Annotated in this window: 104 protein-coding genes and 2 tRNA genes (2 of these 106 cut by a window edge); 63 read left to right on the forward strand and 43 right to left on the reverse strand. The window is 67.7% G+C overall.

The window, feature by feature from the left end; translation table 11 throughout:
- On the forward strand, positions 1-752 hold the 3' portion of the coding sequence (locus tag ACLJPD_RS23550; protein ID WP_410874943.1) for an AraC family transcriptional regulator. Its footprint begins 196 nt before the window's first position; the window shows 752 of its 948 coding nt (coding positions 197-948); its start codon lies beyond the left edge, outside the window; its stop codon occupies positions 750-752.
- 47 nt (positions 753-799) lie between these two features.
- On the opposite strand, the gene ACLJPD_RS23555 is transcribed toward ACLJPD_RS23550, so the two are convergent.
- The 5 genes from ACLJPD_RS23555 to ACLJPD_RS23575 all read right to left on the reverse strand — a co-directional run bounded on the left by ACLJPD_RS23555 (position 800) and on the right by ACLJPD_RS23575 (position 4,704).
- Positions 800-1,231, reverse strand: a complete 432-nt coding sequence (locus ACLJPD_RS23555) for a nitroreductase/quinone reductase family protein (RefSeq protein ID WP_410874945.1) — start codon at positions 1,229-1,231, stop codon at positions 800-802.
- Positions 1,232-1,251: 20 nt separating this feature from the next.
- The gene (locus ACLJPD_RS23560) at positions 1,252-1,725 is read right to left on the reverse strand and encodes an NUDIX domain-containing protein (RefSeq protein WP_410874947.1); all 474 of its coding nucleotides are present in this window, start codon (positions 1,723-1,725) and stop codon (positions 1,252-1,254) included.
- A 51-nt stretch (positions 1,726-1,776) separates the two neighbouring features.
- Positions 1,777-2,994 carry an RNA polymerase sigma factor gene (locus tag ACLJPD_RS23565; protein ID WP_410874949.1) on the reverse strand — a complete coding sequence of 406 codons (1,218 nt, stop codon included), beginning with the start codon at positions 2,992-2,994 and terminating at the stop codon, positions 1,777-1,779.
- A complete protein-coding gene (locus ACLJPD_RS23570) occupies positions 2,991-3,389 on the reverse strand; it encodes a YciI family protein (protein WP_410874950.1) in 399 nt (132 codons plus the stop codon). Before ACLJPD_RS23570 ends, ACLJPD_RS23565 begins: the two co-directional genes overlap by 4 nt.
- 94 nt (positions 3,390-3,483) lie before the next feature.
- Positions 3,484-4,704 carry an NAD(P)/FAD-dependent oxidoreductase gene (locus ACLJPD_RS23575; protein WP_410874951.1) on the reverse strand — a complete coding sequence of 407 codons (1,221 nt, stop codon included), beginning with the start codon at positions 4,702-4,704 and terminating at the stop codon, positions 3,484-3,486.
- A 153-nt stretch (positions 4,705-4,857) separates the two neighbouring features.
- Between ACLJPD_RS23575 and ACLJPD_RS23580 the strand changes: the two genes are divergently transcribed.
- Entirely contained in the window at positions 4,858-5,502 is a 645-nt protein-coding gene (locus ACLJPD_RS23580; protein WP_410874952.1) for a DsbA family protein, read from the forward strand.
- Positions 5,503-5,508: 6 nt separating this feature from the next.
- Here the strand turns inward: ACLJPD_RS23580 and ACLJPD_RS23585 are convergent, their stop codons facing one another.
- Entirely contained in the window at positions 5,509-6,711 is a 1,203-nt protein-coding gene (locus tag ACLJPD_RS23585; protein ID WP_410874953.1) for a M48 family metalloprotease, read from the reverse strand.
- 36 nt (positions 6,712-6,747) lie between these two features.
- Between ACLJPD_RS23585 and ACLJPD_RS23590 the strand changes: the two genes are divergently transcribed.
- Together ACLJPD_RS23590 and ACLJPD_RS23595 are read left to right on the forward strand one after the other, a co-directional pair.
- On the forward strand, positions 6,748-7,221 hold the full coding sequence (locus tag ACLJPD_RS23590; RefSeq protein ID WP_410874955.1) for a ribose-5-phosphate isomerase: 474 nt from the start codon (positions 6,748-6,750) through the stop codon (positions 7,219-7,221).
- A 3-nt stretch (positions 7,222-7,224) separates the two neighbouring features.
- Positions 7,225-8,028 carry an Fpg/Nei family DNA glycosylase gene (locus ACLJPD_RS23595; protein WP_410874956.1) on the forward strand — a complete coding sequence of 268 codons (804 nt, stop codon included), beginning with the start codon at positions 7,225-7,227 and terminating at the stop codon, positions 8,026-8,028.
- A 45-nt stretch (positions 8,029-8,073) separates the two neighbouring features.
- On the opposite strand, the gene ACLJPD_RS23600 is transcribed toward ACLJPD_RS23595, so the two are convergent.
- Positions 8,074-9,027 carry a GGDEF domain-containing protein gene (locus ACLJPD_RS23600; protein ID WP_056821857.1) on the reverse strand — a complete coding sequence of 318 codons (954 nt, stop codon included), beginning with the start codon at positions 9,025-9,027 and terminating at the stop codon, positions 8,074-8,076.
- A 682-nt stretch (positions 9,028-9,709) separates the two neighbouring features.
- Here ACLJPD_RS23600 and ACLJPD_RS23605 point away from each other — a divergent pair.
- The 3 genes from ACLJPD_RS23605 (at position 9,710) to fabG (ending at position 10,722) form a co-directional block, all read left to right on the forward strand.
- A tRNA-Gly gene (locus ACLJPD_RS23605) sits at positions 9,710-9,780 on the forward strand.
- Positions 9,781-9,822: 42 nt separating this feature from the next.
- A tRNA-Pro gene (locus tag ACLJPD_RS23610) sits at positions 9,823-9,899 on the forward strand.
- 64 nt (positions 9,900-9,963) lie between these two features.
- The gene (gene fabG, locus ACLJPD_RS23615) at positions 9,964-10,722 is read left to right on the forward strand and encodes a 3-oxoacyl-ACP reductase FabG (protein ID WP_410874957.1); all 759 of its coding nucleotides are present in this window, start codon (positions 9,964-9,966) and stop codon (positions 10,720-10,722) included.
- Here the strand turns inward: fabG and ACLJPD_RS23620 are convergent.
- The 3 genes from ACLJPD_RS23620 to ACLJPD_RS23630 all read right to left on the reverse strand — a co-directional run bounded on the left by ACLJPD_RS23620 (position 10,719) and on the right by ACLJPD_RS23630 (position 14,520).
- Positions 10,719-11,078: a hypothetical protein gene (locus ACLJPD_RS23620; protein ID WP_410874958.1), complete on the reverse strand. Its 360-nt coding sequence runs from the start codon at positions 11,076-11,078 to the stop codon at positions 10,719-10,721. The genes fabG and ACLJPD_RS23620 overlap by 4 nt on opposite strands.
- 128 nt (positions 11,079-11,206) lie before the next feature.
- On the reverse strand, positions 11,207-12,007 hold the full coding sequence (locus tag ACLJPD_RS23625) for a metallophosphoesterase (protein WP_410874960.1): 801 nt from the start codon (positions 12,005-12,007) through the stop codon (positions 11,207-11,209).
- Between the two features lie 44 nt (positions 12,008-12,051).
- Positions 12,052-14,520, reverse strand: a complete 2,469-nt coding sequence (locus ACLJPD_RS23630; RefSeq protein ID WP_410874962.1) for a phosphoketolase — start codon at positions 14,518-14,520, stop codon at positions 12,052-12,054.
- A 163-nt stretch (positions 14,521-14,683) separates the two neighbouring features.
- On the opposite strand from ACLJPD_RS23630, the gene ACLJPD_RS23635 reads away from it, so the two are divergent.
- The 5 genes from ACLJPD_RS23635 to clpX all read left to right on the forward strand — a co-directional run bounded on the left by ACLJPD_RS23635 (position 14,684) and on the right by clpX (position 19,729).
- A complete protein-coding gene (locus ACLJPD_RS23635; RefSeq protein WP_410874963.1) occupies positions 14,684-15,229 on the forward strand; it encodes an FKBP-type peptidyl-prolyl cis-trans isomerase in 546 nt (181 codons plus the stop codon).
- Between the two features lie 161 nt (positions 15,230-15,390).
- Positions 15,391-16,755 (forward strand): trigger factor, encoded by a 1,365-nt coding sequence (gene tig / locus ACLJPD_RS23640; protein WP_410874964.1) that lies wholly within the window; start codon positions 15,391-15,393, stop codon positions 16,753-16,755.
- Positions 16,756-16,922: 167 nt separating this feature from the next.
- Positions 16,923-17,498, forward strand: a complete 576-nt coding sequence (locus ACLJPD_RS23645) for an ATP-dependent Clp protease proteolytic subunit (protein WP_410874966.1) — start codon at positions 16,923-16,925, stop codon at positions 17,496-17,498.
- Between the two features lie 43 nt (positions 17,499-17,541).
- A complete protein-coding gene (locus tag ACLJPD_RS23650) occupies positions 17,542-18,207 on the forward strand; it encodes an ATP-dependent Clp protease proteolytic subunit (RefSeq protein ID WP_410874968.1) in 666 nt (221 codons plus the stop codon).
- A 241-nt stretch (positions 18,208-18,448) separates the two neighbouring features.
- A complete protein-coding gene (gene clpX, locus ACLJPD_RS23655) occupies positions 18,449-19,729 on the forward strand; it encodes an ATP-dependent Clp protease ATP-binding subunit ClpX (RefSeq protein WP_410874969.1) in 1,281 nt (426 codons plus the stop codon).
- 67 nt (positions 19,730-19,796) lie between these two features.
- Here clpX and ACLJPD_RS23660 read toward each other — a convergent pair whose 3' ends face one another.
- Positions 19,797-20,612 (reverse strand): hypothetical protein, encoded by an 816-nt coding sequence (locus ACLJPD_RS23660; protein ID WP_410874971.1) that lies wholly within the window; start codon positions 20,610-20,612, stop codon positions 19,797-19,799.
- A 476-nt stretch (positions 20,613-21,088) separates the two neighbouring features.
- On the opposite strand from ACLJPD_RS23660, the gene mihF reads away from it, so the two are divergent.
- A complete protein-coding gene (gene mihF, locus ACLJPD_RS23665) occupies positions 21,089-21,403 on the forward strand; it encodes an integration host factor, actinobacterial type (RefSeq protein ID WP_019045768.1) in 315 nt (104 codons plus the stop codon).
- Between the two features lie 78 nt (positions 21,404-21,481).
- On the opposite strand, the gene ACLJPD_RS23670 is transcribed toward mihF, so the two are convergent.
- On the reverse strand, positions 21,482-22,687 hold the full coding sequence (locus ACLJPD_RS23670) for an FHA domain-containing protein (RefSeq protein WP_410874973.1): 1,206 nt from the start codon (positions 22,685-22,687) through the stop codon (positions 21,482-21,484).
- A gap of 180 nt (positions 22,688-22,867) precedes the next feature.
- On the opposite strand from ACLJPD_RS23670, the gene ACLJPD_RS23675 reads away from it, so the two are divergent.
- Positions 22,868-23,941 (forward strand): GNAT family N-acetyltransferase, encoded by a 1,074-nt coding sequence (locus ACLJPD_RS23675; protein WP_410874975.1) that lies wholly within the window; start codon positions 22,868-22,870, stop codon positions 23,939-23,941.
- Between the two features lie 20 nt (positions 23,942-23,961).
- Here the strand turns inward: ACLJPD_RS23675 and ACLJPD_RS23680 are convergent, their stop codons facing one another.
- Positions 23,962-25,515 carry a glycerol-3-phosphate dehydrogenase/oxidase gene (locus tag ACLJPD_RS23680; protein WP_410874977.1) on the reverse strand — a complete coding sequence of 518 codons (1,554 nt, stop codon included), beginning with the start codon at positions 25,513-25,515 and terminating at the stop codon, positions 23,962-23,964.
- Complete coding sequence (locus tag ACLJPD_RS23685; RefSeq protein ID WP_410874978.1) at positions 25,505-26,122, reverse strand: TetR/AcrR family transcriptional regulator; 618 nt, start codon at positions 26,120-26,122, stop codon at positions 25,505-25,507. Before ACLJPD_RS23685 ends, ACLJPD_RS23680 begins: the two co-directional genes overlap by 11 nt.
- Before the next feature lie 195 nt (positions 26,123-26,317).
- Between ACLJPD_RS23685 and ACLJPD_RS23690 the strand changes: the two genes are divergently transcribed.
- Entirely contained in the window at positions 26,318-27,946 is a 1,629-nt protein-coding gene (locus tag ACLJPD_RS23690) for an FAD-binding oxidoreductase (RefSeq protein ID WP_410874979.1), read from the forward strand.
- A complete protein-coding gene (locus ACLJPD_RS23695; RefSeq protein ID WP_410874980.1) occupies positions 27,943-28,890 on the forward strand; it encodes a diacylglycerol kinase family protein in 948 nt (315 codons plus the stop codon). The genes ACLJPD_RS23690 and ACLJPD_RS23695 overlap by 4 nt, the downstream gene beginning before the upstream one ends.
- Here ACLJPD_RS23695 and ACLJPD_RS23700 read toward each other — a convergent pair whose 3' ends face one another.
- Positions 28,891-29,583 (reverse strand): AAA family ATPase, encoded by a 693-nt coding sequence (locus ACLJPD_RS23700; RefSeq protein WP_410874981.1) that lies wholly within the window; start codon positions 29,581-29,583, stop codon positions 28,891-28,893.
- A 298-nt stretch (positions 29,584-29,881) separates the two neighbouring features.
- Between ACLJPD_RS23700 and ACLJPD_RS23705 the strand changes: the two genes are divergently transcribed.
- The 9 genes from ACLJPD_RS23705 (at position 29,882) to proB (ending at position 42,427) form a co-directional block, all read left to right on the forward strand.
- Positions 29,882-32,560 carry a valine--tRNA ligase gene (locus ACLJPD_RS23705; RefSeq protein ID WP_410874982.1) on the forward strand — a complete coding sequence of 893 codons (2,679 nt, stop codon included), beginning with the start codon at positions 29,882-29,884 and terminating at the stop codon, positions 32,558-32,560.
- A gap of 131 nt (positions 32,561-32,691) precedes the next feature.
- Positions 32,692-34,062, forward strand: a complete 1,371-nt coding sequence (folC, locus tag ACLJPD_RS23710; protein WP_410875420.1) for a bifunctional tetrahydrofolate synthase/dihydrofolate synthase — start codon at positions 32,692-32,694, stop codon at positions 34,060-34,062.
- A 53-nt stretch (positions 34,063-34,115) separates the two neighbouring features.
- Positions 34,116-34,457: a DUF4233 domain-containing protein gene (locus ACLJPD_RS23715; RefSeq protein WP_410875422.1), complete on the forward strand. Its 342-nt coding sequence runs from the start codon at positions 34,116-34,118 to the stop codon at positions 34,455-34,457.
- A gap of 107 nt (positions 34,458-34,564) precedes the next feature.
- Positions 34,565-34,981, forward strand: a complete 417-nt coding sequence (gene ndk, locus ACLJPD_RS23720; protein WP_410874983.1) for a nucleoside-diphosphate kinase — start codon at positions 34,565-34,567, stop codon at positions 34,979-34,981.
- Between the two features lie 527 nt (positions 34,982-35,508).
- Positions 35,509-38,691, forward strand: a complete 3,183-nt coding sequence (locus ACLJPD_RS23725; protein WP_410874984.1) for a translation initiation factor IF-2 N-terminal domain-containing protein — start codon at positions 35,509-35,511, stop codon at positions 38,689-38,691.
- Between the two features lie 261 nt (positions 38,692-38,952).
- The gene (rplU, locus tag ACLJPD_RS23730) at positions 38,953-39,264 is read left to right on the forward strand and encodes a 50S ribosomal protein L21 (protein ID WP_194828727.1); all 312 of its coding nucleotides are present in this window, start codon (positions 38,953-38,955) and stop codon (positions 39,262-39,264) included.
- A 24-nt stretch (positions 39,265-39,288) separates the two neighbouring features.
- Positions 39,289-39,555, forward strand: a complete 267-nt coding sequence (gene rpmA, locus ACLJPD_RS23735) for a 50S ribosomal protein L27 (RefSeq protein ID WP_056821498.1) — start codon at positions 39,289-39,291, stop codon at positions 39,553-39,555.
- 119 nt (positions 39,556-39,674) lie between these two features.
- Positions 39,675-41,138, forward strand: a complete 1,464-nt coding sequence (obgE, locus tag ACLJPD_RS23740; protein ID WP_410874985.1) for a GTPase ObgE — start codon at positions 39,675-39,677, stop codon at positions 41,136-41,138.
- Between the two features lie 158 nt (positions 41,139-41,296).
- Positions 41,297-42,427, forward strand: a complete 1,131-nt coding sequence (gene proB, locus ACLJPD_RS23745; protein WP_410874986.1) for a glutamate 5-kinase — start codon at positions 41,297-41,299, stop codon at positions 42,425-42,427.
- Between the two features lie 288 nt (positions 42,428-42,715).
- Here the strand turns inward: proB and ACLJPD_RS23750 are convergent, their stop codons facing one another.
- The 3 genes from ACLJPD_RS23750 to ACLJPD_RS23760 are packed head-to-tail and all read right to left on the reverse strand — an operon-like array spanning position 42,716 to position 45,342.
- Positions 42,716-44,203, reverse strand: coding sequence for a hypothetical protein (locus ACLJPD_RS23750; protein WP_410874987.1), 1,488 nt, complete (start codon positions 44,201-44,203; stop codon positions 42,716-42,718).
- Entirely contained in the window at positions 44,200-44,574 is a 375-nt protein-coding gene (locus tag ACLJPD_RS23755; RefSeq protein WP_410874988.1) for a hypothetical protein, read from the reverse strand. The genes ACLJPD_RS23750 and ACLJPD_RS23755 overlap by 4 nt, the downstream gene beginning before the upstream one ends.
- A gap of 36 nt (positions 44,575-44,610) precedes the next feature.
- Positions 44,611-45,342, reverse strand: coding sequence for an ESX secretion-associated protein EspG (locus tag ACLJPD_RS23760; RefSeq protein ID WP_410874989.1), 732 nt, complete (start codon positions 45,340-45,342; stop codon positions 44,611-44,613).
- Positions 45,343-45,536: 194 nt separating this feature from the next.
- On the opposite strand from ACLJPD_RS23760, the gene ACLJPD_RS23765 reads away from it, so the two are divergent.
- Positions 45,537-45,893 carry a DUF5602 domain-containing protein gene (locus tag ACLJPD_RS23765; RefSeq protein WP_410874990.1) on the forward strand — a complete coding sequence of 119 codons (357 nt, stop codon included), beginning with the start codon at positions 45,537-45,539 and terminating at the stop codon, positions 45,891-45,893.
- Entirely contained in the window at positions 45,877-46,317 is a 441-nt protein-coding gene (locus ACLJPD_RS23770) for a response regulator transcription factor (RefSeq protein ID WP_410874991.1), read from the forward strand. The genes ACLJPD_RS23765 and ACLJPD_RS23770 overlap by 17 nt, the downstream gene beginning before the upstream one ends.
- Here ACLJPD_RS23770 and ACLJPD_RS23775 read toward each other — a convergent pair.
- The 6 genes from ACLJPD_RS23775 to ACLJPD_RS23800 all read right to left on the reverse strand — a co-directional run bounded on the left by ACLJPD_RS23775 (position 46,311) and on the right by ACLJPD_RS23800 (position 54,552).
- Positions 46,311-47,261: a D-isomer specific 2-hydroxyacid dehydrogenase family protein gene (locus ACLJPD_RS23775; RefSeq protein ID WP_410874992.1), complete on the reverse strand. Its 951-nt coding sequence runs from the start codon at positions 47,259-47,261 to the stop codon at positions 46,311-46,313. The genes ACLJPD_RS23770 and ACLJPD_RS23775 overlap by 7 nt on opposite strands.
- Before the next feature lie 253 nt (positions 47,262-47,514).
- Complete coding sequence (ligD, locus tag ACLJPD_RS23780) at positions 47,515-48,483, reverse strand: non-homologous end-joining DNA ligase (RefSeq protein WP_410874993.1); 969 nt, start codon at positions 48,481-48,483, stop codon at positions 47,515-47,517.
- A gap of 55 nt (positions 48,484-48,538) precedes the next feature.
- Entirely contained in the window at positions 48,539-50,713 is a 2,175-nt protein-coding gene (locus ACLJPD_RS23785) for an MMPL family transporter (RefSeq protein ID WP_410874994.1), read from the reverse strand.
- Positions 50,714-50,980: 267 nt separating this feature from the next.
- Entirely contained in the window at positions 50,981-51,370 is a 390-nt protein-coding gene (locus ACLJPD_RS23790) for a hypothetical protein (RefSeq protein WP_410874995.1), read from the reverse strand.
- A 103-nt stretch (positions 51,371-51,473) separates the two neighbouring features.
- Entirely contained in the window at positions 51,474-53,597 is a 2,124-nt protein-coding gene (locus ACLJPD_RS23795; protein WP_410874996.1) for a RecQ family ATP-dependent DNA helicase, read from the reverse strand.
- A 79-nt stretch (positions 53,598-53,676) separates the two neighbouring features.
- Positions 53,677-54,552, reverse strand: a complete 876-nt coding sequence (locus ACLJPD_RS23800) for a ribokinase (RefSeq protein WP_410874997.1) — start codon at positions 54,550-54,552, stop codon at positions 53,677-53,679.
- 227 nt (positions 54,553-54,779) lie between these two features.
- On the opposite strand from ACLJPD_RS23800, the gene ACLJPD_RS23805 reads away from it, so the two are divergent.
- The 12 genes from ACLJPD_RS23805 (at position 54,780) to lexA (ending at position 64,817) form a co-directional block, all read left to right on the forward strand.
- Positions 54,780-56,045 carry a glutamate-5-semialdehyde dehydrogenase gene (locus ACLJPD_RS23805; protein WP_410874998.1) on the forward strand — a complete coding sequence of 422 codons (1,266 nt, stop codon included), beginning with the start codon at positions 54,780-54,782 and terminating at the stop codon, positions 56,043-56,045.
- Between the two features lie 2 nt (positions 56,046-56,047).
- The gene (locus ACLJPD_RS23810; RefSeq protein WP_410874999.1) at positions 56,048-56,920 is read left to right on the forward strand and encodes an AAA family ATPase; all 873 of its coding nucleotides are present in this window, start codon (positions 56,048-56,050) and stop codon (positions 56,918-56,920) included.
- A 2-nt stretch (positions 56,921-56,922) separates the two neighbouring features.
- Positions 56,923-58,314, forward strand: coding sequence for a vWA domain-containing protein (locus ACLJPD_RS23815; RefSeq protein ID WP_410875000.1), 1,392 nt, complete (start codon positions 56,923-56,925; stop codon positions 58,312-58,314).
- Between the two features lie 13 nt (positions 58,315-58,327).
- Entirely contained in the window at positions 58,328-58,669 is a 342-nt protein-coding gene (locus tag ACLJPD_RS23820; RefSeq protein ID WP_410875001.1) for an MmcQ/YjbR family DNA-binding protein, read from the forward strand.
- A gap of 161 nt (positions 58,670-58,830) precedes the next feature.
- Complete coding sequence (locus ACLJPD_RS23825; protein ID WP_410875002.1) at positions 58,831-59,817, forward strand: hypothetical protein; 987 nt, start codon at positions 58,831-58,833, stop codon at positions 59,815-59,817.
- An 11-nt stretch (positions 59,818-59,828) separates the two neighbouring features.
- Positions 59,829-60,470: a nicotinate-nucleotide adenylyltransferase gene (gene nadD, locus ACLJPD_RS23830; RefSeq protein ID WP_101463962.1), complete on the forward strand. Its 642-nt coding sequence runs from the start codon at positions 59,829-59,831 to the stop codon at positions 60,468-60,470.
- Between the two features lie 39 nt (positions 60,471-60,509).
- Positions 60,510-60,926 carry a ribosome silencing factor gene (gene rsfS, locus ACLJPD_RS23835; protein ID WP_410875003.1) on the forward strand — a complete coding sequence of 139 codons (417 nt, stop codon included), beginning with the start codon at positions 60,510-60,512 and terminating at the stop codon, positions 60,924-60,926.
- Positions 60,923-61,582, forward strand: a complete 660-nt coding sequence (locus ACLJPD_RS23840) for a histidine phosphatase family protein (protein WP_358071894.1) — start codon at positions 60,923-60,925, stop codon at positions 61,580-61,582. Before rsfS ends, ACLJPD_RS23840 begins: the two co-directional genes overlap by 4 nt.
- The gene (octT, locus tag ACLJPD_RS23845) at positions 61,572-63,107 is read left to right on the forward strand and encodes a diglucosylglycerate octanoyltransferase (RefSeq protein WP_410875004.1); all 1,536 of its coding nucleotides are present in this window, start codon (positions 61,572-61,574) and stop codon (positions 63,105-63,107) included. Before ACLJPD_RS23840 ends, octT begins: the two co-directional genes overlap by 11 nt.
- Before the next feature lie 3 nt (positions 63,108-63,110).
- Positions 63,111-63,953: a DegV family protein gene (locus ACLJPD_RS23850; RefSeq protein ID WP_410875005.1), complete on the forward strand. Its 843-nt coding sequence runs from the start codon at positions 63,111-63,113 to the stop codon at positions 63,951-63,953.
- Positions 63,954-63,980: 27 nt separating this feature from the next.
- Positions 63,981-64,133, forward strand: coding sequence for a hypothetical protein (locus tag ACLJPD_RS23855; protein ID WP_410875006.1), 153 nt, complete (start codon positions 63,981-63,983; stop codon positions 64,131-64,133).
- Between the two features lie 33 nt (positions 64,134-64,166).
- Positions 64,167-64,817, forward strand: a complete 651-nt coding sequence (lexA, locus tag ACLJPD_RS23860) for a transcriptional repressor LexA (RefSeq protein WP_410875007.1) — start codon at positions 64,167-64,169, stop codon at positions 64,815-64,817.
- A gap of 95 nt (positions 64,818-64,912) precedes the next feature.
- Here the strand turns inward: lexA and ACLJPD_RS23865 are convergent, their stop codons facing one another.
- Positions 64,913-65,200: a DUF2332 family protein gene (locus ACLJPD_RS23865; protein ID WP_410875008.1), complete on the reverse strand. Its 288-nt coding sequence runs from the start codon at positions 65,198-65,200 to the stop codon at positions 64,913-64,915.
- Positions 65,201-65,379: 179 nt separating this feature from the next.
- Between ACLJPD_RS23865 and ACLJPD_RS23870 the strand changes: the two genes are divergently transcribed.
- The 4 genes from ACLJPD_RS23870 to ACLJPD_RS23885 all read left to right on the forward strand — a co-directional run bounded on the left by ACLJPD_RS23870 (position 65,380) and on the right by ACLJPD_RS23885 (position 72,106).
- The gene (locus ACLJPD_RS23870; protein WP_410875009.1) at positions 65,380-66,390 is read left to right on the forward strand and encodes a helix-hairpin-helix domain-containing protein; all 1,011 of its coding nucleotides are present in this window, start codon (positions 65,380-65,382) and stop codon (positions 66,388-66,390) included.
- Positions 66,391-66,747: 357 nt separating this feature from the next.
- Positions 66,748-69,696, forward strand: coding sequence for a ComEC/Rec2 family competence protein (locus ACLJPD_RS23875; protein ID WP_410875010.1), 2,949 nt, complete (start codon positions 66,748-66,750; stop codon positions 69,694-69,696).
- Positions 69,697-69,733: 37 nt separating this feature from the next.
- Positions 69,734-70,705, forward strand: a complete 972-nt coding sequence (gene holA, locus ACLJPD_RS23880; protein WP_410875011.1) for a DNA polymerase III subunit delta — start codon at positions 69,734-69,736, stop codon at positions 70,703-70,705.
- Positions 70,706-70,816: 111 nt separating this feature from the next.
- The gene (locus ACLJPD_RS23885) at positions 70,817-72,106 is read left to right on the forward strand and encodes an LCP family protein (protein ID WP_410875012.1); all 1,290 of its coding nucleotides are present in this window, start codon (positions 70,817-70,819) and stop codon (positions 72,104-72,106) included.
- Here ACLJPD_RS23885 and ACLJPD_RS23890 read toward each other — a convergent pair whose 3' ends face one another.
- Entirely contained in the window at positions 72,107-72,364 is a 258-nt protein-coding gene (locus ACLJPD_RS23890; RefSeq protein ID WP_410875013.1) for a hypothetical protein, read from the reverse strand.
- Between the two features lie 111 nt (positions 72,365-72,475).
- The gene (gene rpsT, locus ACLJPD_RS23895) at positions 72,476-72,736 is read right to left on the reverse strand and encodes a 30S ribosomal protein S20 (RefSeq protein ID WP_410875014.1); all 261 of its coding nucleotides are present in this window, start codon (positions 72,734-72,736) and stop codon (positions 72,476-72,478) included.
- Between the two features lie 309 nt (positions 72,737-73,045).
- Here rpsT and ACLJPD_RS23900 point away from each other — a divergent pair, with 309 nt between their 5' ends.
- The 4 genes from ACLJPD_RS23900 to ACLJPD_RS23915 all read left to right on the forward strand — a co-directional run bounded on the left by ACLJPD_RS23900 (position 73,046) and on the right by ACLJPD_RS23915 (position 77,337).
- Positions 73,046-74,671, forward strand: coding sequence for a circularly permuted type 2 ATP-grasp protein (locus ACLJPD_RS23900; RefSeq protein ID WP_410875015.1), 1,626 nt, complete (start codon positions 73,046-73,048; stop codon positions 74,669-74,671).
- A 5-nt stretch (positions 74,672-74,676) separates the two neighbouring features.
- Positions 74,677-75,654, forward strand: coding sequence for an alpha-E domain-containing protein (locus ACLJPD_RS23905; RefSeq protein ID WP_410875016.1), 978 nt, complete (start codon positions 74,677-74,679; stop codon positions 75,652-75,654).
- The gene (locus ACLJPD_RS23910; RefSeq protein ID WP_410875017.1) at positions 75,651-76,493 is read left to right on the forward strand and encodes a transglutaminase family protein; all 843 of its coding nucleotides are present in this window, start codon (positions 75,651-75,653) and stop codon (positions 76,491-76,493) included. The genes ACLJPD_RS23905 and ACLJPD_RS23910 overlap by 4 nt, the downstream gene beginning before the upstream one ends.
- 67 nt (positions 76,494-76,560) lie before the next feature.
- Complete coding sequence (locus ACLJPD_RS23915; protein ID WP_410875018.1) at positions 76,561-77,337, forward strand: aquaporin; 777 nt, start codon at positions 76,561-76,563, stop codon at positions 77,335-77,337.
- 55 nt (positions 77,338-77,392) lie between these two features.
- Here the strand turns inward: ACLJPD_RS23915 and ACLJPD_RS23920 are convergent, their stop codons facing one another.
- The gene (locus ACLJPD_RS23920) at positions 77,393-77,944 is read right to left on the reverse strand and encodes a type II toxin-antitoxin system PemK/MazF family toxin (protein WP_410875019.1); all 552 of its coding nucleotides are present in this window, start codon (positions 77,942-77,944) and stop codon (positions 77,393-77,395) included.
- 125 nt (positions 77,945-78,069) lie between these two features.
- Between ACLJPD_RS23920 and lepA the strand changes: the two genes are divergently transcribed.
- The gene (gene lepA, locus ACLJPD_RS23925) at positions 78,070-79,944 is read left to right on the forward strand and encodes a translation elongation factor 4 (protein ID WP_410875020.1); all 1,875 of its coding nucleotides are present in this window, start codon (positions 78,070-78,072) and stop codon (positions 79,942-79,944) included.
- Between the two features lie 14 nt (positions 79,945-79,958).
- On the opposite strand, the gene ACLJPD_RS23930 is transcribed toward lepA, so the two are convergent.
- The 3 genes from ACLJPD_RS23930 to ACLJPD_RS23940 are packed head-to-tail and all read right to left on the reverse strand — an operon-like array spanning position 79,959 to position 82,371.
- Positions 79,959-81,227 carry an ATP-binding protein gene (locus ACLJPD_RS23930; RefSeq protein WP_410875021.1) on the reverse strand — a complete coding sequence of 423 codons (1,269 nt, stop codon included), beginning with the start codon at positions 81,225-81,227 and terminating at the stop codon, positions 79,959-79,961.
- Entirely contained in the window at positions 81,224-81,916 is a 693-nt protein-coding gene (locus tag ACLJPD_RS23935; protein WP_410875022.1) for a response regulator transcription factor, read from the reverse strand. Before ACLJPD_RS23935 ends, ACLJPD_RS23930 begins: the two co-directional genes overlap by 4 nt.
- A 35-nt stretch (positions 81,917-81,951) precedes the next feature.
- Positions 81,952-82,371, reverse strand: coding sequence for a hypothetical protein (locus ACLJPD_RS23940; protein WP_410875023.1), 420 nt, complete (start codon positions 82,369-82,371; stop codon positions 81,952-81,954).
- A 282-nt stretch (positions 82,372-82,653) separates the two neighbouring features.
- Between ACLJPD_RS23940 and ACLJPD_RS23945 the strand changes: the two genes are divergently transcribed.
- Together ACLJPD_RS23945 and ACLJPD_RS23950 are read left to right on the forward strand one after the other, a co-directional pair.
- Positions 82,654-84,657 (forward strand): hypothetical protein, encoded by a 2,004-nt coding sequence (locus ACLJPD_RS23945; protein ID WP_410875024.1) that lies wholly within the window; start codon positions 82,654-82,656, stop codon positions 84,655-84,657.
- A 45-nt stretch (positions 84,658-84,702) separates the two neighbouring features.
- On the forward strand, positions 84,703-86,505 hold the full coding sequence (locus tag ACLJPD_RS23950; protein WP_410875025.1) for a hypothetical protein: 1,803 nt from the start codon (positions 84,703-84,705) through the stop codon (positions 86,503-86,505).
- A 25-nt stretch (positions 86,506-86,530) separates the two neighbouring features.
- On the opposite strand, the gene ACLJPD_RS23955 is transcribed toward ACLJPD_RS23950, so the two are convergent.
- Positions 86,531-88,498, reverse strand: a complete 1,968-nt coding sequence (locus tag ACLJPD_RS23955) for a glycoside hydrolase family 15 protein (RefSeq protein ID WP_410875026.1) — start codon at positions 88,496-88,498, stop codon at positions 86,531-86,533.
- Between the two features lie 141 nt (positions 88,499-88,639).
- Between ACLJPD_RS23955 and ACLJPD_RS23960 the strand changes: the two genes are divergently transcribed.
- Complete coding sequence (locus ACLJPD_RS23960; protein ID WP_410875027.1) at positions 88,640-88,873, forward strand: hypothetical protein; 234 nt, start codon at positions 88,640-88,642, stop codon at positions 88,871-88,873.
- A gap of 111 nt (positions 88,874-88,984) precedes the next feature.
- Here the strand turns inward: ACLJPD_RS23960 and ACLJPD_RS23965 are convergent, their stop codons facing one another.
- The gene (locus ACLJPD_RS23965) at positions 88,985-90,034 is read right to left on the reverse strand and encodes a M48 family metallopeptidase (RefSeq protein ID WP_410875028.1); all 1,050 of its coding nucleotides are present in this window, start codon (positions 90,032-90,034) and stop codon (positions 88,985-88,987) included.
- A gap of 74 nt (positions 90,035-90,108) precedes the next feature.
- Between ACLJPD_RS23965 and ACLJPD_RS23970 the strand changes: the two genes are divergently transcribed.
- The 7 genes from ACLJPD_RS23970 (at position 90,109) to ACLJPD_RS24000 (ending at position 97,160) form a co-directional block, all read left to right on the forward strand.
- The gene (locus ACLJPD_RS23970) at positions 90,109-90,198 is read left to right on the forward strand and encodes an Ms4533A family Cys-rich leader peptide (RefSeq protein ID WP_019045829.1); all 90 of its coding nucleotides are present in this window, start codon (positions 90,109-90,111) and stop codon (positions 90,196-90,198) included.
- A gap of 209 nt (positions 90,199-90,407) precedes the next feature.
- Positions 90,408-91,460 (forward strand): sulfate ABC transporter substrate-binding protein, encoded by a 1,053-nt coding sequence (locus tag ACLJPD_RS23975; RefSeq protein ID WP_410875029.1) that lies wholly within the window; start codon positions 90,408-90,410, stop codon positions 91,458-91,460.
- 92 nt (positions 91,461-91,552) lie between these two features.
- Complete coding sequence (gene cysT / locus ACLJPD_RS23980; RefSeq protein WP_410875424.1) at positions 91,553-92,404, forward strand: sulfate ABC transporter permease subunit CysT; 852 nt, start codon at positions 91,553-91,555, stop codon at positions 92,402-92,404.
- Positions 92,401-93,207 carry a sulfate ABC transporter permease subunit CysW gene (gene cysW, locus ACLJPD_RS23985; protein WP_410875030.1) on the forward strand — a complete coding sequence of 269 codons (807 nt, stop codon included), beginning with the start codon at positions 92,401-92,403 and terminating at the stop codon, positions 93,205-93,207. Before cysT ends, cysW begins: the two co-directional genes overlap by 4 nt.
- Positions 93,204-94,199 (forward strand): sulfate/molybdate ABC transporter ATP-binding protein, encoded by a 996-nt coding sequence (locus ACLJPD_RS23990; protein ID WP_410875031.1) that lies wholly within the window; start codon positions 93,204-93,206, stop codon positions 94,197-94,199. The genes cysW and ACLJPD_RS23990 overlap by 4 nt, the downstream gene beginning before the upstream one ends.
- A gap of 357 nt (positions 94,200-94,556) precedes the next feature.
- On the forward strand, positions 94,557-95,561 hold the full coding sequence (locus ACLJPD_RS23995; protein WP_410875426.1) for an AurF N-oxygenase family protein: 1,005 nt from the start codon (positions 94,557-94,559) through the stop codon (positions 95,559-95,561).
- A gap of 12 nt (positions 95,562-95,573) precedes the next feature.
- Positions 95,574-97,160: an FAD-dependent oxidoreductase gene (locus tag ACLJPD_RS24000; RefSeq protein WP_410875032.1), complete on the forward strand. Its 1,587-nt coding sequence runs from the start codon at positions 95,574-95,576 to the stop codon at positions 97,158-97,160.
- Between the two features lie 106 nt (positions 97,161-97,266).
- Here the strand turns inward: ACLJPD_RS24000 and ACLJPD_RS24005 are convergent, their stop codons facing one another.
- Positions 97,267-98,028: a glucose 1-dehydrogenase gene (locus tag ACLJPD_RS24005; protein ID WP_410875033.1), complete on the reverse strand. Its 762-nt coding sequence runs from the start codon at positions 98,026-98,028 to the stop codon at positions 97,267-97,269.
- Positions 98,029-98,553: 525 nt separating this feature from the next.
- Here ACLJPD_RS24005 and ACLJPD_RS24010 point away from each other — a divergent pair.
- Positions 98,554-100,785 carry an Hsp70 family protein gene (locus ACLJPD_RS24010; RefSeq protein WP_410875034.1) on the forward strand — a complete coding sequence of 744 codons (2,232 nt, stop codon included), beginning with the start codon at positions 98,554-98,556 and terminating at the stop codon, positions 100,783-100,785.
- 303 nt (positions 100,786-101,088) lie between these two features.
- Positions 101,089-101,886, forward strand: a complete 798-nt coding sequence (locus tag ACLJPD_RS24015) for an HAD family hydrolase (RefSeq protein WP_410875035.1) — start codon at positions 101,089-101,091, stop codon at positions 101,884-101,886.
- Positions 101,887-102,082: 196 nt separating this feature from the next.
- Here ACLJPD_RS24015 and ACLJPD_RS24020 read toward each other — a convergent pair whose 3' ends face one another.
- Entirely contained in the window at positions 102,083-102,487 is a 405-nt protein-coding gene (locus ACLJPD_RS24020) for a VOC family protein (RefSeq protein ID WP_410875036.1), read from the reverse strand.
- 96 nt (positions 102,488-102,583) lie between these two features.
- Between ACLJPD_RS24020 and ACLJPD_RS24025 the strand changes: the two genes are divergently transcribed.
- Positions 102,584-103,522: a helix-turn-helix transcriptional regulator gene (locus ACLJPD_RS24025; RefSeq protein WP_410875037.1), complete on the forward strand. Its 939-nt coding sequence runs from the start codon at positions 102,584-102,586 to the stop codon at positions 103,520-103,522.
- 43 nt (positions 103,523-103,565) lie between these two features.
- Here the strand turns inward: ACLJPD_RS24025 and ACLJPD_RS24030 are convergent, their stop codons facing one another.
- Positions 103,566-104,261: an SGNH/GDSL hydrolase family protein gene (locus ACLJPD_RS24030; protein WP_410875038.1), complete on the reverse strand. Its 696-nt coding sequence runs from the start codon at positions 104,259-104,261 to the stop codon at positions 103,566-103,568.
- Positions 104,262-104,275: 14 nt separating this feature from the next.
- Positions 104,276-105,688, reverse strand: coding sequence for an MFS transporter (locus tag ACLJPD_RS24035; protein ID WP_410875039.1), 1,413 nt, complete (start codon positions 105,686-105,688; stop codon positions 104,276-104,278).
- Positions 105,689-105,791: 103 nt separating this feature from the next.
- On the opposite strand from ACLJPD_RS24035, the gene ACLJPD_RS24040 reads away from it, so the two are divergent.
- On the forward strand, positions 105,792-106,415 hold the full coding sequence (locus ACLJPD_RS24040; RefSeq protein ID WP_410875040.1) for a TetR/AcrR family transcriptional regulator: 624 nt from the start codon (positions 105,792-105,794) through the stop codon (positions 106,413-106,415).
- Here the strand turns inward: ACLJPD_RS24040 and ACLJPD_RS24045 are convergent.
- The 6 genes from ACLJPD_RS24045 to ACLJPD_RS24070 form a co-directional block, all read right to left on the reverse strand.
- The gene (locus tag ACLJPD_RS24045; protein WP_410875041.1) at positions 106,412-107,317 is read right to left on the reverse strand and encodes a hypothetical protein; all 906 of its coding nucleotides are present in this window, start codon (positions 107,315-107,317) and stop codon (positions 106,412-106,414) included. The genes ACLJPD_RS24040 and ACLJPD_RS24045 overlap by 4 nt on opposite strands.
- Before the next feature lie 198 nt (positions 107,318-107,515).
- Positions 107,516-108,451: a sirohydrochlorin chelatase gene (locus tag ACLJPD_RS24050; RefSeq protein ID WP_410875042.1), complete on the reverse strand. Its 936-nt coding sequence runs from the start codon at positions 108,449-108,451 to the stop codon at positions 107,516-107,518.
- Positions 108,451-109,746, reverse strand: coding sequence for a sulfate adenylyltransferase subunit 1 (locus ACLJPD_RS24055; protein ID WP_410875043.1), 1,296 nt, complete (start codon positions 109,744-109,746; stop codon positions 108,451-108,453). Before ACLJPD_RS24055 ends, ACLJPD_RS24050 begins: the two co-directional genes overlap by 1 nt.
- Positions 109,746-110,723, reverse strand: a complete 978-nt coding sequence (gene cysD / locus ACLJPD_RS24060; protein ID WP_410875044.1) for a sulfate adenylyltransferase subunit CysD — start codon at positions 110,721-110,723, stop codon at positions 109,746-109,748. Before cysD ends, ACLJPD_RS24055 begins: the two co-directional genes overlap by 1 nt.
- On the reverse strand, positions 110,702-111,421 hold the full coding sequence (locus ACLJPD_RS24065) for a phosphoadenylyl-sulfate reductase (RefSeq protein WP_410875045.1): 720 nt from the start codon (positions 111,419-111,421) through the stop codon (positions 110,702-110,704). Before ACLJPD_RS24065 ends, cysD begins: the two co-directional genes overlap by 22 nt.
- Before the next feature lie 20 nt (positions 111,422-111,441).
- Positions 111,442-113,214: a nitrite/sulfite reductase gene (locus ACLJPD_RS24070; protein WP_410875046.1), complete on the reverse strand. Its 1,773-nt coding sequence runs from the start codon at positions 113,212-113,214 to the stop codon at positions 111,442-111,444.
- A 435-nt stretch (positions 113,215-113,649) separates the two neighbouring features.
- Between ACLJPD_RS24070 and ACLJPD_RS24075 the strand changes: the two genes are divergently transcribed.
- Positions 113,650-113,839 carry the beginning of an SgcJ/EcaC family oxidoreductase gene (locus ACLJPD_RS24075; RefSeq protein ID WP_410875047.1) on the forward strand. Its footprint extends 239 nt past the window's final position, so the window shows 190 of its 429 coding nt (coding positions 1-190); it begins with the start codon at positions 113,650-113,652; its stop codon lies beyond the right edge, outside the window.

The following is a 113,839-nucleotide window of genomic DNA, read 5'->3' on the forward strand; positions in this document are numbered from 1 at the left end:
TCGTACAGGCCGGCGAACCGTTCCACCTGGTCGATACCCCCGCCGCGCTCGACCACCCGCACTCGCGCTACGAGCTGTCCTGTTTCGTACCGGAGGGCTTCGGTCCCGCCGACTTCGACTGTGCGGCACCGGAACTGATCGATGCCCCGGCGAAAGAGGGTTCACCGGAAGAGACTTCGCTGCTGGTAGGTGCCTATCGAGCCGCGGGCCGACGACACGAGCGGCTCTTACGGGCCCTGCCGCAGGTGATGGTGGTCCACGAAGACCCTGAAATGTGCTTGTGGCTGGAACAATCCGCCGCCGACGCGGTCCGGTTCAGCGCGGGCTCCCAGGCGCTGATGGACCGTCTGCTGGACTGGGCGCTGGTCTGCACGCTGCGCTCCTGGCTCGCCGAACAGCAGCACTGCGCGCCCGCCTGGTACCGGGGGATGGCCGACCCGATCGTTGGCCCCGCGCTCACCGCCATCCACGACCGGCCGTTCCACCGCTGGACCGTGGCGAGCCTGGCCACCGAGGCGGCGGTCTCGCGCGCCCTGTTCGCCCGGCGCTTCAGTGAGGTGATGGGCGAACCGCCACTGGCCTACCTCACCGAATGGCGAATGGCCGAAGCCGAAGAACTGCTCGCCGACCCCGCCCGCAGCGTCGCCCAGGTGGCGACCACCGTCGGCTACTCCGATGCCTTCGGCTTCAGCGCGGCCTTCAAGCGACTCCGCGGAACGAGTCCCACCGAGTTCCGGGCAGCGCTGGTGTAGAGAGCGCGCTTGTCCGGCGCTCGCCGCATGCCCCTCGGGGGCGTGGGTCAGCTCCTGGGGGTGAGCAGGACCAAGGGGATCTCGCGGGTGGTCTTCGTCTGGTAGCCCGCATAACCCTTGTAGGCCGTGGTGACCCGGGGCCACAGGCTCGCGCGTTCGTCGGGGGTGGCGACGCGGGCCGTCATCGGGCGCTCGGGACCGTTGCGCAACGACACCTCGACGTTCGGGTTCTCGCGCAGGTTCAGGAACCAGGCGGGGTGGGTGGGGTCGCCGGCACGGGAGGCGACGATCACGATCGTGTCGCCCTCGATGATGGGCGCGGTCAGCATGACCTTGCGGGGCTCCCCGGATTTACGGCCGATGGTGGTGAGTTGCAGGGACGGCATCCCGAAGATCGAGTTGCCGATGCGCCCGCCCGTCAGTGTGAGCAGCGTGCGGTGGACTGTGTTCGTGATCTTCAGCTGCAAGTCGCTGGGCATAGGGGAAACCTACCCCGATTTCACCGCAGCTGATCGGTAAGACGGGGGAGGAAGGGGCGCTGGCCTTTGCCGAGCTTTTCCGCCGCGGTAGTGGGGTCGAACCAGCCGACCCGGTCGATCTCGGGAAACTCCGTGCGCCGTCCCGACCGCGGCGGCCACTCCATCTCGAAGGTGCCCGGCACGATTTCGGCCGGGTCGAGATCGCCCTCGACCGCCCACACGGTGAGGAACTTGCGTTTGCTCCCGCTGCGATAACTCACCTGCCCGAGGTCGATCCAGGCACCATCGGGTACCGGCAATCCGATTTCCTCGGTGAACTCTCGCCGGGCGGCATCGCGCGCCGTCTCCTCGGGCTCGTACTCGCCCTTGGGAATCGACCAGGCCGAGGCATCTTTGTTCGCCCACAGCGGCCCACCCATATGCCCCAGCAGCACCTCGACCCCGGCGTCGGCCCGGCGGTAGACCAGTACGCCCGCACTGAATACGTCCGTCATCGCACTGAGTCTGCCAGGCGTGATCGCGCACCGACGATCGGTCGCACCGCGTCAGAGCGCGTCACCCGCACGCAGCCCGGCGGCGCGCAGCAGGAGGTAGTCGCGCTCCGGCACGCTCGCGGTCTGCCGCGCGGCGCGCTGGTATTCGCGCACTGCGTCAGCCTGTTCGCCCGCCATCTCGTGGAGGTGCCCGCGGACCGCCGCGAGCCGGTGCGAACGGGAGAGGGGTTCGGCGACGCTGTCGGCAACCGCCAGCCCGGCGGCCGGTCCGTGCACCATCGCGGTGGCCACCGCACGGTTGAGGGTGATCATCGGGTTGGGGGTCAGGCGTTCGAGCATGGTGTAGAGCACCAGGATTCGCTGCCAGTCGGTGTCCTCGGGGCGGCGGGCCTCGGCGTGCAGACCCGCGATGGCGGCTTGCAGCTGGTACTGCCCGGTCAATCCGGCCGACAGGGTCGCGGTGAGCAGGCGCAGGCCCTCGGTGATCTGCGGGCGGTCCCACCGCGAGCGATCCTGTTCGGTGAGGGGGACCAGTTCGCCGTGCGGTCCGGAGCGAGCGGCGCGGCGGGCGTCGGTGAGCAGCATCAGCGCGAGTAGGCCGGTGACCTCGGCGTTCTCCGGGAGTAATGCGCGCAGGGCGCGGGTGAGCCGGATCGCCTCGGCCGACAGATCCCCGCGCCGCAACCCTGCTCCCGCGGTGCTGGTGTGCCCCTCGGTGAAGATCACGTACAGCACCTGCAGCACCGCACTCACGCGCGTGCTGTCGTGCGCGCCGTCGGCGAACGGCCGATCCGATTCGGCCAGTCGCTTCTTCGCCCGTGAGATACGTTGCCCCATCGTCGATTCCGGGACAAGGAACGCCGCGGCGATCTCGGCGGTACTCAGGCCGCCGACCGCCCGCAGCGTCAGGGCGACGGCCCCGGCGGGCGGCAGGTCGGGATGGCAGCACAGGAAATACATGTCGAGGGTGTCGTCGCGCCCGACCGCCTCGACGGGCACATCCCGCACGAAAACCGTTGTCTCCCTGCGTCGTCGCGCCACCTCGGCGCGCACCGCGTCGGCCATCCGCCGCTGCGCTACCTGGATCAGCCAGCCGCGCGGATTGTCCGGCAGCCCTTCGTGATTCCACTGGGTCGAGGCCGCGAGCAAGGCGTCCTGCACCGCATCCTCGGCGAGGTCGAAATCGCCGAAGCGGCGGACCAATACGCCGAGGACCTGCGGTGCGAGTTCACGCAGCAGGTCCTCGACGTGCGGCAGAGTTTCGGTCACGCGACGTCGGGCGCGCTCATGATCTGGCGCACCTCGATGTATTCACCGATCGGTTTGCCTCCTGCTCCGGGTGCCGCCGAAGCCTGTGCGGCGATCTCTACCGCCCGCTCGACGGAATCGACATCGACCACCCAGAACCCGGCGAGGAACTCCTTGGTCTCGGGAAATGGGCCGTCCGTCACCACCGGCGCCGAGCGGCCGTCGGAGCACACGATCTTCGCCTGATCGGGTGCGGCCAGGCCCTGCGCTTCGACGAGTTCACCCGCTGCGGCGAGCTGTTCGCCCAGTGCCCGCTGGAAGTCGATGTGGGCGGCGATGTCCTCAGGTGCCCACTCCGGCAGCGGGATGTCGCAGTACGCGGCCTGGGCATAGGTCTTGACCAGCATGAATTTCATGGTTCAGCTCCTGCTCGCTGCGCCCCTGTGGCGCGTTCGACGGTTGGTCGGCGCCGACGTGCGGTCTTCGACACAAGCATCGCTGTGAACTGAATCACAGTGGGATGTTCATGTCCGTGAGCCGGTCGGGATCGACGGGCTCTTTCGAGCCGATCAGCTCCTTGATCCGGTCGGTCACATCCCACACGTTGACGTTCATCCCCGCGCGGACCTTGTTCTGCTCGTCGAGCCAGAACGCGACGAACTCGCGCTCGCCGAGGTCGCCACGCACCACCACCCGCACGTCGTCGCCGCGCCCGACGTAGCCGGAGTACTCCATCCCGATGTCGTACTGATCGCTGAAGAAGTACGGAAGCCGGTCGTAGACAGCGGCTTTGCCCAACATCGTCTTCGCGGCGACCGCGGGCTGATTCAGCGCGGTTGCCCAGTGCTCGACGCGGATCGGGCGGTGCAACAGCGGGTGTTGCTGCTCGGCGATATCGCCCACCGCGACCACATCGGGATCGCTGGTGCGCAACGCCGCGTCCACCAGCACGCCGCCGTCGACCGAGAGTCCGGCCGCGGCCGCTGCCTCGATATTGGGCTGCGCGCCCACCGCGACCAGCACCGCCTGCGCCGCGATCACCGTGCCGTCGCCGAGCCGTACGGCCGTCGCCTCGCCCTGCTCGGTGAGGATCGTGTCGACGGTGGTGTTCGTGCGCAGGTCGACGCCGTGCGCGCGATGCACGTCGGCGTAGAACCGGCCCATCTCCGGGCCGAGCACCCCGATCAGCGGCAGCTCGGCCGACTCGATCACCGTGACCTCGACGCCCTTGGCGCGGGCCTGCGCGGCGACCTCGAGACCGATCCACCCCGCCCCGATGATCACCAGGCGTCGATCCGCGCCCAGTACCTCGAGCAGCGCGTTCGAATCGCCGATGGTGCGCAGGGTGTAGACGTTCGGGGCGTCGGCGCCGGGAATGTCGAGCGTGCGGGCTCGCGAACCGGTGGCCAGAGCCAGCTTGTCGTAGTCCATGGTGGAGCCGTCGGGCAGCGTCACGGTCTTGGCGACCGGATCGAAGGCGGTGGCGGTGGTGCCCAACCGCAGGTCGACGTGGTGATCGCGGTACCAGGCGGCCGAGTCGACGGTGAAATCGGGCAGTTGCTGGGTGCCCGCCAGATGCTGTTTGGACAGTGGTGGGCGCTCGTAGGGCAGCTCTTCTTCGGCGGCCAACAGCGTGACCCGGCCGTCGAAGTCGTTGGCGCGCAGGGCCTCGGTGATCTTCGCCCCGCCCAGACCCCCACCGATGACGACGAAATGCTGATTCGAGCTCATGAACGGACTCCTTCTCGCGGACGACCCGGACTCCTCGCAACCCGAGCCTAGTGCGCGTTTTCGCCGACGGGAACGATTCCGGCGGTGCCGCGGTTGCACCAGTCGACGAGGCGGATCCAACCCCGCCGACAGCCGACCCGAGAGGAACCCATCGTGAGCGAGCAGGTCACCAAGGATGTCGCCGATTTCTGGTTCGACCCGCTGTGCCCGTGGTGCTGGATCACCTCGCGGTGGATCCTGGAAGTCGAGAAGGTGCGCGATATCGAGGCGCGCTTCCACGTGATGAGCCTGGCCGTGCTCAACGAGGGCAAAGACGACCTGCCGCAGGTCTATGCCGACATGATGGTCGACGCGTGGGGACCGGTCCGTGTCGTGATCGCCGCTGGTCAGAAGTACGGCGACGAGATCCTGCTCCCGCTGTACACCGCGATGGGTACCCGGATCCACGACCGCAAGGCCGAGTACGAGCGTGAGACGCTGCGGGAAACCTTCGACGCGGTGATCGCCGACTCGCTCGCCGAGCTGAACCTGTCCGCCGATCTCGCGCAGGCCGCCACCAGCACCGACTACGACGAGGCGCTGCGGGCCAGCCACCACGCGGGGATGGACAAGGTCGGCCCCGATGTCGGCACGCCGACGATCCACGTGAACGGTTCCGCGTTCTTCGGGCCGGTGCTCTCGCGCATTCCGCGCGGCGAGGACGCGGGCCGGGTGTGGGACGGAGTGGTCGCGCTGGCCTCGTACCCGCACTTCTTCGAGCTCAAGCGCACCCGCACCGAGGACCCGGCCTTCGACTGAGGACGATCAGACCGGCTTCGGTGGCAGCGCGGGCGGCGCCGAATTCAGCGGATAGCCACCCGGCGGCGGGATCATGCCGGGTGGCGGTGCGCTCGGACGCCAGAACATCGGGCCCGGCTTGCTGCGATCGCGCAGTGCCCACATCCGCCAGGTGAGCACCGGGTGACTGGCCATCGCGTTGACCAGCCAGACGAAACCGCCCTTCTCGGCGACGGCCCGATCGGCCATCTCGTCGACCCCGACATCGGTATTGAGGTACTTGCCCGCGGCCAGCGTCGCCATCGCGGTGGGCGCGCCCTGCGGGCGGAAGCAGAAGCCGTGGTTGTCGGCGGTGTACTCCTGCGCGCGGATCAGCGAGGACCCGAGCACCGGCAACCACGGCGCGACGAACATGCCCAACTGTCGCCAATATGACACGTGACCTGCGGCGATATGGCCGACTTCATGGCCGATGATGAACGCGAGTCCGTCGGGTTCGCGTGCGGCGCCGCCGATTTCGAACAGATCGCTGTAGACCACGACGAACCGTCGGAACCCGTGCCCAGCGGCGAACGCGTTGATCTGGCCGTTGCCGAGGATCACGTACGCGTCCGGCGCCTTGTGCATCCCGAATCGCGCCGCCGCCTCCTGCACCAACCGGTACCCGTCGGGGAACTGGGTGGGCGACATCTTCACGCCGTTCACGCGCTGGGTCGCGAGGTTCAGACCACGACCGGCCCACAGCAGCACCGGCGCGAACAACAGCAGCAGCACATACGGACTGGTGACGATCGAACTGGTCTGTTCCACGCCGTTCTCGTCGACGACCGGATCGGCGAACAACTCCACCGTCATGAGCACCAGCGCCAGCAGATACGCGACCGCGGTGATCATGATGACCACGATCAACAGCGGGATCTCCCACGGATGCCGGGCGGGGCGATCCCACGGCATCAAGCCGCGCGGGCGGTGCGACGGCGGTGCGGGCGGACCACCCGGCGGAAAGTGACCGGGGGCGTAATGGCCCGGCGCGACAGGCGGATACGGGCCCGTCGGGCCGGGGAACGGGGCCCGCGGTGCACTGTCGGGTGCGGGGAAACCACCGGTCCGCGGATCGGACTGGGCCCACGGTGACGGCGGCGCGGTGTCTTTGTGCAGCGACGGCGGGGAGTCGGTGTGCTCCGGCGGGGAACCTGCCGAATGCGGGAAATGCGGTTCGTGCGGGTGCATGAAACGACTCTAAGCGGGCCTGCGACAATCGCAGCCATGCGCGTTTACCTGGGTGCCGACCATGCCGGTTTCGAACTGAAGAATCACGTCAAGGCTCATCTGCAGGAGGCCGGACACGAGGTCGTCGATTGCGGCGCCCTCGAATACGACGCTCTCGACGACTACCCCGCCTTCTGCATCGAGGCGGCACGTCGCACCGTCGCCGACCCGGGCTCGCTCGGCCTGGTCTTCGGTGGCAGCGGCAACGGCGAGCAGATCGCCGCCAACAAGGTTCCCGGCGCCCGCTGCGCGCTGGCCTGGAGCGTCGAAACCGCCAAGCTGGCCCGCGAACACAACAACGCCCAGCTGATCGGCATCGGCGGCCGCATGCACTCCACCGAGGAAGCGCTGGCCATCGTCGACGCGTTCCTCGCGCAGGCCTGGTCGGACGAGGCGCGCCACCAGCGCCGCATCGACATCCTGGCCGACTACGAGAAGTCCGGCGAAGCCCCCGCCGTCCCTGCCTACTGAGCAGTGCCGGAAGGGCATACCCTCCACCGGATCGCCGACCTGCATCAGCGGCGGTTCTCCGGTGGGGTGGTGCGGGTTTCGAGTCCGCAGGGGCGGTTCGCCGAGGGTGCCGCGCTCGTGGACGGGCAGGTGCTGGAGCGGGCCGAGGCCTACGGGAAACATCTGTTGCACCACTACGCGTCCGGGCTGACGGTGCACGTGCATCTCGGGTTGTACGGCATCTTCAGCGAGGTCGAGTTGCCGATGGCGGCGCCGGTCGGGCAGGTGCGGATGCGAATGCTCGGTGCCGCGACGGACTTCGGCACCGACCTGCGCGGACCCACCGCGTGTGAGGTGCTGCTGCCACCCGAAGTGGACGCGCTCACCGCGCGTCTCGGCGCCGACCCACTACGTGCCGATGCCGACCACGAACACGCGGGCGCGCGAATCCGCCGCTCCCGCAGGGCAATCGGCGCACTGCTGATGGACCAGTCCCTGATCGCCGGTGTCGGCAACGTCTACCGCGCGGAAGTCCTGTTCCGCCACGGCATCTCACCCTTCCGCCCCGGCACCTCGATCACTCCCGCCGAATGGGACACCCTCTGGGCCGATCTGGTCGACCTCATGCCGATCGGCGTCACCACCGGCCGCATGCACGTAGTCCGCCCCGAACACGACACCGGCGCACCGTCCTACAGCAAAGACCGCCCCCGCACCTACGTTTACCGCCGTCAGGGTGAACCCTGCCGAGTCTGCGCGACCCCCGTCGCGCACAAGGTCATGGAAGGCCGAAACCTCTTCTGGTGCGCCACCTGTCAGCCCGGGTAGAAGTCGGCTGAGCCGGAACGCGAAGTGCAGGCTTCGCGATCCGACTCAGCCGGCGACCGCCGTTCCCAGTTCGGGGTCGCCAGATTCAGCGAGCGCGAAACGCCGCCCGCCCGCCGATTTCGCCGAGTACATCGCGCGGTCGGCGCGGCGTAGCAGATCGGTGAAATCGCACGTTTTTCCCGGTGGGCAGAAAGCGGTGCCCACGCTGGCCGAGACCGGTACGGGACCCGCGCTCGACCACACCGGGTCGCGCAGTGCCGCGACCACTCGGTGCGCCAGCTCGCCGAGGGTGTCGCGGCGCGGGTTGGCCGCCACCACGAACTCGTCGCCGCCGTATCGGCAGATCACGGTGTCGGGCGGGCACACCTCACGCAGCCGGTTGGCCAGTTCGACCAGTACCTCGTCGCCGATCGCGTGTCCGTAGCCGTCGTTGATCTGTTTGAAGCGATCCAGGTCAACCACCAGCACGCCGACGCCGCGGCTCGGGTCGGCGGCGAACGCACGGACCCGTTCCTGCAGCAGCGTGCGGTTCGCGAGATCGGTGAGTGCGTCGTGAGTCGCCTCGTGGCGCAAGCGGTGCTGCAGCGCGGCGATCTCCTGTACGCGCAGTGACACTTTCGCCGAGATGTTCTGTTCCTGTTGCGCCAGGGCGCGTTCCTGCAGTGCCTGTGCGTAGCTGTCGATGGCCTGGCTGGCCACCAGCGGCCAGCGGGTCGCCACCAGCGATCCCGGAACCCCCGAGGGGAAACCGAGCAGCCAGCGACTGGCATGGGCCAGCATCCTGGTGCGTTCGAAGGGAGCCTCGGCCAACCGTGCGCCGAGCTTGCGCGCCTGTGGTACCGGGAACGGTTCGGTCCGTGCCAGGTGCAGCAGCCGCTCGACGATGTCGACGAGCACCGGCTCCAACTGGTGCGGCGCCGTGGAGGATCCCGGTTCGGCGCAGACCGCGCGGGCCCAGGCGCGGGCCATCGCGGCTACCGGTGGCTCGATGTGTGTCATCGAGATCACCGGCGGAGAGTGGCGACGGACTTGCCACCTCGATCATTCGCACTGCTACGCGGTTGGGTCCACCGAGTTCGGTACACGCTCACCGCCCCCTTTCCAGATACCCCCGTCCGGCAAAAAGGATCCTAGCAAGCCACCCGAGACCGAAAAGTCACGTTCTATAACGCGTTCTCGCGTCTCTCGCGAATGGCGATCGGCTATGACATCGCTGCAGAGTCCCCGGCGTTACACATTTCCCGAAAATATTTTCGAGAGCCGCAAACGTGCAGCGTGGAGCCCTCCGCTGGGCGGTGGACGTTGCTTCGCCATGGGTCCCTCCTGCACGGGGTGCGAGTCGTGACGATGTGGCAGTAGTCGTCACGCGCACTCTCATGGTGGCCTACTCGCCGCCCACGTGCCGGGTTTTTAAGGAAAATTCTCCTATTTAATCCCCCGGTGGAGCAGGCGCCGGTCCCCGTGAGCGCACAAACCATCGTCGCCGGGAGGGTGTGTCGTTGCTAGGGCCATTAGGCCCTAATCGGGCACGACGACGGTTTATCGCGGAGGGAGTGGGTATCCCGGCTGTCCACGCGCGCGCATCCGGGCAGGCCGGGGCCGGATTGGCATTTTTCGCGCGGGGTTCGGTACAGTCGTGGCGCACACGACATCGTGGCGATCCCATCGATGTCGTATGCCTGCGGGTGTAGTTCAATGGTAGAACCTCAGCCTTCCAAGCTGATGGTGCGGGTTCGATTCCCGTCACCCGCTCAAACATGTATTGCCTCGACGGTGCTCTCGCCGATGAGGTATCGGGGTGTAGCGCAGCTTGGTAGCGCATCCGCTTTGGGAGCGGAGGGTCGCAGGTTCAAATCCTGTCACCCCGACCATCACTCGAATCCAGCCCCGGACCAGGGGCTTTTTTCGATTCTGTGGCGCGATAGGGTGGCGCCTATGTCTACTGACTCCAGGGTCGCGATCGTCACCGGTGCCGCACGTGGGATCGGCGCCGCTGTCGCCACCAAACTCGCTGCCGACGGTAATGCTGTCGCCGTGCTCGACCTCGACGAAGCCGCCTGCGCGGGCACCGTCGCCGCCATCGAGGCCGCCGGTGGCACCGCGCTGGCCGTTGGTGCCGATGTTTCCGATGAAGCGGCGGTCGCGGCCGCGGTGGAGCGGATCGCCACCGAACTCGGCGCGCCGACGATCCTGGTGAACAACGCGGGCGTGCTGCGCGACAACCTGCTGTTCAAGATGTCGGTCGATGATTGGGACACGGTCATGAACGTGCACCTGCGCGGCGCCTTCCTGATGTCGCGCGCCGTGCAGAAGTACATGGTCGAGGCGAAGTACGGGCGCATCGTCAACCTGTCGAGCACCTCGGCACTCGGCAACCGCGGCCAGGCCAACTACGCCGCCGCCAAGGCAGGCATGCAGGGCTTCACCAAGACCCTGGCCTTCGAACTCGGCAAATTCGGCGTCACGGCCAACGCGATCGCGCCCGGCTTCATCGAAACCGACATGACCGCCGCCACGGCTGCCCGCGTCGGCGCCGACTTCGAGGCGTTCAAAGCGGCTGCCGCGGCGCAGATCCCGGTCAACCGGGTCGGTACGCCCGAAGACATCGCCAACACGGCCTCGTTCTTCGCCAGCGAAGGCGCCGGGTTCGTGTCGGGTCAGGTCATCTATGTGGCGGGCGGTCCGAAGGATTAAGCGCAGCCGAAGCGGAAGTCCGCGCGCGACTCGGTGCCCGCGGTCAGGGTGACTCGAACAGGTTCGGTGACGGCCAGCCCGCAGCCGCCGGGCACCGTCACGACCCGCACTTCGTAGCAACCCGCCGGCAGCGCAACGCTCGCCCGCCCGTCGGCCCCGCTCACCAGGGTGGCGACCACCTGGTTCGCAGCACACGGTGTGACCGCGATATCGGCCCGATTGACCGGGACCGGTTCTCGGCCGGTGAAGGCCCATGCTGTCAATGTTCCCGTTCCCGGCGGCGCGGGATCGGCGCTCGCGACACCGGTGACCATGAGCGGAGCGAATACGGACAGTGCGAACAAGATGCGGCGCATGAACCTCTCCTCGTCGATGAGTCGGGTCGTCCGGTGCTGATGCTAGGCCCATCGCGGTCCACACGGGGTCAACCCTCGACGAGCGGGCGTTGTCGACCTTGCCGGAACACAGCAAGGCCGATAAGTGGCTAACCGATCGGGGTGATCCCCGCACGTTCGCACCACACCTGTTCGGCGGGCACGGAAATCGTGGTCAGCTCCGGATAGCGCAGGGCGGAGAGGGTGCCGCCGAAGACCGCACCGGTGTCGAGACAGAGGGTGTTGTTGACCCAGGTGAGGGTCGGCACCGGGGTGTGGCCGTAGAGGACGGTGGCGGTGCCCCGGTAGTCCTTGGCCCAGTCGTAGCGGATGGGGTAGCCGTGCTCGTCGAGTTCCCCGGTGGGGGCGCCGTAGAGGGCGAAGGAGCGGGCTCGGCCGGAGGTGCTGCCGTGCAGGCTCGCGGGCAGACCCGCGTGGGCTACGACGAGCCTGCCGCGGTCCAACAGATAGTGGGCGGGCAGGTCGCGCAGGAAAGCGTGTGCGGCGGTGCGGAATGCGAGATCTTCGTCGGCCAGTTGGGCCAGCGACTGTTCGAGGCCGTGCGCGATTCGGACGTTGCGGCCGTCGAGGGCGCGCATCAGTTTGTGATCGTGGTTGCCGGTGACCGACAGTGCGGTCTTGGCTGCCACCATCCCCATCGCCAGGCGCAGCACACCGGGAGTGTCCGGGCCACGATCGACGAGGTCGCCGACGAAGACCACGATGCGGTCGTCGGGGTGGCGGGCACCGATCGGGCGGCCGCGGTCGTCGCGGTCGATCTCGTAGCCGAGCGCGCCGAGCAGGGTCTCCAGTTCGCTGCGGCAGCCGTGGACGTCACCGATCACGTCGAACGGTCCGGTCAGGTCGCGGCGGTCGCGGGGGAGCAGGTCGGTGCGGCGGGGTTCGGTCATCTCCCGTCCATCGTCGGCCACGGCGGGCCCGCGTGGCAACCGCGTTACTCCGCGGTCGGGATCGCCGAGTCGGGCCAGGTCCAATTCGCCACGACCGGGATGTCGGCGCCCTGCTCGCGGGTCCATCGACGCGCGATCAACCGGGCGTCGACGATCTCCTGGCGCAGACCCGCCGCCCGCTCGCGCAGGCCGGGCACGCGGTCGATCACGTCGAGCACCAGGTGGAAGCGGTCGAGATCGTTGAGCATCACCATGTCGAAGGGCGTGGTGGTGGTGCCCTTCTCCTTGTAGCCGCGCACATGCAGGTTGGCGTGATTGGTGCGGCGATAGGTGAGCCGGTGCACCAGCCACGGGTAGCCGTGGAAGGCGAAGATCACCGGGCGATCGGTGGTGAACAGGGCGTCGAACTCGGCATCGGGCAGGCCGTGCGGGTGTTCGTCCGCCGGCAGCATACGCATCAGGTCCACGACGTTGACGAACCGAATCCGTAAGTCCGGCAGGCGATCTCGCAGAATAGCCACCGCGGCGAGGGTTTCCAGGGTCGGCACATCGCCCGCGCATCCCAACACCACATCCGGTGTCGTGCCGAGATCGTCGTTGTGACAGGCCCAATCCCAGATCCCGAGTCCGCGAGTGCAGTGCGATCCCGCCTCCTCGGCCGAAAGCCAGTCCGGCCCCGGCTGTTTGCCCGCCACCACCACGTTCGCGTAGTGCAGCGACCGCAGGCAGTGGTCGTAGGTCGAGAGCAGGGTATTGGCGTCGGGCGGCAGATACACGCGCACGATGTCGGGGCTCTTGTTCGCCACCACATCGAGGAAACCGGGGTCCTGATGGGTGAAACCGTTGTGGTCCTGGCGCCACACATGCGAGGTGAGCAGGTAGTTCAGGCTCGGGATCTTGCGCCGCCACGGCACCTGCAGGCTGGCATCGAGCCACTTGGCGTGCTGGTTGAACATGGCGTCGACGATGTGGATGAACGCCTCGTAGCAGGTGAACACGCCGTGGCGGCCGGTCAGCAGATAGCCCTCCAGCAGGCCTTCGCACATGTGCTCGGACAGCACCTCGACCGCGCGACCGACCGGGGACAGATCGACATCCCATGGCCCGACTTCCTCCTGCCAGTTGCGTCCGGTCACGTCGAGAATGTCCTGCAACCGGTTGCTGGCCAGTTCGTCGGGGGCGAAGGTGAGGAAGTTGTGCGGATTGCGCGCGGTGACATCGCGCAGCCAGCCGCCGAGCACCCTGGTCGCCTCGTGTTCGCTCGCGCCCGGTGCCGCGACGTCCACGCAGTAGTCACGCCAGTCGGGCAGATCGAGATCGCGAATCAGCAAGCCGCCGTTGGCCACCGGATTCAGGCTCATCGGATGCGCGGGAACCTGCTCCAGCAGGGCGGGCACCGGCGAGCCGTCCTGTTCGAACAGTTCCTCCGGCCGATACGACCGCAGCCACAGCTCGAGCACCCGCCGGTGCTCGGGGTCGGTGCGCGCGCTGGGCAGTGGGACCTGATGCGCGCGGAACGTGCCCTCGACCTGTTGGCCGTCGACCACCGGGGGACAGGTCCACCCCTTCGGGGTGTGCAGCACGATCATCGGCCAGCGTGGACGTTGCGTGTCACCGTCTTCGCGGGCGGCCCGCTGGAACTGCGCGATCCGGTCCATGCAGGTGTTCATCGCGGCGGCCATCGCCTGGTGCACCGGAGCCGGGTCGTTGCCGGAGACGATCAGCGGCTCGTAGCCGTAGCCGCGCAGCAGTTCGACCAGCTCCGCCTCGGGGATGCGGGCGAGGATCGTGGGATTGGCGATCTTGTACTCGTTGAGCGCGAGGATCGGCACCACCGCGCCGTCACGACCCGCGTTGAGGAACTTGTTCGCGTGCCAACTGCCAGCCAGCGGTCCGGTCTCGGCCTCGCCGTCGCCGACCACGCAGAACACGACGAGATCGGGGTTGTCCAGGGCGGCGCCGTACGCGTGCAGCAGGCTGTAGCCGAGTTCACCGCCCTCGTGGAACGACCCCGGTGTCTCCGGCGCGCAGTGACTCGGCACGCCGCCGGGGAAGGAGAACCGGTGGAAGAATCGGCGCATGCCGTCGCCGTCGCGCGGGATATCGGGCTCGAGTTCGGCGTAGGCGTTCTCGAGCCAGGCACAGGCGTTGGGACCAGGTCCGCCGTGGCCGGGGCCCGCGACGTAGACCGCGTTCAGCCCGCGCTCCCGGATCACCCGATTGGCATGGGCCCACACCAGATTCAGGCCGGGCACGGTGCCGAAGTGGCCGAGCAGTCGCGGTTTGATGTCCTCGGCGACCAGCGGGGTGCGCAGCAGCGGATTGCGCATCAGGTAGATCTGGCCGACCGCGAGATAGTTCGACGCCCGCCACCACCTGTCGACCGCGACGAGTTCGGCGCGCGAGAGCGGGCCGGGCGCGTCGGTGAGAACGTAGGGCTTCGGGGCGATCGTGTCGCCTCCGCCGTCGCCCACGTTGTCCGCGGCGGTGTCGCCGATGGTGTTCCCGGTCATCGCGGACTCTCCTCGTACTCGCCGGAGTTCGCGGCGCCGTCCGCGCCGCGGGGCCTGCACGGGTGCCGATCGAGGACCGGCGACACCGGTGGAAAACGCAGTGCCGAGCCTACCGTCGTGCCGGTATCCGGCGCCGCAACGACGGTCGATTACTGTGCGGGCCATGCATTCTCTCGCCAGGTTCATCGGAATCGGACTCGTCGCGGCCGCCGCGATCACCACAGCGGCCTGCGGCTCCGACACGGATTCGACCGGTGCGCCGAGCACGAGCGCGGCCGGGAACACCGCGAGCACGGGCCTCGAATGCACCGCCGACGAGGTGAAGGTCAGCGGCGGTTTCGGCGAGACGCCCAAGATCACCATCCCCGACACCTGTGAGCCGCCCAAGACGTTGATCGTCAAGGACCTGGTGGTCGGTAGCGGCCCCGGTGCCGTGGCCGGACAGCCGCTGACCATGAACTACGAGCTGGTCACCTGGTCGGACAAGCAGGTGCTCGACAGTTCCTTCCAGCGGGGCAAGCCGTTCGGGCTGACCCTGGGCACCGGCCAGGTCATCCAGGGCTGGGACGAGGGCCTGATCGGCGTGCAGCAGGGCACGCGCAGGCTGCTGATCGTGCCGCCGAACCTGGGCTACGGCGAAGGCGGCAACGGTGTCGCGCCGAACGAGACGCTGGTCTTCGTCACCGATGCCGTGCAGGTCGGCCGCTAGCGCCACCCGCAAACAACCGCCGATTGCGCGACCGCGGAGGCGGTCAACTACCCTGGTCGGGATGCGCTTTATGCGCCGCACCTGGCTTAGCCGTGCCTGACGATGGCGCGTCGCCCCCCTGTGGGGACACCACCATGAACTACGAACCAAGGAGTATGTCCGTGAAGAGCACCGTCGAGCAGCTGAGCCCGACCCGGGTCCGGATCAACGTCGAGGTGCCCTTCGAGGAGCTGAAGCCCGACTTCGACAAGGCATACAAGGCGCTGGCACAGCAGATCAAGATCCCCGGCTTCCGTCCCGGCAAGGCTCCGGCCAAGCTGATCGAGACCCGGGTCGGCCGTGGCGCCGTGCTCGAGCAGGTCGTCAACGACGCACTGCCGAACAAGTACGCCGAGGCCGTCGAGACCGCTGCGGTCAAGGTCATCGGCCAGCCCGAGATCGAGATCACCAAGATCGAAGACGGCGAAGAGCTGGCGTTCACCGCCGAGGTCGACGTGCGCCCCGAGATCACCCTGCCCGATTACTCGGGCATCGAGGTGACTGTCGATACCTTCACCATCGGTGACGACGACATCGAAGAGCAGCTCACCTCGCTGCGTCAGCGCTTCGGCACCCTCACCGGTGTCGAGCGCGCGGTCGCCGACGGCGACTTCGTGTCGATCGACCTGTCGGCCACCGTCGACGGTGAGGACGTCCCCGAGGCGGCCACCACCGGTCTGTCGCACGAGGTCGGTTCGGGTCAGCTGATCGAGGGTCTCGACGAGGCCGTCATCGGTCTGAAGGCCGGCGAGTCCGCCGAGTTCACCTCCACCCTGGTGGCGGGCGATCACGCGGGCAAGGAAGCGCTGATCACCGTCGCCGTGCAGTCGGTGAAGGAGCGCGAGCTGCCCGAGGCCGACGACGAGTTCGCCCAGCTGGCCAGTGAGTTCGACACCATCGACGAGCTCAAGGAAGACCTGAAGGGCCGCGTCGAGCGCGTCAAGAAGGTCGAGCAGGCCGGTTCGATCCGCGACAAGGTGCTCGACACCCTGCTCGAGACCGTCGAGGTTCCGCTGCCAGAGGCCGTCGTCAAGGCCGAGGTCGACGCCGTGGTCCACGACGCCGTGCACGGGTTCGATCACGACGAGGCCAAGCTGGCCGAGGCGCTCGAGGCGCAGGGCTCCTCCCGCGAGGAGTTCGACAAGGACACCCAGGAAGCCGCCGAGAAGTCGGTGAAGACCCAGCTGCTGCTCGACGCCATCGCCGAGGCCGAGAACACCCAGGTCGGCCAGCAGGAGCTGACCGAGCGGATCCTGTTCCAGGCGCAGCGTTACGGCATGTCGCCGGAGCAGTTCATCCAGCAGGTGCAGCAGGCGGGCCAGCTCGGCGCGGTCTTCGCCGACGTGCGCCGCGGCAAGGCACTGGCCGGGGTCGTCGGTCAGGTGAAGGTGACCGATTCCGACGGCAACGTGGTCGACACCACCGAAATGTTCGGTGACCCTGCGGATTCCGCTGAAATCGAGCTGGACGAAGCCGCTGCTGAGTAGGTTTCGGCGGCGTGATTTGATTGCGCTGTGAGCGAAGAGGGGCGGTGCCGGGAGTTCGGTGCCGCCCTGCTTCGTTAGTGTTTGTGACGACGAACCGTATTCGTATGGCCGTAGCAATCGGTGAGAAGAGAAGGCAGGTATCCGTGACGATCAACCAGGCAGGGGTCATGACAGCCGCTACCGCTGGACTCAACCTCAGTGATTCCGTATACGAACGGCTGCTTCGCGAGCGCATCATCTTCCTGGGCAGCCAGGTGGACGACGACATCGCGAACAAGATCTGCGCGCAGATCCTGCTGCTCTCGGCCGAGGATTCGACCAAGGACATCGCTATCTACATCAACTCCCCCGGTGGCTCGGTCACCGCGGGCATGGCGATCTACGACACCATGCAGTTCGCCGAGTGCGACATCGCCACCTATGGCATGGGTCTGGCCGCATCGATGGGACAGTTCCTGCTCACCGCGGGCACCAAGGGCAAGCGTTTCGCGCTCCCGCACACCCGGATCATGATGCACCAGCCGTCGGCGGGCATCGGTGGTTCGGCGGCCGACATCGCGATCATGGCCGAGCAGTTCGCCCACACCAAGCGTGAGCTCAACGAGCTGCAGTCGCTGCACACCGGCAAGTCGGTGGAGCAGGTGACCGAGGACGCGGACCGCGACCGCTGGTTCACGGCGAAGGAAGCCCTCGAATACGGCTTCATCGACCATGTGGTCGCGCACGCGAACCAGGCGAAGTAACCGCCGCCGTCCCCCCTCACTCGAGACAAGCTTGGAGATAAAGATGGCCAACCTCTTCGACCCGCGCGCTGGACACGGCGGCTCCGCAGCGGGCCTGCCCCAGTCGCGCTACATCCTGCCGCAGTTCACCGAGCAGACTTCGTTCGGCGTCAAGACCTCCGACCCGTACAACAAGTTGTTCGAGGAGCGGATCATCTTCCTGGGCAACCAGGTCGACGACGTCTCGGCCAACGACATCATGGCGCAGCTGCTGGTGCTGGAGTCCCAGGACCCCGACCGCGACATCACCATGTACATCAACTCGCCCGGTGGCTCGTTCACCGCGCTGATGGCGATCTACGACACCATGCAGTACGTGCGCCCCGACGTGGTCACGGTCTGCCTGGGTCAGGCCGCCTCGGCCGCCGCGGTGCTGCTGGCCGCCGGTGCCCCCGGTAAGCGGGCCGCGCTGCCCAACGCGCGCATCCTGATCCACCAGCCGTCCTCGGGCGGTGTGCAGGGTCAGGTGTCCGACCTCGAGATCGCCGCGGCCGAGATCGAGCGGATGCGTCGCCTGATGGAAGTCACCATCTCGCGCCACACCGGCAAGTCCGAGGAGCAGGTCCGCAAGGACACCGACCGCGACAAGATCCTGACCGCCGACGAAGCCAAGGAATACGGCATCATCGATCAGGTCTTCGACTACCGCAAGCTCAGCGGACAGAAGTGACACGCCCGGGCCCGCTGTCCTGATCTGGGCGGCGGGCCCGGCTTTTTCACCCGCGGTGCCGCACAATGGTGGGGACCCGCACAGCACTGAAGACAAACATGCGCGAGTTGTCGACCTCATTCGCGCACAACAGGTACGGTCGACTCAGGGACCATTGCTCTGATTGACGGCACCGAGACGTATTTCCGGCCCAATCGGGGGACGACGGTCGCACTCGGACAAGGAAGTAGGGACCTACGAGATGGCGCGCATCGGAGACGGCGGCGATCTGCTGAAGTGCTCGTTCTGCGGAAAGAGCCAGAAGCAGGTCAAGAAGCTCATCGCGGGCCCCGGGGTTTATATCTGCGACGAGTGCATAGACCTGTGCAACGAGATCATCGAAGAAGAGCTGGCCGAGTCGAGCGAAGTGAAGCTCGACGAGCTGCCAAAGCCTTCGGAGATCCGAGATTTCCTCGAGAACTACGTGATCGGCCAGGACACCGCGAAGCGGACCCTCGCCGTCGCGGTCTACAACCACTACAAGCGCATCCAGGCAGGCGACAAGGGCCGCGACAGCCGCGGTGAGGTTGTCGAGCTGATGAAGTCGAACATCTTGATGCTCGGCCCCACCGGCTGCGGTAAGACCTACCTCGCGCAGACCCTGGCCAAGATGCTGAACGTGCCGTTCGCCATCGCCGACGCCACCGCGCTCACCGAGGCGGGCTATGTCGGTGAGGATGTCGAGAACATCCTGCTGAAGCTGATCCAGGCCGCTGACTACGACGTCAAGCGTGCCGAGACCGGCATCATCTACATCGACGAGGTCGACAAGATCGCCCGCAAGAGCGAGAACCCGTCGATCACCCGCGATGTCTCCGGCGAGGGTGTGCAGCAGGCGCTGCTGAAGATCCTGGAGGGCACGCAGGCGAGTGTGCCGCCGCAGGGCGGTCGCAAGCACCCGCACCAGGAGTTCATCCAGATCGACACCACCAACGTGCTGTTCATCGTGGCGGGTGCCTTCGCGGGCCTGGAGAAGATCATCTCCGACCGCACCGGTCACCGCGGCATCGGCTTCGGCGCCGAGGTGCGCTCCAAGGCCGAGGTCGACACCGACGACCACTTCGCCGACGTGATGCCCGAGGATCTGATCAAGTTCGGTCTGATCCCCGAGTTCATCGGCCGCCTGCCGATCATCGCCTCGGTGACGAACCTGGACAAGGAATCGCTGGTCACCATTCTGTCGGAGCCGAAGAACGCACTGGTCAAGCAGTACGTTCGCCTGTTCGAGATGGACGGTGTAGATCTCGAGTTCACCGCCGACGCGCTCGAGGCGATCGCGGATCAGGCCATCCTGCGTGGCACCGGTGCTCGCGGCCTGCGCGCCATCATGGAGGAAGTCCTGCTGCCGGTGATGTACGACATCCCGGGCCGGGACGATGTCGCCAAGGTGGTCGTGAACGCCGACACCGTTGTCGACAACGTCCTCCCGACGATCGTGCCGCGTAAGCCGCAGCGTCCCGAGCGTCGCGAGAAGTCGGCGTAACAACCAACGACAAAGGGCCCCTTCGGATCTGATCCGAAGGGGCCCTTTCGTCGTGTCCGGAGAGCGGCTACTTGGTGGCCGGGTTACCCATGCTCGGCGCGGCAAGGAGATCGTCGCCGTCGTCTGCCGGGATCTCCGCACTGGCACGCACGATCGCGGTGCTGTAGCGGGCGCTGGCGGCGTTGTGGATGAGCAGTGCGACTCCGATCATCACCGGGGCCACCGCGTGCACAGCGGCGTCGTACCAGTGCTGGTTGCTCAGGTGTGGATAGGTGTTGAGGGCGATGGTCAGCGTGAGCAGGAACAGTTCGGCGATCAGCACCTGGTTGCGGTTGCCCATCACGCCCCACTCGGCCACCCGCGTGGTGCCGATCATGATGATGATCAGACATACGCTGATCATCGCCTCCAGGCCGAAGCTGGCCCAGTAGAGCGGATCGCTGGGTCCGCCGGGTGCGATGTTGTGCTGGACGTTCACCGCCGACCACAGCATGCCGGTGATCACCACGCCTGCCAGTGCGCGCAGCGACCAGGTGCGGTGCTGATAGAGCGAGGCGAGGCGGGCGCGCGGGTTGGATTCGCGGCGTTGCGCGGCGATGGCCTTGCGGGCCAGCATCAGGTCCGACATCTCGGCCCGCTCGAGCTCCGCGGTGGTGTCACGCAGACGGTCGGCGTGCGAGGAGGCGGCCTTGATGTGCTTCCAGCGCTGATCACGCTCGTAGGTGCGGATCTTCTCGGCGAGTTCGCGCTCGGCGCGCAGTTCGTCCTCGGACAGTGCGTCGGTCAGTGCCGGATCGGACTGGTAGGCGATGCGGCGCCTGGCCCGTTCCACCCGCACGGGCAGTGCGGTGACCTCGTGATCGAGCGGGTGTTCCTCGCGCATCGCAACTCCAGTTAGCAAAAAGGGTTCGCCGGGTCGCGTCATTGTCGCGCATGGAGCGGGAGTACCACACCCGCGGGCCCGAATTAGTCGGGCTGCGGGCTCTGAAAATGTCTGGCGCACAACTGTGTAACTCCACGATCGGGCAGAACGGGAGACGGTGACGACCGTTGGAGTACCGGTCGCGCCCGGGCCGAGGAGCTTCGTTGATCCTCCGTGGTTCGCCGTTGAACCTTGATCCCGTAAAAGTGCCTCTGTTGATGTTTCGCTGCTGGTCACCGCGGTGTTACGCAGGCTGGGACCGCCCGTCCTCTCGTCCGTTTGGTCCGTATTACCGGGCCTGTACCGAATACGACGGGTTCGGCACGCAAAACTCATCGGCGTATCCTCGCGGTGTGTCGGACTGGTGCTGCCGATTTCGTGCTGTTTACTCGGTCCGTCAATCAGATGTTCGAGTGACGAGTGGAAGCGGAGGAGACATGGCACTGCCTACGATGACCGCCGAACAGCGCACCGAGGCGTTGGCCAAAGCGGCTGCCGTGCGCAAGGCGCGCTCGGAACTGATCGGCAAGGTGAAGGAGGGCAAGGTCACCGTCGCCGATCTGCTCAAGAAAGCCGACAGCGACGACCTGGTGAAAAAGACCAAGGTCGCTGCCGTGATCAAGGCACTGCCGGGCGTTGGCCCGGTCAAGGCTGCCAAGCTGATGGATCAAGCCGAGATTCCCGAGGACCGCCGCATCGGCGGGCTCGGTGCTCGTCAGCGCGCGGCACTGCTCGACGCCCTCGAGGCCTGAGCCGATTCGCGATCCGACGCCCGTGGAGCTGGATGCACGGGCGTCGGGATGGTCAGTGAGTGATTCGCAGTAGGTGATTTACACGCAGTAGGTCAGCAGGAAGTCGTTGATCCGCAGGCGCCAGCCCGGTTGCAGTTCGATCGGGAGGGTGCCCACGCGTGACCAGCGTTCGCTGTCGGGGGCGGCGAAGAAGGTTCCGGAGGTCGCGGGGGCCTCACGGACGAACACCTTGCCACGGTCGGGGGCGACGAAGGCATGGACCCGCGAGACGAGCCGATCGCGTTCGATCAGTATCGGCGTCGCCGCGGAGGCGCGTACCGATTCTTCCCCCGAGGGGTTGCGGCCGAGGACGTAGGGCCGATCCAGTGGATAGCTCAGCCCGTCTTCGGTGACCAGGGCGCCGCGCGAACCACTGGGTGGCGCAGTGCCTTTGCTCATGGCGACGGGTTCGGCGCGTTTGGCCGCATCGAGTGCTTGCGACCAGGCGCGGGGCGCGTTGGCGGAGGGGGTATTGCGCGGGCCGGTGCTCACGGTGACACCGTCGGAGTTGGGCGGCGGACCGGGGCTGACGTTTTCGCCGGTGTTCGGGCGGGCGTTCACGGTTTCGCTGTCGGGCCGGCCCGCGTCGGGCTGGAAACCCGAGGTCGCGGGTTGGTCGGGCGCCGGGAAACCCGCGGTGGCAGGGAGCGCGTCGCTGGTGTCGGTGGGTCGCGAGGTCGGTGGGCGAATGGCCTGGAAGCCGGTGGCCTCGGTCGGGGCGGGTTCGTCGATGGCCTCGACCCGACGGGGCGCGGGATTGCGGCGACGGCCGAGGTTGAGGACGAAACCATTGCCGGTGACGATGCCCGCGCGCAGGTCGGTGCGGGGATTGGCGCTGGTGGGATCGGCCATCTCGGCGCCGACCGCGATCCGGCGGACCGGCTCCCGGATGATCTCGTCGACCCAGGTGAAGGCACGGTCGCCGGCGAGGCGGCGATTGCCTTCCGCGCCGGAGATCTCGGCGATCACCGCGCCGCGCAACAGGATCAGCATGCCGTCGGCAGTCGGGGCGAGTACGCCGAAAGGTGGTGGGGCAGAGGCGCCGCCGAAGACCACGCCCGCCAGTCGTTGTGCCAGTGCCGCGCCGGGTGCGCTCGCCGCCGTGCTGTTGGCGACGGTTTCCACCGCGCCGAGTAACCGATCGGTCGACGCTGTCTCCCCGGCCAGATAGACCACGACATCGCCGAATCGAGCGACGATCCCGGTCCCCGGCACGATGGCCACGGTGGACGAATGCGCGTGCATCAACGCCTCCTAATCGGACTGGCCTTCACCGCCGCCCCGGCCGGTCACGCCCTGCGGCAGCGGAGCGACCGAGGTCTCGCCGCCAGCATAGATGGCCGGGCGCTCGGGGATAAGGTCGGAAGGTTAATTTCGAACGCCGTTCGTCTCAAACGGCGTTCGTTCGGCGCGTAGGATCGGCGCATGAACGCCGCACCCGTCAGTCGCCGGGCCAGACCGGCGAAAGTCCCCTTGAGCCGGGACCTCGTCATCGAGACCGGCTTGCGCGTCCTCGATACCGATGGCTCGGCCGCGCTCACCATGCGTCGGGTCGCCAAGGAACTCGACACCGGCGCCGCGTCGCTGTATGTCTATGTCGCCCACCGCGACGACCTGCTGACCGGCATGCTCGATCACGTGCTGTCCCAGGTCACCGTCCCCGCCGAGGGTGACTGGCGTGCGCGGATGACCCGGCTGGTCGAGTCCGCGATCGAGGCGCTCGGTCGCCACGACGGTCTCGCCCTCGTCGCCTCCGGGCGGTCCCCGATCACCGAACACGCCCTCGGGCTGCGCGAACAGGTGCTTGCCCTGCTGCGGGAAGGGGGCGTCGACCGTGCGACCGCCGCCTGGGCCGTCGAACTGATCTACCGGCATATCGCCGCCGAAGCCGTCGAGCGCGCTGACGGTGAAGCCCGTGCCCACTGGAGCCTTCGCGCACTGCTCAACGGGATCATCGCCACCCCGGCGGCCGGTGGACCGGTTCGGCTCGCGCGCGAGGACGAGATCGCGGCGCTGCAGGAGATCGAGCGGCGGGCGGGGGCACCGTTCGCCGAGGTGGGTATGAGCGCGGTGGCCGAGGACGAGCCGCCGTCGTGGGAAGTGTTGCGGGACTTCGTGACAGCGGGGCGCGCGTGGGTGTGGCCCGACGACGACGATCATCCGATCGCGTATCTGGTTCTCGGTCTCGTCGATGATCAGCCGCATATCGATCAGGTGTCCGTTGACCCGGCTTATGCGGGGGCGCGGATCGGTAAGCGGCTGATCGACCATGCGGTGGGTTGGTCGAAAAGTAGGGGTCTGCACGAGATCACGCTCACCACGTTCACGCAGGTTCCCTGGAACGGGCCCTACTACGAGCGCCTCGGGTTCACCTACATCCCGCCCGCGGACGAACCTCCGGGCCTGCGCGCGATTCGTGCCACGGAGGTCGCCCACGGACTGGATGAATGGCCACGTGCCTGTATGCGTGCTGAGCTGGCTACTTGGCGAACTGGCTGAACACGGTCGGCGGGGGTGGGTCAGGTGGTGACGTTGGCGTGTCGGGCGAGAGCGGCCTCGGCGGCGGGGGTGGCGGCTTCGCGGTCGGTGAGGATCAGGCCGATGCGGGTGCGGCGGTCCAGGAGGTCGTCGATGGTCAGGGCCGCCTCGTGGGTGATGGCGAAATCGAATTCGGCTGCGGTGACGTCTGTTCCGGGGGCGACAGGTTCGGCGAGGGTGGGGTCGGCGAGCCAGGCGGAAACGATGTGGGTCGCTTCGCTGCCGTAGCGTTCGATGAGGACCGGTGGGGCGTCGATGCGGTCGCGGGCCGCACCGGTGACGGCGCCGATGAGGGGCAGGCGGGTGGTGTGGCAGGGGCCTGCCGTGAGAGCGGCCAGGGCGACCGCCGCGTCGACGGCGTCCTGAGCCATCTTGCGGTAGGTGGTGAGCTTGCCGCCGACGACGGTGATCAGGCCGCTGGGGGCGGTGAGCACCGCGTGTTCGCGGGAGATGTCGGCGGTGCTGTCGTCGGCGGTTTTGAGCAGGGGGCGCAGGCCGGCGAACTTGCCGCGGATGTCATCGCGGGTCAACGGTTCCCGCAGGGCGGTGTTGATGGTGTCGAGCAGGAAGTCGACCTCGGACTCGGTGGGTTGGGGCTCGTCGGGGATCGGGCCGGGTGCGTCCTCATCGGTGAGGCCGAGGTAGACGCGGCCGTGCGCGGCGGGCAGCGCGAAGACGAACCGGCTGATGCTGCCGGGTACCGGAACCGTCAGTGCCGCACTGAGCCCACCGAAAGCGGCGGCGTCGAAGACCAGGTGGGTGCCGCGGCTCGGGCGCAGTTCGATGCTGTGGTCGACCTCACCCGCCCACACGCCGGTCGCGTTGATGACCGCGCGGGCGCGCACGTCCAAGGTTTCGCCGGTGAGTGTGTCGCGCAGCCACACCGAATCACCGCTCGCCGCAGTAGCTTCCACTCGTGTGAGAACTGTCGCGCCTGCCGCGGCCGCCGTACGGGCCAGTGCGACAACCAAGCGGGCGTCGTCGACGAGCTGTCCGTCCCAGGCCTGCAACCCGCCGCGCAGTCCGTCGCGCCGCACGGTCGGCGCCAACCGCAGCGCCTCGGCCGCGGCCACCCGGCGTGAGCGCGGCAACGTATCGACGGAGGTGTGCGCCGCGATCCGTAGCGCGTCGCCGGCGGCGAAACCCGCACGGATGAGCGAACTCTGGGCCATCTTGATGCCGGGTAGCAGCGGAACGAGTTGGGGCAGCGGTCGCACCAGATGTGGTGCGGTGGTGCGCAACAGGATGCCGCGTTCGACCGCGCTCTCGTGTGCGATCCCGACCCGGCCGCTCGCCAGATACCGCAGTCCGCCGTGCACCAGCTTCGAGCTCCAGCGGCTGGTGCCGAACGCGAAGTCGTTGCGTTCCACCAGGATGGTGCGCAGACCGCGCGCGGCGGCGTCGAGCGCGACGCCGGTTCCGGTCACGCCGCCGCCGATCACCACCACATCGACCTCGGGATTCTCACCCAGCGCGGTGAGGTCGGCGGTGCGGCGCGCCGCGTTCAGAGCGGCAGTGGGAGCGTCAGGTGTCATCACAGTCCTTGTCGGGTAGCGGGAGCAGGTAACCCTCGATAGCCCTGGACAATTCGGCGTCGAACTCCGCACCGGCCAGCAACGACTCCACCGTGCCCGCCGACTGCACCGCCGACTGGGTGATGAGCAGCAGCATGGTGGCCATGTGCTCGGCATCGCCCGCCCGGATCGACCCGTCTCGATGGCCGAGCTTGATCACGGTGGCGAACAGCTCGATCAGCGTGCGCTGGTTGCGGCCCAACCGGCCGAACACATAGGTGAGCATCAGGTCGGTGTCGGTGCGGAAGATCTTGGCGAACACCGCGTTCGACCGAATCGCCGCCGAGCCCGTCACGATGCCGTGGACCAGCCGGTCCCGGCCGAGACCGGTGTCGGGCATGGTCTCGGCGGCGATCCTGCGCAGTTCACGCACCAGCAACTCGGCGATCAGCGACCCGGTGTCGGGCCAGCGGCGATAGACCGTCGGCCTGCTCACGCCAGCCCGCCGTGCCACCTCGGTGAGTGTGGTTCGGCGAACACCGAAATCGACGACGCAGGCCCGGGTGGCATCGAGAATCGCCACGTCAGTGGGCGAAAGCTGGTCAGCGTGGGTCGCGAGATCGATCATCGTGCTTCACCGCCGGTGTGTTCGTGGCGCCGGAAAGGGAGCGCCGTGGTCGGGCTGGAACCGCCCAAGGGTATCGAGCGGACCAGCGGGGTTGCGGTCGCGAAAGGTCCGTAGTGACATCCGACAGCGGTGCGGATGCCGATTCTGGGACATATCGTTGGTTACTGCTTGACACTATATGTCATTATGTAACGCATGGTCGAGACGCAACACGAACAACCCGGGTCTGTCACCGTGGCGCCGAGCATGGTGTGGGACGCCTGGGGCGTCGCCGCCGGTCACCAGCCGCTGTCGGCACAGATCCGTGGCCTGCTCGCGCAGGCGTTCGATATCTCGGGTGAGGCGGTCGCGCGTCGCGACGAAAACGAGGTGTCGGTGATTCCCACCGCGCTCACGGGCGCCGATCGGACCGGTCTGGCCGATATCGTCGGTGACGAACATCTCACAACCACCGATATCGACCGGCTTCGACACGCGGGCGGCAAGAGCACCCCCGACCTGCTGCGCCGCCGTGTGAGCGCACCGCAGAACGCCCCGGACGCGGTCGTTTTCCCCGCCGATCACGCGCAGGTCCTCGCGCTGCTCACCTATTGCGCCGCGCACGGCATCGCCGTCGTCCCGTTCGGTGGCGGAACCAGCGTGGTCGGCGGCGTCGATCCGGTGCGCGGGCAGTTCGACACCGTGATCGCGCTCGACCTGCGCAGGCTCGACACGCTCACCGCGGTCGATCCGACCAGCGGCACCGCCACCCTCGGCGCCGGACTCACCGGCCCGCAGGCCGAGGAGCTGCTCGGCGCGCACGGGCTCTCGCTCGGGCACTTTCCGCAGAGTTTCGAATTCGCGAGTATCGGTGGGTTCGCGGCGACCAGGTCGTCGGGTCAGGCGTCGGCGGGTTACGGCCGGTTCGACGACATGGTCGAACGCCTGGTCATCGCCACCCCGCAGGGGACGCTCGACCTCGGCCGGGCCCCCGCGTCGGCGGCCGGGCCCGATCTTCGCGAATTGTTCGTCGGGTCCGAGGGCGCGCTCGGCATCATCACCTCGGTCACCCTGCGGGTGCATCCCGTGCCGGAAACCGTTGGCTACCAAGCGTGGTCGTTCCCCGACTTCGCCACCGGTGCCGCCGCGCTGCGCACGGTGGTGCAGGCCGGTGCCGCGCCGACGGTGCTGCGGTTGTCCGACGAGGCCGAGACGGGCCTGAACTTGGCGCGCTCCGCCGATGTCGGCGGCAACCCGGTCTCGGGCTGCCTGGCCATCACCACCTTCGAGGGCAGCCGAGCCCACGTCGCCGCTCGATCGGCCGAGGCCAGTGGCTTGCTCGCCGCCGCGGGCGGTACCGCGCTCGGCGAGGCGCCCGCCCGGCAGTGGGAGCACGGCCGTTTCGCCGCCCCCTACATGCGCGACGCGCTGCTCGATGTCGGTGTGCTGTGCGAGACCCTCGAAACCGCCACCACCTGGGCCAATCTGGCGAATCTGAAGGTGAAGGTCACGGGTGCGCTGATGGACGCACTCGGTGCGCAGGGCACGCCCGCGCTGGTCATGTGCCACATCTCGCACACCTATCCGACCGGGGCGTCGCTGTATTTCACCGTTGTCGCCAAGCAGCTCGATGATCCGCTCGCGCAGTGGCGCATCGCCAAATCCGCCGCGAGCGATGCGATGGTCGCCGCGGGTGGCACCATCACCCACCACCACGCCGTCGGCGCCGACCACCGTCCGTGGATGCGCGCGGAGATCGGTGACCTGGGCGTTCGGGTGCTGCGTGCGGTGAAGCGCGAACTCGACCCCACCGGGGTGCTCAACCCTGGAAAGCTGGTGCCGTGAACGAACATTCGGTGCGGCGCGTAGTGGTTGTCACGAACCCGCACTCCGGGTCCGGCCGTGGCGACGATGTCGCCGCGGCGGTGCTGACGCACCTGCTGGCGCGCGGTGTCGACGTGGTCGAGGTGCGGGCACCGAGCGCGGACGAGTCGGTGACACAGGTCCGGACGCTGGTCGCGGGCGAAAATCGGCCGGACGCGGTGATCTGCGTCGGCGGTGACGGGCTGATGAACGTGCTGCTGGCCGCTGTCGCGCACAGCGGGGTGCCGCTCGGGCTGGTGCCCGCGGGCACGGGCAACGACCTGGCGCGCGAATTCGGAATCCCGACCGGTGACCCGATGGCCGCCGTCGAGATCGTGCTCGGTGGTCGGACGCGCACCATCGACCTGGGGCGGATCGAATCGCCGGACGCCGCGCCCACCTGGTTCGCGACCGTGGTCGGTACCGGGTTCGACGCACGAGTCACCATGCGCGCCAACACAATGCGGTACCCACGCGGCCCACTGCGCTACACCGCCGCCGCTGTTGTCGAACTGATGCGTGGTTACACATTGCCGTTCCGGATCGAACTGTCCGGGCTCGCGCCCGGCGCACTCGACAACCCGCCCGACTCGCACGTGGTGATCCTCACCGACGCGGTGATGGCGCCGATCGGCAACACCCGCACCTACGGCGGCGGGATGCTGGTGTGTCCGGAAGCACGTCCCGACGACGGCTATCTCGACATCACGGTGGTCGGTGCGGTGTCGCGGTTGGAGATGGCGCGGCTGCTGCCCGCGCTGTCGGCGGGCAAACGGATCGACCATCCCGCGACGAAGCGGTACCGGGCCCGGCGGATCACCGTCAGCGCCGAGGGCGGGTACGCGACGGCCGACGGTGAGCCCGCGGGGATGTTGCCGGTGACGGTGCAGGCGATGCCGGGGGCGTTGAGCGTGCTGGTGCCCTGATCAGGCCGCGTCGAAGACGATGCGCGACACCGCGTGCAACGTCGGACGGTCGATGATCACCACCGATGTCGAGGACAGCGGCTGTGGGTCGGGTGGGTGGGTGGTGTCACGGGCTCCGAGGGACTCCATCATCGTTTCCCAGCGGCGGCAGTGTCCCGTGAAGGCCAGGCTGTTGACGCTTCTGCCTCGGCTGATCTGACCTGATCTGGCCTGCTCCGGGGGCACGTCGATGAGCACCATGTGCAGTTCGCGGTGGCTCTGCGCGGTCCAGCGGGTGATCAGGCGCCGACTCCAGCGGAAGGTCGCGCAGTCGTGGATGGCGACCGGTCCGTCGCTGTCGCGCACCGCGTCGCGGATCGCGCGGTAGTGCGCGAGGTGGACCAGTGGGCGCCACAGCGAATACGGTGCCCAGCCCAACCGGTGGCGTAGGCGATTGCGAGTGTGGTTCGAGTCGAGAACCAGCGCACCGGACGCGGTCCGCACCGGATGTTCGGCGTCGGGGCCCGCGCCGAAGAAGCGGTGTAAAGCGGTGGACTTTCCCGCGCCCGGCACACCGGCGAAGACCAGAACGGTGGTGCTGGGGTAGCGCAGTTCTTCGACTTCGCTCGCGCGGAGGTCGACCAGTGCGATCGGGGTGATGATCTTCGGCGCCGACGGGGAAACGGGGGCCGAGGAATCGAGCGGGGGCGTCACCCTCTCCAGGGTCCGGTAAAACGGACAAAACGGCAATCGGTGGTTACCCGGATTTTTCGGGTTCGAGGGTTGGGAGACAACGGTTTCCGCGTGTCGTCGTGGCGCGTCACAGGCCTTGCTGACCAGCGCGGCACGAAGCTGAGAATTCCATATGGATTCTGCTCGGCGGGGTTCATCGCCGGTAGTATCAGTGTCGTAGACGGAGTCTTCGGTGTCCCTCATCCACCGAAGAGTCCGTCTTTTTTGTGCCGGGGTAGGCGGGGAAAAGGTGGAACCCGGCTCCCCTTAGGATTGGGACGTGACCAGCGCAGCCCCTGACAACTCGCGTAATCGTGCCGATGCCCTGCCCAAGAGCTGGAACCCCGGCGAGGTAGAGGCCGACCTGTACGAGGGCTGGGTCAACGCCGGGTACTTCGCCGCCGACGCCGCCTCGGGCAAACCGCCGTACTCGATCGTGCTGCCGCCGCCGAACGTCACCGGCACCCTGCACATGGGCCACGCGCTCGATCACACGATCATGGATCTGCTCACCCGCCGCAAGCGGATGCAGGGCTACGAGGTGCTGTGGCTGCCGGGCATGGACCACGCCGGTATCGCCACACAGACGGTCGTGGAGAAGCAGCTCGCCGTCGACGGGAAGTCCAAGGAGGACTTCGGGCGTGAGCTGTTCATCGACAAGGTGTGGGACTGGAAGCGTGAGTCCGGCGGGCAGATCCAGGGGCAGATGCGTCGCCTCGGTGACGGCGTCGACTGGAGCCGCGACCGCTTCACCATGGACGACGGTCTCTCGCGTGCGGTGCAGACGATCTTCAAGCGCCTCTACGACAAGGGGCTGATCTACCGCGCCGAGCGCCTGGTGAACTGGTCGCCGGTGCTGCAGACCGGCATCTCCGATCTCGAGGTGGACCACAAGGAGGTCGACGGCGAGCTCGTGAGCATGCGGTTCGGTTCGATGAACGACGACGAACCGCACGTCATCGTGGCCACCACCCGCGTGGAGACGATGCTCGGTGACACCGCCGTCGCGGTCCACCCGGACGACGAGCGATACAAGGCACTGATCGGCACCACGCTCTACCACCCGATCACCGGTCGCCAGATCCCGATCGTCGCCGACGATTACGTCGACCCCGAATTCGGTTCCGGCGCAGTGAAGATCACCCCCGCGCACGACCCCAACGACTTCGAACTCGGCCTGCGCCACGGCCTGCCGATGCCGACGATCATGGACAAGACGGGCCGGATCGCCGACAGCGGCACCGAATTCGACGGCATGGACCGGTTCGAGGCCCGCGTCAAGATCCGCGAGCGTCTCGAGGCCGAAGGTCGCATCGTCGGACGCAAGTTCCCCTACAAGCACCAGGTCGGTCACTCGGAGCGCTCCGGCGAGCCGATCGAGCCGCGCCTGTCGATGCAGTGGTGGGTCAAGGTCGACACCCTGGCGAAGGCCGCGGGCGACGCCGTGCGCGAAGGCGACGTGAAGATCCACCCCGCGAGCCAGGAACCGCGCTGGTTCGACTGGGTCGACAACATGCACGATTGGTGCATCTCGCGTCAGCTGTGGTGGGGCCACCGCATCCCGATCTGGTACGGCCCCGAAGGCGAGATCGTGTGCCTGGGCCCCGGCGAGGAAGCGCCCGAAGGCTGGGTGCAGGACCCCGATGTGCTCGACACCTGGTTCTCCTCGGGTCTGTGGCCGTTCTCCACGATGGGCTGGCCCGACTCGACCCCTGAGTTGTCGAAGTTCTATCCGACCAGCGTGCTCGTCACCGGTTACGACATCCTGTTCTTCTGGGTGGCCCGGATGATGATGTTCGGCATGTATGTCAGCGACGATCCGGTGCTCACCGCCGGTAAGGGCGGCGGCAAGCAGGTGCCGTTCGAAGACGTGTTCCTGCACGGCCTGATCCGCGACCAACACGGAAAGAAGATGTCGAAGTCGCGCGGCAACGGCATCGACCCCCTCGACTGGATCAACTCCTACGGCGCCGACGCCCTGCGCTTCACCCTGGCCCGCGGCGCCCAGCCCGGCGGCGACCTGTCGGTCGGTGACGCGCACGCGCTGGCCTCGCGCAGCTTCGTCACCAAACTGTTCAATGCCACCAAGTTCGCGCTGATGAACGGCGCCCGCACCGGCGAGCTGCCCCCGCGCGAGACCCTCACCGACGCCGATCGCTGGATCATCGACCGGCTCGACGAGGTTCGCGCCGAAGTCGACACCGCCTTCGACTCCTACGAGTTCGGCAAGGCCTGCGAGGCGCTCTACCACTTCGCGTGGGACGAACTGTGCGACTGGTACCTGGAGCTGTCCAAGGTGCAGTTCGCCGAATCCGACGCGCGCGCCGAGAGCACCGCGGTGGTGCTCGGCAGTGTGCTCGACGCGGTGCTTCGCCTGCTGCACCCGGTGATCCCGTTCGTCACCGAGACGCTGTGGAAGGCGCTCACCGGCGGCGAATCGGTGGTGATCGCCCCGTGGCCGCAGGCCAGCGGCATCGCCACCGACGCGCTCGCCGCCCAGCGCGTGGCCGATACGCAGCGGTTGATCACCGAGATCCGCCGGTTCCGCGGCGACCAGGGTCTGGCCGACAAGCAGAAGGTCAAGGCCACCCTCGTCGGTATCGAGGAGGCCGGGTTCGGCGGGTTCGCCGACTCGGTGGCCAACCTGGCCCGGCTCACCGAACCGGGCACGGACTTCGCCACCACCGCCGAGGTGGAGGTGCGCCTGTCCGGCGGCACCGTCACCGTGCAGCTCGACACCTCCGGCGCGATCGACCTCGACGCCGAACGGCGCCGGCTGGAGAAAGATCTCGCGGCCGCGCAGAAGGACCTCGACACCACCACGGCCAAACTCGGCAACGAGGCCTTCCTGGCCAAGGCACCCCAGCCGGTGGTCGACAAGATCACCGCGCGTCGGGATGTGGCCACAGCCGAAGTCGCGCGCATCGGCGCCCGCCTGGCGGAGCTGAGCGCCAAATGAGCGAGCTGGGACCCGGCGATATCGACCCTGAGGACATTGATCCCGCCGATATCGTAAGCGGCGACTTCGGCGGTACCGGCTATCAGGAGGCCCGGCTCGACACCGGACCGTCGCCGGTCGACCTCGCCGAAATGGCACTGGTAGAAGCCGAACTCGACAAGCGCTGGCCCGAGACCAAGATCGAGCCCTCGCTCACCAGGATCTCCACCCTGATGGACCTGCTCGGCAACCCGCAGAACAACTATCCGGCCATCCACGTCGCGGGCACCAACGGCAAGACCTCGGTGACCAGGATGATCGACGCCCTGCTCACCGCGCTGCACCGGCGCACCGGCCGGATCACCAGCCCGCACCTGCAGCTGGCGACCGAGCGGATCAGCATCGACAACGCGCCGATCTCCCCGGCCGACTATGTGGCGACCTATCACGAACTCGCCCCCTACATCGGCATGATCGACCAGCGCTCCGCCGAATCCGACGGCCCGGCGATGAGCAAGTTCGAGGTGCTCACCGGCATGGCCTACGCCGCGTTCGCCGAGGCGCCGGTCGATGTGGCCGTCGTGGAAACCGGGATGGGCGGCACCTGGGACGCCACCAATGTGATCAGTGCGCAGGTCGCGGTGATCACCCCGATCGGCCTTGACCACACCGAATATCTCGGCCCCGACCTCGCGTCGATCGCCAAGGAGAAGGCCGGGATCATCAAGCGTGCCCCCGAGGCGCTGATCCCGACCGACACCGTCGCGGTGATCGCCGAGCAGGAGCCCGAGGTGATGGACGTGCTGTTGCGCCGGGCCGTCGCCGAGGACGCCGCGGTGGCTCGTGAGGGCGCGGAGTTCCGGGTGCTGGAACGGGCCGTCGCCATCGGTGGACAGTTGCTGACCCTGCAGGGGCTCGGCGGCGTCTACGACGAGATCTTCCTGCCGCTGCACGGCGAACACCAGGCCCGCAACGCCTCGCTCGCGCTGGCCGCGGTCGAGGCGTTCTTCGGTGCCGGAGCGGATCGTCAGCTCGATATCGAGGCCGTGCGAACCGGTTTCGCGGGCGTGGCCAGCCCGGGCCGGATGGAACGGATGCGCAACGCGCCGACCATCTTCGTCGACGCCGCCCACAATCCGGCAGGCGCGCAGGCACTGGCCAAGACGCTCACCGGCGAGTTCGACTTCCGCAAGCTGGTCGGCGTGGTCGCGGTGCTCGCCGACAAGGACGCGGCCGGGATTCTCGACGCGCTCGAACCGGTCTTCGACGAAATCGTCGTCACCAGCAACGGTTCCCCGCGGGCCATGGATGTGGACGCGCTGGCCGACCTGGCCGTGCAGCGGTTCGGCGACGAACGAGTGATCACCGCCGAAACGCTGCCCGACGCGCTGGAATCGGCGATCGCGCTGGCCGAGCAGGCCGGTGACGAAGGCGACGTGATCTCGGGTGCCGGCGTGATCGTCACCGGGTCGGTCGTCACCGCGGGTGCCGCGCGCGCCCTGTTCGGAAAGGGTCCGGCGTGAGTCAAGCTCCTCCTCCGCCCGCCAACGATCCCTGGAAAGGGTTGCGCGGGGTCATGGCGGGGACGTTGGTCCTCGAGGCGATCGTGGTGCTGCTGGCGCTGCCGGTGGTTGCCGACGTCGGTGGTGGGGTCACCTGGTTCTCCGGGACCTACCTCGTGGTGCTGTCGGTGCTGATGATCCTCGGCGCGGGTGTACAGCGGAAGCCGTGGGCGATCCCGTTCAACCTTGGCCTGCAGGTGCTGTTGCTCGCCGGCGCGTTCATCCACCTGTCGATCGGCGTGATCGCGGTGGTGTTCATCGCGGTGTGGGCGTTCATCCTCGTCCTGCGCGCGGACGTCCAGCGCCGAATGGACGCAGGCCTACTCCCCAGCCAACGAATGCAGTCGAAGCCCTGACGTTGCTGGTTACGCAGGCCTACTCCCCAGCCTGCGAATGCAGTCGAAGCCCTGACAGCTCGAGGGCCCGATCGGCGGGTTGACGGGGCCGACGCTAGGGTTACCCCGTGACTGAGCAGACGTTGGTACTCATCAAGCCGGACGGTGTCTCCCGAGGCCTCACCGGCGAGATCCTCGCGCGTATCGAGCGCAAGGGCCTCACCTTCAAGGCGCTGGAGCTGAAGAACGTGTCCGCGGAACTCGCGGGCGAGCACTACGCCGAACACGCCGAGCGGCCCTTCTTCGGCTCGCTCATCGAATTCATCACCTCCGGCCCGGTCGTCGCGGCCGTGCTCGAAGGCCCGCGCGCGATCGCGGCGTTCCGTCAGCTCGCCGGTGGCACCGACCCGGTCGAGAAGGCCGTGCCCGGCACCATCCGCGGTGACTTCGGCCTCGAGACCCAGTTCAACCTGGTCCACGGATCCGACTCGCCCGAGTCCGCCAAGCGCGAGATCGCCCTCTGGTTCCCCGAATTTCCCGCCTGACCGGCGTCGGTCAGTAGCGCACGTACAACAGGAAGGACCCGGTCAGGCGGTATCGAATTCCGCTCGACCGGGCCGCCTTCGCTCGTCGGACCCGTCAGGGAAGACGACGGCCGTGAGCGGGCGGAGTTCGCGTGAGTCGCGCCGATGGCGAGCCCCGCGCGAACGGTATGGGATACTGACCACGGATGTGTTCGACGCCGACCTGTCGCGCAGGTACGTGACGCGGCGGCGAACATGACCGGATGACACCGCGGTTGATGCCGATCATCGCTGCCACGGACGGCCCTGTTGCTGGGGTTGCCCAGGCACGCTGGATGAGCGCTCGAAAGCGCGGTGGCACGCCGTACAGCCAGGCGCCGTGTGACCGGTTGGCCCGCCAGATGATCGATCAAGGTGCGACCGGACACGCGGGGCGAGACCAGATGACCCTCGTACCATCGGGTACGAGGTGCACGGACGATGCCCCCGCGTCGGCCGCGTCACTCCCGTACCGGGGAAGGACGCGCCCGGGGGCCCGAGGAGACTTCGTGGCCGAAAAAGAGCCGCTGGACACAACACAACAGGATGCCGATCAATTGCCGGAGCGAATTCGAGTTCATGCACTGGCCAAACGGTTGGGAGTGACCAGCAAACGCATCCTGGCCAAACTGGCCGAGCTGGGCGCCGAGGCGCGCAGCGTTCAATCCAATGTCGACCGCTCGGTCGCCGAGACGGTGCGCGACTCGATCGCCGCCGCTGACGCGGAATCCGGCGAACCCGAGGCGCCCGCGCCCACCACGCGCGCGAAGAAGCGCGCTGCGTCCACCCCCGTCGCCGAGCAGCCGGCCGACACCACGGCGGCGCCCGCGTCGCTGTTCTCCGCGCCCCACGTCGCGGGCACCAATGAGGTGTTCGCAGCGATGCGCGAGGACGCGCACACCGACCTGTTCACCCACCGGTCGTCCGAAACCCCCGTGCGGTCCGAGCCCGCGACCTTCGAGGCGCCCGCTTCGGTGGGCATGCCGCTGTTCCTGCCGCCGGATGCCACCGCCGCGGAGGAGGCCCGCAAGCGCCGTCGCGCCGAGCGGACCCCCAAGCGGGAAGAGCCCGTCGCGCCGCCGGTCGAGGAGATCGAGCCCGAGGCCGAGGTCACCGAGGAATCCGCCGAGGTCACCGACGACGACAACGATGCCGACGGCCAGCCCCGTCGCCGCCGCCGTGGTCGTCGTGGTCGCGGTCGTGGTCGCGGCGAGCAGTCCGCCGACGGTGAGGACACCGACTCCGACGACGACGACACCGACGAGGCCGAGCAGCCGGCCGCGCGGGTCACCGACGAGGCCGAAGAGGCCGAAGACACCGAATCCGACACCGACGACGAAGACGGCACCTCCGACGGCGCGAGCCGTCGGCGCCGTCGGCGTCGCCGCCGCAAGGTCGGCGGTGAGTCCGCTGACGCCGAGGCGGCCACCGAAGACGATCCGCCGAACACCGTCGTGCACGAGCGCGAGCCCCGCAACAAGCGTCGCGAACGTTCCAGCTCGAACAATAACCCCGACGAAGTGCAGGGCATCTCCGGGTCTACCCGCCTGGAGGCCAAGCGTCAGCGCCGCCGCGACGGCCGGGAAGCCGGGCGTCGCCGTCCGCCGATCCTGACCGAGTCGGAGTTCCTGGCCCGCCGCGAGGCGGTCGACCGGGTGATGGTCGTGCGCGAGAAGGCGTTCGATCCGGCCGAGCACGCGCCGGGTCACCAGACCACCACCCAGGTGGCGGTCCTCGAGGACAACATTCTCGTCGAGCACTTCGTGACCAGTTCCGGTCAGGCGTCGATGGTGGGCAATGTCTACCTCGGCAAGGTGCAGAACGTGCTGCCCAGCATGGAAGCGGCGTTCATCGACATCGGCCGCGGCCGCAACGGTGTGCTCTACGCCGGTGAGGTGAACTGGGAAGCCGCCGGTCTCGGTGGTCGCGAGCGCAAGATCGAGCAGGCGCTCAAGCCCGGCGATCAGGTGCTGGTGCAGGTGTCCAAGGACCCGGTTGGTCACAAGGGCGCCCGCTTGACCACCCAGATCTCCCTCGCCGGCCGGTTCCTGGTGTACGTGCCCGGTGGCACGTCGACCGGGATCAGCCGCAAGCTGCCCGATACCGAGCGCAAGCGGCTCAAGGAGATCCTGCGCGACATCGTGCCGTCCGATGCCGGGGTGATCATCCGGACCGCGTCCGAAGGTGTGAGCGAGCCCGAACTGGCCCGCGACGTCGAGCGGCTGCAGGCTGCCTGGCGCACCATCGAAGAGGCCGCCGCCAAGGAGACCAACGCACCGAAGGCGCTCTACGAAGAGCCCGACATGCTGGTCAAGGTCATCCGCGACCTGTTCAACGAGGACTTCGTCAAGCTGGTCATCGAAGGTGACCGCGCGTGGAGCACCGTCGAGACCTACGTCCGCACCGTCGCGCCCGACCTGCTGGCGCGGGTCAACCGGCACGAGAACAACGGTGTCGACGTGTTCGACGCCTTCCGGATCGACGAGCAGCTGGCCAAGGCACTCGATCGCAAGGTGTGGCTGCCCTCGGGCGGCACCCTGGTGATCGACCGCACCGAGGCGATGACCGTCGTCGACGTCAACACCGGCAAGTTCACCGGCTCCGGCTCGTCGAACCTCGAGGAGACCGTCACCAAGAACAACCTGGAAGCGGCCGAGGAGATCGTGCGCCAGATGCGGCTGCGCGATATCGGCGGCATGATCGTCGTCGACTTCATCGACATGGTCCTCGAATCCAACCGTGACCTGGTGCTGCGTCGTCTCACCGAGGCACTCGGACGCGACCGCACCCGCCACCAGGTGTCGGAAGTCACCTCGCTGGGCCTGGTCCAGATGACGCGCAAGAAGCTGGGCACCGGCCTGGTCGAGGCGTTCTCCACCACCTGTGAGCACTGCCACGGTCGCGGCATTCTCGTGCACTCCTACCCGGTGGATTCCGGGTCGGGCGTCGAGGAGCTGCGGTCGAAGGAGAGCGGTTCGCGCCGTCGCCGCGGCAAGGACCGCGACAAGCCCGCCGTCGCGGCACCGGCGACCAACGGCACCGCACCGGCCGCCGAACACGCCGAGGAGGACATCGCGGTCAAGCGTGCCCACCCGGTCGTGCTCGCGATGACAGGTCATCACGACGACGAGCACACCGACGAGCACATCGAGGTCGTCGAGGAAGCGCCCGCCGAGCCGACGAGGTCGCGCCGGTCACGGTCGCGCCGGTCGGGCCGTGGTGCCGCTGCCGCGAGCACCGAGGCGAGCACCGAGGGTCCGCTCACCGGGGTCATCTCCGGCGAGCAGGCGGCGGCCGAGGTCGAGGAGGACGAGGTGAGCTCGGCCCCGGCCGACAGCGCCGCGGTCGCCGAGACGCCGGTCATCGAGGACGCACAGCCCGAATCGGCCGTGGCTGCCGAGCTCGAACCGACTCCGGTCGCCGAGCCCGAACCTGCTGCTGCTGTCGAGCCCGAACCGGTTGTGCCCGCCGAGGAACCCGCCCCGCGGGCACCTCGGAGGCGTCGCGTAGCCCGGTCGACGGCAGCACCCGCACCGGACAGCGCGGGAGCCGTGTTCGTCGTGTCGGCGAACGAACAGCCGCCCGCGGCGGCCGTCGTGGACTTCGCCGCGGAACCCGTTGTCGTCCCGGAACGCAAGCCGCGCCGTCGCGCGGTGGGTCGTCCCGCGGGCGCACCGGCGGATTCGAAGTAGCTCGATGCTTGCGTGCGCGGATCCGTTCGCGCACGCAAGCCCTCGATTCGGCCTCTGACCGGCCGAATTGGGGGAGTGCATATCGCTCTGGTAACCTAGGTCGGTCGCTGCCCAGTGATTGAGCATCTGGCCGAACAGGCCGGGTGTATACCGCAGGCAGCAAACGTTCTTCCCCCGCTCTGCGGGGATGAGCCCAGAAATACGCGTCGCAGCTGCGGCGTGGACATGTGCAGAACCGATGTGAGTGGAGGAAGCCGACCGATGGCAGCGTACGCAATCGTCAAGACCGGCGGAAAGCAGTACAAGGTCGCGGTCGGTGACCTGGTGAAGGTCGAGAAGATCGAGGGTCCCGTCGGCACCGCCGTGGCGCTGACCCCGGTTCTCGTCGTCGACGGCACCGATCTGACCACCGACGCCGACAAGCTGGCCAAGATCTCCGTGGCCGCTGAGGTCATCGACCAGACCAAGGGCCCGAAGATCCGGATCCACAAGTTCAAGAACAAGACCGGCTACCACAAGCGCCAGGGTCACCGTCAGCCGCTGACGGTCATCAAGGTCACCGGCATCAAGTAAGAATTTTCCCGAGGAGACGAAGCAATGGCACATAAGAAGGGCGCATCCAGCTCCCGGAACGGCCGCGATTCGAACGCCCAGCGCCTCGGCGTGAAGCGTTTCGGCGGCCAGAAGGTCAGCGCGGGCGAGATCCTGGTCCGTCAGCGTGGAACCCACTTCCACCCGGGCGTGAACGTCGGCCGTGGTGGCGACGACACGCTGTTCGCCCTCGAGGCGGGCGCGGTCGAGTTCGGCACCAAGCGTGGCCGCAAGACCGTCAACATCGTCGTACCGGAGCCGGTCCAGGCCTGACCGCCTGGAGCGTCAGCTCCCCACGGACACCAGAGCGGGTCAGGGATTTCCTGACCCGCTCTGTCGTGTTCGCCCCACCCTTACCGAAAACGACAAGTCAGAAGGAGGAGGATCAACCCATGTCCAAATTCATCGACCGCGTCGTGCTGCATGTTCGTGCCGGTAGAGGTGGACACGGTTGCGCCTCGGTGCATCGTGAGAAGTTCAAGCCGCTCGGCGGGCCCGACGGCGGCAACGGCGGCAGCGGTGGCGACGTGATCCTAGAGGTCGACGCCAACGTCCACACCCTGCTCGATTTCCACTTCCACCCCAACGCCAAAGCAGGCAACGGCAAGCCGGGCGAGGGCAGCAACCGGGAGGGCAAGAACGGCGCCGATCTGGTGCTGCAGGTCCCCGACGGCACGGTCGTCGTCGATGACGACGGCAAGGTGGTCTGCGACCTCGTCGGCGCGGGCAACCGATTCATCATCGCCCGTGGCGGCCGCGGTGGCCTCGGCAACGCCTCGCTGGCGTCGAAGGCCCGCAAGGCGCCCGGTTTCGCGCTGCTCGGTGAAGAGGGCGACGAGGTCGATGTCGTTCTCGAGCTGAAGTCGGTCGCCGACGTCGGACTGGTCGGTTTCCCCTCCGCGGGCAAGTCGTCGCTGGTCTCGGTGCTGTCCGCGGCAAAGCCGAAGATCGCCGACTACCCGTTCACCACGCTGGTTCCCAACCTGGGCGTCGTGCTGTCCGGTGACACGACCTTCACCATCGCCGACGTGCCCGGCCTGATCCCCGGCGCCAGCGAAGGCCGCGGCCTCGGCCTGGACTTCCTGCGCCACATCGAACGCTGCGCGGTGCTCGCCCACGTCGTCGACTGCGCGACCCTGGAACCCGGCCGCGACCCGGTCTCCGACGTCGACGCGCTCGAAGCCGAGCTCGCCGCCTACAAGCCCGCTTTGTCCGGTGACGCCAGCCTCGGTGATCTGGCCGACCGCCCGCGCGTGGTGATCCTCAACAAGACCGACGTGCCCGATGCGGCCGAGCTGGCCGAAATGGTGTCCGCCGAGTTCGCCGAACGTGGCTGGCCGGTGTTCGAGATCTCCGCCGTGAGCCGCGCGGGCCTGCGCCCGTTGACTTTCGCGCTGGCCGACATGGTTCGTCAGTATCGCGAGGATCACCCCAAGGCCGCGCCAAAGCGCACCATCATCCGCCCGATCGCGACCGACGAGACCGGTTTCAGTGTCATCGCAGACCCGGAGGAGGCGGGTGGTTTCATCGTGCGTGGCACTCGCCCCGAGCGCTGGATTCGCCAGACCGATTTCAACAACGACGAAGCCGTCGGCTACCTGGCCGACCGGTTGGCTCGCCTCGGTGTCGAAGCCGAGCTGGTCAAGCAGGGTGCCAAGCAGGGTTGCCCGGTCACCATCGCCGGTGTCACCTTCGAGTGGGAGCCGATGATCTCGGCGGGTGTCGATATGCAGCCGACCGGCCGCGGTACCGACCTCCGACTGGAGACCAACGACCGAATCGGTGCGGCCGAGCGCAAGCTCGCCTCGCAGGCGCGGCGTGGACTGCTCGATGAAAACGGTGAACGCAAAGAGTGAGGTGGGTACCTAGGGCCGTGCCAGCGATGGTGTGGATGTCGGCGTTGGCCCAGTCATCGTCGCGCCCGGCGAAAATGGCTGTCGGGCGTGACTGTTGGATCGGCATACTGCGATGGTTGGCGAGGTAGCTCGGTGATCGTGGTGCAGGGAGTTGGGCGATGCAGGTGGATTCGGAGCTGAATCATTCGGAGCTGAGTCAGGGACGCGCGGCGATCGTGTCGGCGCGCACCGTCGTGGTGAAGATCGGTTCGTCGGCGTTGACCAGCCTCGAAGGCGGCCTCGACACCGGCCGACTCGATCTGCTGGCCGACGCGGTCGAAGCGCGGATGCGGGCGGGTTCGGATGTGGTGGTCGTGTCCTCGGGCGCGATCGGCGCGGGACTCGCACCGCTCGGGCTGTCGAAGCGGCCCAAGGATCTGGCCACCAAGCAGGCCGCGGCCAGTGTCGGCCAGCTGGCCCTCGCTCATGCCTGGGGAACCTCGTTCGCCCGCTATGGCCGCACGGTCGGTCAAATCCTGCTCTCCGCAGACGATTTCGCCCGCCGCGAGCATCACCGCAACGCCCAGCGCACCCTCGATCGGTTGCGCTCGCTGGGCGCGATCGCGGTGGTGAACGAGAACGACACGGTCGCTACCGAGGAGATCCGCTTCGGCGACAATGACCGCCTCGCCGCCCTCGTCGCGCATTTGGTGGGCGCCGACGCACTGATTCTGCTGTCGGATGTGGCAGGCCTCTACGACGGTGACCCGCGCAAGGGTGCCGCCAACTTCATTCCCGAGGTGCGCGGCAGCGCCGACCTCGACGGTGTCATCGCGGGCAGCGGTGGCGCGCTCGGCACCGGTGGCATGGCTTCCAAACTGTCCGCCGCCCGTCTCGCTGCTGACGCGGGCATTCCCGTTCTGTTGGCCTCGGCTGCCGACGCTTCGTCCGCTCTTACCGATGGGGCCGTTGGCACTGCGTTCGCCGCCCGCCCGATTCGGCTGTCCGGGCGTAAGTTCTGGGTTCGCCATGCCGCTGATCCTCGCGGTGCGGTGCTGCTCGATGCGGGGGCTGTCGATGCGGTAGGTCAACGGCACTCGCTGTTGGCCGCGGGCATCGTCGGTATCCGTGGTCGGTTCTTCGGTGGTGATGTGGTTGATCTGGTCAGCCCTGATGGCGAGGTTGTTGCGCGGGGGGTTATCGAGTACGACAGCACTGAAGTCATGTCCATGCTCGGGCGTTCTACTACTGATCTTCCCGACACCATGCAGCGTCCGGTGATTCACGCGGATGATCTGGTCAAGGTCTGAAGCGAGACTTCGTGCTGTCACGTGGTTTACAGCTGTGGGTCGGTGAAGAGATGACCGGGGTTTGAGTAGTCCGGGGGGCGCTGGCTGTGTTTATTGGCGCGCTGGCGCGCGCGTGTCCGCGGCCCCGAGGGGCCGCCGGTCAGGCACCGTTGCTTGCTCCTTCGTCGCCTACGCAACGGCGCCTGACCGGCGACCCGGCCGCGGACCGGCCACTTCGTGGCCGCCGCTCCCTATGGGTCGCGGGTGCGGGGTTGGGAGTGCGGTCATGGCGGATTTGGGGTGAACGGTCTACCGCTGTTGTGGCACGACGCCTGGTTGATCGGTTTCCGGCGGGGGTGGCTTCGGGGTGGCGGGCTGGGAGGGGGATACGTCGGCACCGGGGACCGGGCCGGTGACGCCGGGCTGGCCGCCTGGGTCGGACATGTCGGGCATGCCTGGTAGCGGGAGTGGTTGTGGCGCTTGGCGTCCGGGTGGGGCTGGTGAGGCAGGGAGCTCCGAGGTCGGGGCGGGGACGTTCGGCTGGGCGGGTGGTTCCGGTGGGGGCGCTGGGGCTTGCGGTGGCGTCGGCTCGGTGGCTGGCGGCTGGGGTGACGTCGAGACCGGCGGCGGTGCGGGTAGCTCTGTGGTCGGTGGCTTCGGTGTCGGAGGGTTCGAATCCTGCTGTGTCGGTAGCTGGCTCGGCTGCGAGGGCGGGGGAGCGGGTGTCTCGCTGGGCGAACTCGGCGGGGGAGTGGTCGGCGCCTGGCTCTGGGGTGCGGGCGGCTCGGTGGTGGGAGCGGGTGCTTCCGGCGATGGCGCAGGCGACTCGGACGATGGCGCGGGCGGTTCGGACGATGGCGCGGGCGGTTCGGTGGTGGGAGTGGGTGCTTCCGGCGATGGCGCGGGCGGCTCGGTCGACGGTGCGGGGGCTTCGGTGGTGGGAGTGGGTGCTTCCGTCGAAGGTGCGGGCGGCTCGGTCGACGGTGCGGGCGGTTCGGTGGTGGGAGTGGGGGTCTCCGGTGTCGGGGGCTGTGGAGTGGAGCCCTGATCCTGGGGCGCGGGGCTTTCCGTGGGGGCGGGAGTTCGGGCGGCGGGGTCTTCGCCTGGTGTCGCAGTGGTGCCGGGTGCCGGAGCATCGCCGGATTCCGGGGTCTGTGGCGATTCCGGCGAACTGCTTTGTGGTGCAGGGGGGTTCGTGCTGGGGCTCGGCGTCGACCCGTTGCCCTGCGCGGGTGCGCCACCTCGACCCGAGGGTGACTCCGTCTCTCCGGGCGCGGTGGGCAGCGCTGGGACACCGGTTCCGGCAAGCGAATACGCCGGCTTGTAGATCATGTTCATCGCCAGCAACGCTTCCTGGCGCAATGCCTCGGCCGCCATCTGCGCGTCGATCACCCGCGCGCTCTCCAGCAGGCGGGCGATCGCCCCGATCGGGCCCGATCCGCCGGGTGCGACGACGGCCAACTTCACCGCTTCGGCGGCCGCGGCGACCCCACCGAGCCGGGCGCCGACTTCGGCCATCACCACCGCGAGTTCGTCGATGGAGGCGGCGAAGCTGCGGGTGCTCGCAGCGGCGGCGTCGGCGGCGGGACCGGACCAGCCGGTTTCGTCGATCACCCGGTCGGCGCCGGATCTGGTCAGTGGCATCGAGGTGGTGAGGGTGGCGGCGGTCTCCAGCCAGGTGATCGACGCGCCGAGAACGGCACCGGCGTCGATCTCCTGGGCACGCGCGTAGATCTGTTCGTGCGGCATGGATTCGAAATGTTCCATCGCACTGATGTAGGTGGGATCGGTACTCATCCGCGCACCCTCGTGTCGACGGCGCGCAGGGCGGCGGCCGCGGCGGCATCGGCTTCCTCGTAGAGGCCCGCGCTGAGCAGGAATGCCTCTTTCATCCGGTAGGCCGCCTCGATGTAGCGGTCGAGCAGTTCGGCGGCGTCGCGTGCCTTGTGCGCGAAACCCGCCTGCAGCTGCTGGGCGGAGACGAATCCGCCGAATCCGGCTGTCTCGGCGGCAGTTTCGAGTCCATGACGCAACTGGGCGAGGTGTTCGGCCTGCTGTTCGTAGAGGTCGGCGCACTGGCGTGCGGCTTCGGGGTCGAATGTCAGTGTCCCCGCCGCGGCGGCACTGCGGAACCGGGAGATCTCGGCTCTGCTGCTCTCGATCGTCATCGCGTCTCCCCTCCAGATGATGCGGTGGAGTCCAGGTTAGCCGGACCTTCTGCTGTGCGAACTGTGCGCAGGCACCAACCTTCGCTGCAACTGTGCGGCCAGTTGACCAGTTGACGCGGGCACCACGTGCACGGTCTCGCCCGCTCGCAGCAGGTAGCGACCGTCATCGGCCACGTCGATCCAGCTGTAGTGCACCGGCGGGTTCGGCACCGTGTGGTCGAGGCCGGTTTCGATGCGGATATGGCCCTCGGCGGTGTGCGGTCTGCGCAATAATCGCTGGATGCGTGGCACCGCGGGGTGGGTGGCGCGCACGGTTTCCTCGTCGCGCACCGCCTCGGTCGCGGCTTCGCGCGCGGGTTCGCGGCCGGGCGGAGTATCGGGCAGACAGGACGCGACGCGAGCGCCGATCCCGGCGCTGTGCCCGATCGAAACACGCACGCTGCCACCGTAATCGGGCCGGGTACTCGGTTCCTGTACCAGCAGCACCGCGTGGTCGTACACCGCGCAGGCGAGGAGCCGGATTTCGCTGCCGGGGGTGTGGGCGCCACCGACGAGCACCACCCTGGCATGCGGTTCGGCGAGGATCCGCAGGCAGGCGGCGAGGTCGGGGTCGCTCCCGGGTAGTCGGTCGTGCAGGCCCGCGCGCAATCGGGCGGCGTCGTTCTCGGTGCGCGGTGATTCGAGCACACGCAGCGGAAACGGCATGCGATCGCGACCCGATTCCCGCCAGACGTGCGCGAATTCGTCAGCGGTGAAGGTCCATCTCATTGCCGATCCCATCCATACCGAACCAGGACGAGAACAGACTAACCGGCGTGTCCACTTTCGGCTTGCCGTTCACCCGCCGAACCTTTCGAACCGAAACTTGTGGCGCTATGAGTACCTCGGATGAGTATTTCGGCGGACGCTCAGGTCGGAAAACCCTTCTACGTTCATGACTGACCCCATCGAAGGGAGCGGTCATGTCCGATATCAGGCGGCGCGCGCGACTACTCACCACGGCGCTGGCGGCGGCGCTGGTCCTCGCCTCCGCGGCCGCGTGCGGCGACGATTCCGGCCCGAAGACCTATTACGGCGACGAGCGGTCCATGGGCAACGGCCAGATCCGCACCTACGTGACCACCGATGAGGACGGCCATCCCACCGAACTCGGCCTGCGCATCCAGGAGTCAGCCCTGGAAGGACTGCCGATGCCCGCCGCGATGCCAGAAGGTCCACCACCGGCCAGCCCCGGCATGGCGTTCCCGAAGGAAGCCGAGGGCACGGTGGTCAACCATCTCACCTTCTGGCTGGGTAAATTCGGTGCGGCACTGGAATGATCCGGATGCGGCACGCACCGAACTGGGCACCGCCGCCCGGACGGCCCGGGCGATCGGGGCCCCGGGTTTCGCCGTGGAAGCCGATTGCGAGCTCGCCGAGCTGCTACTGCGCCGCGCCGACACGGCCGAGGCGGTCACCCTCGCAAAAAGGGCTCTGCCGCAAGCGGTCTCCTACGGCATGCGGCCGTGGGCGGATCGTCTTCGGGTCGTGGCCGCCCGCGAAAGCAATTGCGCCGCACTGACACCGCGCGAACGCGAGGTGGCCGCCCTGGTGACACGCGGCCTCACCAATCACGAGATCGCCAGTGCCCTGGTACTTTCCGACCGCACCGCGCAGAACCATGTCCAGCACATTCTCACCAAACTCGGCTTCGCGAAACGCAGCCAGATAGCCGCCTGGGTGAGCGGCCGAATCCCTCAGTAGCCGCGCGCGGTCTCGACGATCGCGTCCAGCGGCTCGCCCGCGACGAACCGCGCCACATTCGCCCCGACATGATCGGCGAACGCCGCCAACCGCAGCTGCGGCGGGTTCGAATCGTGCGGGGTGATGATCGCGTTCGGCAATGTCCACAGCGGGTGCCCGTCGGGCAGCGGCTCCGGGTCGGTGACGTCGAGTCCGGCGCCACCGATCAATCCGCCGGTCAGCGCGTCGACCAGCGCGGCGGTGTCGATCAGGCTGCCGCGGGCCACATTGATCACCCACGACGACGGCTTGAGCCGGGCGAGTTCGTCCGCGCCGATGAGGTGGCGGGTCTGCGCGGTGGCCGGGGCCGCGACCACCACATGATCGGTGTGCGACCACACCCGTGCGAGCTGATCGGCGGGCACCGTCTCCACGTCGGACGGGATGCCCGCACCCTCGACCCGGCGTCCCGATCGGTTCACCGCGATCACATGCGCACCCAGCGGCGCCAGCATCGGGATCAACGCGCGCCCGATCCCACCCGCGCCGACGATCGTCACGGTCTTTCCCCGCAACGACCCGATATGCGGGAAGAACTCACGCTGCTGCCACGACGTCGCCCGCAAGTGCTCGGGCAGATACCGCACCCCGGCCAGCAACATCATCAGCGCGTGTTCGGCGACACTGTGCGAGAACGCGCCTGCCGCGGAAGTGAACCGAACATCCGGGTGCGCGGTGAACACGCCCGCGTCGAAGAAGTCCTCGATCCCCGCGGCGGGCAGCTGTACCCAGCGCACCGACGACGGCAGGGTCGCCGGGAAGTCGCCGGGCTTGCCCAGCCAGATCAGTGCGTCGGCCTCCGCGAGCTCACCGACCCGAGCGCCCGCCCCGACTACCGCTTTCTCGAGCAAACGCGGCGCCTGCTGATCCGGGGCGATCGCGATCGTGGTCGCGGATTCCTGCACAGAGACCTCCTGGGTCGATCGGTGAGTCTGCGCCGCGGTACGCGGCTTCAACGGTTATAGGCACCGCGCGCGGTCCCGGCCCTTGATTCTTCCTCGTCGCTGTCGCCGCCGCCGCCGCGCCCTCCCTGTCCCATCCTGTGCGCGGCCGACGACCATGAGTTCTCGCCTGACGCGCGCTGACCGGATGGTCGCGACGCTCATCGGTCGGCGGCTCGCCGCATCATGGTTTCGGACGGTGTCGGACCTGGACGGTTCACGATTCGTCGAGGTCGACGGGCTCTTCGGTGCCGTGCCGATCGGCCAGTTCCAGCAGGGGTGCGATGTCGAAGACGGCCTTGTCCATGTCGGCCTGCAGGTCGCCGAGCTCGGCATAGCGGGCAGGCACGGTTCGGACAGTGAAGTCCCGCGGGACGATGTCGTCGATCTCGGTCCAGCGAACCGGCGTCGACACGGTCGCTTCCGGTACCCCACGCACGGAGTAGGCGGCGGCGATGGTGTGGTCGCGCGCGTTCTGGTTGTAGTCGACGAACAACTGCGCGGGATCGCGATCCTTGCGCCACCAGGCCGTGGTGACATCCTCGGGCGCGCGACGCTCCACTTCCTGCGCGAACGCGAGCGCGGCCCGTCGAACCTGCGCGAACCCGTACTCCGGCGCGATCCGCACATACACGTGCAACCCGGACCCGCCGGAGGTCTTGGGCCAGCCGACCGCCCCGAGCTCGTCGAGCACCTCGTGCACCACCCCGGCGACCCGCTGCACCCGTGACCACGGGCAGTCCGGCATCGGATCGAGATCGATGCGCCACTCATCGGGTGACTCGGTATCGGAGGCGCGCGAATTCCAGGGATGGAACTCCACCGTGGACATCTGCACAGCCCAGATCACGTCCGCGAGCTCCCGCACACACAGCTCGTCGGCATGCCTGCCGTAGCGCGGGAAATACACGCGCACCGTCGGAATCCAGTCCGGCGCACCTGCGGGCACCCGCTTCTGGTGCACCTTCCCACCGGCAAGTCCCTTGGGGAATCGGTGCAGCATGCACGGTCGGTCGCGCAGCGCGTTGACGATCCCGTCCCCGACACCGAGGTAGTACTGCACGAGGTCGAGCTTGGTCAGGCCGAGCTCGGGAAAATACACCCGGTCGGGATTGCTGACCCGCACCGTGTGCTCACCCACCGGAAGTTCGACCGCAGGCGCCGCAGACTTGGCCACCCGCCCCACGATAGACGAGCAGGCCCGCTCCCGGCGGGGGAGCGAGCCTGCGTCGGTCTGCGCGTTACCGGCGACTGCGCTGCGTCGGCGGCGTGTAGTAGCTCTCGGCGTAGGAATGCGCTGCCCAGCGGGACTTCTTGTCCTCGTCGCTGTCACCGCCGTGGCCGGGCCACCATGCGCGGCGCCCGAGCAGCGCGGTCACCGCGGGGGTGAAGAACAGTGCCATCACGAACGCGGCGATCGCGATGCCCACCGAGATGGCGAAGCCCATCTGCGACAGCGTGCTGTTGCCGGCCAACATCATCGAAGCGAACGTGCCCGCCAGGATGAGTCCGGCCGCGGCCACCGTCGGCCCGGTGTGCCGCACGGCCAGCGCCGCTGCCTCGCGTGGGGTGTGCCCCTCGCGGGCTTCTTCCCGCAAGCGGGCGACCATCAGGATGTTGTAGTCGGTGCCAAGCGCGACGACGAACAGGTACATGATCACCGGCAGCGTGAAGATCAGGCCGTTCTCACCCTGGATGTGCTGGAACACCAGCACCGTCGCGCCGAGGGTCGCGGCGAAGCCGAGGAACACCGAGGCCATCAGGTACCAGGGTGCGACGAGACTGCGCAGCAGCAGTGCCAACACGAGCATGATCAGGATCGCGGCCACCGGGAACACGATCGCGTAGTCGTGGTTCATCGCGTCCTCGAAGTCGACGAATATCGCGGTCATACCGCCGACCGCCGCCGTCGCCCCCGCGGGTGCCGCCTGATGCGCGATTTCGCGCAGCGGACCGGCCACTGTGTCGAGTGCGGCATCGGATTCCGGTGTGTTGGTGAGGGTCACCTGGAAGTTCGCGATCGTGCGGTCCGGTGACAGCTGCGCCTGCCCGACCTGTCCGACGCCCTCGACCTGGGTCAATGCCGTCCGGTATGTCGTGAGCTGGTCATCGCCCAGCGGCCCGCCGGGCGAGTGCAGCAGCACATCCGAGGGCTGGGTGGCACCGGCGGGCATGCCCTTGAGCAACTCGGTGGTGAAGACCACCGACTCCGAGGCGTCGGAGGTGGAACCCGAGCTCAGATCGAAGGTCGGATCGAAGCCGACCGCGAACACCCCGAGCGCTACGAGCACACCGCCGGAGGCGACGGCGAACACGCCGGGCCGCCTGCCCATCGCCGCACCGATCGCGCCGAACCGGGCACCCCGTGGCTCGACCTGCCACGCCTTCGACGGCCAGAACACCTTGGTACCGAGCAGCGAGACGATCGCGGGTACCAGTGTGAGACCGGCCAGCAGCGCCACCGCGACGGCGATCGCCAGCGCCGGACCCATCGCCCGGAACATGCCGAGGCTCGACAGCGTCAGTGCCATGAACGCGATGATCACGGCGGCCGCGGCCGAGGTGATGGCCTCACCGACGCGGGTCACGGCGTTGACCATCGCGGTCTTCGGATCGTCGCCCGCCCGCAGCCGTTCCCGGTAGCGGAACATCAGGAACAGGATGTAGTCGGTGCCGACACCGAACAGCACGACCAGCAGAATCGCGCTGATCGACGTGTCGATATCGAGGTCGAAAGCCTTGGCCGCCATGGCGATCAGGCCGCTGACCGTGCTCGAGATCGCGCCGATGGTGATCACCGGCAGCAAGGCGATGACCGGGCTGCGGAAGATGATCAGCAGCAGCACCAGGATCAGCACGATCGTGGCGATACCGATGATCGCCATGCCCTTCTCACCCTCCTCGGTCTGATCGAGGGTCTGCGCGGCCGTGCCGGTGATGCCTGCCTTCAACCCGGTATCACGCACCTGTTCCTTCAGCTGCTCGCGCAGGCTCTTCACCGCCTCGCCCTGGGTCTTGTCGGCGGCGTCGGTGAGCTTGGTCATCTGCACCGCGACAACCTGGACCAGGCGGTTCTCCGACGGCGGTGTCACCTGAATACCGGTGACACCCTTGATATTCCGTGCGGTGAGTGCGGCGGCGGCCGAGGTGACCGCGATCGAGTCGTCCTCGGTCAGCGCCGCGCCGTCCGCGCGCACCACCACGATGAGCGCGGCGGGCGCGGCGTGCTGCGGAAATGCCTGCTCCTGCAGCTTCATCGCCTGAATCGACTCGTAATGTGAAGGCAGGAACTCGGATTGGTCGGTCGTCGCGGTGAGCGTCGGCGCCGTCGACAACACGGCGACGATCGCGAGCACCCAGAGCCCGATCACTTTCCAGGGATGGTGGACGACGACGCGTCCCAGTCTGGCGAACATGGTGGTTTTTCCTTTCCCGGCAGCGGCAGCCGGGTGGGGGTGGGTGGTCATCGATCGCTCCGATTCGATAAGGCAGTGCGCATGTAGGCATGGGTGTGCGAGCGGCGTGCCCCTTGTTTCGGGCCGTCGTCGTGGGTCCGTCTTCAGTTGTCGGTAGTTGCGTGTGATCCGTCCGACTCACTATAAGTAGATGTATACGTATAGAGCAAGGGGCAAAAAAAGTCCGCACGGATCAACTCCGTGCGGACCGCTACCTCAGGGGCGGAATTACAGCTCGTAGACGCCGAATGCCCGGTTCTGGATGCACATCGGCATTACGTGGACCTGTTCGGTCCATTCGAATTTCGCTGCCGCCTCGACGGTTTCGCGTTCCGCCACACACACGCTTGCGGTGCCCGGCATGGTCAGCGGGTTGAGCACCGCCAGCGGGATGCCGGCGTGGATGCCGCTGTAGAGACCACCGCTGAAGCACAGCGGCGTGATGGCGATGCCGCGGATGGCGCTCTCGCGGTCGGCGGCGGCCTGCGCGCCGGGCACGCCCGCGCAGTCGAGGGGGTTCTCGTTCGACGCCTGGGCGGGAACGGTCAAAAGGGTGAATCCGGCCGCACAGCCCGCGGCAACGGCCATCAGGGTTCGAGCAAATGTGGTCCTGGTCATAGGCGCATTCAAGCACTGGTGACGGAGGGTGCACACAATCTGGGCGGCGTGTTGGGTATTTGTGGTGGGTCGGGGATCGGCGGGTTGTCGGTGGTCGGGTCGGTCAGGTGGGGGTTGCCAGGGCGAAGGGCAGGATAGCGTCGGCGCCGCCGGCACGGAGGGCGTGGGCGGCGACGGTCATGGTCCAGCCGGTGTCGGTGAGGGTGTCGACGAGGAGGATGGGGCCGCTGACGGCGGCGAGGTCGGGGATCTCCCACGAGTCGAACAGGCCGGCTACTCGGTGAGCGGAGTTCGCCGCCGAGACCGGAGGGCGGTCGGGTCTGGTGTGCAGGGTGCCGAGGTTGTCGAGTTTGCCGACCTGGGCCAGCCGTTGGGCCAGGCTGGTGGTGAGTTGGGGGTAGCGGGCGGATTCGAGGGCAAGTACCGAGGTGGGACGGGTGGTCCAGGTCCAGTCGCGCAGCACCGCGATGCAGGCGTCGAAGACCGCGTCGGGCACCGGGGCGTCGGGGGCGTCCAGCAGGGCGCGCAGGCGCATGCCCCAGCCGAGGTCGGTGAGCCTGCCGAGCACACGACCGGTTTCGGCACCGCCGGAGATCTTGCCCGACAGCGGGATTCCCAGTTTCGCCATGCCACTTGGCCATTGTTTACGAGGGGCGAGGTCGAGGCCGGGACGGTCGAGGCGGGCTCGGGTGGCGGCGATCGCGGCCTCGTCGACGGTGGTGTCGGCACGGGTGCCGGTGCAGTTGTCGCAGCGGCCGCAATCGAGGTCAGCGGTCGCGAGCCCGTCCAGGCCAGGGTCGTCGAGTTGGCGGCGCAGGAAGGTCATCCGGCACGTCGACGTCGACTGATAGTCGATCATCGCCTGCTGCTCGGCATCGCGTGCCGCGGCCAGGCCCTCGTAGCGTTCGGTGTCGTAGGTCCAGTCCTGGCCGGTCGAGAGCCACCCACCGCGGACCCGCCGGACGGCACCGTCGACATCGAGCACCTTCAGTACCATCTCGAGGCGCGATCGGTTCAGCTCGACCAGCGGTTCGAGCGCGACCGTCGACATCGCCCGGTCGGTGTCCAGTGCGGCGAGGACCGAGCGCACGATGTGCTCACGCGGAAAGGCGACGGAGGCGAAGTAACTCCAGATCCGGGCGTCCTCCGGCCCCGGCAGCAGGACGACCTCGGCGCGCTCGGTGCCGCGACCCGCACGCCCGACCTGCTGGTAATACGCGATCGGTGAGGACGGCGCCCCGACGTGCACGACGAATCCCAGATCCGGCTTGTCGAAACCCATGCCGAGCGCCGACGTCGCGATCAACGCTTTGACCTCGTTGTTCAGCAGAGCGGCTTCGAGCACCTCGCGTTCGGCCGGGTCGGTTTGCCCGGTGTAGGCGGCGACGGTGTGACCGTGTGAGGTGAGCAGGTCGGCCAGATCGTTGGCGGCGGCGACGGTGAGGCAGTAGATGATGCCCGAACCCGGCATCCGGTTGAGCTGCTCGCCCAGCCAGGCCGTGCGCTGGACCGCGTCGTCGAACCGCACCACCGACAGATGCAGCGACTCCCGATCCAGTGTGCCGCGCAACACCAGCGTGTCGGTGCCGATCTGTCCGGCCACATCGGTGACCACCCGGTCGTTGGCGGTCGCGGTGGTCGCCAGCACCGGCACCTCGGATCCCAGGTCGGCGATCAGCGTGCGGATGCGGCGGTAATCGGGCCGGAAGTCGTGCCCCCAGTCCGACACACAGTGCGCCTCGTCGATCACGACCAGCCCGGCATCGGCGGCCAGCCGCGGCAGCACCTGATCACGAAAGTCGGGGTTGTTCAGCCGTTCCGGACTCACCAGCAGTACATCGACCTCACCGTCGGCCACCCGCTGATGGATCTCGTCCCACTCGGTGACATTGCCCGAGTTGATCGTGGCCGCCACCACCCCGGCCCGCTCGGCCGCCGCCACCTGGTTACGCATCAGCGCCAGCAACGGCGACACGATCACCGTCGGCCCTCGCCCTGCCCCCCGCAGCAACTTGGCCGCGATGAAATACACCGCCGACTTACCCCACCCGGTCCGCTGCACCACCAGCGCCCGCCTGCGCTGCACCACCAGCGCTTCGATCGCGATCCACTGATCCTCCCGCAACCGCGCGTCCGGGCCTGCGAGCTCACGGAGCAGCTCCTCGGCTCGTTCACGCAGGTCAGGAGCCGTCAGGTCGAGCACATTGTTGCCTGCGGGTGAGGTCATGGGGCCATAGTGCCCGACACCTCCGACAGGTTCGATCGGCAGCACAATTCCGCACCCGATATTCACCGCGCCCGACAGGTCAGCCCGTGGTGAGCGCTGCCGCGATCTGTGCGCTGTCAGGGATGGACGAGCTCGCGCCGAGGCGGGTGGTTGCCAGCGATCCGGCGGTATTCGCCCAGGTCAGGGCAGTCGTCGCCCCTTGATTCCAGGTTGCGACCAGTGCGCCGGTGAACGTGTCACCAGCGCCGGTCGTGTCGACCACGTCGACGGTGAGACCCCCGACGGAGAGCTCGTCTGTCTCCGCGCCGCGATACTCCGCCCCGTTCCTGCCGAGCGTGCGCACCACGTGCGCGACCTGTGCCAGCTCGGCCGAATATTGCTCGGATTCCAGGGAATTCACGATCGCGAGGTCCACGGCGGCCCAGAGGTCGGCGGGCAACGGCGCAACCGGCGAGGGATTGAGCGCGACGACGGTTCCCGACGTGCGTGCATGTCGAGCGGCGGCGAGCACAGTATCGATCGGAATCTCCAGCTGACACAACAGGATGTCGGCGTCCGCGATCGCCGCGAGTTCGGTGTTCGTCAGCTCGGTCACTCGGCCGTTGGCCCCCGCGACCACGATGATGTTGTTCTCGCCGGTGTCGTCGACGACGATCGTGGCGATGCCGCTGGCACCATCGACCCTGCGTAGCAAGGTGGTGTCGACCCCTGCCTCCGACAGTGTGGCCGCCAACTCCGTTCCGAACGCATCATCGCCGATCGCGCCGAGAAACCGCACCCGTGCCCCGGACCGGGCCGCCGCGATCGCCTGATTCGCGCCCTTCCCGCCGGGCACTGTCGCGAACTCGGATCCGAGCACAGTTTCGCCCGGTGCGGGCCTGCGTGCGGTTGTCGTGACCAGATCCATGTTGACGCTGCCGAGTACGACGACGGTCGGCGAATCAGGGCGATCCATGGCGGTCAATCTAGTGGTGCCGCTGCCGCTCCTACCGGGTTCGGGCGATTCGCGGCTCTCGGCCGGTCGACGACCGCACACAGAAGACCAGTGCTCGCGCCTTGTGGACAACTCCGCCGACGGCGTCGCCGAACCTGTGGACAACTCGGTCCCGGTGCCGGTCGGAGGGGTATTCCGGGCCCTGGGCGGCGGCGAGCGCGCGTGGTGGCCTGCGTAGGCTGATACCCATGACGGTAGAAGTGACCCCCGAGCTCGACATCCGCGCAGCGGTGCACGACGCCGCCCGCAGGGCTCGCGTCGCGTCCCGGGTGCTGGCTCAGCTGACCACGGCGCAGAAGAACGACGCACTGCACGCGGCGGCCGACGCCCTGCTCGCCGCCGCCGATCGGGTGCTCGCGGCCAATGCCGACGACATCGCGAGCGCGCAGGCCGCCGGTACCGAGGAGAATCTGCTCGACCGGCTGCGGCTGACCAAGGCCCGCGTCGACGGCATCGCCTCGGGTCTGCGTCAGGTCGCCACGCTGCCGGATCCGGTCGGCGTCATCGTGCGCGGTTCCACGCTGCCCAACGGCCTCGAGATCCGCCAGACCCGTGTTCCGCTCGGTGTGGTCGGCATGGTTTACGAGGCACGGCCCAATGTCACCGTCGACGCGTTCGGCCTCGCCCTCAAGTCGGGCAACGCGGCGCTGCTGCGCGGGTCGTCCTCGGCCGCGAACTCCAACGCCGCCCTGGTCGAAGTATTGCGCGAAGCCCTTGTCGCCCAAGGCATCCCGGCCGATGCCGTACAGCTGTTGCCCAGCCACGACCGTTCCAGCGTCACCCACCTGATCCAGGCCCGCGGTCTGGTCGACGTGGTGATCCCGCGCGGCGGTGCGGGCCTGATCAACGCCGTCGTCCGCGACGCACAGGTCCCCACCATCGAGACCGGCACCGGCAACTGCCACGTGTACGTGCACTCGGCCGCCGACCTGGACATGGCCGAGGCCATCGTGCTCAATGCCAAGACCCGCCGCCCCAGCGTCTGCAACGCCGCCGAGACGGTACTCATCGACGCCGCCGTCGCCGAGACCGCGCTGCCCCGCCTCAGCAAGGCACTCGACGACGCGGGCGTCACCATCCACGGTGATCTGCCCGGTCAGGTCCCCGCCACCGATGCGGACTGGGGTGAGGAGTACCTCACCATGGACATCGCGCTGAAGGTCGTCGACGATCTCGATGCCGCCGTCGACCACATCAACACCTGGGGCACCGGCCACACCGAGGCCATCGTCACCGCCGACCTGGCCGCCGCCCGTGAGTTCACCGCCCGCGTCGACGCCGCCGCGGTGATGGTGAACGCGTCCACCGCGTTCACCGACGGTGAGCAGTTCGGCTTCGGCGCCGAGATCGGCATCTCCACCCAGAAGTTGCACGCCCGCGGCCCGATGGCCCTGCCCGAACTCACCTCCACGAAGTGGATCGTGTGGGGCGACGGCCAGATTCGGCCGGTGTGACCATGACTCTCGTACAGGAACCGATCTTCACCTCGGTCGAGGATGTCATCGCCCGGCTCGCCACCACCGGGTACCTGGCCGACAAGGCAACGGCTACCTCGGTTTTCCTTGCCGATCGGCTGGGTAAACCGCTACTCATCGAAGGCCCGGCCGGCGTCGGCAAGACCGAACTGTCGCGAGCGGTGGCCCAGGTCGCCGACGCCGAACTGGTGCGCCTGCAGTGCTACGAGGGCGTCGACGAGGCCCGCGCACTCTACGAGTGGAACCACGCCAAGCAGATTCTGCGCATCCAGGCGTCGAGTGAAAACGATTGGGCCGAAACCAAAGCCGACGTCTTCACCGAGGAATTCCTGCTCTCGCGCCCCCTGCTCACCGCCATCCGCCGCACCGAGCCGACGGTGCTGCTGATCGACGAGACCGACAAGGCAGACGTCGAGATCGAGGGCTTGCTGCTCGAGGTGCTCAGCGATTTCGCGGTGACCGTGCCGGAACTGGGCACCATCACCGCCACCCGCAAGCCGTTCGTGGTACTCACCTCGAACGCGACCAGGGAACTGTCGGAGGCGCTCAAACGCCGCTGCCTGTACCTACACATCGACTTCCCTGACGAAGACCTCGAGCGCCGCATCCTCGCCAGCCGCGTGCCCGAACTGCCGAGCACCGTGGCCGAGCAACTCGTGCGGGTCGTGCACGTACTGCGCGGCATGCAACTCAAGAAGCTGCCCTCGGTCGCCGAAACGATCGACTGGGGCAACACCTTGCTCGCGCTCGGCGCCGCCGACCTCGACGACGCGACAGTGCGCGCCACGCTCGGCGTGGTGCTCAAGCACCGTAGCGATCACCAGCGTGCGCTGGCCGAGCTGAAACTGGCCTGATCATGACCGCGCCCGCGCCGCACGGAATCGGCGGCCACGTCGCCGGTTTCGTCGGTGCGCTCCGGGCCCGTGGCGTGCCGGTCGGTCCGTCGGAGACCGTCGACGCGGGCCGCGTGCTGACCGTGCTGGACCTGCTCGACCGCGAGGCGGTGCGCGAAGGGCTGGCCTGTGCGTTGCTGCGCAGGCCCACCCATCGTGCCACTTTCGACGGACTGTTCGACCTGTGGTTTCCCATCGCCGTGGGTGATCGCACGGCCGACGCTCCTGACCTGCCGCGCACCTCCGACGGCCAGATCGACCTGGCCGCCCTACGCGAGCAACTCGCCGAATTGCTCGCCGCCGAGGACAGTGGCGACCGGCTGCAGATGCTGGCCGGGCAGGTGGTCGAGCAACTCGGGCAGTACCAGTCCGCGCGCGGACCCTCGTTCTCCGCGTACCAGGCGCTCAAAGATCTTGCGCCACAGTCTTTGCTGGCCAAGGTGCTGGCGGGACTCGCCCTGCCGCCGGACGCCGGCGAGCGCGAGACCGAGGTGGCCCGCCGCGTCGCCAGGGAACGCATCGCGGGATTCCGGGCGAGCGTGGAAGCCGAGACCAACCGGCGCGTGGCCGAACAGATCGGGCGCGAACGCGTCGCGACCTACGGTGTCGCCCGCCAGGCCGAGGACGCCGACTTCTTACGCGCCTCCGAACGCGAGCTCACCGAACTGCGCCGCGGCACCCAGCGATTGGCCCGAATCCTGGCCTCCAGGCTGGCGGTGCGGCGCAAACGAGCCAGGCGCGGCGAGATCGATCTGCGCAAAACCCTGCGCGCCTCGATGTCGACCGGCGGCGTGCCGATCGACCTGGTGAACCGCAAACCGCGCCCCGGCCGGCCGGAACTGGTGCTGCTGTGCGACATCTCGGGCTCGGTGGCCGGGTTCAGCAACTTCACGTTGCTACTGGTGAGCGCGCTGCGTGAGCAGTTCTCGCGGGTGCGGATCTTCGCGTTCGTCGACCGCACCGACGAGGTCACCAGCTTTTTCGAGCCGTACGCGGGTCTCGACGATGTGATGACCCGGATCTTCACCGAGTCACGCATCATCGACTCCGACGGGCACTCCGACTACGGCTACGCGCTCACCAGCTTCGCCGAGAATTTCGGCGACGCCGTCACCAGCCGTAGCTCGCTGCTGGTCCTCGGCGACGGCCGCACCAACTACCGCAACCCGAGACTGGACACTCTGCGCGAATTGGTCGGCACCGCAAGGCACGCACACTGGCTGAACCCCGAAGCTAAAAACCTGTGGGGGACAGGCGATTCGGCTGCTCACGACTACGGTTCGGTGATCGAGATGCACGAATGCAGATCAGCTCGGCAGCTGACCGAGGTGGTCTCCCGATTGTTGCCTGTCTGAAGGAGCTTCCAGGATGAGTGTGGACGTGCTGGCCTACTGCTTGACCAAACCCGGTGCCTGGGAAGACGAGCCGTGGGAGGGCGACACCGTGGCCAAGGTCGGCGACAAGATCTTCGCCTTCCTCGGCGCGGGCACGTCGATCGGCCTCAAATGCGGCCGCGACCGCACCGAAGCCGATGAACTGGTCAACATCTACCCCGACGACGTCACCGTATCGGCCTACATCGGCCGTTACGGCTGGAACAGCATCCGAGTCGGCGGCGCGGTGCCTGACGACGAACTGCGTGAGTTGATCGACGCCTCCTACGACGCGGTCCTCGCCAAGCTCCCGAAGTCCAAGCGCCCCACCGTCTGACGAACTTCAGCCGACGTTAAGCGCCTCACATGGTCTGACTACCAAGATCGCGCCATGCTGGCAGGGGCGTCGCGCGACGACGAGCGATCCGGTCGACGGATATCGAATGTAGGGATGGTGCGGTCGGACTGCGCGCTCGTCGGCTGCGCATGGTCCGCCCGGTGACCGACCCGCTCACGGACGAAACCGATTGTCCCCTAGGTGAACCCGACAACACGGGCCAGGTACCGGCGGGTCCGCTCGGCATCGACGCCGGGCATCTCGTGCCCGGTTCCGGGGCACGCGCGGCACGGCGGCTAGCCGAGACCGCCGCGGCGCGACTGGTGGATGCTCCCGCGGCGGCGGAGGAGCAGTTGCGTCGAGCCTTGGTCGTCGGCGCCGGGGAGCTCTGCGGACGGGAACTCGCCGCGATGCGCACTCAGCTGGTGACCGCGGTCGCCGCCCAGCCGGGCCGCGGCCGTGATGTCGCCCGAGCTGCCGCCTCGGCCGCCGCCTGCTGGCAGCCGATCTCCCCGCCCGACGCGGTCCACCTGTGGTTGGTCGCGGGTCGCGCGTGGCACCGGGCAGGCCAGCATGCGCAGGCGGTCGCGGCGTTCGACCGCCCATTGCTGACCTTGTCCGTCGGCTACCCGCCCGCCGAGCTCGCGCTGGTGCGGACCCAGTTCGCCGAATCGCTGAACCACCTCGGCCGCTACCGCCAGGCCGCCTGGCAGTTCGCCGAGGCGGCGCGGCTGATCGCGGGTTCGCCTGCGCAGCGCCGCCGCCATGCCGACCTGGTCTGGTCGACCGCGGTCGCTCGCGAGTGCTGCGGGCAGGAATCCGAGGCGCTCGGTGGCTACCTGCGCGCCGCGGGGTTGTGGGGCGAACAGAACATGATCGTGCCGCGGGCCCGCTGCCTGCGCGCCGCCGCCTGGCTGCAGCTGCGCGGGCCGCGGGGGCATGTGCGCGGGCCGTGGTGGGTCACGATCAAGGTGTTGCTGGCCGAACTCGATCGCCGGGTCACCGCGGATCCGGCCGCGCACCTCGTCGAAGAGCTGACAAGCACCCGCGCCCAATTCGCTCAGATGTGCGCGCAGACGTCGTCGCCCCGCGAGCCCCACGACGTCGCGCGGTGGTCCGGTCCACTTCGATCGTGGCGCCCGGATTAAGCTCAGACCTCATGCACGAAACAGCTCGGCCGCGTCGCAAGCTCGGCGTCATGGGCGGCACCTTCGACCCGATCCACCACGGCCACCTGGTCGCGGCGAGCGAGGTCGCGAACCGATTCGAGCTCGACGAAGTGATCTTCGTGCCGACCGGGCAGCCGTGGCAGAAGGTCAACAAGCAGGTCAGCCCGGCCGAGGACCGCTACCTGATGACGGTCATCGCGACCGCGTCGAACCCGAGGTTCTCGGTCAGCCGGGCCGACATCGAACGCAACAAGGTCACCTACACCGTCGACACCCTGCGGGAGATGCAGAACGCGCACCCCGACGCGGAGCTGTACTTCATCACCGGTGCGGACGCGCTGGCCAACATCCTGACATGGCAGGATTGGACCGAACTGTTCGAACTGGCGAAGTTCGTCGGGGTGAGCCGACCGGGTTACGAACTGAACACCGATCATCTCGAGGAGCATCTGCGGGACCTTCCCGCCGACGCCGTGACGATGGTCGAGATTCCCGCGCTGGCCATCTCGTCGAGTGAATGCCGCCGCCGCGCCGCGGAGGGTCGGCCGGTCTGGTACCTCGTCCCCGATGGCGTGGTGCAGTACATATCGAAGCGGCACCTCTACGTGCCCGCAGGAACGGAAGGTAGCTGACTTGAGCCACATGGTTCTGACCACGCAGGAGGAAACCGAATGAGTGCCTCCACCGAAGCCATCGAGATGGCCACGGTCGCCGCACTCGCGGCCGACGACAAACTCGCTACCGATGTCGTGGTTCTCGACGTCTCCGAGCAACTGGTGATCACCGACTGCTTCGTGATCGCGTCGGCGCCCAACGAGCGCCAGGTCAACGCGATCGTCGACAACATCGAGGACAAGCTGCGCGATGCAGGCCACAAGCCGGTCCGTCGCGAAGGCACCCGTGAGGGTCGCTGGGCACTGCTCGATTACGTCGACATCGTCGTGCACGTCCAGCACAACGACGAGCGCAATTTCTACGCACTCGAGCGCCTGTGGCGTGACTGCCCGGCGGTTCCCGTCGAGGGCATCGCGGCACTGCCGACTCCGGCCGCCGACGACGACGCGCAGGTAGAGGCAGACAGCGAGTGAGCAAGTACGCCCATGTGCGCAACCTGATCCTGTTGCGGCACGGGCAGACCGAATGGAACGCCGCCGACCGGATGCAGGGCCAGATCGACACCGATCTCACCGAACTCGGTCGCCAGCAGGCCAAAGAGGCTGCGCGCGAACTGGGTTCACGCAACGCCATCGCGATCCACGCCTCCGATCTACGGCGCGCCAAGGAAACCGCGCAGGCGCTCGGTGACATCAGTGATCTGCCTGTCATCACCGATCCTCGGCTGCGCGAGACCAACCTGGGTGACTGGGAAGGCCTGACCCACCTCGAAGTCGACGCCGACTACCCCGGTGCGCGCGTGCAGTGGCGTCTCGACGCCACCTACACACCGCCCGGCGGCGAGAGCAAGCTCGAGGTCGGTGCGCGGTCGCTGCCTGTGGTGCGCGAACTGTACAACGAGCGGCAGGATTGGCCCGGTCGGACTATCATCCTGGTTGCGCACGGCGGGTTGATCGCTGCTCTGACGGCCGCGTTGCTGGAACTGCCACCGGAGAACTGGCCTGCCCTCGGCGGGCTGGCCAATACGAGTTGGGTGCAGCTTTCCAGTCACGGCCCGGATGTCGACCGACCCGGCTGGCGCCTCGATGTGTGGAACGCAGCGGCGAAGGTAGCTCCCGATGTCCAATGAAGAGCCTGACCGATCAGTACCCGACGAGATGTTTCAGCAGGTGACGGCCAAAGCCGGACGGCAATTGCCGGACGCGCTATTCGGTCCGCCCCCTGTTCGGCCCGCACGCGCGGAGCGCGAGGAGCCGATCCGTTCGGTACCGGACGAACTCTTCCAGCAGGTCACCGCGCGCAGCACCCGGTCGCTGCCCGATGCCCTGTTCGGCCCGGTTCCACCGCCGGCCGTCGCTGAACCCGAGCCGGTCGACTCGGCGGCGGATGCCGTCGAGTCCGGCTCGCAGACAGCGGATTCCGCGTCGTCGGCCGATGCGGACGACAGCTTCGACTCCGACAGCGTGGTGAATTCGGTCGGTGACGATGCCGCGGTCGGGTCCGACGCGATCGACATCGCCTCGAGTTCGGCTGTGCGGGAAGCTGACAGCGATGTTTCCGCAGTCGCGGAGCCGGCTGACGAACTCACCGATTCGGACTCCGCTGTCGCGCCGGTGGACGCCGTCCAGCCCGCGGCGGATCTCGCCGAAGTCGATACGAGCTCGGCCGTCGATGTCGCTCCTGCGGTCGAGAATTCCGACACTGTCTCGGCCGACGTCGATTCCACAACCGGCGCAGGTGCGCAGGTCGAGCCCGCCGCTGTCGGCCTGGACGCGGGCTCGGATTCGTCCGGCAGCTTGCTGACGTCCTCGACTGCTACAGACCAGAATCTTGTAGTCGACGCGTCGGCGAACTCTGGTGCACCGCAAGGTGAACTGGTCGCCCAGGCAGCTACCGGTGCTGTGCTCGTCGAGGAAGCCGTTTCGCCCAGGCCGGTGGAGTCCGCCGCACCACGCCCCGTACTGCTGGTGATCGCTGATTCCCTCGCCTACTACGGGCCGAAGGGTGGGCTGCCCGCCGATGATCCTCGGATCTGGCCGAATATGGTCGCCGCGGAACTGGATTGGGATGTCGAGCTGATCGCACGGATCGGCTGGACCTGTCGTGATGCGTACTGGGCGCTGATCGGAGATCCTCGCGTGTGGGCCGCGGTTCCGCGCGCCGGGGCGGTCGTGTTCGCCGTCGGCGGCATGGACACGCTGCCGTCCCCGCTGCCCACCGCGCTGCGGGAAATGATCCGCTATATCCGTCCGCCGCGTCTGCGCCGTGGTGTGCGGGCCTCGTACAACTGGTTGCAGCCGAAGCTGTCGAAACTCGGTCGCCCGGTTGCTCTTCCGCCGAAGTTGAGCGTGGACTACTTGGATCAGTCGCGGACGGCGCTGAACCACCTGCGTCCCGAGCTGCCCGTCATCGCGGTGCTGCCGTCGGTGCACAAGTGCGACGCCTACGGGCAGGTGCATCGGGGCAGGGCGCGAGCGGTCAAGGCACTGCAGGCGTGGTCGGGTCGCACCGCGGTGCCGCTCGTCGACCTCGGTGAGGCCGTGCGTGACGACATCGAGTCGGGCTCGGCGAACCCGGACGGCATCCATTGGGGCTGGTCCGGACACGCGGCGGTGGCGACGGCGATGACCAAGGCGCTGCAGGAGGTCCGGTAGTCCGTGGCCGTTGTGGTGGTCACCGATTCGGCGGCGGGGTTGTCCGACGATCTTGTCGCCGAGCTCGGTATCGACGTGGTGCCGTTGCATGTGTTCGTCGGTGAGCGGGAGATCCGGGACGGCATCGACCCGATCGAGATCGACTACACCGCGGATTCGGTCACCACCTCGGCCGCCTCGCCCGGTGAACTGCGTGAAGCCTACGAACGCGCATTGACCCGCAGCGACGGCGACGGTGTCGTGGCCGTCCACCTGTCGCGCCGACTGTCGGCGACCTGGGAATCGGGCCGCCAGGCGGTGCGCGACATGGGCGCCGAAGACCGTGTGCGCGTTGTCGATTCGCTCGGTGCGGGCCTGGCCACCGGCTTGCCCGTGCTGGCCGCCGCGCGCCGGGCGATGGCCGGTGAGGCACTGGACGACGTCTACGAGTGCGCGGTGGCGGCCGCGACCCGTTCGCGCACGTTCATCCTGGTCAACCGCACCGAGCAACTCCGCAAGGGCGGCAGGCTCAGCAGTGCCGCCGCGTTCTTCGGCAGCGAACTCGTGACCAAGCCATTGCTGCAACTGGTGGAGGGCAAGCTCGAACTGCGCGAAAAGGTGCGAACCAGATCGCGCGCCTACACCAAGCTGGTAGCGGCCGCGGTAGCCGCGGCGGCGTCGGACGGCGCGGCTCTTGGCATCCAGCACCTCGGTGCTGAGGAAGCCGCCGAAAACATCGCGGCGCAACTGCGCGAGCAACTGCCCGAGGTCCAGGAACTCTACGTCGCCGAATTCGGCCCCGCCCTCGGCGTCCACCTTGGTGTCGGCGCCCTCGGCATCGCGGTCCTGCCCGGCGGATGCGTCTGAGCACCACCGATGCCTACCGTAGTCGCCATGGCCGGCAACTATTCTCCAAAGACGCACCACCGCCGCGAGCAGCCCGGCGCAGTGCGTTTCTACGAGCGCAGCGGCTACCACCGGATTCCGCTGTTCGCGCCGTATCATGTGTTGCCGCAGTCGAACTGCTTCGCGAGGAACCTGCACTGAAGTCGTGATCGTGTGGGCATCTACGATTTCCCGATGACCGGATACGACGACTTCGACCAACTCGACGCCGCGAACCTGCCTCCACGTAGGCAACACATTCTCGCCGTGATCAGGGATTCGGTGCACGCCAACGGCTATGCGCCGAGTACGCGGGAGATCGCCGACGCGGTGGGTCTGCGCTCCACGTCTACGGTCTCCCAACACCTGAAGGCCTTGGAGGAGGACGGTTTCCTGCGGCGCTCCGCCTCCATCGGCCGTCCCATCGACGTGCGCCTGTTCCTGCGCGGCGCGCCCGCCGCCGACTCCGATGCCACGGTGTCGGTACCCGTCGTCGGCGACATCGCGGCAGGTGCCCCGATCCTGGCTGAGCACAACCCCGACGACGTCATGACCCTCCCGCGTGAACTGGTCGGCCGCGGTGAGGTTTTCGGCCTGCGGGTGCGCGGTGACTCGATGATCGACGCCGCGATCTGCGACGGCGATCTCGTCGTGGTCCGCAGTCAGCACGAAGCCAACTCCGGCGACATCGTCGCCGCCATGATCGGCGAGGAAGCCACGGTCAAGGTGTACCGCCGTCGCAACGGCCACGTCCACCTCGAACCGCGCAACCCCGCCTACTCCGTGATCGACGGCGACGAAGCAGTCATCCTGGGCCGCGTCGTATCGGTGATGCGCCGACTCTGAGGTAGCTACGCCGGGCCGAACCAGTCCAGCGACTGACCGTGCGGTCCGGCGAACCCCAACGGCACATCATCGAGGGCCGGCACCACCAAAACCGGTTACGGCCGTCGGACGGATTGAGCCCGGCGACGCAGCGCGGTCGCCGAGATTGCCGACCAGTTCTCGCGCAGCTGGTCGCGGAACTCGCTGTAGGGAACCGCGATCGCGCCGTTCACTCGCGCGGCAGCCAGGATCAGGTTGGGTTGCTGCTTGTCGATGGGCGATCGGTCGATCAATGCCAGCACTTCCGGGTCCGTGCTGATGTCGAGTGCTCGCTGGTGGTATAGCGGGGAATTGTCGCCCGCTTCGCGAAGTGCGAAATCGCGGAATCGTTGTGCGAGTTCCATGGGTCCATGAGTACTTCGAATCGGTCATGAGCGCACGGTATCCACCCGGGCAGGACGGATTCTGGGCTCGACGGCCGCTGCCGGGTGGGTTATCCACAGGTTCGGAGTTATCCACAGGTTTCTTTGAAGGCCAGGTCGGCGCGGGTTCGCGCGGTCGGCACAGGCATAGCGTCGCTGCCATGTCACGACACGAAGAGCACGAGCGAGTACGGCAGCGGCTGGGCGGTCTGGCGGTCCGGGAGCGAGCGCGACCGAGCAGTCGGCCGCTGGACGAATACGGGCGGGATTTCGGGGACGTCGATTCGCGCGTTGAAAACCGCGAAGGGCAGTGGGACGAAGACGAACTCACCCCGCCGTCCGGCCCCGCCGGAGCGGTCGGGACGCCTGGATGGCTCGACGATGGCGCATCGAGTAGACGAAACCGGCTGGTGCCCGAGCGCTTTCGGGATACGCGGTTGGATCCGGGTCGTCGCGGTGCGTTGATACTCGGCCTGGTCGGGCTCATTGCCGTGGTGCTGACCGGTGTGATGGTGCTGCGCGATCAGCCCGTGGCGCGGGCGGTGCCGCCGGTACCGGTGCTGAGGGCGGAGAGCGTTGCGGTGCCCGCTGATCCGACTGCCGCGGTTGCCGTGATGTCCGGGCAAGGGCCGAGTGCGAGCGCTGAGATTGTTGTCAGCGTGGTCGGGCTGGTCGAGCGGGCCGGTCTGCATCGATTGCCGGATGGCTCCCGTATCGCCGACGCCATCGAAAAGGCCGGCGGCACTAGCGAAGGGGCCGACCTCGCAGGCCTGAACCTGGCCCAACGCCTCACCGACGGCGACCAGGTCGTCATCGGCACGACCGACCCCCAGTCCGGTCAACCCCGTCTCGGCAGCATCATGATCGGCGCGGGCCGTGCACCCACAACCCCGTCGAACACCGCGAGCTCGAAGACCGGAAGTTCGAGCACAGCGGGTTCGACCGCAGACCCCAGCACAGCCGGTGCCCCGCCCAGCACATCCCGCGTCGATCTGAACACCGCGACCGAAACCGAGTTGGACGCGCTACCCGGCGTCGGCCCCGTCACCGCCAAAGCGATCCTCGCGTGGCGCACCACCAACGGGCGCTTCACCGACGTCGCCCAACTCGGCGAGGTAGACGGCATCGGCCCAGCCCGCTTGGCCAGACTGCGCGACCTGGTGACGACATGATCCCTCCGCCGTGGTGCAGCAGCGTGTACGAAACCTGCTGCACCGCAAGCAATGACCACCGAATGATGGCGTTCGCTGAGGTGACCTCATGAACTGCCCGGTGTGGCCATGCGCGAGAAGGAAAAGTCGGCGCGCCACAGACCGATCCGAGGAGGCACCGGACGAATGCGCATTGGGACCGGGCGACACCTACCTGGCAAGCTCGAACGGACTCGGCGAAATACAGTGCGCCGCAAACATGGTCGCGGGGAATGCGGACAGCGACACGTCCAGACGTGACGACACGGCCGACGGATGAGGGCAGCGCCGGGCGAGGGAGCAGTGCGGGAGGAGTCGGAGCAACGCCGGCGAACGACCGTGGGACGGCGTGTGGAGTCGGCGCAGGCAGGCACGCAGAAGCGGGGGCCGACGAGCGCGGGCCGCCGTGACGCGGGGTCGAGCGAACAGGCTCGTGGTGAGCGTGTGGTGCGGGCCGCTGAGTGGCATCGATGGACGTGGCTTACCTGGCTTCGGCAGACGCCCGAAGGGTCGGGGCCGGATCAGCGGGCGGCCGACGGGCCGGATTCGGGGGAGTCGGAGCCGCAGGTACTCGATATGCGGCTGGTGCCCGCGGCGCTCGGGTGTTGGGTGGCCACGATTGTCGCGGTGACCGTGGGGTGGGTTGCGGGATCGGTACTGGCCGCCAGTGCCGTGGTGGTGGCGATCGGGCTGTGGGTGGTGCTGCTGTGGGCGATGGCCCATCGGCGGGAGCGGTGGCGGGTTGTCGCGGTGACCGGGCTGGCGACGATGCTGCTCGGGGCTGGTTTCGGGGCGGCGGGTGCTTGGCAGGAGCACCATGTGCAGTCGCACCCGCTGCGAGAGTCGTTCGGGCGGTCGGTGAACGTGCTCGCGGTGGTCACCGATGACGCGAAACCCATGCGCGCCGGTGGGTTCGGTGGCGAACGGCGGTGGATTGTTCGTGCAGGTCTGCGCGAGTTCGGTCATGGCCAGGCGTGGACGTGGGCCGGGGGATCGATCGTGGTGCTCGCGCAGGGTGGTGAATGGGCAGAGCTGTCGCCTGGACAGTTGGTGCGGTTCCGGGCGGAGGTGAGTGAACCGAATCGTGCGGACCTGACCGTTGCGACCTTGAACGCCACTGACGCACCGAAGCGAATCGGTGAGCCGCCGTGGTGGCAGCGGCTCGCCGCGAGTGTGCGCTCGGATCTGGTCGACGCCTCGGCTCGGGCGCTGCCGCCGGACGCCGCGGGGGTGCTACCTGCGCTGGTTGTCGGCGACACCGCCGCGTTGTCCGACGAGGTGCGAGACGCGTTCGAAATCGCTGGACTGCAACACCTTTGCGTGGTGAGCGGCGCGAACTTCACCATAATCCTGACCGCTCTGCTCGCGCTGGCCCGACTGCTCACCGCGGGTCCACGGACGAGTGCGGCGGCGGCCGCAGTGGTCGTCGGGTTGTTCGTCGTCATCGCGCGGCCCGACCCGAGTGTGCTGCGCGCGGCAGCGATGGGCTCGGTGACCGTGCTGGCCCTGCTCACCGGCAGACGCAAGCAGGCGCTGCCTGCACTGTGCGCGGCGGTGATCGGGTTGCTCGCTGTCGCACCGCAATTGGCCGTGAGCGCGGGGTTCGCGCTGTCGGTCATTGCCACGGCAGGCCTCATCCTGCTCGCACCGAGCTGGGCGGACTGGTTGCGGGAGCGCGGTTGGTGGCGCGCACCCGCGGAGATCGTCGCGGTGTCGGCGGCCGCGTTCGTCGTCACCGTGCCGCTGTTGGTCGCACTATCGGGGCGGGCGAGCCTGGTGGCGATCGTGGCGAATGCGCTCGTCGCACCCGTGGTCGGGGTGATCACGGTCGTCGGGGCGGCGGGAGCGGTCGTGGCCTGCGGGTGGGCCGATGCCGCGGTGTGGGTGCTGTGGTGTGCGCGGCCACCGATGTGGTGGTTGCTCGGCGTCGCGGATCGTGCGGCCGCGGTGCCGGGCGCCACGATGACGGTGCCGGGCGGTGCCGTCGCAGGATCGGTCGCGGCGGTGATCGTGGTCGCGGTCGTGGCGGCGATGTGGTGGTCGCGTACCCGCAGACTCCTGGCAGTCGTAGCGCTGGGAATGTCGATTGTGCTGTTCCCGGTGCGCTTCTTACAGCCGGGTTGGCCACCATCGGGCTGGGTGCTCGCGATGTGCGACGTCGGCCAGGGAGACGGGTTGGCACTGTCGGTTGCCCCCGGTGCCGCGGTCGTTGTCGACGTAGGCCCCGACCCACGCCTGATTCGGACCTGTCTGGACCGCCTGGAAATCACCCGCATCCCGCTACTCGTGCTCACGCACCCCCACGCCGATCACATCGACGGACTCGCGGGCGCCCTCCGTGGCCGCACCGTCGACGCGATAGCCACTGCACCAGGTGAACTCCGCTCAGCGATCGCCAGTACATGCGCCGCGGCGAACCGAACCCCCGCGCAGTCCACCCCGACTCCGACACACTTTGCCAAGGAGATCGGCTCGTCGGGCCACACGAACGGAGTGGAGTCATCGTCGGAGGTCGCTGGATCCCCCTCTCGATCCCTGCCGTCGAACGTGGGCGCCGGGACTCGGTCGACGGGAGAGCACGCGGTGTGTCCGAGTGGAACACCGGGGGAGCGGACTGCGAGTGCCGCGGCGAAGCCATCGGAACATGTTGTCGCGCAGCGGGAATCGCATGGACACAACGACGACACCGGTAGGGTCCAACGGGTGGCGGAGCTTGCCGGTGCGGCGGGGATTCCGCTGATGGAACTGCATGCCGGGCACGAAATGACGTTTGGGGCAGTCGGCTTGCGGGTGCTGGCGCCGAGCCGGGAGGTGCCGACGTCGCTGGCGGCCGATGAGGCCAACGATCGGTCAGTGGTGATGCGGGCCCGGACGCCGGCCGGAACGATCCTGTTCACCGGCGACGTCGAGGCCGAGGCACAGGGGCGCATGGTGCGCAGCGGTGATGTGCGGGCCGACATCCTCAAGGTGCCGCATCACGGGTCACGGACCACCACACCGGAATTCCTGCGTGCTGTCGGTCCACGCCTGGCACTGGTCAGTGCCGGGTCGGGCAACACCTTCGGTCATCCGCACCCGACGGTGACCACCGCTCTCGCCGCGCTCGGGGCAACCGTGGCCCGGACCGACCTGGATGGTGACGTCGTGGTCATGGGAACTGCGGCCGACCTACGGACGGTCACGTCCCGTCGACGGGCGCCGAGTGCACGGTACGGACCTGTGGGGAAAGGGGATGTCGGCGACCAAGGCTCCAGGTCAGGTCGGCGCAGGAAGGCGCGAACGCGGTGAGTGCCGGGCTGTCGGTGGGCGTACGTAGGATCGGCTGGTGAGCGAACGCCCTGCCTCGGTACATCTGGTCCTCGGAGACGAGGAACTGCTGGTCGAACGTGCGATTGCGAAAGTGACCGCGCAGGTGCGGGCCGGTGCGCCCGACCCGGACTCGGTGCCCGTCGACAGATTGCGCGCCGGCGATGCAAGCACTGCCGAGCTGGCCGAGTTGCTCAGTCCGTCGCTGTTCGCCGAAGACCGGGTGATCGTGCTCGAGTCTGCCGCGGAGGCGGGCAAGGACGCGGTCGCGGTGATCACCGAGGCGGCGGCCGATCCGCCGGACGGTGTGGTGCTGATGATCCTGCACTCGGGCGGCGGGCGAGCCAAGGCGCTGGCACCCGCGCTGCAGAAGAAGGGCGCGACCGTCCACGAGTGCGCCAAACTCAACAAGGGCGCCGAGCGGGTGGAATTCGTGCGCGGCGAGTTCCGTGCCCTCGGGGTCAAGGTACCGGCCGACGTGGTCCAGACCCTGCTCGAATCCGTCGGTTCGGAACTGCGCGAATTGGCCGCCGCCTGTTCACAATTGGTGTCCGATACCGGTGGCAAGGTCGACGCGAACGCGGTCCGCCGCTACTACTCCGGCCGCGCCGAGGTCACCGGCTTCGACGTGGCCGACCTCGCCGTGGCCGGCGATCGCCCCGGCGCGATGGAAGCCCTGCGCTGGGCCACCGACCGCGGTGTCCCACACGTCCTACTGGCCGACGCCCTGGCCGACTCCGTCCACACCATCGCCAAAGTCGGCTCAGCAGGCCGCGGCGACCCGTTCGCCCTCGCTCAAAAGCTCGGCATGCCCCCTTGGAAGGTCAAAAGAGCCCAGGCCCAAGCCCGCGGCTGGAATCCCACCACCATCGGCACCGCCCTCCAGGTGGTCGCCGCCCTCAACGCCGACGTCAAGGGCGGCGCCGCCGACGCCACCTACGCCGTAGAACACGCCCTGGCCCGCATCCTCGATCTCCGCGCTACCGGCTGACAGCCCGACTCGTAGTCGCCGACGGGTGGCCGCCGACGCACCGAGCAACACCTAATCGGGATCGAATCGCGATATCCGTTCGCTATCGCAGCTGGCACAGTTGATCATGAGATGGTTGAGCCGAGTGGTGGCCGGAACGGACGAGGCGGGCGCGGTCGACGCGCTCGGGGGTCGGCGGGGCGAACAACACTGCGGGTGGGGAAGGCTGTCGCGGCGCTGCTGTCGGCCGCCGTGCTGGTGGTGACGGCGTACGGGTGGTCGACGGCGGGGAGTTTCGATGCGGGGTTCTCGCGGTCGGGGGCCATCGGCGACGACGCACCGCACTCGCTCGGGGGTGATCTCAACATTCTGCTGATCGGGTTGGATACCCGGCGCGATCAGAACGGCAACGAACTGCCGCCCGAGGTCCTCGATCAACTGCACGCGGGCGACGGTGACGAAGGGGGATACAACGCCAATACCCTGATCCTGGTGCACATTCCGGCCGCGATGAACAAGATCGTCGCGGTATCGATCCCCCGCGACGACTACGTCCCGGTCAGCGGGATCCCCGGCTACACCCACGCCAAGATCAAGGAGGCGTACGGGCTGAGGAAGGCGGCCGTGCAGGACCAGCTGATCGCACGGGGCGTCACCGATCAGCGGAAGCTGGAACAGGCGGGCAGGGAGGCGGGACGGGCTTCGACCGTGGCCGCGGTCCGGGATCTGACCGGAGTGCCGATCGACAGGTTCGCCGAGGTCACCCTGGCCGGTTTCTACGATCTGGCCGCCGCACTGGGCGGCGTCGAAGTCTGTTTGAACGCCCCGGTCAGCGACGAGGAGTACTCCGGCGCCGATTTCCCCGCGGGACGCCAGCACCTGAATCCAGCGCAGGCACTGGCTTTCGTTCGGCAACGGCACGGACTGGAGAACGGCGATTTGGACCGAACCCACCGTCAGCAGGCGTTCCTGAGTTCGGTGGCCCGTCAGCTCCGCAGTGCGGGCACTCTCACCGACCCGGGCAAACTCGCGGCGCTGATGGATGTGGCGCACCGCAATATCGTGCTGTCGGACGGCTGGAACATGACCGAATTCGTCCGCACCCTTGGCAACGCCGACGATCCGCAGGTCGAATTCCGCACCCTGCCGGTGCTGCGCTACGACGTGATCAACGGTCAGGATGTGAACATCGTGGACCGATCCGCGATCCGCCGCGAGATCGCCACGGCCTTCGGCATGCCGGTGCCGACCTCGACCACCAAGCGCACCGGGCAACGCACGCAACCCCCGGCCGCCTGGTCGTCGGAGTCGCCCGCGGGCGCTCGGCAGACCAGCACGACCGCATCGGAGCCGACGACTCCCGACGCGGGCAAACCGGTCCGCGGCGACATCACCTCGGGGCAGGTGCTCTGCGTGGACTGATTATTCGCCGGCTACGACGAGCGACACATCCGCATCCTCGTCGTTCTCGTCCAGATCGTCGTAGCGACCCTCCCACTCGTCGTAGAGGGGAACCTCGTCCTCACGGGTGACGATCCACGCGGCGCCGTAACCACCGTCCTCGTCGGGCACCATCACATTTTCGACCTTGAGACCGATGCCGAGGATCTCCGCCGCGCGGATCACCTCGGCCAGGTCATCGCCTCGTACCACCGTCTGATTCGCGTACACCGTCAACATGGCGCGAATGGTAACCCCTCGAAGGGAACGACAAAAGCCGCCGTGGTCATCGAGGCCACGGCGGCTGCGTCTTGCGATGTGTTACCAGCGAGCAACCAGGCTCGCCGACGATCAGATCTTGTTCAGAGCCAGCGCGAGCGCGGACTTCTTGTTGGCCGCCTGGTTGGCGTGGATGACGCCCTTGGACGCGGCCTTGTCGAGCTTGCGGCTCGCGAACTGCAGCTGCTGAGCAGCCTTTTCCTTGTCACCGCTGGTGGCGGCTGCACGGAAGTTGCGGATCGCGGTGCGCAGCGCGGACTTGACCGACTGGTTGCGCTGACGCGCTTCCTCGTTGGTACGGATCCGCTTCATCTGGGACTTGATGTTGGCCACGCCTGTATCCTCTGATTTCCTGTCGCTGGGTGGTATTCCTTGAAAGCTCGGGCGCGCGCCCACGATGCAGCAGGTGGTGCTGAACTACGGGTAACACCGCGCCGAAGATCGAGATTACCAGCTCGGCACTCCCCGGCGAAATCGGCCTTGATCCACCCCCCACCGCCGAAGGAGGACGCGGATTTCACCCTTTTCAGGTGATGCAAAGAATTTACCTGTGTCACACACGACGTTGTCGCCGGGTGGGGCACAGTTTTTGTCATGACCTCCACCACTGCGCCGGGTACGGCTCGATCTACATCACCGGCGATGGTGAGAACGAACGGGCACCCGGCTTCCACGCACATCGGCTTGTTCGAGGGTTACGGGCCGGGCCGCTTCGCTGACGCGTTCGACGAGATGTTCGACGGGTCGGGAAAGGTGCGGGCTCCGTACAAGGGAATCCATGCCGCGATGGCGGCCAATGACGTCGACGACCTGGCCAAACGCTCGGACGCCCTGGACCGCGCGTTCATCGACCAGGGCATCACCTTCTCCCTGTCGGGGCAGGAACGGCCGTTCCCGCTCGACCTGGTGCCCCGGGTGATCGCCGCCGCGGAATGGGCCAAGCTCGAACGTGGCATCAAACAGCGGGTCACCGCGATGGAGCTGTTCCTGGCCGACGTCTACGGCGAACAGAACATCCTGCGCGATCAGGTGATCCCCAAACGTCTTGTTACCTCTTGTGAACACTTCCACCGCGAGGCCGCCGGGCTGGTCCCGCCCAACGGCGTGCGCATCCACGTCTCCGGCATCGACCTGGTCCGCGACGAGAAGGGCGACTTCCGGGTGCTGGAGGACAACCTGCGCTCGCCGTCGGGAGTCTCCTATGTGATGGAGAACCGGCGCACGATGGCCAGGGTCTTCCCCGATCTGTTCTCCTCGCACCGGGTGCGTGCGGTGGGCGACTATCCCGGCCATCTGTTGCGCGCGCTGCGGGCCTCGGCCGCGCCCAACGAGGTCGACCCGACGGTGGTGGTGCTCACACCGGGCGTGCACAACGCCGCCTACTTCGAGCACTCGCTGCTGGCCAGGCAGATGGGTGTGGAGCTGGTCGAGGGACGCGACCTGTTCTGCCGCGACAACGTCGTCTACATGCGCACGACCGGGGGAGAGCGCCAGGTCGACGTGATCTACCGGCGCATCGACGACACCTTCCTCGACCCGATGCACTTCCGCCCCGACTCCGTGCTCGGCGTCGCCGGTGTCCTCAACGCCGCCCGCGCGGGCAATGTGGTGATCTCGAGCGCGGTCGGCAACGGCGTCGGCGACGACAAGCTCATCTACACCTACGTGCCCAAGATCATCGAGTACTACCTCGGTGAGAAGCCGATCCTGCCCAATGTCGACACCTTCCGCTGCTGGCTCGACGCCGAACGCGAGGAAGTCCTGGATCGGATCGGCGAACTGGTGGTCAAGCCGGTCGACGGGTCAGGTGGCTACGGCATCGTGATCGGGCCGGACGCGTCGGCGCGCGAACTCGACGCGATCAAGCGCAAGGTCAGGGCCGATCCGCGCGGCTGGATCGCCCAGCCGGTCGTGCAGCTCTCGACGGTGCCGACCAAGATCGGCGACGACCTCGCCCCGCGGCACGTGGACCTGCGCCCGTTCGCGGTCAACGACGGTGACGACATCTGGGTACTGCCCGGTGGCCTCACCCGGGTCGCGCTGCCGGAGGGTTCACTGGTGGTGAACTCCAGTCAGGGCGGCGGCAGCAAGGACACCTGGGTGCTGGCCGGTCGCACGGCGTCGGTCGACCGAGAACTGGCCGGACCCGAACTCGTCAGCGAGCCGCCGGAGGCCGATTCGTTCGAGCTCGGCCGCGAACTCAGTACGCCGCAAGCCAATCAGCAACAGCAGCAACAGCAGCAGACACAGCGGTTGATCGGGGAATAACAGACATGCTTGCTCGAAATGCCGAATCCCTCTACTGGATCGGCCGATACGTCGAGCGCGCCGACGACACAGCGCGCATCCTGGACGTGGCGGTGCATCAACTGCTCGAAGACGCCACCGTCGACGCGGACCGTACCTCGCGCGTGCTGCTCAAGGTGCTCGGAATAGAGCCGCCAGAGGGCCTGCGCCTCGACGTGTGGTCGGTCACCGATCTCGTCGCCTACAGCCACGACCACGGCGTCTCGATCAGTGACTCCATCACCAAGGCCCGCGAGAATGCCCGCGGCGCACGCGAAGTCACCTCAAGTGAGATGTGGGAGTGCCTCAATGCCACCTACAACGGCATGGCCGCGGCGGAACGGGCGGCGCGTGGGCTCGGCCCGCACGAGTTCTTCTCCTACATCAAGGGTCGGGCGGCGATGTTCACCGGACTGACCGACTCGACGCTGAGCCGCGACGACGGCTACCGCTTCCTGCTGCTCGGCCGTTCCATCGAGCGCGTGGACATGATGGTGCGCCTGCTGCTCTCGCGCGCAGGCGACAAGACCTCCTCGCCCGCCTGGGTGACGGTGCTGCGCTCGGCGGGCGCGCACGACACCTACCTGCGCACCCATCGCGGCGCACTCGACGCCGCGCGGGTCGCGGAGTTCATCCTGATCGACCGACTGTTCCCGCGGTCGGTGTTCCACACGCTGCGGGTCGCCGAGGCCTGCCTGACCGAACTCGATCAGCGCCCCGGCAGTCGCGTCGGTGCCAGGCACGAGGCGCAGCGCGTGCTCGGACGCGCTCGCAGCGAACTCGAATTCCTGCCGCCGGGAGTGTTGTTGGAAGATTTGCAAGCCCGATTGCTCGCGCTGCAGAAATCGTGCCGTGAGCTCAGTGAAGCCGTGTCACACCAGTACTTCCATGCCGCCCCGTGGGTGGCGTGGACCGATGTGCGCAGCAAGCAGGACAGCCGCGTGCAGGTAGAGGGAGAGATATGAGTTGGCGGATCAGGGTGGTGCACACCACCGGTTATGTCTACGACGCGCCCGTGACGCGATCGTTCAACGAGGCAAGGCTCACCCCGCGCGCCGACAGCAGACAGAACGTGATCCTCAATCGCGTCGAAACCGTGCCTGCGACAAGGGCTTACCGCTACACCGACTACTGGGGCACCGCGGTCACGGCCTTCGACCTGCACGCACCGCACACCGAACTCGAGGTGACCGGGTCGTCGGTGGTCGAGACCGAACCGTTCGCCGAACCCACCGAGGAACTGAGCTGGGACGACCTGCAGGGCGGGCGTGTCATCGACCGATTCGATGAAATGCTCAGTCCCACTGCCTACGTGCCGCGTGATCGCAAGCTGTCGACGGTGGCCCGACAGCTCTCCCGCGGTGAGGAACCGGCCAAAGCGGTGGTGCGCGCGGCCGAGTGGGTGCACAAGGAAATGGACTACATCGCAGGCACGACCTCGGTGCACACCTCAGCGCTCGAGGCCTTCGCCGAGCGTCGTGGCGTGTGCCAGGACTACGCCCATCTGACGCTGGTATTGTTGCGCAGCATGGGGATTCCGAGCCGCTATGTGTCGGGCTACCTGCATCCCAAGGCGGGCGCGGAGATCGGCGAGACGGTGGCGGGCCAGTCGCACGCGTGGATCGAGGCGTGGACCGGGCAGTGGTGGGGATATGACCCGACCAACAATCTCGCGATCAACGAACAGCACGTGTCGGTCGGTGTCGGTCGCGACTACGCCGACGTGCCGCCGTTGAAAGGTGTGTTCTCGGGCGGCGGATCGACGGACCTGGAGGTCGTTGTGGAGGTCACCCGCCTCGCGTAATGTCCGAGAGGCTCGTGCGGACCCCGCCTCGCCGCGGGGCTGATTGCTCCCGGAGAGGTGGCAGCCGATGTCTCCCACTGCACAGGAAATCGTCGAAATCGAAGTCGTCCCCAAGTCGAAGAAGTGGGCGGCCGAGGGGCTCGGCACCTTCATCCTCGTGATCTGTGGTGTCGGCACGATGGTCTTGGCCGGCGATCGGGTAGGCCCGCTCGGGGTCGCCTTCGCGTTCGGGTTGTCGCTGATGTTCCTGGTCTACGCGATCGGGCCGATCTCGGGTTGTCATGTCAATCCGGCTGTCACGCTCGGGCAACTGCTGCTCGGGCGGATCTCCGCGATCGGCGCGGTCGGCTACGTCATCGCCCAGTTGGTCGGCGCGTTCCTCGCCGGGCTGGTGCTGTTCGCGTTGGCCAACAACCTGCCCGCCTACGACCGTCGCGTCGACGGTCTCGGTGCCAACGGCTGGGGTGCGCACAGCCCGTCGGCGGTGACCGGGCCACTCGGTGAGGTCGTCGTGCAGAACGGGTACGGCTTGGCGGCCACCATCATCATCGAGGTGATGCTCACGGCGCTGCTGGTGTTCGTGGTGCTGGCCTCGACCGATCAGATCTCCGATGTGCCGCTGGCCGGGCTCTCGATCGGTGTCACCCTCACGGTGATCTACCTGGTCTCGCTGTCGATCGACAACACCTCGGTGAACCCGGCTCGTAGCCTCGCCGTCGCGCCATATCAGGACGGGGCGATGGGGCAGGTCTGGGCGTTCATCGTGTTCCCGCTGATCGGCGGGGCGTTGGGGGCCCTGCTCTACGGCCTGCTCTTCGGCCGGTCCAAGGACGTACACACGTAGCGACCGAACCATCGAGCTCCGATCCGGGTCGTCCGGGTCGGAGCTCGATTGTTGTTCAGCTCCAGCTGTATTCGGCGACCAACCGGTGCGCGACCAGGTCGAAGGTCTTGCGCTCGACGATCGCGCCTTCGCGCCGAATGCCGTCCTCCGGCACGTCGAGCACCCGATCCAGGCGCACCCAGCTCGGCCTGCCGTCGTGATCCCACGGTCCGGTGCCGATCCCGACCCAGTTGCGGTCATGGGCGCGGTCGGGCTTGGACGACAGCATCAATCCGAGCAGGGTCTTGCGGTCGCGGCCGACGACCAGCACCGGCCGGTCCTTGCCGTTGGTCGGGTCCTCTTCGAACGGCACCCAGGTCCACACGATCTCGCCGGGGTCGGCGCGCCCGTCGAGCTGCGGGCAGTAGACGATCTGGCGGGCGCGGTGAGCGGTGGGTACGGGGGTCGAGGCCGTCGGGCGTCCCGCGACGGTGGGTCCGGGCTTGGTCGCCAGTGCGTCCACCAGCTTCTCGAGCAGTCGCGGCCCCTGCTTGCGCACGATTTTGGGCCCCTGCTCCTTGGCGATGACGCCGAGCTGCTTGCCGAGACTGTTCCAACTGCTGGCCATCTGTGAAATATAACGCCGACTCACCCCCGGAGTGCACTGGTCACAGGGCACCGGTTCGGCGAAATGTGGCGTCGACGCACCATCGGGCGCACCGGTGGCAAGGGCGTGGGTCCGTGCATGGGACGATGGGGCCAGTTCGCCTATACCCCGCGAGGAGTGGAGTGGCTTCCAGTTTTGCCGATACGACGTTCACCGATCCGTCCCGGATCCGGAACTTCTGCATCATCGCCCACATCGACCATGGCAAGTCGACCCTGGCCGATCGGATGTTGCAGCTGACCGGTGTGGTCGAGGAGCGGGCCATGCGCGCCCAGTACCTGGACAGGATGGACATCGAGCGCGAGCGCGGCATCACGATCAAGGCGCAGAACGTGCGGTTGCCGTGGCAGGTCGACGGCACCGACTACGTGCTGCACCTGATCGATACCCCGGGCCACGTCGACTTCACCTACGAGGTCTCCCGCGCGCTCGAGGCCTGTGAGGGCGCGATCCTGCTGGTCGACGCCGCACAGGGCATCGAGGCGCAGACTCTCGCGAACCTGTATCTGGCGCTGGAGAAGGATCTCACGATCATTCCCGTGCTGAACAAGATCGACCTGCCCGCCGCAGATCCCGATCGCTACGCGGCCGAGCTGGCCCACATCGTCGGCTGCGAGCCGGACGACGTGCTTCGGGTCTCGGGCAAGACCGGCGTCGGCGTGACCGAACTACTGGACAAGGTGATCGCGACGATTCCGGCCCCGGTGGGCGACGCCGACGCCCCGGCCCGCGCGATGATCTTCGACTCGGTCTATGACACCTACCGCGGCGTGGTCACCTACATCCGCGTGGTCGACGGCAAGATCTCCCCGCGCGAGAAGATCAAGATGATGTCGACCGGCGCGACCCACGAGTTGCTCGAGGTCGGCATCGTCTCGCCAGAACCCAAGCCCACCCAGGGTCTCGGCGTCGGCGAGGTCGGCTACCTGATCACCGGCGTGAAGGACGTGCGCCAGTCGAAGGTCGGTGACACCGTCACCAGCTCTCGTAACGGCGCCACCGAAGCCCTCACCGGCTACCGCGAGCCGCGCCCGATGGTGTACTCCGGTCTGTACCCGGTGGACGGCTCCGACTACCCGGATCTGCGTGACGCACTGGACAAGCTGCAGCTCAACGACGCCGCGCTCACCTACGAGCCGGAAACCTCGGTGGCGCTGGGTTTCGGTTTCCGCTGTGGCTTCCTCGGACTGCTGCACATGGAGATCACCCGCGAGCGGTTGCAGCGCGAGTTCGGGCTCGAGCTCATCTCCACCGCGCCGAACGTGGTGTACCGGGTGGAGATGGAGGACGGCACCGAACACGTCGTCACCAACCCGTCGTACTGGCCGGAGGGCAAGTCACGGCACGTGTACGAACCCATCGTGAAGTGCACCGTCATCTCGCCCAGTGAGTTCATCGGCTCGATCATGGAGCTGTGTCAGCAGCGCCGCGGCGAGCTGGGCGGCATGGACTACCTGTCCGAGACCCGCGTCGAGCTGCGCTACACCATGCCGATGGCCGAGATCATCTTCGACTTCTTCGATCTGCTGAAGTCACGCACCCGTGGCTACGCCAGCCTCGATTACGAGGAGTCGGGCGAGCAGGAAGCCGATCTGGTGAAGGTCGACATCCTGTTGCAGGGCGAGGCCGTCGACGCGTTCAGCGCGATCGTGCACCGCGACGCCTCGCAGGCCTACGGCCACAAGATGACCTCCAAGCTGCGCGAACTGATCCCGCGTCAGCAGTTCGAGGTGCCGATCCAGGCCGCGATCGGCGCGAAGATCATTGCCCGCGAGAACATTCGGGCGATCCGCAAGGACGTGCTCGCCAAGTGCTACGGCGGCGACATCAGCCGTAAGCGCAAGCTCCTCGAAAAGCAGAAGGAGGGCAAGAAGCGCATGAAGACCATCGGTCGCGTCGAGGTCCCCCAGGAAGCCTTCGTGGCAGCGCTGTCCTCGGATTCGGACAAGCCGAAGAAGTAGGCACAACCACGAACTCAGGCGCCGGTGCTCACCGGCGCCTGAGTTATCTCTACCCGCAGTCGGACGCCGCCGAGCGCGCTGCGGTCGAGTTCGGCTGTACCGGAATGCAATTCGGCCTGCTGGCGAACCAGTGCCAGGCCGAGGCCGGAGCCGGGGGAGCCCGGTCGTTTGGCGAAACGGTCGAAAGCGGTGGGGGACAGCGCTTCCGGGATGCCGGTGCCGTTGTCGTCGACGGTGATCTCGACGCCGCCGTCGGTGGTTTGCGCGGCCACGGCGACCTCGGTGGCCTGCCCGTGCAGGACCGCATTGGTTACGGCATTGGTGACGATCAGCATGATCCCGCCGGGCAGCCCGTGCACCGGGACCGGGTCGCACGCGGTGAGCGTGATGTCGACGCCGGGATTCGCGCGGCGTGCGTTCTGTACTGCGCGGTCGAGGGTTTCACACAGGTCGAAGGGTTCGAAAGCGCCCTGGTCGGTGAGCTCACCGATCGCGAGACGTTCCAGATCCGTGAGGGTGCGCTCGATCTGACCTTCGGCGGCCAGCACATCGGCGAGTACGGCGCCGCGCTGGTCGGCAGGCAATTCGGTGCCTGCGAGGACCTGCAGGTCGGTGCGGATGGCGGTGAGTGGGGTGCGGAGTTCGTGGGCGCAGACGGCGGCGAAGTCGCGGGCACCGGCCAGCGCCCGGCGGGTCTCGCCGTGCGCGGTTTCCAGGCGCGCCAGCATGTGGTTGATCGCGTCGGAGAGTTCTTCGGCTTCGCGCGCACCACGTCCCGACAGGGGCGGCAGTTCGTCGAGGGTGTCGATCTCATGGGTCGCGTTGGCGAGCCTGCGCAAGGGGCGCGCGGCGAAACCGGCCAGCACCCAACCCAATACGGCGGCCAGGAGTATCCCGGCGGCCCCGATACCGAGGCCGATCAGCTGGCTGCGGGTGATGGCGGCATCGACGAGTTCGCGATCGGGATCGAGCCGGACCAGCAGCCCGGGCGCGCCCTGCACCTGCGCCAGCGACTCGTCCGGCGGGCCGCCGGGGACCACGATCGTGTGCTCGCGGGGAAAGGGTGCCAGGACCGGCGGCCCTGGTACGCCGGGAGCCCCGGGGTCACCATCGAACCGCTGCGCGACCCGCACCCGCATGCTGGACACGGTCTGGTCGAGCTGGCTCGTGCCCGCCACCTTAAGCAACGCGCCATAGGTGAGCCCGAGTGTCACGGCCACCAGCGCGGCCACCACCGCCGACACCAGCGCGACCCGGACCCGCAACGACCACGAGGACCTCACGGTTGATCCCGCAGCACGAAACCGACTCCGCGCACCGTATGAACCACACGCGCAACGCCGTTCGCCTCCAGCTTGCGTCGCAGATACGAGACGAACACGTCGACCACATTGGTGTCGGTGCTGAAGTCGTAACCCCACACCGTGGACAGGATCTGCTCGCGCCCGAGCACGATCCCGGCATTGCGCGCCATCATCGCCAACAGCTCGAACTCCCGCTTGGTGAGCTCGGCCGGTGACGAACCCGCGTGCACCCGATGCCCGGTCAGATCGATCACCACCTCGCCGACCTGGATCGTCTCGGTCGACGCGGCGACGGTGACCGGCCTGCGCCGCAACAGCGCGCGCAGCCGCGCTACCAGCTCGCCCAGGTCGAACGGCTTGGTCAGATAGTCGTCGGCGCCCCGCTCGAGCGCGGCGATCCGGTCGGTGACCGCGCTGCGCGCGCTGAGCACGCAGATGGGGATGTCGTTGCCCATCGCGCGCAGGGCGGTGACCACGCCGACACCGTCGAGTTCGGGCATGTTCACATCGAGCACCATCGCGTCGGGAGCAGCGGATCCCACCAGGGTGAGTGCGCGGGCGCCGTCGGGTGCGGTGATCACCTCGAAACCCGATAGCTCGAGGCCGCGCCGCAGCGACGCGAGGACGCGGACCTCGTCGTCGACGACCAAGATCTGCTGTCCTGTCATGCACTCACCCTAGTGTTGCTCGTTGTTTTCGCTGGTCAGAAGGGATATGCGGGCTTGCTGTCGGCGGAACCGCTGCCCGGAACGGCATCGTCGAAACCGTTGGGCGCGGGGACGGGAACGCGTTCACCGTCGGGGTTGATCCGCCGACATTCCACCGGCCCGTCCATCGGCGGCGCGTGGTGGCCCGGCGCCGCGCGTTCGATGTGGATCCGACGTGGCTCCTCGCCCGGCCGACCGGGAACGACGTGCTCGAAGTGGGTGCCGGGCTCGGCGGACAGCGGGGGCGGTCCGGGAACGTCGCCGTCGCCCGGCGCGGTGCAGATGATCGTTCTCGCCCGGCCGTCGTCGGGCGGGCTGCCCGGGTCGGCGGTGGCGACGCCGGTCACCGTGGCGGTGATCACGGCGGCACCACCGAGCAGTGCGGCGGCCTTGACGCGGTTGCGGGTGGAGATCATGAGCGGCTCCTGACTGTGCGTTTCCCGACCTTCTCGGCCGGCGAGCCCGACGTTATGGCGCCGATCTTCACGCTCTGTTGAGCAATCGTTAGAGTTCTCTTGGAGCTGCGGCGCCCCTGATTCCCCGGGCTCGCCGAAAGCTGTTGTTCGCCATAAGGTGAGCGGGTACCAACCGCCCTGCTCGAAATGACAGGTCGGCGTTCGAGAAATAGTGTTGGATGAGCCTGGACTTCGCCGCTGTCGGTGGTGGGGGACCACAGCGATGCGAGTGTTGGAGCTTTGATGACGCGTGATCTGCCTTTCGATGACGGTGCCGCGCCCGCAGCCGCACCGGAGGGGTCCGACACGGCCTACCGGATCGCCAACGGCGTAGCCCGGGTGGCCAGGGCAGGCGCCTATGTCACCGGCGGCGCATTGGTCGCGGCCAACGGGACCTCGCGCGAGCCGGGCACCAGCAACGCCGACAGCCGATACGCGGGTTGGTCGCAGCAGACCACCTCCGCCGATCCGAGCCCGGACGCGCCGAGCCCGATCGTGACCTTCCCTGACCTGGCCGTCGAACCCGAGCCGACACCGGTGGCGCCGCACGCACCGTCTTTCGCGCCCGACGTCACGATGGTCGCGTACACCGACGAATCCGACCGGCGCCCAGAGATTCCCGGCTCCGACGGTGAGCGTGAGTTCCAGATCCACGGCAGCGACGAGCAGTCCAGCGGCATCGGTATTCCGGGCTACGGGAACACCCCGGCCGGACCGGGCTACCACGACAATCCCCACCCACTGCCGGGTAACACCCCGGACCAGGGCTTCGACCTCCCCGGCTTCGACCTCCCGGGCACGGGCGGCGACCTGCCGGGTGTGGGTGGCCTGCCCGGTTTCGACGGTCTGCCGGGCGGCGGCATCGGTATTCCGGGCTACGACGGGTTCCCCGGCCAGGGTTTCGGCATCCCCGGCTATGACAGCGTCGGTATGCCCAATGGTGATCTGCCCGGCGCCAACGCCCCCGACGGCCTGTTCAACGGAATCGGCAACCTCGACGGCTTCTTCGACGGTGTCGGTGGGATGTTCGACGGTGTCGGCGCGATGGTGACCACCGACTGGCAGGTCGACGTGCACGTCGGGCTCGACGGCGTCTGGGCAACCTCGCAGATGAAGGTCGACGTCCAGGTCGGCCAAGTCGGCGATCAGCTCGACGACTACGGCCAGTGGCTCGGTGACGGTCTGAAGGTCCCCGGGGAGACGGCGGGCACGGCTGCGCCCGGGTCCGGCCTCGGTAACTCGTCCTCCGGTACCGGCCTCAGTAACTCATCGGGTGCGCCCGGCCTGCCGGGTTCTTCGTCGTCCGGCATCGCGCTGCCGGGCACCCAGGCCCCGGCGCCCGCGATGGCGGCGCCCGCACCCGCGCCCGTCGCGGCGACTCCGTTCGCCCCGGCGCCCGCGCACGCCCCGGCCCCGATCGCCCCCGTTCCCGCCCCGATCGCCCCCGCGCCCGTCGCCCCTGTCGCCACGAGCCCCGTGGCCAGCACGCCGCTGCAGACCACGATTCAGCCCGACTTCGCGTCCACTCCGATCGCGAATGTGCTCGGCCCAGTGGCGGTTTCGCCGCTGACCGCGCCCGCCGCCTCGGTGCCCGCTCTGTTCACCTCGCCCACACCGACGAAACCTGTTGTGCTGCCTGATATCTCGGATGGCGGCCACACTCCGACGACCGCGCCGGTGACTGTTCCGTCCAAGGTTCCGACGGCGGACATCGACACCCCGACGACGGTGCCGCTGCCCGGCGTGCCCTCGGTCACGGTCCCGACCGCGCCCGATACCACCAAGGCGCCGATCACCGTGACACCGACCGGTCCGGCCAAGCCGACCACCCCCAACGATGACCTCACCACCAAGCCGAGCACCGGTGGCGTGACGACACCTTCGACGGGCGCCGGCACCACCCCGACCGTCGATGTGCCGAACCAGACCACGCCCCACACGACCGCACCGGTGCCCACCCAGCAGCCGACCGTGCCGACGAAGCAGCCGACCGTCGATCCGCCGACCAAGCAGCCGACCGTCGATATCGATCCGCCGGTCCTCGCCCCGCCGCCCACCGTCGCGCCGACCGTGGCGCCGGTCAAACCCCCGGTCATCGAGACCAAGCCGATTGCCGCCGAATTCGACCAGCACGACGGCGGCTACCATGGCGTTTCGGCCGGGTTGTTCGGTACGGGTCTCGGTGGTGGCGATCTGCTCGCCGGCGCGTTTCCCGTTGAGCACCACGGGTATGACTTCGTGGTCTGAACACGACGATCGCGGCCGTGTTGATGCAACGAGAGTGAGGAACAGTTGTCTGCCGCAGCCGGACTGCAGACCGCGACGGTGAAGCATCCGGATGTGATGGCTCCAGTGATCGCGCTGGTCGACGAACTGCGCGAACTCGTTCGTTCGGGCGGCCGCAACGACCTCGATGCCCGCCTCGGCATGGTGCGGGCCAGGCTCAGCGATCCGCGGGTCAGGATCGTCGTCGTCGGCGAGCCGCAGGCGGGGATGAGCACGCTGGTCAACAGCATGGTCGGGTCCCCGGTCAGCGCCACCGACGGCAGCCCCAGTGTTCCGGTGATCGTCGAATACGGTCAGGCGCCGAAGGCGACGCTGGTGAAGTCGGCGCCGGGTGGCCGGGTCGAACGGGTGCCCGTCGACCCGCTGAACCCACTGCAGGCGCTGACCACGCTCGGTGTGCTGCGCGCCGAATTCGCCGAGCCGAGCCGCCTGCTGGCCGACGGTCTGGTCGTGATGGACGCGCCGGGTTCGGCTGCCCACGAGGCCGCCGCGTGGTCGATGATCGCCGCCGCCGACGTCGTCCTCTACGCCGCCGACGCCGCCGCCGAACTCACCGAGGCCCAGCTGGACTACCTGCGCCGGGTCGAGCGGGTGTGCCCGTCGGTGGTCTGCGTGCTCACCAAGATCGATCGCAATCCGCACTGGTCGCTCACCCAGCGGCGCAATCGCGCGCTGCTCGACGGGGCCGGGCTGAACTTCGCGGTGGCTCCCGTCTCGGCTCTGCTGCATCGGGAGGCCACCGAGCGCGGTGACCAGCAGCGCGACGCCGAGTCGGGCGTGCCCCAGCTCCTCGATCACCTGCGCGAATATGTTGTCGCCCAGGCTGATTCGGTGGCGGTGGCAGCCGCGGTGCGCGATATCGCGCTGATCACCGACCAGCTCACCGTCACCCTGCGGGCCGAGTCCGACACGCTGCGCGATCCGCGTCGACGCGCCGAGATCACCCAGCGCCTGGCCACCGCGCGCACCACCGCCGATCAGCTGCGCCAGCGCACCGCCACCTGGCAGGTCACCCTCGTGGACGGCAGTTCCGAGCTCAGCGCCGATATCGAACACGATCTGCGGCACCGGTTGCGCAGCCTGGTGCGTGAGGCCGAGGCCGAGATCACCCGCACCGATCCCGCCCGCAAGTGGGCCGATTTCGCCACCGAACTCGACGCGCGGATCTGCGAGGCGGTCGAGGAGAACTTCGTGATGGCGCACTACCGCGCCGTCGAACTCACCGAGCAGGTGGCCTCGAAGTTCCCGCCCGACAACCGAACTCCGCCGCTGCCCGAACTGCGACTCACCAACCCCGGTGAGGTGCTGGAACCGGTACAGCCGCTGGAACCCCTCGAAAGCGCCAAAGCGGGTGTGGGACAACAGCTGCTCACCGCGCTGCGCGGTTCCTACGGCGGCATCCTGATGGTCGGTCTCGCCACCAGCCTGCTCGGAATGTCGCTGGTCAACTGGTACTCCGCGGGTGCGGGCGTACTGCTCGGCGTGAACGCGCTCTGGGACGACCGCAAGAACCGCAAACAGCGCAGGCAAGCCGAGGCCAAGGTGGCCGTCGCCCGGCTCGCCGACGACGTGATCTTTCAGGTGGGCAAGGAATCTCGCAACCGACTGCGCTCACTGCAACGGGTGCTGCGCGACCACTACACCGAGATCGCCGCCGAAGTGGGCCGCACCGCCGACGAGGCGTTGCGCGCCGCCGAGGAAACCGGCCTGCGCTACGGTGACCACCGCGAACTGCGCATCACCGAGATCGACGAGGGTCTGCGCACGGTGGCCGGGCTCCGCGCCCGCGCCGAACGCCTCACCTACTGAGACGTTCGGCCCAGAGTTCAGGGCTCTACGGCCGGTGCAACGGGGTGTGCGCGGGCTGGAACTGACCCGCGTTGCGCTGGTCTTCGGCCCGGATCACGTGGGTCACCGCGTTGATCAGCGCCAAGTGGGTGAAGGCCTGCGGGAAGTTGCCGAGGTGGCGTCCGGTGCGCGAGTCGATTTCCTCGGCGTAGAGGCGCAGCGGACTGGCCAGCCCGAGCAGGCGCTCGCACAGATTGGTGGCCCGTTCGAGTTCGCCGATCTCCACCAGCGCCGAGACCAGCCAGAACGAGCAGATCGTGAACGTGCCCTCCTCGCCTTCGAGGCCGTCGTCGGTGGTCTCGGTGCGGTAGCGCAGCACCAGCCCGTTGACGGTGAGGTGGTCGGCGATGGCCAGCACCGTCGCCCGGATGCGCGGGTCGTCGGGCGGGAGGAAGCGGGTCAGCACCACCAGCAGCAGCGAGGCGTCGAGGGTGTCGCCGCCGTAGGTCTGGGTGAAGACGCCGTCGGCGCTGACGCCGAATTCGAGGACGTCGTCACGGATCTCTTCGGCGATCTCGAACCACTCTTCTGCGCGTTCGTGCTGGCCGTGCAGTTGTGCTAGCCGGGCACCGCGATCCAGCGCCACCCAGCACATCACCTTCGACGAGGTGAAGTTCTGCGGTTCGCCGCGCACCTCCCAGATTCCGCGATCGGGCTTGCGCCAGTTCGCGATGGCGGCCCGCACGGTGCGTTCCAGCAACGGCCACAACGACTCCGGCACCTGCCGGTGTGACTTCACGTGCAGGTACACCGCGTCGAGCATGGTGCCCCAGATGTCGTGCTGGTCCTGGTCGTAGGCGGCGTTGCCGATGCGCACCGGGCGCGCGCCGTCGTAGCCGGACAGGTTCGGCAACTCGTACTCGGTGAGGTGGCGTTCGCCGCCGATCCCGTAGAGCACCTGCAAGGGGACCGCGTCACCGTTCGCCTCGGTGGTGACGTCGTTGAGGAAGGCGAAGAAGTCGTTGGCCTCACGGTCGAGGCCGAGGGTGTACAGGCCCCACAGCGCGAAACTCGCGTCGCGCACCCAGGTGTAGCGGTAGTCCCAGTTTCGTTCTCCACCAGGGGTTTCCGGCAGTGAGGTGGTGGAGGCGGCGAGCAGCGCACCGGTCGGCGCGTAGGTGAGCCCCTTGAGGGTGAGCGCGCTGCGCTGCAGGTAGCTGCGCCACGGATGGTCGGGGAAGTCGCCCTGGGTGATCCAGCGCCGCCAGCATTCGGCGGTCGCCCACATCTTCTGGGCCGCCTCGTCGAAGGTGCCGGGCGCGGGCAGTTCCGACCAGGTCAGCGCGACGAAAACCTGGTCGCCCTCGGCCATCCTGGTGCGGGCCCGAGCCTCCCTGCCTTCCAAACCGAGGCGCAGGTCGGTGGTGAGAACCAGCGACGGCGCGGTATCGGGATCACTCGACGCCCGCGCGGTCGCCTGCTCGTAGACCTTGCCGGTGTACTCCCATTTTGCGCCGCCCTGGTGATAGTCGAACGAGGGCTGGCAGCTCATTTCCAGCTCGACCGTGCCGCTCACGCACTTGACCGTGCGCAGCAGCATGTGTTCGGCATCCCAGTCCATCGGGGTGCGGCGGTGGGTCTTGGATCGGGCGATGTTGTTGTGCCACGGGCCGAGTACCAGCGCGTCGCGCACGATCAGCCAGCCGGTTTCGGTCTGCCAGGTGGTCTCCAGGATCATCCCGCCCGGCAGATACCGCCGCGCCGCCGGCACATTCGTCCCGTACGGGCCGATCCGGAAATGGCCCGCGCTGCGGTCGAGGACCGCGCCGAAAACGCTGGGGGAGTCGGGGCGTGGCACACACATCCACTCCACCGCACCGCTGCTGGCGATCAGACAGCTGGTTTCACAGTCGGACAGGAAGGCGTAGTCGTCGATCGGCGGAAACGCGCCGCGACGGCCGCTGGAGGAGACCGGACTCAGAATCGGCAAGCTGTCAGCGCTGGAAGACTCCATACCCCATCATCACGGCGGTGTGGGCGCGCGTCCACCGCTGCGTGCGGCGATCCCGGTGGATCGGCTGGTCGTGGGTGGGTAATCCGCCCGCGACTGTGCGGGCGGCGAGGGGTTCGCCGGTGTGCGACTAGGCTGGTCGGCGTGCAACGGATCGCAGGTTTGTGGGACGGGTTCGAACTGTGGGTAGCCGGGCTGCCCTTTATTCCGCAGTTCCTCGTGGTGTTGGTCGGGATGGTTCCGATCAGCTTCGCTATCGCGTTCCTGCTCGACCGTGGGTTGCGGATGGTTTTCCGGGTGCTGCGCCGTGATGAACCGGTGGCGGCCGTGCCGGTTACTGTTGCCGAGCTTCCGACCGTGGGCAGTGGGGCTCGCTGATGCCACGTTCTCGCGTTCAGCTCGCGCTTGTCGGGTTGCTTGTTCTGGTTGTCATCGCGTGGTTCTTCACGCGGTGATCGGCGCGAGCGTCGGCCCGCGCCGAGTCAGCACCTAGTTCTTGCGCCAGTCGTCGAAGCGTTTGCCCAGGTCCGAGACTGTGCGGCCGACTTCTTGGCCTACCGTGTTCACTGCCGAGCCCACATCGCGTCCCAGGTCGCGGACCGTGCGGATCAGCATGTCGTCGGATTGGTCGAAGGACTCGCGGTAGTGGCGGGCCGCTTCTTTGACCTCTTCGCTGATGCTCGCGTTCTTGTCGTGCTCGCGGCGGGGGTAGCTGCCGCCGAGGACTCGTTCGTAGTCGCCGGATTGGATCCAGCGGCGGAGTTCGGCTGCGCGGAGCACGGAGAACGGGTGCGATTGCAGTTCCAGGTTGAGCAGCTTGAGGACGCCGTCGCGGAGGTCGCCTGAGCGCAGGTAGTCGTCGGCCTGGTCGAGGAAGGCGCCGTGGTTCATCTCGTGCAGCCACGCGCCGCCCGCGGTCTTCATGTGCACACGCACCGACGCCTCGACGTCCTGGCAGCAGAGCAGGCCGGCGCGGTCGCCGGACAGTTCCGACTTGCGGCTCCACTCCATCAGGGCCGCGACGATCGCGCGCAACGCCCAGCCGCCGACCGGCATCCAGCCGACCGAGGCCGACAGTCGCATCAGATGCATGAGCATCGTGCGATAGACCGCGTGGCCCGACAGTGCGTGGCCGAGTTCGTGGCCGACGACGAAGCGCAGTTCCTCGGTGTCCATCAGTTCGAGCAGGCCGGTGGTGAGCACGATGAACGGCGTGTCCATACCGATGGTGAAGGCGTTCACCGACGGGTCCTGCAGGACGAACATCTCCGGCGTGGACTCGGCGTCGAGCACGCCGACGCAGTCCGCGCGCAACTCGTGCAGCGTGCGGAACTGGCGATCGTCGACCCGAACGGCCGTCGCCAGATACATCAACCGGTGCTGACGCTCGCGCAGCAATCCTGACAGCGCCCGCAGAACGGTGTCGAAGCCGCTCAGTGAACGCAGTGCCACCAGCGCGGTGCGGTCGGCCGGGTGTTCCCAAGCGCGCGTGCTGATCTCCGGAAAACGCGTGCGCACCCGGTCTGGAGCCATGGTCATAGGATGAAATCCCCCCTGGTTGGTGAACTCTCGTCGATTGCGATCATCATGTCGCAATCTGCTACAGTCTGCCTGTGTCGTCGAGTGTCGCTCCGCAGATCCGCCATGAATTGGCGTTGATCGCTGTCGGCAACCTCGCGGTCGCAGACATTCTCTGTCGATGATCGGCCACCGGACTCGTCTGCGCTCCTCTGCCCAGTAGACTGGCGCGCGCTTTCCTTCGCAGTCGTAGTCCGTCACTCCGGGGGCCACTGGCCCGAGTCGCGCCAACTGTCGTGTATCCGCGCACGACAGGTCTACCGATCGACACGAGTATTCCCTGCTGCTACGAAAGCCGTTGCGCCGCAGGTCCTTTCCCGAAAGGTTTACCCCGATGTCTCGCAACACCTGGATCGGCTCGCGCCGCCGCGCCGCCGCCATCGCTGTCACTGCTGTCGCCGCGCTCGCGTTGACCGCCTGCGGCGGTGGCGCCAGCGACTCGACCGACGGCGGTGACAGCGTGGCCGACGGCAGCGGGGGCACCCTCAACCTCTACGCCTACGCCGTCCCCAAGCCGGGCTTCGACAAGGTCGTGCCCGAGTTCAACAAGACCGACGCGGGCAAGAATGTGCAGGTCCAGGCCTCCTACGGCGCGTCGGGCGACCAGTCGCGCAAGGTCAAGGACGGCGCCGAGGCCGACGTCGTGAACTTCTCCGTCGAACCCGACATCACCCGCCTGGTCGACGCGGGTCTGGTCGAGTCCACCTGGAACGCCGACGCCAGCAAGGGCATCCCCTTCGGCTCGGTCGTCACCCTGGTGGTCCGCAAGGGCAATCCCAAGGGCATCAAGGATTGGGACGACCTGCTGAAGCCGGGTGTCGAGGTCGTCACCCCGAACCCGTTCAGCTCGGGCTCGGCCAAGTGGAACCTGCTCGCGCCCTACGCCGCCAAGAGCGACGGCGGCAAGAACCAGCAGGCCGGTCTGGACTACCTGTCCCAGCTGGTCTCGCCCGAACACGTGAAGGTGCAGCCGAAGTCGGGCCGCGAAGCCACCGAGACCTTCCTGCAGGGCACCGGTGACGTGCTGCTGAGCTACGAGAACGAGGCCATCTTCTCCGAGCGCAACGGCGACCCGATCGAGCACATCAACCCGCCGACCACCTTCAAGATCGAGAACCCGGTCGCGGTGCTGAAGAACTCCAAGAACCTGCCCAAGGCCACCGCGTTCCGCGATTTCCTCTTCACCGCGGAGGGCCAGAAGGCGTGGGCGCAGGCAGGCTTCCGGCCGGTCGACCCGAAGGTCGCCGCCGAGTTCGCCAAGGACTTCCCGACCCCGGCCAAGCTGTGGACCATCGATGACCTCGGTGGTTGGAAGGCCGTCGACAAGGATCTGTTCGCGCAGGGCACCGGCAAGGTCGCCGTCATCTACGACAAGGCCACCAAGTAGGCCGTGACCCGGCTCACACGCGATACTGGACAACTGTGACTGACAGCAGTGGGCCCGCCGGGACCGGGGAAACCCCCGATCCCGGCGGCGCCGTGAAACTGGACAAGAAGCCGCCGGCCCCGCGCCGGCCTCGCTGGTCGTGGCTGCGGGTCACCGGCTCGGTGGGCCCGTTCGGCATCGGCGTCGCCGTGATGTGGCTCAGCATCATCGTGCTGCTGCCCCTGGCCGCGCTCACGGTCAGCTCCTTCGAAGACGGCTGGTCGGGCTTCTGGGACGCGGTCACCGCGCCCTCGGCGCTCGACTCGCTGAAGGTGACGATCGGCGTCTCGGTGATCGTCGCCGTGATCAATGTCGTGATGGGCACGCTCATCGCCTGGGTGCTGGTGCGTGACGAGTTCCCCGGCAAGGGCATCGTCAACGCGCTGATCGACCTCCCGTTCGCGCTACCAACGATCGTCGCCTCGATCGTGCTGCTCTCGCTCTACGGCCCGAACAGTCCGGTCGACATCCACCTCAACGCCACCCAGCCCGGTCTGGTGGTGGCGCTGGCGTTTGTCACGCTGCCGTTCGTGGTGCGGTCGGTGCAGCCGGTGCTGATCGAGGTCGACAAGGAAGTCGAGCAGGCGTCGTTGTCGCTCGGCGCGAGCAACTGGATCACCTTCCGCCGCATCGTGCTGCCCACCCTGGCTCCGGCGATCATCTCCGGTGGCGGCCTCGCCTTCGCCAGGGCGATCGGCGAATACGGCTCGGTGGTGCTGATCGGTGGCAATATCCCGCGCGAGACGCAGATGACCTCGCAGTACATCCAGCAGCAGATCGAGGTCGACCGGCCGATCAACGCGGCCGCGGTGTCGGTGGCACTGCTGGTGATCTCGTTCGTCAGCCTGCTCGTGCTGCGGATCCTCGCCGAACGCACGTCGCGTAAGGAAGAGGCGTCCCGATGAAACTGTCCGCGTTCACCAGGATCTCCCTGCGCACGGTCGCGCTGGGCTACCTGCTGATCCTGCTCGTTCTGCCGCTGGTGATCATCCTGCTGCGCACCTTCGAACGGGGGATCGGCACGTTCCTCGACTCGATCACCACGCCCGCGGCTATCTCGGCCTTTCAGCTGTCGATGCTCATCGTCGTCATCGTCGTGCCGTTGAACGTGGTCTTCGGTGTTGTCACGGCGCTGGCGCTGGTGCGAAGCAAGTTCCCCGGGCGCAGCCTGATGCAGGGCATCGTCGACCTGCCGTTCGCGGTGTCGCCGGTCGTCGTCGGTGTGTCGCTGATCCTGCTGTGGGGTGCGGGCGGCTGGTTCGGCGGGCTGGAATCAGTCGGATTCAAGGTGATCTTCAGCCTGCCCGGCATGGTGATCGCGACCATCTTCGTCACGCTGCCGTTCGTGGTGCGCGAGGTGGAGCCGGTGCTGCACGAGATCGGTGACGATCAGGAGCAGGCCGCGGCCACCCTCGGTGCCTCGCGGTGGCAGACGTTCTGGCGCATCACCCTGCCCGCCATCCGCTGGGGTCTCACCTACGGCGTCGTACTCACCGTGGCCCGCGCGCTGGGCGAGTTCGGCGCGGTGATCATGGTCTCCACCGCGCTACCCGGCAAATCCCAGACGCTGACCCTGCTGGTGCACGGGCGCTATATCAACGACCACAACACCTTCGGCGCCTACAGCGCGGCCACCCTGCTGATGGGTATGGCGCTGATCGTCCTTCTCCTGATGACTCTCCTCGAACGCAAGCGGGGCACCGAATGATCACCGTGACCAACGCGCGCAAGAACTACGGTTCCTTCGCCGCCCTCGACGATGTCACCATCGATATCCCCACAGGCCAGCTCACCGCCCTGCTCGGCCCCTCCGGCTCGGGCAAGTCGACGCTGCTGCGCTCGATCGCCGGTCTCGAGTCCCTCGACTCGGGCGTGGTGGTGATCGCGGGCAACGACGTCACCCACGTGGCGCCGCAGAAGCGCGATATCGGCTTCGTGTTCCAGCACTACGCCGCGTTCAAGCACATGACCGTGCGCGACAACGTGGCCTTCGGCCTGACCATCCGCAAGCGGCCAAAGAAGGAAATCGAGAAGCGCGTCGACGAACTGCTCGGCATCGTCGGCCTCGACGGTTTCCAGCACCGTTACCCCGCGCAGCTCTCGGGCGGTCAGCGTCAGCGCATGGCGCTGGCTCGTGCGCTGGCCGTCGACCCGCAGGTGCTGCTGCTCGATGAGCCGTTCGGTGCGCTCGACGCCAAGGTGCGCACCGATCTGCGGAAGTGGCTGCGCAGGCTGCACGACGAGGTCCACGTGACCACCGTGCTGGTCACCCACGATCAGGAGGAGGCCCTGGATGTGGCCGACCGGATCGCGGTGATGAACAAGGGGCGTATCGAGCAGGTCGGTTCGCCCGAGGAGGTCTACGACCGGCCCGCCAACGAGTTCGTGATGTCGTTCCTCGGCGCGGTCGCCCGGCTCAACGGCCATCTGGTCCGCCCGCACGACATCCGTGTCGGGCGTGATCCGAGCATGGCGATGGCCGAGCACGAGGGCACCGCGGAATCGGCGGGCGTCACCAGGGCCACGGTCGAGCGGATCGTTCGCCTCGGTTTCGAGGTGCGCCTGGAACTGCGCAATGCCGCGACCGGTGACCAGTTCGCCGCCCAGGTCACCCGCGGCGATGCCGCGGCGCTGCACCTGTCCGAGGGTGAGACGGTCTATGCCCGCGCCACCCGGATCCCAGACCTGCCCTTGGGCTGATCCGCCCAGCGACGACCGGGGCTCTGCGACACACGTCGCGGGGCCCCGGTCGCGTTGTCGGGGGATTCGCCGACAACGTGACCGGGAATCGGCGCAGGTTAACCGGTACCGGGGGTCCGCCTGCCCGATCTCTGAGGTCGGCGGACAACTATTTTTCGCATCTCACCGCATGCCCTCGAAGACTGTGCATGACGCAGTGTCACAGGTAGAAGCGTTTTTACTGGTCAGTAGGTTTCCCAACAGGGCTTTCGGCACGCCGAACGTGCGAAATCCGGCAAAGGATGGAGTTGACGTGACTCCCTGTAGGTGTAACCATTGGAAACAGTAAACGTCCCTAGAGGAGAGGCAGTGACGACGATGTCTGCGCCCACCACCCCTGACGTCGATCCTGTAGTCGCCGAGGCTCAGGCGTACGCCGAGAAGTTGCTGATGCTGTCCGAGGCATCGGTCGATCGCCACTTCGACCCGTTCGAGGACATCGACTGGGACGCCCCTGACTTCGATCCGAACTGCAAGCCCGAGCGTTGGGTCCTGGTGACCTCGGCCGACCCGATCGGTCGCCACCCCTGGTACCAGGCGCTGCCGTTGGAGCAGAAGATCGAGATCGGCAAGGTCCGCCAGGCCAATGTCGCCAAGGTCGGTCTGCAGTTCGAGGCCATTCTGATCGTCGGCATGATGCAGCACATCTTCAACCTGAAGAACAATGACCCGGAGTTCCGGTACTGCTCGCACGAGATGATCGAAGAGCACAACCACACTCTGATGTTCCAGGAGATGGTGAACCGCGTCGCCGACGTGCCGGGGATGAACCCGCTCGTGCGTTCGTTGCGTCACCTGGCCGCTCCGGCTGGTGCGTTCCTGCCGAACTTCTTCTTCATGGCGGTGCTCGCGGGCGAGGAGCCGATCGATCACATCCAGAAGGACATCCTGCGTTCGGGTGATGACATCCATCCGATCATGCGTGGGGTGATGGCGATCCATGTGGCCGAGGAAGCTCGCCACATCTCTTTCGCGCACGAGTTCTTGAAGAAGAACGTCCCGGCCCAGCCCGCGTTGAACAGGGCTGTGCTCTCGATCGCGATGCCGATCATCATGTTCGTGCTGGGTCGTGCGATCGCGACTCCGCCGAAGACCTTCTTCAAGCAGTTCGATATGCCTGCTGAGGTTCGCAAGGATTTGTTCTACGGTTCTGCCGAGGCCAAGCGGACTTTCGCTGACTATTACGTCGATGTGCGTGCGTTGGCTGAGGAGATCGGTTTGATGAACCCGATCTCGCGCCGGGTGTGGAAGCTGCTCGGGATCGACGGCCCGTCGAGTCGGTACCGTTCGGAGCCCAAGCGCTCCGCGAAGCACGCCGCCTGAGACGACAGTCCTATGCCATATGTTGTCACCCAGTCATGCTGTAGTGACGCTTCGTGCGTCTACGCGTGTCCGGTCAACTGCATTCATCCCACCCCGGATGAGCCGGATTTCCGCATCGCGGAGATGCTCTACGTCGATCCGGCGGCCTGCGTGGACTGCGGTGCCTGTGCCACCGCCTGTCCCGTTGATGCCATCACCTCGTCGAAGAAGCTGACCGACGAGCAGAAGCCCTTCATCGAGATCAACGCCGACTTCTACCGCGTGCAGCGGGACCGGCCGACGTTGGCCGCACCGGTGATGCCACCCGCGATCGACACGCAGCGGTCCCCGCTGCGCGTCGCCATCGTGGGTTCGGGCCCGTCGGCGATGTACGCCGCCGACGAGCTGCTCACCCAGCCCGGCGTCGCGGTCACGATGTTCGACCGCCTGCCACAGGCCTACGGTCTGGCCCGCCTCGGCGTCGCACCCGATCACCGGCACACGCGCAAGGTCGCCGATCTGTTCGACATCATGTCGAAGCAGGACGACTTCGGCACCTACCTCGACGTCGAGATCGGCAAGCACATCAGCCATGCCGAGCTGCTCGAGCACTTCCACGGCGTGATCTACGCCGTCGGCGCGTCCTCGGATCGCAAGCTGAACATCGCGGGCGAGGGTTTGGCGGGCAATGTCTCGGCCACCGACTTCGTCGCCTGGTACAACGGCCATCCCGACCACGCCGACGACACCTTCGACCTGAACCAGAAGCGGGTCGTCATCGTCGGCAACGGCAACGTCGCCCTCGACGTCGCCCGAATCCTGACCGTCGATCCGGCCCTGCTGACCGACACCGACATCGCGCCGTACGCGCTGAAGGCATTGCGCGAGAGCAAGATCGAAGAGGTCGTCATCCTCGGTCGTCGTGGTCCGGCCGAATCGGCGTTCACGGTGCCCGAGTTCGTCGGCCTGCTGGCCGCCGATATCGACATCGCGATCGAGGGCGAACTGCCCGAGGTCACGCCCGACCTGCCCTACAAGGTCGAGCAGAAGCTGCGCCTGCTGCACAGCGTCGCCGGTCGCCCGTTCGGTGACCGCAAACGCATCGTGTTCCGTTACCTGTCCTCGCCGGTGGAAATCGTCGGCACCGACACGGTGACCGGGGTGCGGGTCGAGCGCAATGACCTGGAAACCGACGCCGAAGGTCGCGTGATCGCCACCCCGACCGGCGATACCGCGCTGCTCGAGGCCGGTGTCGTGCTCACCTCGGTCGGTTACCGCGGGGTGCCGACCGCGGGTCTGCCGTTCGACGACGCTCGTGCGGTGATCCCGAACGACGCGGGCCGGGTACTCACCGCGCCCGGTGGCGAGGTCTTCCCCGGCACGTATGTGACCGGCTGGATCAAGCGTGGCCCGACCGGCTTCATCGGGACCAACAAGTCGTGTGCGCAGGAAACTGTGCAGCAGCTCGCCGATGACTTCAACAGCGGCAAGCTGCGTGCGCCCGCGCGCGATGCGTCCGAGTTCGACCGACTCGTGCGTGCTCGTCGCCCGCAGGCTGTCGCCCGCGGTGCCGCGGTGCAGCGGGAACGCTCGGTGAAGCGGCTGTTCGCTCGCAGTTGATCGGAAAACAGCCAAGGCCCGCAACGTCACTGGGAGACGTTGCGGGCCTTTGCCCTGTCAGCTCACGGATCTGTGCGAGCTGTTGTGGCCGACGCCTGAGGCTTGCTCACTGCGCGGTGAAGCCGCCGTCGGCGGCGATAGCCGCTCCGGTGACGAAGGATGCCTCGCTGCTGAGCAGGAACGCGCACACCGCGGCAATCTCGTCGGGCTGAGAGATCCGGCCTACCGGGTGCAGCGCCGCGATGGCCGCCTCACCCTCGGGAGTCGCTCCCATGGAGGCGCGGAAGGCCGGGGTGTCGACCGCGCCGGAGACCAGCGCGTTGACCCGAACGCCCGTCGCCGCCGTCTCCAGCGCCACCGACTTGGTCAGCCCGACGACGGCATGCTTGGCCGCCACATAGGGGGCGACCTGTGCCATTCCGACCACGCCGAGGTTGGAGGCGTTGTTCAGGATCGCGCCGCCGCCGGAGCCCGTGATGGCCGGGACCTGGTGGCGCAGACCGTAGAAGACGCCGTTGAGGTTGAGATCCATGTCGGCGCGCCAAGCGACGTCGTCGATCTCGGCGATCGGGCCGAAAGCGTTGACCGCGCCCGCGTTGTTGAAAGCCGCGTCGAGGCGGCCGTATTCGGTGATCGCGGCCTGGGTGAGCCGTTCGACATCGGCGTCGATCGTGACGTCGGTCGCGACGAACAGCGCCCGCCCGCCTGCCGCCCTGATCTGCTCGGCGACCTGCTCACCCTGATCCTTGCCGCGGGACCCGAGAACCACCGCGGCGCCCTCGGACGCGACCCGGAGCGCGACCGCCTTGCCGATACCGGAGCCCGCACCGGTGATGAGAACGACCTGGTCGGCGAATCGAGTGGACATGTGTAGTGCCTTCTTTCCGTGAGTGTTTCGGCGCTCGGAGTCGGTGTCTCTCCGCCCTTTCAGTCAACCGGTGGGCCCTCGGCCGTGCTGGCGGGATTCAGCCACCGCGTTGATGTGTCATCAAAATCGGGCCGACTTCGATGTGCGGGAATGTAATTGGCGGTCAGTGAAATCACGGCGGTAGTAAATGGATTGGTTACCAGTCGGTAAGTGTGTCTATTGGTCGGGATAACAAACTCTAAGAATGTATCAAATGGGCGGTGTGTCCGATTACTCGCAGGTAGCTGCCTCTCGGAGTCTGTGAATCGCCGACGGGGTGTTCAGGGGGGTGGATATTTAACGATCAACCATCTCACCTGCGCGAATAATCTTGTGGTGACTCATGATTGCGGCTTTCATATCAATCAGGCAGCAATTCGCGGACGTGCCAGTTAATCTAGGCGAGCTGTTTGGAAGACGACCGCGGCCACATGGTGCGCTCGCGTGCTGGACGTGGTCACGGTGCGTTGACGGGATAGCAAAAACATGACCAGAGGTCTGGGCTTGAGTATCGGTGTGGCCAATGCGATTTCGGCGGTAGTCGCCGACGATCCGGCCAAGCCGGCGGTGCGCACACGACGCACCGCACTGACATTCGACGACGCGGGCAGGCCCCGCATCGGCGCCATCAACGAGTTCGCCTCGGCGATCACGGATTTCGCGGACCTCACCCGCGAACCGGAGCCGATGGTGATTGGTGGTCGGTTCTATTCGGCGACCAACCTGATCGCCGCGGTGGTCACCGGACTGATCGAGCTGGCCGAAACACCGGCCGGGATCGTCCTGACCTATCCCGCGGTCTATTCCGACAAACAGGTCTCATTACTCGGCCAGGCCCTGCACCTCGCAGGCGCCGGTGAGGTCCTGCTCGTGCCCGAACCGGTCGCCGCCGCGGAATGGCTGGAGATCGATCGCGGACCACTGGAACCGGGCTTCGTGCTCGTCTACGACCTAGGCGCCACCAGCCTCGACCTCACCGTGCTGCGTGTCGGCCCCGACTGGCCGCATCACCCGATGGTCGGAAAACCTACGCGGTCCAGCGATTTCGGCGGCAAGCCGCTCGGTGAGATGGTCGCGCGGTACGCGGGCGAACCGGGGCAGGGCCGTGCTACCCAGACCCTCACCTCCATGGTGAACATCGACGCGCTGCGGGCCGAACACATCCGCGACACCTTCCCGCTGGTGAGCAAGAGTGTGGCCGCGGCGGGCCTGCGGCTGGCCGACCTGACCAGCATCCTCGTCGTCGGCGGTGCTTCGCGCCCACCCGAAGTCGCCCGCACCCTCGCCGAACTCGGCGTTCCGCTCGTCACCGTCGCCGATCCGGGCCAGGTGATCGCCTCGGGCGCGGCAGGTTTGGCGGCTCGCACCTTCGCGCCCGAGCAGCAGAGCGGCGGTACGGTGCCGCACGTCGCGGTGTTCTCCAGTGCGGCAGTTGTTTCCGCGCTCGCCATGTCGGCGATGACGGTGTTCGGCAGCCCCTTCGATCCCGGCCTGATGCCGGTCCTCGAACGCTTCCCTGTCCTCGGCGCCCCCGCTGACGCACTGCTCTACGACATGAGCGCCGACCTGCTCGCCGCGCGAACCGCGGGCCTGATCAGCGATGTCGACCCGTTCACCGGTCGTATCCGGGTCGCGGGCGCGGCCGCCGCGCGCAGCGCCTACGAGAACTTCATCGCCCCCGCGACGGCGCCCGGTGGCAGTGCACGTCCCGGTGGGCACACCGGTGGTGGTGCCGATCGCGGCGGCTCCGGACACCAGGACGTTCGCAACGACTGCAAGTCGCCGGTTCTCGCCCGCACCACCTACGGCGACCCGGCCCGCTTCATCAATCCCTTACCCTTCGGTCTACCTGCCGCCCAACCCCAGCACGCGCCGAACACCCCCGGCGCCCCTGAACTTCCCCCCGGTGGCCCGATCTCGGCTCCCGGTTCTGAAACGCCCGGCACCCCGACAGACCCGGGTGCCGGCACCCTTCCTGCCGCAGGTACCGCGCCCGCGCCGGGCACGGCCCCGACGGACGGCACGTCCGCGCCGAATACGGGCGGCATCTCCGTCGACGTCGGAGGATCTACCCCGACAGGTGGAACAGGCACTGGCGCAACTCCTTCCGATGGGGGCGCCGCGACCGGTGGCTCGGGCGGCTCCACTTCGGGTGGAACGCCGACCGGCGGCACCACGGACGGCGGGTCCACCGGAGGGTCGACCGGTGGTGGAATCTCAGGCGGCACAGACACTTCCGGCGGCGCCTCGGGTGGTGGCACGTCCAGCGGGGGCACCTCGACCGGCGGCAGTGGTGGCGGTGCGTCGGATGGTGGCACGTCCGGTGGCGGTGCGTCGGGTGGTGGCGCGTCGGGTGGTGGTGTGTCCGGCGGTGGCGCGTCCGGAGGTGGTGCGTCGGGTGGTGATGCGTCCGGTGGTGGAGCGGACGGCGGCGGCTCCGGTGGTGCTTCAGGTGGTTCGACCGGCGGTGGCACTTCGGGTGGCGGCGCCACCGGTGGTGGTGCGTCGGGTGGGGGAGCTTCCTCGGGCGGAGCATCCGGTGGAACCTCGTCGGGCGGCACATCGTCGGGAGGCGGCACGTCCTCGGGTGGATCGGACAGCGGCGGGTCAGGTGGCGGTGCGTCGTCAGGCGGTGCGTCGTCGGGCGGATCGGGCGGAGCATCTTCGGGCGGCTCCGGTGGTGGCGGCGGTGGTGGCGGCGGCGGTTCTCGCCGCTGACCGATCCGCGGCACGTCGCAATTCCGCTGGCACGCCGGAACAGGGTCGTGCACAGAGGTATTCGCGCATGGTTGCCAGCGGATGGAGCTCCTCGTTGCGGAGGACATCAGTGGTCGCGCAGTGCCGGTCCCAACCCCGACCGCGCCAGTAGCACGTAGCCCTCGATCGCACCCCCGAGTATTGCCGCGGCACGAACACCTTCTGACACAGATATGGGTAGTTCGGCGAGAGATGGTCGAGGGCGTGCAGCAGGCGGGTGGTGAAACGGCGGTGAGTGTCGGTGGGGGCGGGCACAATAGGGCGGTGGCTGTAGTCGGGGGAGCGCCGAAGCTGATCGCGCTCGATGTGGATGGGACCCTGCTGGCGACAGGGTTCGAAATCAGCACGCGAGTGGGCGCGGCGGTGCGGGCGGCGGTATCGGCGGGGGCGCATGTGGTGGTGACCACCGGGCGCACGCTGCTCGCCACGCGCCCGGTGCTGAGCGAGCTCGGGCTGTCGGAGGGGCATGCGCTGTGTTCCAACGGTGCGGTGCACATCGATGTGGCGCGGGGCGAGCCGGTCGCGGTCCAATCGTTCGACCCCGGCCCGGCGGTGCTGGCCCTGCGCACACTGTTCCCGGCGATGATCTTCGCCGCGGAACGGGTGGGCGTCGGCACCTGGGCGACCGGGCACGGGCCGGGGGAGTTCTCGATCGGCGACTTCCAGCTCGTAGACCACCGCACGTTGAGCAGCGTGCCGACGCCGCGCCTCAACGGCTGGTGGCCCGACGGCAGCCCTGATGAAATGCTGCGCCTGCTGCGCACATTCGATATTCCGGACGCCTCCTGGGTGCACGGCGAGTACGGTCCCTGGCTCACCGTTTCCCGCCGTGGCGTCTCCAAAGGCTGGGCGCTGGAACAACTCCGGCACCTGCTCGGCGTAGAGCACCACGAGACATTGGCCATCGGCGACGGCTACAACGACCGCGAGATGTTGCGCTGGGCAGCACATTCGGTGGCCATGGCCGGTTCACCCACCGATGTGCTGGCCCTGGCCGACGAAGTGACCGGCCGCGTCGACGAGGACGGTGTCGCCACCGTCCTCGAACGCTGGTTCGCCTGAGCACCAGATGGCGATCGCCGCCATCGGCCTTGTCGGCCGATCTGCTGAGCCCCTGAGGCTTCGGTTGCCGCCACCGGGTCTGACCCCGGTCGCGCCTGTGCGCCAGAGCTGCGGTCGTCGCAATCGGTGCCGACCTCGGGTCAGCCTGAGTGCCGCTGCCATCCGTCGTCGCCGAAACCTGCGTCGGCTTGCTCGGTCACGCCGATGCGGTCATCGCGACGTAGTGCGGGTTCGCCATGATTCCGAGGATATTGCCGAACGGATCCAGCACCGACGCGGTCACGAAACCCGCACCGTTGCCGCGTTCGGTGATCGGCTCGTACTCGGTGGCGCCCAATTCGAGCAAGCGGGCGAAGGTGGCCGCGAGATCGTCGACCTGCCAGAATACCAAGCCGCCTCCGCCGGGCGCGTTGCGCGCACCCGCCGGGGCGTACGCGCGGTTGATGATTCCCAGCTCGGCCTGCAACGGCCCGAGGCGGAACTCGTAGTACCCGCCCGGAACCTCGTAATACGGTGCGGTGCCGAGAAATTCGGTGTACCAGTCCTTGGCGGCGGTGAGATCGTCGGCGTAGTAGGTGGTGGTGGCCATTCCGCGCAGCATGTCTGCTCCATTCGATTGTCGCTTCGGTGTGTGAACATGACTCTGCCAGCCAAAGTGCTCACCGAATGAGCACTTTGTTCGGCAGAATTACCGAGTATGCGAGCGGACAGATTGGTAGCCACCCTGTTGTTGATGCAGGCGCGTGGGCGGGTGACCGCCGCCCAGGTCGCCGCCGAGCTGGAAGTGTCGGTGGCGACGGCCCGGCGTGACCTCGAGGCGTTGTCGGCCGCCGGCATCCCCGTCTACCCGCAATCGGGTCGCGGCGGCGGGTGGTCGCTGATCGGCGGCGCGCGCACAGACCTCTCCGGTCTCACGGCGGGGGAAACCAGGGCATTGTTCCTGCTCGCGGGCCCCGCCGCGCAGGCCGTCCCCGAGTTGAAATCCGCACTGCGCAAACTGGTTCGGGCACTTCCGCACACCTTCCGTGCCGATGCGGCCGCCGCGGCCGATGCCGTTGTCGTCGATCCGGCCCGCTGGGGGCGCCCGGATCCGCAGACACCGGCGATACTCGACACGGTGCAGCGCGCGGTGGTCGACCGCCGCCGCGTACGCATCGCTTATTTGCGCAAGGGCGAACGCACGGTCCGCACGATCGACCCGTGGGGCCTGGTCGAGAAGGAAACGGTCTGGTATCTCATCGGGGGCACCGAACGCGGGCAGCGGACCTTTCGTCTCGACCGCATCGTCGAGGTTGCCACTCTCGATGAAACAGCCGATCGGCCGGCGGATTTCGACTTGTCCGCGGAGTGGTCTCGAATCGTCGAGCAGATGGAGGACCGTCGCGCCGCCGTCGCCGCGACGGTCCTCGTCTCCGCGCAACTCGCCCCGATTCTGGCCGACCAGCAGGGCCGCAACTGCACCCTGCTCGGCCCCGCCGACGACGGCCGGGTGCGAGCGCAAATCACCGCCGACACCGCGAAAATGGTTGCCCGGCAACTGGCGGGCTGGGGTGCCGACGTAGAGGTCATCGGGCCCGCCGAGGTCAGATCCGAACTGGTAGCGCTCGGAATCGAACTGCTGCGAAACAACCAGTGAGGCCGCGCCGCCGGGACCGAGCCGTCAGCCGGTCCCGGGTTGGCTACGACCTGTCGATACGCGAGGCCAGCGACTTCACCACCTCGCTCGCCAGAACCGCCTGCCCACTGGTGGTGAAGTGGATGAGGTCCGCGCTCATCAACTCCGGCCGCGAGCGCAGCGGATGATTCCACAGTTCGGTCAATGCCGCGCCGAACTCGGCGGCTACCGCCCGCAACACCTCGTTGAGCGCGATCATCCGCGGCCGCATGGCGCGCATCGGCGCCATCCGCTCGACGGACCACACGTCGGCCATCGTGAAGATCGACAGCTGCGCCCCGGTGGCGGCCAGTGCGGTGAGGATGATCGACAGATTCTCGGACAGCCGATCGACATCGCCGCCCGCGGTGAACAGATCGTTCCCACCGCAGCTGAGGTGCACGAGATCCGGTGCGAAATCCAGGATTTCGGCCAGCTGCCGGTCGATGACCTGACCGCTCGTCGCGCCGATTCGACCCGTATTGCGATAGGCCAGTGTGGGATTGACCGCAGTGAGGTCGGCCGCGACCCGGTCGGCCCAGCCGGTCGGGGCGTATCCGGGACTCGGATCGCCGGTCCCCGCGGCGATGGAATCACCGAGCACCGCGAAACGCTGCCATGGTGCCCCCGCGAGCAGCGCGGCGGTCTGCTCCGGCGCGAGCACAAGCGGGTCATCGGCCTCAGCGGGGAATCGAACGGATAGTGGTGTGCTGGAAGACATATCGATCTCCGGTTTCAGTCGGTCGAACGGGTCGGCGATGGCAAGGCGAGCAGCAGGGCGACGGCGATGTTGATCACCGTGCAGACGGCGAACAGAAGGTGAAAGCCATGAAGCGGGTCGTCGGAGCTCGCCGAGAAGATCGCCGCCAGTACGGCGATACCCAGTGCTCCACCCACCTGACGGGCGGTCAGATTCATCCCGATGCCCGCCGCGAACTGTTGGGGTGGAACAGAATTCGCCGCCGCGGTGCCGAGCACGGTGACGACGATGCCGATCCCGCCACCGCCGAGTACTCCGGCCGGAATCCATGCCGTCCACAGCGCGGGTTCGGGCCCGAAGGCGTCGGTGCTCATCCAGGCGAGTGCGGCGGTGTACATCAGCGCGCCGAGCACTCCGACCCACCGCTGGCCGCGCGGTGTCGTGATCCGCCCGGTGACGACGGCGGTCACCATCGAGGCCACCGCACCGACCGTCAGCGCCGCCGCCGATTCGAGTACGGAGTAGCCCCAGATCGCGTTCAGGAACAGCGGCCCCGCCAGCAACCACGCGAACATCGAGGCGCCGAACAGGAACGAACCCACGTTCGCGAGCGCGAATTGTCGCTCACGCCAGAGCGATACAGCAACGGCGGGATTGGTCTGTCGACGTGAGCGAACCAGCGCGAACACTGTCAGCGCGAGACCGCCGAACAACGCGACGAGGGTGCCGGGCGCGGACCAGCCCCATGACTGCCCCTCGGTGACGGCCGCGACGATCGCACCGAGCCCGATCGCGACGGCGAGTGTGCCGAGCGGATCGGGCAGCGTCGAATCGCGCGAGGTCGTGCCACCACCGGGCAATCGCATTCCCGGCACGATCAATACCAGCGCGATCGGCACATTGATCAGGAAGACCGCACGCCAGCCGAACACCTCGACCAGCGCACCACCCAGCGCCGGGCCGACCACCGCCGCGAACCCACCGGCCGCCGACCACGCGCCGATCGCGGCGCCGATCTTTTCCCGCGGCGTGGCTGCCAAGACCAGCCCGAGTGCGGCGGGCACCATGAACGCCGCGGCGATGCCCTGCAGGACACGTCCGGCGATGAGCCAGTCCGCGCCCGGCGCGAGCCCGCACAGCAGGGAGGTGACGGCGAAGCCGGCCAGTGCCAGGACGAACAGTCGCCGACGGCCGAGTGCGTCGGCGATGCGGCCCGCCGGTGTCAGTAGTGCTGCGAACGCGATCGCGTAGCCGCTGACGATCCAGGTGAGCGTGCCGGTCGTGGTGCCGGGATAGCTCGCGGCGATCGTCGGGAACGCGATATTGACGACGGAGAGGTCGAGAAAAGCGATGAATGCCGCGCCCGCGGCCACCGCGAGGGTGCGGCCCGAGGCGTCGGGAGTCGCTGTGTTGAGCGGATCTTCGGGCCGAGCTGACACGTCGGTCATGCGGTATTCCTTCGGGAGGAGAAATAAGAACGTACGATCGTTCGTAAATAAAAGTACGACCGATCGTTCGCCTTTGCAACCCGGCGGTGGAACAATGAATGACATGACCCAGGTGACGGAACCGAGTGACCAACGATTGGCCAAGGGCGCCCGCGCCCGTGCCACCATCGCCCGTCGTGCCGCCGAACTCGCCTCCGTCGAAGGTCTCGACGGCCTCAGCATCGGCCGCCTCGCCACCGACCTCGGCATCAGTAAGAGCGGCATCGCCACGCTCTTCGGCACCAAGGAAGCCCTGCAACTCGCCGCAGTCCAGGCTGGTCGCGACGTCTTCGTCGAACGAGTCATCGCCCCCGGCCTGCGCACCCCCCGCGGGGGAGCCCGCGTTCGCGCGATGGTCGACGGCTGGTTCGCCCACATCGAAAACCCCCCGTTCCCCGGCGGCTGCTTCCGGGTGGCCACCCTCACTGAATTCAGCAGTAAGCCCGGCCACGTACGCGACGCCGTCGTCGCCGACCACAACGACTGGCTGTCATTCCTGGCCGACGAGGTCCGCAAGGCTCAGGCCATGGGCGAGCTCGTCGACGCCGACCCCGATCTCCTGGTCTTCGAACTCGACGCGATCGTGAGCGCCGCCAATATCGCTCACCAGACCGAAGATCCGGCCCGCGTCGCGGCGGCACGCACCATCGCGAACCGCTTGTTGTCGGGTGCTCCCAGCGGGACTTAATGTGTGGTGAGGGTGAAGGCCGCGGTGCGGACGACGTCGTTGTGTCGGAAGTCGAGGAACAGTCGGTAGGTGCCAGGGCCGGGAACCGCTGTGTGGAAGGCGATTTCGGGGCCCGAGGGGGTGATTCCGTCGCCGGGTTCGCCGTTGGGGTGGACGTGGATGTAGGCGAGGTCTCCTGCGCGCAGGATCACGAGGTGGCCGAATGCTGCCAGGTAGGGCTGCAGATCCGTCACCGGCTCGCCGTTCTTGCGCACGGTGAGCGTCAGCAGGTCACCCTCGGCACGCAACTCGCCGTCCACGGTGACCTCGTAGTCGTCGACCTCGGTGGCGCGGGCTGTCGCCGGAACTGGTTGCGGTGCATAGTGTCCCGTGATCGCCAGGTCGGCGCCGAGCGTGATCGTCCGGCCGAGTGACCGTGGTGCGATGTCGGTGAACACCCGGTATGCCCCGGCCTCGGGCAGATCCAGCTGGATCACCCACGTGCCGTCCGCTTCCCGCCGTGGGTGCACATGCCAGAACCCGGTCAACTCACGCCGCGCCACGATCAGATGCAGTTCGCGATCGTGAATCGCGTCGAACTCGGTCACGGCCGAGCCGTCCGGCCCGAGGATCCGAAACCGGAAGTCGATCCTGCCGGGCTGGGCAATCGTGGTGTCGAGGTCGAGGGTGTACCCGTCCTGCGTAATCCGCAGTCCTCCAGGTAAATCCGCATCGTGCCCGGTGTGCGCGGCATGGGCGTTGCCGTGCCCAGCGTGCGCACTTTCGGTGTGACCGACATGCTCTGCGTGTGTGCCGCCTCGCCTCTCGGCGTGGCCTGCGTGTGCCGTCTTGTCGGCGGTTGCGTCCCGCTCGGCTTCATCTGCGGCGTGCTGGGTGTGTCCGGTGTGGGCGTTGGTGGTCATCGTTTCGCCTCTCTCGGTTCGCTCTGCGTAGATACGAATATATACCCCCATGGGGTATGCAGTAAAGAGGGCTGACACATGAGCTGCGCCACTGAAGTGTCGCGTGTGTGTGTCGATCAACCTGCCGCGTCATGAGCTGCGCGGCTGGCGCCGCGTGACGGCATCAGGACGGGCCCTGCGGAAGAGGTCGCGCCGGAATCAGGCGGAGAGTTCGAGATCGGTGGCGACGGAGCTGTCGTATCGCGCCCAGACCACATCGACCAGCGCGGCGTGCGCCCCGATGACGTCGGCATGCACGACCTCGGGTGCGGCGGCGACCAGCCGATCGGTGAGCAGCCCCGGCGCCAGGAACCACGGTGCGACGACGATGCGTTCGGCTCCGCGCGTCCGCAGCCGATCCACCGCGCGTTCGATACCGGGTTCGACCGTCGCGAAACAGAGTTCGATGGGGCAGCCGGTCACCGCCGCCAGTCGCCGAGCCACGACGGCAGTCCGCCGATTGGCCGCGGCATCGCGCGAGCCGACAGCGGCGACGGCGATTCCCAGCAGCGGGTCGTCCAACGATCCGCGCGCGGGCGCCACGACGTTCAGGAGTGCGAGACCGGAAGGCAGCGGTGGAGCTGGGTGTAGCGCCGTCGCAACGCGGTCAGCGAGGGCCGAGATGAGCAGGGGGTCGGGGCCGAGAACCGCTGCTTGGGTGAGGCGCAGATGGGGATGGCGGCGGGTGGAGTCGACCAGTAGGGCGGGGAGGTCGACGCGGGCGTGGAAAGCGTTGCCCAGCAACAGCGGAACGATGATCACGTCGATGTGGCCGTGGGCGGCGAGGTCGTCGACCACTTCGTCGACCGAGGGGGCGCTCAGATCCAGAAAGGCGAGGCGGACACAGATGTCGGGCCGGGCTGCGGCTACTTCGGCGACGACGGCCGCCATGGTCGCGGCCGATCGCGGATCACGGCTGCCGTGGGCGACCGCGATCAATGCGGGGCCACTGCCACCGAGTGGGGCGACCGACAGCCTGTCGCCACCGCCGCGCGGCACCGAGACGGCACCACCCGGCGAAGTGATCGAGGCGGGCCCGCCTCCGTCGCGCGGCACCGAAACGGCGCCGCGCGACGGGGCGGGCAGGCGATACATCAGACCGCGGTACCGACCTCGACCGAGGTCAGCACGTCGCCGACCAGGCCGGCCGCGAGGGTGTTGCCACCGGCCGGATCGATCAGCAGGAACGAGCCGGTGTGCCGGTTGGTGCGGTAGTCGTCGGCCGGGATCGGCTCGGCCAGGCGCAGCGAGACGCGACCGATGTCGTTGAGCTCCAACGACTCCGGGCTCGGCTGAGCGGTCAGCGTCTGCTCGTCGAACCGCTCCACCAGCGCACCGACGATGGCCTGGGTGGTCTTGGCGCCGTGCTTGAGCAGCAGGCGGGCGCCGGGACGCAGGCCCTTGTCGCCGAGCCAGCACACGGTCGCGTCGAAGGTGTCGATCGACTCGGGCGCGTCGTGCACCGAGGCGATGATGTCGCCGCGCGAGATGTCGACCTCGTCGGCCAGGATCAGCGTCACGCTGCGCCCGACCTGCGCGACGGCCAGCTCACCGTCGGGGGTGTCGATGCGCTCAACGGTGGTCTTCTTGCCCGAGGGCAGCACCACGATCTCGTCACCGGGCGACACCGAACCGGCCGCGATCTGACCCGCGTAGCCCCGGTAATCGGGGTATTCGGCGGTGCGCGGACGGATCACGTACTGCACGGGGAAACGCAGACCCAGCGCGTGCGTGCCGGTCGAATCAGCGTCCACTGGAACGGATTCCAGGTGCTCGATCAGCGAGGGGCCGGTGTAGTACGGGGTGTTCTCCGAGCGGCTGGCGATGTTGTCGCCGTGCAGCGCCGAGACCGGGATCTCGATGACGTCGTCGGAGCTCCAGCCCAGCTTCGAGGTGAGCTCGTTGAACTCGGCGGAGATCTCGGCGAACACCTCGGCCGGGTTGTCGACGAGGTCGATCTTGTTCACCGCGAGCACCAGACGCGGCACACCGAGCAGCGCCAGCACGGCCGCATGGCGACGGGTCTGCTCGATGACACCCTTGCGCGCGTCGGTCAGCAGGATCACCAGCTGCGCGGTGGACGCGCCCGACACCGTGTTGCGCGTGTACTGCACGTGGCCCGGCGTATCGGCGAGCACGAAAGACCGCTTTGGCGTGGCGAAGTAGCGGTACGCCACGTCGATGGTGATGCCCTGCTCGCGTTCGGCGCGCAGGCCGTCGACGAGCAGCGACAGGTCCGGCGTCGACAGCCCGCGGTCGACCGAGGCGCGGGTGACGGCGTCGATCTGATCGGCCAGCACGGACTTGGTGTCGTAGAGCAGCCGTCCGACCAGTGTTGACTTGCCGTCGTCGACAGAACCGGCGGTGGCCAGCCTCAATAGGTCGGACATCAGAAATAACCCTCTCGCTTGCGGTCTTCCATGGCGGCTTCGGACACACGGTCGTCGCCGCGAGTGGCGCCACGCTCGGTCAGTCGTGACGCCGCGACCTCGGCCAGGATGGCCTGGTTGTCGGCGGCGTCGGAGATGATGGCGCCGGTGGTGGAACCGTCGCCGACGGTGCGGTAGCGCACCGAACGGGTTTCCAGAACCTCGTTCTCGTTCGGGCCGCCCCACACGCCGGGCGTCATCCACATGCCGTCACGGGAGTACACCGGGCGCTCGTGCGCGTAGTAGATCGACGCCAGGTCGATGTCCTCGCGGGCGATGTAGCGCCAGATGTCGAGCTCGGTCCAGTTGCTCAGCGGGAACACCCGCACATGCTCACCCGGCGCGTGCTTGCCGTTGTAGAGGTTCCACAGTTCGGGACGCTGACGCTTCGGATCCCACTGGCCGAAGGCGTTGCGCAGCGAGAAGATTCGCTCCTTGGCCCGTGAACGCTCCTCGTCGCGACGGCCGCCGCCGAAGACCGCGTCGAAGCGGTGCTCGGTGATGGCGTCGAGCAGCGGTACGGTCTGCAACGGGTTGCGGATGCCGTCGGGGCGCTCGGTCAGGCGGCCGTCGGCCAGGTACTCCTCGACCGAGGCGACGTGCAGGCGAAGGCCGTAGCGCTCGACCACCTTGTCACGGAACTCGAGCACCTCGTCGAGGTTGTGCCCGGTGTCGACGTGCAGCAGCGTGAACGGCAGCGGCGCGGGCCAGAAGGCCTTGAGCGCCAGGTGCAGCAGGACGGTGGAGTCCTTGCCGCCGGAGAACAGGATCACGGGGCGCTCGAATTCGCCCGCGACCTCACGGAAGATGTGGATCGCCTCGGATTCCAGCGCCGCGAGGGTGTCGAACTCGGTCAGCCCGAGGTCGCGTTCGGTGGTGTTGGTACTCACAGGCTCACTCCCAGTGGTGGTGATGGTCATGCTTGGTGCAATCCGCATTCGGTCTTGGCGATACCGGCCCAACGGCCACTGCGCGGATCGGTCCCCGGCTCGGGCTTGCGCGTGCACGGTGCGCAGCCGATCGACGGGTAACCCTCCTCCACCAGGGGATTGACGAGGATGCCGTTGGCCTCGATGTAGGCCTGCATCTCGTCGTCGGACCACGGTGCGATCGGGTTGATCTTCACCAGGCCGAAGGCTTCGTCGAACGAGATCAGCGGCGCGTTGGCGCGGGTGGGCGCCTCGACGCGGCGGATACCGGTGATCCACGCGTTGTAGCCGCTCAGCGACTTCTTCAGCGGGACCACCTTGCGCAACCGGCAGCATTCGGCGGCGTCACGGGCGAACAGATCCTTGCCGAGCAATTGGTCCTGCTCAGCGACACTTGCCTCGGGGCGCACATTGACCACGTTCACGCCGTACACGGCCTCGACCGCGTCACGGGTGCCGATGGTCTCGGCGAAGTGGTAGCCGGTGTCGAGGAACAGCACATCCACGCCGGGGCGGGTCTGCGCGGCCAAGTGCACCAGGACGCCGTCCTGCATGTTCGAGGCGACGATGTAATTGTTGCCGAACACCTTGTCGGTCCAGGCGATCAGGTCGGCGGGCGAGGCATCGGGGCCCAGCTCGGCCGCGCCCTGCTCGGCGAGCGCACGCAGTTCGGATTCGGACAGTTTCGCCGCGAGATTCGTTGTCACAGTGGGGATCTCCTCATCGACTATCGGAGGTCGGCTTCATCGGCGCGAACAGCCCACACCGCGAAACGCTCACCGGATTCCCGGTTCTTGACGAAATTGCGCACGACGCGCTCGATGTAGTCACCGAGTTCGACACTGGTCACCTTGTGCTGGCGCAACTTCCGGCCGAACGCGCTGTCCAGGCCGAGGCTGCCACCGAGATGAACCTGGAAACCCTCCACCTGATTCCCGGTGCCGTCGTCGACGAGCTGACCCTTGAAGCCGATGTCGGCGATCTGGGACCGGCCGCACGAGTTCGGGCAGCCGTTGATGTTGATGGTGATCGGCACGTCGAGTTCGGCATTGATATCGGCGAGGCGCTGCTCGAGTTCGGGCGCGAGCACCTGCGAACGCTTGCGGGTCTCGACGAAGGAGAGCTTGCAGAACTCGATACCGCTGCACGCCAGCAGGTTTCGACGCCAGACCGACGGGCGGGCCTGCAGCCCGAGCGGTTCGAGCTCGTCGATCAGCGCGTCGACCTGGTCGTCGGCGATGTCGAGGACGATCAGCTTCTGGTACGGGGTGAAGCGGATGCGGTCGGAGCCGTACTTCTCTGCGGCGTCGGCGACCTTGCTCAGGATGGTGCCCGACACGCGACCGGCGATCGGGGAGAAGCCGACGGAGTTCAGACCGTTGCGCAGCTTCTGCACGCCGACGTGATCGATCGGCTTGGCGGGCTGCTCGGGCGCGGGGCCGTCGATCAGCTTGCGCTTCAGGTATTCGGTCTCGAGCACCTCGCGGAACTTCTCGATGCCCCAGTCCTTGATCAGGAACTTCAGGCGCGCCTTGGTGCGCAGGCGGCGGTAGCCGTAGTCGCGGTAGAGCGCGACGACCGCCTCCCACACATCGGGCACCTCGTCGAGCGGCACGAACGCACCGACGCGCTGAGCCAGCATCGGGTTGGTCGACAGACCGCCACCGACCCACAGGTCCAGACCGGGACCGTGCTCGGGATGGTTCACGCCGACGAAGGCGATGTCGTTGATCTCGTGCACCACGTCCTGTTGGCCCGAGATCGCGGTCTTGAACTTGCGGGGAAGGTTGGAGTACTCCTTCTTCCCGATGTAGCGCTTGACGATCTCGTCGATCGCCGGAGTCGGGTCGATGATCTCGTCGAGCGACTCACCGGCCAGCGGCGAACCGAGGATCACGCGCGGGCAATCGCCGCACGCCTCGGTGGTGTGCAGGCCGACCGACTCGAGGCGCCGCCAGATCTCCGGGACGTTCTCGACCTCGATCCAGTGGTACTGGACATTCTCGCGGTCGGACAGGTCGGCGGTATCGCGGCCGAACTCGGTGGAGATGCCACCGATGGTGCGCAGCTGCGCGGCACTGAGCGCACCGGCGTCGCAGCGCACCCGCATCATGAAGTACTTGGCTTCGAGCAGGTCGATGTTGTCGTCATCGGTGAACGTGCCGTCGTAGCCCTCTTCACGCTGGGTGTAGAGACCCCACCAGCGGAAACGGCCACGCAGGTCGGCCTTGTCGATCGAGTCGAAGCCGCCCTTGGCGTAGATGTTCTCGATGCGCGCGCGCACGTTGAGCGGGTTGTCGTCCTTCTTGGACTGCTCGTTCGGGTTCAGCGGCTCGCGATAGCCGAGGGCCCACTGGCCTTCGGAACGGCGACGGACCGGCTTGCCGGTGCGTGCGCGTGGCGCGACCGGGGCATCGCTGCTCGGCCGGACGGGGCGCTTGGCTGCTGCACGCTCGGTGCCTGCCTGCTCGGTCGAACCGGCGTCGGTGCTCGACGTCATGTGGGGTCGCTCCTGCGGGGGTGATGGGGAATCCGTGCTGAAGGCGCGAGGGGCTGGCTCGCGTCAGGGGAGTCAGCGGGCCGATGAAGTCGAAGGCACCGGGGGATACCCGGGCATGGACGCCGCTGCGCTACCGGTGGAAACCGGGCCGACAACAGGCGCTACAGACACGCTGGAAGTCGACGTGGCGACGGGCCACGAGTCGTACTCCAGTTGCGTGCATCTGCCTATTGTGCCACGTCAGCCCGGTCGTTCCGACCGCAAGGAGATATTTCCCGCACTTTTGGGGGAAATTCCCTGGACGGTCGTCCTGTTCTGTGACGGGGGTCATAGCGCACCGCCCGGAAGCGACCTGTGATACGCCCGCGCCGGCGCGTGTGCGGTGGCACACAGCTCGGTTGACCTGGAGCGCGCTCGAGGTTGCACAGTAGTGGCATGAGCAACGACGCCACTGTCACCGGTCAGACCCCCGCCGATCTCGATACCGAACTCGCCGCCATCCGCGCGGTCGTCGACACCATCGCGCACGCGCAGGCCAACGAGCTGGCCGAGGAATTCGTCGGCGTCTTCCGGGAAGACGCGATCTGGACCACCGGCCACGGCAAGCGACTGTTCGGTCGCCCGG

Source organism: Nocardia sp. A7, from assembly GCF_046549215.1.
GTDB lineage: Bacteria > Actinomycetota > Actinomycetes > Mycobacteriales > Mycobacteriaceae > Nocardia.

Coding starts and splice junctions, on each gene's coding strand:
- ACLJPD_RS24025 (WP_410875037.1), top strand. CDS start 102,584: ATGCGAGCGGACAGATTGGTAGCCACCCTGTTGTTGATGCAGGCGCGT.
- ACLJPD_RS23765 (WP_410874990.1), top strand. CDS start 45,537: ATGTCCGATATCAGGCGGCGCGCGCGACTACTCACCACGGCGCTGGCG.
- folC (WP_410875420.1), top strand. CDS start 32,692: ATGGCACTGGTAGAAGCCGAACTCGACAAGCGCTGGCCCGAGACCAAG.
- ACLJPD_RS23870 (WP_410875009.1), top strand. CDS start 65,380: ATGTCACGACACGAAGAGCACGAGCGAGTACGGCAGCGGCTGGGCGGT.
- ACLJPD_RS23685 (WP_410874978.1), bottom strand. CDS start 26,122: ATGATCGATCTCGCGACCCACGCTGACCAGCTTTCGCCCACTGACGTG.
- ACLJPD_RS23680 (WP_410874977.1), bottom strand. CDS start 25,515: ATGACACCTGACGCTCCCACTGCCGCTCTGAACGCGGCGCGCCGCACC.
- ACLJPD_RS23905 (WP_410875016.1), top strand. CDS start 74,677: ATGCTTGCTCGAAATGCCGAATCCCTCTACTGGATCGGCCGATACGTC.
- ACLJPD_RS24055 (WP_410875043.1), bottom strand. CDS start 109,746: ATGTCCGACCTATTGAGGCTGGCCACCGCCGGTTCTGTCGACGACGGC.
- rsfS (WP_410875003.1), top strand. CDS start 60,510: ATGAGTGCCTCCACCGAAGCCATCGAGATGGCCACGGTCGCCGCACTC.
- ACLJPD_RS23560 (WP_410874947.1), bottom strand. CDS start 1,725: ATGACGGACGTATTCAGTGCGGGCGTACTGGTCTACCGCCGGGCCGAC.
- ACLJPD_RS23940 (WP_410875023.1), bottom strand. CDS start 82,371: ATGATCTCCACCCGCAACCGCGTCAAGGCCGCCGCACTGCTCGGTGGT.
- ACLJPD_RS23670 (WP_410874973.1), bottom strand. CDS start 22,687: ATGCACGCGCATTCGTCCACCGTGGCCATCGTGCCGGGGACCGGGATC.
- ACLJPD_RS23935 (WP_410875022.1), bottom strand. CDS start 81,916: ATGACAGGACAGCAGATCTTGGTCGTCGACGACGAGGTCCGCGTCCTC.
- ACLJPD_RS23790 (WP_410874995.1), bottom strand. CDS start 51,370: ATGACCAGGACCACATTTGCTCGAACCCTGATGGCCGTTGCCGCGGGC.
- ACLJPD_RS23865 (WP_410875008.1), bottom strand. CDS start 65,200: ATGGAACTCGCACAACGATTCCGCGATTTCGCACTTCGCGAAGCGGGC.
- ACLJPD_RS23885 (WP_410875012.1), top strand. CDS start 70,817: ATGGTTGAGCCGAGTGGTGGCCGGAACGGACGAGGCGGGCGCGGTCGA.
- ACLJPD_RS23805 (WP_410874998.1), top strand. CDS start 54,780: ATGACGGTAGAAGTGACCCCCGAGCTCGACATCCGCGCAGCGGTGCAC.
- octT (WP_410875004.1), top strand. CDS start 61,572: ATGTCCAATGAAGAGCCTGACCGATCAGTACCCGACGAGATGTTTCAG.
- ACLJPD_RS24040 (WP_410875040.1), top strand. CDS start 105,792: ATGACCCAGGTGACGGAACCGAGTGACCAACGATTGGCCAAGGGCGCC.
- ACLJPD_RS23995 (WP_410875426.1), top strand. CDS start 94,557: ATGTCTGCGCCCACCACCCCTGACGTCGATCCTGTAGTCGCCGAGGCT.
- ACLJPD_RS23785 (WP_410874994.1), bottom strand. CDS start 50,713: ATGTTCGCCAGACTGGGACGCGTCGTCGTCCACCATCCCTGGAAAGTG.
- ACLJPD_RS24010 (WP_410875034.1), top strand. CDS start 98,554: ATGACCAGAGGTCTGGGCTTGAGTATCGGTGTGGCCAATGCGATTTCG.
- ACLJPD_RS23910 (WP_410875017.1), top strand. CDS start 75,651: ATGAGTTGGCGGATCAGGGTGGTGCACACCACCGGTTATGTCTACGAC.
- ACLJPD_RS23760 (WP_410874989.1), bottom strand. CDS start 45,342: ATGAGATGGACCTTCACCGCTGACGAATTCGCGCACGTCTGGCGGGAA.
- ACLJPD_RS23575 (WP_410874951.1), bottom strand. CDS start 4,704: ATGAGCTCGAATCAGCATTTCGTCGTCATCGGTGGGGGTCTGGGCGGG.
- ACLJPD_RS23750 (WP_410874987.1), bottom strand. CDS start 44,203: ATGAGTACCGATCCCACCTACATCAGTGCGATGGAACATTTCGAATCC.
- ACLJPD_RS24005 (WP_410875033.1), bottom strand. CDS start 98,028: ATGTCCACTCGATTCGCCGACCAGGTCGTTCTCATCACCGGTGCGGGC.
- ACLJPD_RS23625 (WP_410874960.1), bottom strand. CDS start 12,007: ATGACCGAACCCCGCCGCACCGACCTGCTCCCCCGCGACCGCCGCGAC.
- proB (WP_410874986.1), top strand. CDS start 41,297: ATGCAGGTGGATTCGGAGCTGAATCATTCGGAGCTGAGTCAGGGACGC.
- cysW (WP_410875030.1), top strand. CDS start 92,401: ATGAAACTGTCCGCGTTCACCAGGATCTCCCTGCGCACGGTCGCGCTG.
- clpX (WP_410874969.1), top strand. CDS start 18,449: ATGGCGCGCATCGGAGACGGCGGCGATCTGCTGAAGTGCTCGTTCTGC.
- ACLJPD_RS23635 (WP_410874963.1), top strand. CDS start 14,684: ATGCATTCTCTCGCCAGGTTCATCGGAATCGGACTCGTCGCGGCCGCC.
- ACLJPD_RS24070 (WP_410875046.1), bottom strand. CDS start 113,214: ATGACGTCGAGCACCGACGCCGGTTCGACCGAGCAGGCAGGCACCGAG.
- ACLJPD_RS23920 (WP_410875019.1), bottom strand. CDS start 77,944: ATGGCCAGCAGTTGGAACAGTCTCGGCAAGCAGCTCGGCGTCATCGCC.
- lepA (WP_410875020.1), top strand. CDS start 78,070: ATGGGGCCAGTTCGCCTATACCCCGCGAGGAGTGGAGTGGCTTCCAGT.
- ACLJPD_RS23855 (WP_410875006.1), top strand. CDS start 63,981: ATGGCCGGCAACTATTCTCCAAAGACGCACCACCGCCGCGAGCAGCCC.
- ACLJPD_RS24030 (WP_410875038.1), bottom strand. CDS start 104,261: ATGTCTTCCAGCACACCACTATCCGTTCGATTCCCCGCTGAGGCCGAT.
- ACLJPD_RS24000 (WP_410875032.1), top strand. CDS start 95,574: ATGCCATATGTTGTCACCCAGTCATGCTGTAGTGACGCTTCGTGCGTC.
- mihF (WP_019045768.1), top strand. CDS start 21,089: ATGGCACTGCCTACGATGACCGCCGAACAGCGCACCGAGGCGTTGGCC.
- ACLJPD_RS23890 (WP_410875013.1), bottom strand. CDS start 72,364: ATGTTGACGGTGTACGCGAATCAGACGGTGGTACGAGGCGATGACCTG.
- ACLJPD_RS23715 (WP_410875422.1), top strand. CDS start 34,116: ATGGCGGGGACGTTGGTCCTCGAGGCGATCGTGGTGCTGCTGGCGCTG.
- ACLJPD_RS23650 (WP_410874968.1), top strand. CDS start 17,542: ATGGCCAACCTCTTCGACCCGCGCGCTGGACACGGCGGCTCCGCAGCG.
- nadD (WP_101463962.1), top strand. CDS start 59,829: ATGCACGAAACAGCTCGGCCGCGTCGCAAGCTCGGCGTCATGGGCGGC.
- ACLJPD_RS23915 (WP_410875018.1), top strand. CDS start 76,561: ATGTCTCCCACTGCACAGGAAATCGTCGAAATCGAAGTCGTCCCCAAG.
- ACLJPD_RS23900 (WP_410875015.1), top strand. CDS start 73,046: ATGGTGAGAACGAACGGGCACCCGGCTTCCACGCACATCGGCTTGTTC.
- lexA (WP_410875007.1), top strand. CDS start 64,167: ATGACCGGATACGACGACTTCGACCAACTCGACGCCGCGAACCTGCCT.
- obgE (WP_410874985.1), top strand. CDS start 39,675: ATGTCCAAATTCATCGACCGCGTCGTGCTGCATGTTCGTGCCGGTAGA.
- ACLJPD_RS23690 (WP_410874979.1), top strand. CDS start 26,318: ATGGTCGAGACGCAACACGAACAACCCGGGTCTGTCACCGTGGCGCCG.
- ACLJPD_RS23990 (WP_410875031.1), top strand. CDS start 93,204: ATGATCACCGTGACCAACGCGCGCAAGAACTACGGTTCCTTCGCCGCC.
- ACLJPD_RS23975 (WP_410875029.1), top strand. CDS start 90,408: ATGTCTCGCAACACCTGGATCGGCTCGCGCCGCCGCGCCGCCGCCATC.
- ACLJPD_RS24045 (WP_410875041.1), bottom strand. CDS start 107,317: ATGACCACCAACGCCCACACCGGACACACCCAGCACGCCGCAGATGAA.
- ACLJPD_RS23590 (WP_410874955.1), top strand. CDS start 6,748: ATGCGCGTTTACCTGGGTGCCGACCATGCCGGTTTCGAACTGAAGAAT.
- ACLJPD_RS23585 (WP_410874953.1), bottom strand. CDS start 6,711: ATGCACCCGCACGAACCGCATTTCCCGCATTCGGCAGGTTCCCCGCCG.
- ACLJPD_RS23630 (WP_410874962.1), bottom strand. CDS start 14,520: ATGACCGGGAACACCATCGGCGACACCGCCGCGGACAACGTGGGCGAC.
- ACLJPD_RS24050 (WP_410875042.1), bottom strand. CDS start 108,451: ATGTATCGCCTGCCCGCCCCGTCGCGCGGCGCCGTTTCGGTGCCGCGC.
- ACLJPD_RS23755 (WP_410874988.1), bottom strand. CDS start 44,574: ATGACGATCGAGAGCAGCAGAGCCGAGATCTCCCGGTTCCGCAGTGCC.
- ACLJPD_RS23675 (WP_410874975.1), top strand. CDS start 22,868: ATGAACGCCGCACCCGTCAGTCGCCGGGCCAGACCGGCGAAAGTCCCC.
- ACLJPD_RS23645 (WP_410874966.1), top strand. CDS start 16,923: ATGACAGCCGCTACCGCTGGACTCAACCTCAGTGATTCCGTATACGAA.
- ACLJPD_RS23815 (WP_410875000.1), top strand. CDS start 56,923: ATGACCGCGCCCGCGCCGCACGGAATCGGCGGCCACGTCGCCGGTTTC.
- fabG (WP_410874957.1), top strand. CDS start 9,964: ATGTCTACTGACTCCAGGGTCGCGATCGTCACCGGTGCCGCACGTGGG.
- ACLJPD_RS23965 (WP_410875028.1), bottom strand. CDS start 90,034: ATGACCATGGCTCCAGACCGGGTGCGCACGCGTTTTCCGGAGATCAGC.
- rplU (WP_194828727.1), top strand. CDS start 38,953: ATGGCAGCGTACGCAATCGTCAAGACCGGCGGAAAGCAGTACAAGGTC.
- ACLJPD_RS23570 (WP_410874950.1), bottom strand. CDS start 3,389: ATGAAATTCATGCTGGTCAAGACCTATGCCCAGGCCGCGTACTGCGAC.
- ACLJPD_RS24035 (WP_410875039.1), bottom strand. CDS start 105,688: ATGACCGACGTGTCAGCTCGGCCCGAAGATCCGCTCAACACAGCGACT.
- ACLJPD_RS23800 (WP_410874997.1), bottom strand. CDS start 54,552: ATGGATCGCCCTGATTCGCCGACCGTCGTCGTACTCGGCAGCGTCAAC.
- ACLJPD_RS23955 (WP_410875026.1), bottom strand. CDS start 88,498: ATGGAGTCTTCCAGCGCTGACAGCTTGCCGATTCTGAGTCCGGTCTCC.
- ACLJPD_RS23600 (WP_056821857.1), bottom strand. CDS start 9,027: ATGACACACATCGAGCCACCGGTAGCCGCGATGGCCCGCGCCTGGGCC.
- ACLJPD_RS23660 (WP_410874971.1), bottom strand. CDS start 20,612: ATGCGCGAGGAACACCCGCTCGATCACGAGGTCACCGCACTGCCCGTG.
- ACLJPD_RS23820 (WP_410875001.1), top strand. CDS start 58,328: ATGAGTGTGGACGTGCTGGCCTACTGCTTGACCAAACCCGGTGCCTGG.
- ACLJPD_RS23555 (WP_410874945.1), bottom strand. CDS start 1,231: ATGCCCAGCGACTTGCAGCTGAAGATCACGAACACAGTCCACCGCACG.
- ACLJPD_RS23795 (WP_410874996.1), bottom strand. CDS start 53,597: ATGACCTCACCCGCAGGCAACAATGTGCTCGACCTGACGGCTCCTGAC.
- rpmA (WP_056821498.1), top strand. CDS start 39,289: ATGGCACATAAGAAGGGCGCATCCAGCTCCCGGAACGGCCGCGATTCG.
- ACLJPD_RS23810 (WP_410874999.1), top strand. CDS start 56,048: ATGACTCTCGTACAGGAACCGATCTTCACCTCGGTCGAGGATGTCATC.
- cysD (WP_410875044.1), bottom strand. CDS start 110,723: ATGCGGATTGCACCAAGCATGACCATCACCACCACTGGGAGTGAGCCT.
- ACLJPD_RS23620 (WP_410874958.1), bottom strand. CDS start 11,078: ATGCGCCGCATCTTGTTCGCACTGTCCGTATTCGCTCCGCTCATGGTC.
- ACLJPD_RS23945 (WP_410875024.1), top strand. CDS start 82,654: ATGACGCGTGATCTGCCTTTCGATGACGGTGCCGCGCCCGCAGCCGCA.
- ACLJPD_RS24020 (WP_410875036.1), bottom strand. CDS start 102,487: ATGCTGCGCGGAATGGCCACCACCACCTACTACGCCGACGATCTCACC.